This window comes from Ligilactobacillus sp. Marseille-Q7487, assembly GCF_949152225.1.
Lineage (GTDB): Bacteria > Bacillota > Bacilli > Lactobacillales > Lactobacillaceae > Ligilactobacillus.
In genome coordinates, this window is the sequence record NZ_CASCJC010000001.1 from 1,538,014 (window position 1) to 1,637,500 (window position 99,487).

Genomic DNA, 99,487 nt, shown 5'->3' on the forward strand with positions numbered 1-99,487 from the left:
CCATTATAATCATCTTGAACCTAGCTTAAGTTTAGTCTTTTTTTGTGCTATGTTTTTGTTTAACATGGCCGTTGATATCTTGGATAATTACAACGACTACCACCACGCAGTCGATGTGACCGACTACAAGAAAAACACCAACATCATCGGACGAGAACACTTAAATCCTAAGGTCGTCTTTTTATGGTTGAGTTGCTTTACTATTTTAGCCGCCCTTTTAGGAATTTATCTCGTCTATAAAACAGGTTGGCCGTTATTGATCTTAGGAATCTTTTGCTTTTTTATCGGAATCGCCTATTCTTCTGGCCCGCGTCCCTTATCAGCTTTACCATTAGGTGAAGTCTTTTCTGGTTTTACCATGGGCTTTATGATCACTTTGATTTGTGTTTATATCAATAATTATCAAGCTTTTTCTTGGTCATGGTCCAATCTTTTAGCTATCTTTTTGATCAGCTTGCCTAATACTTTATGGATTGCCAATCTAATGTTAGCCAATAATTTATGTGATTACGAAGAAGATGAAAAAAATCACCGCACCACGCTGGTTCATTATATCGGTGTCAAAAACGGCTTATACTTATTTGCCTTTAATAACATCTTAGCCTTTGCTTCTATACTATTAGCGATTTATTTAGGTTTATTACCACTAATATTAGTGTTATTAATCATCTTCACAGCCATTTTTGTCTGGAAACAAACCCGTTTGTTATTTGCTAAACAAGTCAAGCGTGAGACCTTTATCTGTGCGGTCCGTATCTTGGCTTTGTGCTCTAGTATACAAGTGTTTTTATTCGGATTAAATTGTCTTTTCTTTTAAGAAACGTTGCATTTTTTTAGCAACGTTTTTTTATTTTTTTCAAAAATATTCTGTAGCTAAAACACCAATTAAGTAGGCTATTTGTTGTATAATATCCTGTAGGAAACCTAAATTTTTTAGGATTAAATTTTTGTTTCAATTCTTTGAGCAATCTCTTTTTTCAAATTAATATTGGCTAGTTTTTTAGCGCAAGTAAAACGCTTCACTTGTTGATAATGTTATCTTTAACAAATCTTAACATTTTTCAAAACTGCATTATTTCAAGTATAAGAGCTACATTATTGCGCTACAAAACGACATGTGTTTGATTTCACAAAATGTTTTGTACAATTTTTATTGAAAATGGAATTTGGCAAGCGTATACTTAGAGACTGTAGAGTTTCTAGGTGCTTGCCTGGGCTCTTTATTTAATGAACGGAGGGGTTAAATATGGATATTGTTTCACTCGCAAGATTCCAATTTGCGATGACTACCGTCTTTCACTTCTTCTTCGTACCGTTTTCCATCGGTACCGTCTTTATGGTGGCTATCATGGAAACACTCTACGTTAAGAAAAAAGACGAAACATATCTAAAAATGGCGAAATTTTGGGGGAACATTTTCCTATTAAGTTTCGCTGTTGGTGTTGTAACTGGGATTATTCAAGAATTCCAATTTGGTATGAACTGGTCTGATTATTCTCGGTTTGTTGGTGATATCTTTGGTGCACCATTAGCTGTTGAAGCTTTGCTATCATTTTTCATTGAATCTACATTTATTGGCTTATGGATGTCAACATGGGACCGTTTCAAACCTAAATTCCATTGCTTCTTAATTTGGATGGTTGTTTTTGGGACAGTCACATCTTCCATTTGGATTTTGATTGCTAATGGTTTTATGCAACATCCTGTTGGTTACACATTGCGCAATGGTCGTGCCGAAATGACTGATTTTGGTGCTTTAGTAACCAACCCACAAGCTTGGATGGAAATCGGTCACGTTTTAACTGCTGCTGTTACTATGGGCGGAATCGTGATTGCCGGTTTAGCCGCATTCCAACTTTTGAAAAAAGACAAGTTATCTGAACTTGCTACCAACATTTATCGTCGCTCAGTTAAAATCGGTTTAACAGTTAGTTTAATTGGCTCTGTTGCTGTAATGTTAGTTGGGGATATTCAAATGAAAGCCTTAGTTAACGAACAACCAATGAAATTCGCTGCAACTGAAGCAGTTTACGAAGATACAGGAGATAAAGCTCCTTGGACTGTGATCGCTTGGGCTGACGAAAAAGAACATAAAAATGTCTTTAACGTAGACATTCCTGGCATGCTTAGCTGGTTAACATACAGCAAAGCTACTGGGGCCGTTAAGGGTATGAATACAATCAATAAAGAATTATCTGCTAAATACGGTAAAGATATTGATTACTACCCACCAGTTAATGCACTATTTTGGACATTTAGAATCATGGCCGGCTTCGGTGCATTACTCTTCTTAGTTTCTGCAGTTGGTTTATTCTTTACACGTAAGAAAAAACCAATCCTATTTGAAAAAAAATGGATGCTTTGGATCGTTGGTTTAATGACCTTCTCTCCTTTATTAGCTAACACAAGTGGTTGGTTGGTAACCGAATTAGGACGTTATCCTTGGACTGTTTATGGTTTATTTACAATCAAAGACAGTGTCTCACCTAACGTTTCTACAACATCCTTATTAATCAGTAACACTGTTTACTTCTTGATCTTTACTAGCTTAGCAATTGCTATGATTAGTTTAGTAGTACGCGAACTTCGTAAAGGTCCAGATCGCAACGGAGCTCAATTAAGTGATGGCTTTGTTGATCCATTCGATAAGGGGGCATACTAATGAGCGGATTACAATTATTATGGTTTTTACTTGTTGGCGTCTTGTTTTCAGGGTATTTCTTCTTAGACGGCTTTGATTATGGTGTCGGCATGGCAACTGCTTCGCTTGCTAAAAACGAAGATGAAAAAACACAATTAATTGAAACAATTGGACCTGTTTGGGATGGTAATGAAGTTTGGTTGATTACCGCTGGTGGTGCACTCTTTGCTTCTTTCCCATTCTGGTATGCTGCTTTATTTAGTGGCTATTACATTGTTTTATTCATCATCTTGTTTGGCTTAATCATTCGTGGTGTTTCCTTTGAATTTAGACATCGTGCTCCAGCTTCACAAAAAGGCATTTGGAATAAGACATTAGCTATCGGAAGCTTTTTAGTTCCATTCTTCTTTGGTATTTTATTCATCAGCCTTATTCAAGGTATGCCGATAGATGCACACGGAAATATTTATGCTAGCTTTACTGATTACATCAACATCTTCTCCATCGTCGGTGGGGTTGCTTTAACCTTGTTGACTTACCTCCACGGTTTAAACTATATCGCCTTAAAAACTCTTGGCGAAATTCGTGACCGTGCACGTCAACAAGCTAAAGTTTGCTACATGGTTTTATATGCTGGCTTAGTTGTCTTTGCAATTTTACTTTATTTGCAAACAGACTTCTTTACCGTACATCCTGTTGGCACAATCGCATTGGTAATCGGAATTGTCGTTTTAACAGTTTTAGCTAACCTTGCTGTTTTAAAACAAAAAGAATTATTAGCCTTCATCTTAAGCGGACTTTCATTAGTCGATTTAGTTGCTTTGTTGTTCACTGGACTATTCCCACGCTTGATGATTTCTTCAATCGATTCAAAATTTGATTTGTTAATTACCAACGCATCTTCTAGCCCTTACACACTAAAGGTCATGACAATCGTTGCCTTGACTTTAGTTCCAGTCATATTGGCTTATACTGCTTGGACATATTATATTTTCCACAAACGTATCGCTTTACCAAAAGTAGGAGAATAATAATATGTTTGATAAGCAATTGATGCGCTTGTCAAATTTCAAAAAAGTTATGGGAATGCTTGCAGGACTTGATGTTTTGCAGGCATTTCTTATCATTGGACAAGCAATCTTTCTAAGTTTAACCATTACTAGCCTTTGGCAAGGTGCTCTTTTGACCAGTCAAAGTTTGCACATTTTAGGCTTTGCTTGTTGTTTTTTAGGACGACAAGTATTAATGCTTAGCGTCGGTCATCTTTTGGATAACTACGCTGCTAAGCAAGCAAAATTTTTACGTGGTCAACTGCTTGAAAAAACCTTTAATCTTGGGCCACATGTCGTCCAAGACAAAGGTACCGGCAACATGGTTACCTTAGCCTTAGACGGGATTTTTCAAGCCGAAGATTATATCAAACTCATTTCTAGTAAGATGAGTTCGATGATTATTGTTCCTTTAATTATCTTAGTCGTTTGTTTTTGGTTAGATTTTGATTCTGCAATTACTTTAATCTTAGTTTTTCCTTTGATTATCTTATTTATGATTGTTTTAGGCTATGCTGCAAAAGCCAAAGCAGACAAGCAATTTGCTTCCTATCAGATTCTTTCCAATCACTTTATCGACTCTTTGCGTGGCCTTGATACACTTGAATATTTTGGCTTAAGTAAAAGCTATGCTAAAAGCATTTACAAAACAAGCGAGCGTTTCCGCAAAGCAACCATGTCAACCTTAAAAGTCGCTATGTTATCGACTTTTGCACTTGACTTTTTTACCACCCTATCAGTCGCAGTTGTCGCTGTTTTTTTAGGCTTGCGTTTAATTAACGGTAAGATTGATCTCTTCCCGGCTTTGACAGTTTTGATTTTGGCGCCTGAATACTTTTTACCGATTCGGACATTTGCTAGCGACTATCACGCTACTTTAAATGGTAAAAATGCTTTTCAAGCGATCTTTGCTATCATTAATCAACCACAACCAAAGACGCAAGATTTACAACTGCCTAACTGGAACAAGAATAGTCAATTAAACTTAAACGCTATCAATTACGCCTACGATTCTGCTCAACCTAATGCCTTAAGCGAACTTAACTTAAGCTTTACTGGTTTTGAAAAAATCGGAATCATCGGGCTTTCTGGTGCTGGTAAATCGACTTTAATAAATTTATTGAGTGGTTTCTTACAGCCTACTAGCGGGACATTTGAATATGATAACCAAGCACTGACTAGCCTAAATCTACCTAGTTGGCGCCGACAAATCTCTTATATTCCGCAAAATCCGTATATCTTTGATGATACCTTAAAAAATAACATTCGTTTTTACACTCCAAATGTCAGTGATGAACAAATTATGGAAGCCATCAAAGTAGTTGGCTTGACTCAATTAGTCGACCAACTCGAAGATGGTCTAGATACCTTAATTGGCAATGGGCAACGACCTTTAAGTGGCGGGCAAGCACAACGTATCGCCTTGGCACGGGCATTTTTAGATGATAAGCGGCGCATTTTAATCTTTGATGAACCAACCGCACATCTTGATCTTGAAACAGAAATTGAACTTAAAGAAAAAATGTTGCCTTTGATGAAAGACAAACTTGTCTTTTTTGCCACCCATCGCTTACACTGGATGCATCAAATGGATAAGATTTTGGTCGTCAAAGACGGTAAAATCGTTGAATTTGGAACCTATGAGCAACTACAAGCACAAAATGGCTATTTTTGCGAATTAATCAAGCAAGCGAAAGGAGATACTCATGTTAAATAAAATTGGTTTATTTAAGCAATTTAAAACTGATACTTGGGTTAAACCTTTCTTGCGCAAGTACAAATTAACCTTAATTGCTGCTTTGCTTTTAGGTGCGGGAACCTTTGTTTGTGCAGCTGCTTTGATGTTTAATTCAGGGTATTTGATCAGCAAATCAGCCACACGTCCGTATAATATCTTATTAGTCTATGTCCCAATCGTTTTGACACGTGCTTTTGGCTTTGGTCGACCCGTTTTTCATTATGTTGAACGCCTCACCAGCCATGATTGGGTCTTAAAGATGACTTCACGGTTTCGCTTGCGTTTATATCAAACCCTACAAAAAGACGCTATCTTCTTTAAAAACAAATATCAACTCGGTGATATTTTAGGGCTTTTAGCCGAAGATATCGGTCATATTCAAAACCTTTATTTGCGAACAATCTTTCCGACTTTCATTGTTTGGATCTTGTATTTTATTATCGTTGTTTGTTTAGGTTTTATCTCTTTACCTTTTGCTGGTTTGATGTTTTTATTATTGTTTGTAATTATCTTTTTACTTCCGTTATGGTCAATCATTATCAACGGTGCTAAACAAGAACAAGAAAAGCAATTAAAAAATGCTCTTTATCTAGACTTAACCGACAACATTTTAGGTGTTAGCGATTGGATTTTTGCCGATCGTCCTGCCGATTACTTGCAGCTTCACGCTAAAAGTCAAGATAAACTGGCACAAGTACAAGCTAGCATGCGGCGTTTTGCTTATCTACGTGATTTCTTATTACAAGTAGACTTCTTATTGATTGTCTTGAGCTTGATTTGCTTTGGCGCTGCTTATTTTGGTGGTGAACCTAAGAGTCAAGCAGCCAACTGGATTGCTGCATTTGTTTTGGCTGCCTTTCCTTTAAATGAAGCCTTGGCTAACCTACCAGCAGCTGCGCAAGAAACCAACATTTATCAAGATTCTTTGGCTCGTTTGAATGCTTTGCCAGAAAAACAAGCTAAGGCTACTTTTGAACAAGAACTACACGCTCCTTTTAAACTTGAAATTCAAGATGTGAGCTTTCATTATCCTGACAGCAAACATGAAGTCTTGCAACACATCAACTTGACGATTGATTCTAAACAAAAAGTTGCACTTTTAGGACGCAGTGGTTCGGGTAAGAGTACTCTAGCTAGCCTCTTGCGTGGTGATTTAAGTGCTACATCTGGGAAAATCACCCTTAACGGAATTGAAACGACCACAATTGGCGCTAAGATTTCCGATTATATTGGTGTTATTCAACAAAGCCCTTATCTCTTCCACACAACCATTCGCAATAATTTGCGAATTGCAAACGAAGATGCCACCGATGAACAAATTTGGGACGTCTTAGCACGTGTAGGCTTACAAGATTTAATCGCTAATCTACCACAACAACTCGATACTTTAGTCGATGAAGCAGGTCTACGTTTTTCAGGTGGGGAACGTCATCGTTTAGCCTTGGCACGTATCTTGTTAAAAGATGTGCCTATCATCATTTTAGATGAACCTACCGTCGGCTTAGATCCTGTGACCGAACAAGCCTTGCTTGATACCTTTGCTAATCAATTAGCCGATAAGACTTTAGTTTGGATTACTCATCATCTTCAAGGCATCGACCAAATGGATACCGTCATCTTTATTGAAGACGGCCAAATCGAAATTAGCGGTACCCCACAAGAGTTAGCCGCAACTAACCAACGTTATCAAAAATTAAAGGCCATTGATCAAGGCCAAAATAATTAAAATTTTTAGGAGTGAAAAAAATGACAGAGATCCTCGTCTTAGGAGCCGGTTATGCTGGCTTAAAAACCGTCACTAAATTACAAAAAAAAGCTGCTGGTAAATGCCATATCATCTTAGTTGACAAAAATGATTACCATTATGAAGCAACTGATTTGCATGAAGTTGCTGCCGGAACAGAACCTAAAGAAAAGATTTCTTACCCAATCAGAGATGTTCTTAATCCTAAGGTAACAACCTTTATCCAAGATGAAGTTTTAAGCGTTTATACAGCTAACAAGCAAGCTATTTTGAAAAACAGCGGTACAATTAAATATGATTACTGTGTTGTTAGCTTAGGCTTTGTTTCAGAAACATTTGGTATTCCAGGTGCTTTAGACAACGCCTTACAAATGGTTAACATCGAAACAGCCGAAAACATCCACAATCACATCGTTAAGATGATGCAAACTTACCAAGAAACAAAAGATCCTGAACTTTTGAACATCGTGGTTTGTGGTGCTGGTTTTACTGGTATCGAATTAGCTGGTGCCTTAATCGATGCACGTCCACAATATGCTAAATTAGCTGGTGTTACAGCCGATGAAATCAACATCATCGTTGTTGAAGCTTCTACTCGCTTATTGCCAATGTTTTCCGAAAAAATGGCTGAATACGGCGTAAACTTAGTCAAGAAGCTAGGCGTTAAGTTGATGACTGGTTGCATGATTAAAGAAATCCAACCAGGCCAAGTGCTTTACCAAGTTAAAGAAGGCGAAGAAACAAAAGACGGCTCTGTTAAAGCTAAAACAATCATCTGGACTACTGGTGTTAGTGGTAGCCCTGTTATGCGTGAATCTGGCTTTAGCGAACGCCGTGGCCGTGTAATCGTTACTGATCATTTAACCGATCCTGACAACGATGATGTGTATATCTTAGGCGACGTTGCTGCTTTCATGGATAAAGAAACCAACCGTCCTTATCCAACAACAGCTCAAATCGCAACACGCATGGGTGCTTATACTGCAGAAGATATCGCAGCTCGCTTAGATGGTGGTCGTGCGGGTGAATTCACCTATCAATCAGCCGGAACAGTTGCTTCTGTTGGTAACACACACGCATTTGGTGTCGTAGGTAAAAACGAAATCAAAGGTTACCCTGCTTCTGTAGTTAAAAAGATGATTATGAACAAGTCCTTGATGGATATTGGTGGGGTTAAAGAATTACTTGCCAAAGGTCGCTTCGACTTATATCACTAAAATCAAATAAACACCGCTCCCCTCTTTTAGGAGGGGATTTTTATGTACAAAAATATCCCGCTAAGCATGTGCTTAACGGGATATTTTTTATTTCTTAGCCAAACGTGGCAAGAAAAATAGGCAAACTGACATCAAAACAAATGGCACTGCCAAAGCTCCAAAGCCAGCTGCAAAACCGATTTTATCGGCGATTCGTGCCACTACATAATTTCCAACCATCGCACCGACAAAAGCCATGATATTAATAGTAGCATACGCACTTGAAATCATGTCTGGGGCAATTAGTGATTGTTTGGTTTGCGCAACAATAAAGTGCGGTGCTAAAACAACAATTGCAAACACAAACATCAACATATAAGTCGACAAATATAATAAAACAACGATTAATACTAACGAAGTTGTCTTAGTCATCACATACAAAGCTAGCGCACCGATAATACCGGAGACAAACGCAACTTGTTTTTGTCTGCCTAAAAAGAATCGCTTAACAATTGCATCACTAGTAACCATCGCAATTCCCATCGCCAATGCATAACCAACTAAGATTAAGTTTACCAGTTGTGGATTGGTCTTGAGATGGTTTTGAATAACTCCAATTGTTGGTAAATAAGTCGGTAACCAAAATAGCGTTACGACCGATACCATGTTACCACAAAAAAGTGCCAAACCAAGAATTAACGTATTTTTATTTTTTCAACCTTCAATCACCGAAATTTTACGTGTAACCGGAGTATGCTTGGTTGGAACTAAAACTACAAATAAGATTAACGCCACTAAAAATAAGCCAGCTAAAACAAAATATGCTACTTGCCAACTTGTCTTTTCCATCAACGGTGCAAACAAGGCATACGAAACTACAGACCCTAACCCTGCTGTAGCAACGACTACCGATTGTACCGTTGTTCGTTGATGTGGCTTGAAGTTTTCAACGACTACCCGCGCACATCCGTTGGTATAGCCCGTTTGACCGACACCAACAATCATTCTGGCTCCTAACAAGCCCAACATCACGCCGGCACTTCCCCCTAAGCCGACACCTAAAAGACCTACTATCCCAAAGCAACTTGAAGCAAGCGTCAATAACACTAAACAAAGTGTCGTAAAGAACTTGTATCCGTAACGATCGACCACAAAGCCACTTATCAGCGTCATGATAATGTTACTTACATAATACAGGTTAGTAATATTAGAAAATTGCGCAGCACTAAAGCCATATGCCGCAATAATATGCGGTGCTGTTGCCCCAATCAAAGATTTATCGAGGTTGGCAATCATTCCAAAATAAAACAATACAAAAAAAATCTGACGTTGTTTCCCTGTCATTTCCCTTTTTCTCCTTTAACAACAAAATCCACCCATCAATCACTAAAAACTTATAAAAATAAGAAGTAATAATCGACGAACAAATTTAGTTTACAAGGTAAAAATACTCAAAGTCAAGCGGTTTTTAGAAGATTAACAAATTTTAAGAAAGCGCTACATAAATGTGTATTATTTCACATTTTTATATTTTGTAAAATAAAAAACCTCTAAACTACCGTGCCGAGTTTAGAGGTTAGCTATTAACTAATTAGCTGTTTTTTGTACGCTGACAAAAGCCACGTCATATGGCGTCAAACTTACTTTTAGTGAAGTTTGGCCGTCTGTTACAATCTTACTATCTTGTTTTTTACCATTAACCATCACGGTCACTTCGTAGCGTCCCGTTTGATTAAATTTAAGCGGTAATTCATATTCTTTTGCCGTTGCTTGTGGCAATTTCTTCAATGCCGTAGCATCGTTTAACATAAACAACTTTGCATTTGGCACTTGTAAAGCTCGACTCGTCAAGCCTTCAGGTTGTTGCAAGGTGATTTGTCCTTGATCAGTTGCTTGTGGCAAACCTCTTGTAATCAAATCTTGATTAGCACTTATCATCGCCAGCAAGTTTGTAGCATTTGTTTGATGCTCGGTTCCCCACATTTCGCCATAACAATAAATCCCAAAGCCTTGCGCACCACGTGATAGACTATCCAAAACATAAGATTTCATGTTGATACTATTTTGTCCTGCTGCACCAATTTCAGATGGGAACAAGATTGGACCTTGCGTTGTATAATTGTAAATCTTATCTAAAGAATTCCAAGCCAAATCGCCATCGTTGCCATAAAACATCGTTCCTACCATATCCAAGTTAGCTTCTTTGTAAAAGGCTGGATCTACCCCTTCATGCCAATCAAAAGTACCACCTTTTTCAGGTAGGCCCGCTTGGAAGTTAGTCGTTACTGGCTTGTATGGATCAACTTTATGCACCGCATCGCTAAAGCTTTGCCATAAAGCTAAGATCGTATCTTTTCTAAAGGCTTTTTCGTCACTTTGTTTGGTTTGTTCTTTCCATTTATTAAAGAGCATTTGGTAGTAAGGATTTTGATCGTTGCCACCGTTTAAATAGTAGTTGAACCCTTCTTCATTTCCTAATTGATAAGCAATCACTGTATCTGAATCACGGTAATGCTGTGCTAAATTTTCAATTGCTTCTAATAAACGTGGATAAATTTGTGGATGCCAGTATTCTGGAAAGACTTCTAAGCTGTCTTTGCGAATATTGGCTGAATTATTTTGATCACCTTTGCCCCATTGAATAGAGTAACTCTTGCCATCATGATCTTCTACATGATATACCCAAAAATCATCAAACTTTTTAGCCATGTTCCATTGATAGTGGAAAAACATAGCAAAATACATCTTCATATCATATTTTTTAGCTGTATTTACGATTGAATCTAAATAACTGTAATCAAACTTTCTTGGTGCTTGATTCCAATCTGACCATTGAACCATCAATTGCACCGTATTAAAGCCCATCGACTTCATTTGTTTAAAAGCTTCATCTTTTAACAATCTCAATTAATTTAGTTGGCGAAGAATCTAAGTCAACCATGTTATCAGCTTCTTTAGCTGCTTGTGTTCCAGAGTTCATCGCAACCGCCACATCGGCTTGGGTTAAGACAGCCACCAAGCCACTACCAATCAAAATCGCTAAAGGCGTTGCCAAGCAGGCTAATATCGCCATTTTCATTTCTTTTGGTCCAATCTTTTTACCTAAATACTCAGGTGTTCTACCGACCATCAAGCTGGCGATAAAGACGGTTAGTAACACGAAGCCTAACATGCCATACAAGCCAGAACCAACACCACCAAAGACAACTTCACCTAATTGGATAAACATCATTGGAATCATTGCAGCCAAAGCACTCATGCTATCCATCGCCGCATTAACTGCTCCACAGCTTGTTGCGGTTGTTACAACCGCAAAAATTACTGAACTTGCAATCCCAAAACGTGTTTCTTTACCTTCAAGATTTAAATTACCAATTCCACTGACAACATGGCCCTTGCTTTCAGCCCAAGCACTGATGGCTAAACCAACGATAAAGAGCAATGCCATCGTCAAAAACAAGACATAACCTTCTTTTTTCTTGCCTAGATAGTTACCAAAAGCAAAACACAACGAAATTGGAATCAAAATCATCGCAGTAACTTCAATCAAATTCGAGATAATATTAGGATTTTCAAATGGATGTGCGGCGTTAGTTCCTAATACCCCACCACCATTTGTACCTAGTTGTTTAATCGCAACTTGACTAGCTTGCGCATACAAAGGAATGTGTTGTTTAGTCAAAATCTGTGCATCTTTAACTTTCTTTCCATCAACCGTTACTTCTTGTTTTTTGACGTCGATCTTCGCATTCAAAATTGCTTGCCTGTTTTTATCAACTACAACAGGTTGTACTAATTTAACTTCCTTAGAACCAGATAAACTTTGTGGTACCCCACACGCTACTAAAGCTAGCGAAGTCACTAAACTCAATGGCACCAACAAATACACCATGATACGGATGATATCTTTCCAAAAGTTACCGATTGTTTGACTAGAAGCCTTCTTTAAGCCACGCATCAATGCAAATAACACCGCAATCCCAACTGCAGTGGCCAAGAAGTTTTGCACCGTCAAACCAACAATCTGTGCAAATGGACTTAAGGTTACTTCCCCCGAATAACTTTGCCAGTTAGTATTGGTTAAAAATGAAGCTGCAGTGTTAAATGCTAATGCAAAAGACATTCCTGGTAAATGTTGTGGATTAAGTGGTAAAACATTTTGGAACATCAAAATTAACATCAATAAGATAAAACCTGCACCAGAAAAAACAAATACCGCTGCCACATATTTTTTCCAGTTCATTTCACTAACATCTAAGCGTAAAAAACGCCAAATAGACCGTTCAACCGGTCGGAATTTAAGCATCAATTTCGAATCATCATCAATCAATTGACTAATATATTTTCCAAGTGGATAAGCCAACAAAACTGGAATTATTAAATATGGAATATATTGGATAATTTCACTCATTTTTGTTCACCCTCAAATAAAACATAGACTAAATAAAAGAACAATCCGACCGTCACAAGTGCGGTTAAAGTCATTATCATTTTCCTTCCTCCTTTGATGAATCGCTCTTAATTCACCATTATCCTAACAAGAATGATGTTAAAATGGTGTTAATTCTTAAAATACAAAAAAACCAAGGTTAACGATATATACCCTCCTTACTGCATTGTCCAGTAAAGAGGGTACACATCATAAACGCTTGGCTTTTTATCTATGCTTTAATTTTTAATACATTTGTAGTCGTATCAACATCTTGATCTTTTACTAACATTTCAATTTGGGCATATTTATTGCTATTGGTAATCGTCACAATTACGGTATCGTCATATCCTGCCTTTTTAATAGCTGGATCCCAAAACTCGATTAACAAATCACCCTTCTTAATTCGTTGACCTTCTTCAAAGTAAGTTACAAAACCAGTTCCTTTCATGTTAACCGTACCAATTCCGATATGAATTAACATCGTTACGCCATTATCACCTTCGATTCCAACTGCATGTCTTGTTGAAAAAGTTGACCGAATCGTACAATCAAATGGCGCATACACACGCCCATCACTTGGGATGATTCCAAATCCTTGCCCTAAACTACCTCTAGCAAAATTAGCATCTTTAACTTCACTTAACGTAATTACCTTACCTGCAATAGGTGCTGGGATTTCAAGGTCTTGTACTAAAGCTTTGGTTTGCCCATCAACTTTTTTACCCCAAGATTTTTCCAATTCTTCCACAATTTGCGCATGTTTTTCTTCGGTTAAAATAACTTTTTTGTAGAAAACAAAGATCGCTAGTAATAAAACAACCGCTGGAAAGGCAAACATCATCAGCTTAAAGATAAATTTACCATGTTCGGTAATTGTATCTGGTGTAGCCCCAGTAGTCATCCCAGCTAACACGGCGATTTGACCAACAACAGCATTAGAAATTGCCCCACCTAATTTATCTAACAATGGACGTACTGATAAAGTCAATGATTCATCACGATGACCTAGTTTCCATTGGCCATATTCAACACTATCAGAAATTGTCATCAAAACAACTAAGAAAACTAATGGTTGTGGCACAAAGAACAATTCAGCCCCTAAAATTACCAATGGTAACGAAGTGTTAGCCATAGAAAAGACTGCAATTCCACAAAGCATTGTTATAATACAACCAAAAAATAAGTTACGACGATTAAATTTGCTTGTTAATTTAGGGAATAAAGACACGGATACTAAACTAATACATGTGTTAATCATCTGTAAAACAGAAAAGTATGTTGAGTGTCCTAAAATAAAGGTAAAGTAATATAACACTAATGAGCCTAAAATATTAATTCCAATACAATAAAACGCATAGGCTAAAGCTACCCACATTAATTGATCGTTTTTGGTTAAAACCTTGAAAACTTCCTTTACCCCTGCTGTTTGTTCCTTATTTTTACGTAATTCAGAATCAACTTCTTTTGTACCTAAACCAACAACAATTGCAGAGATAATACCAACTAATGCAACGATAAATGCAAACCAAAACCAACCACGGTTGTCGCCAGTACCACCATTTTTATTTAAGGAAAACGCAACAACAATCGGCATAACAATTACACCAACTAGTCCGCCACCGATAGTAGAACCGACACGTGCAAATGTCGCTGTTTTTTCACGTTCACGTGAATCAAGAGACAAAGCCGGAATCATCGACCAAAAACCAATATCCTTAAACGAGTAAAAAATGTCTAAAATGATGTATAAAATAGCAAAAATAATTAAATATAAAAATGGATTTGTTCGACTTAAGCCACCTAAATCAGTAAACAAAATCAATAAGGTGATTGAACTAATAACCCCACCAACAACCACCCAAGGCTTAAAGCGGCCAAAACGTGTATTTGTTCTATCGATAGCGTTACCAATAAATGGATCAATAATAAGTTCTACAATTCGTAAAGCAGCAATTACCAATGTCACATAACTAATCATGCGATCGTTTTGAGCTTGATTTCCTGTATTAAATAAATGTGTGGTAACAAACATGATAAAGTATCCGGATAAAGCTCCGTAAAACATATCGTTACCAAAAGCACCAAATGCATAGGACAAACGTGCTGTTATATTTTTTTGTGTTTTTTCCATAAGTCCCAACCTTCTTTTCTGTTTACTAAACATAAACCAGGTTTCCAGCAAATGTTTTTTTTCACAAAAAAAGCGCCTCTAAACTTTAACCCCTTTCATTTTACAGAAGAAAAACATTTTAGCATATCAACATTATACAAATAATAAAAACCTGTTTTGTTTACTAAATATTACATCTTTTATAGTAAACGTTTATCAAAAAATAGTCAAGCGTTTTCTTCCTTTTTTTACACTTGTTTAGTTATTTTTGCTATAATGATAGTAACAAATTTAATTACAGGTGATTTTTCATGGCTAGTATTCGCGATATCGCTAAAATTGCCGGGGTTTCTCCCGCTACTGTTTCACGCGTCTTAAACAAAGATGAATCTTTTTCTGTTTCCGAGGCAACTAAACAAAAGATTTTTAAAATTGCTAAAGAACATAACTATACGCGCTCAAATAGCAATCGTTTAGTTAAAACAAACATCCCTGAAGTAAACATCATCGTTATTTCAGCTCTTTCTAAAGAAGACGAACGCAACGACCCTTACTTTGGTGCTATTCGTTTAGGGCTAGAAGAACAAGCTGCACATTTTCATATTTCTCAATTAAAATTTACTCGGATTAGTGATCACAACCTAATCGAAATTGATTTAGAAAAATATAACGCGCTCATTTTAATCGGTTCATTTGCCGAAGATACCCTATCCTTTTTATACAACAGCAATCCTAATCTGGTTGTTATCGATGATTATCGCTATTTCAATGATTTTGATGTTATTCGTAACGATTTTGAACAGCAAACCAAGCAAATTTTACAATCGCTCAAGCAACAAGGCCATAAGCGTATCGCCTTTATCGGCGGTAAAATCAACACCGTTGACCTAAAAGGAAAAACAAAAGAAGTCTTCCAAGATATTCGCGAAATTGCGTATCGTGAATGGATGAGTTCACATGATTTGCCTTTAGGCATCTTTAATTCGGAATGGACTATCGAAAGTGGCATTGCTGCAACAAAAGAGCTTTTAGCTAGCGACTATCATCCTAGCGCTTTAATCACGGCTAACGATCCTTTAGCAATCGGTGCTTATCGTGTTATTCAACAACACGGCTTAAAGATCCCAGAAGACATTAGCATTGTTAGCTTTGATGATATCAGTGTTTCTGCTTATCTGGTGCCTTCACTTTCTTCTGTTCATCCTCCAAGCGAAGAAATGGGCCGTGAAGCAATCCGCCTTATCTTAGAACGAATTTTATTCGGACGCACAACTCCTGTTCAAATCATCTTACCGTCTCATCTTATTAGACGTGAAAGTTTTAGCAATTAAAAATGCTTTATTTAATTTTGGGACTACTAAAAAAACGAGCTGTACAACTTTTAGGACTGATAGACTTTCTAGCAGTCCTATTTTTTTACCAAAAATCAACTAACTAAAACTGTAGAACTTTTCTTATATACATAACAAAAAAACCTTCTTACTTTCTATCAGTAAGAAGGTTTAAATATTAGCCTAAAGTTTTATCTTGTAAATTTCAAGTAAACAATACCCGTTGTTAAAACAAGAACTGCTCCAAGTCCAGTCAAGATGATTGCTTTATGTTCACCTGTTTGGCCTAAAACACCATCTTTTTTAGGATTATCTCGGTTATTTCCTTTATTGACTTGATAATTACTGTCAACATTAGAACCAGTTGATTCATCCTTGTTTACATCATCTGTTACCGGCTTATCACTAGGCTTTGGATCATCAGTAGTTGGCTCATCGCTAGGATTATCTGTTGGCGCATCTGTTTTTTGATCTTCAACCACTAAAGAACTCGCAATCATCTTTAAAGATTGTAATTGCTTTGTTTCATCAACAATTTCAACATCTGTTTGATTACTAAATTCTGTTTTAGTAGTGATCTTTGTAAATTCACCTAAAGTAACTCCACCAGAGAAATCCTGTGCAGTTAAATCGGCTAAATACAAGGTAACTTCTTTAGTCTTCTTGTCGTAACGGACTTCATGAACTTGGCTATTATCTTGTAATAATTTGTTATAAACAAAAGTTGGAGCCGTTGTTTGATCGCCATCAACTTTAATTGTCACTTTTAACGCATTTACGCTAGTAGCTTGAGGTAAAGTCATCTTTACTTCAACGTTGTTATCTTGAGCCTTAGTGAAGGAAACTTGGTTGCCATCGGCTTTTACATTAGTTACTTGAAACAACACAGCTACAACTAAACTTAATAATGTTAACCAGATTTTTTTCAAAGTTTTCCCTCCTATTTTTTAATCGTTACTTGCTCAATTTGACTTGGTACATTTAGCCAGTTAGTATCTGCTACTAAACGTTGACCTTCATTAGTTTGAGCATTATCGACACGATATAATTCAGCTCTGACTTGTTTTGGTAATTGGTCTTTATTCCACTTACCTGGATCTAACCAGTAGATGAAGGTACCATCACTTGTTTCACCCAAGTTACCATTTTCTGGAATATCAGCTAAGATGATTTGGTTAGCCACTAAAGCTCCATCTTCATCTACACCACCCACAATCTTACCATCTTGATCATATAACAAGACAACATTGTAAGCTGGATTACCTTTGTACTTACCGGTAAAGATTAACGAACCTTTAGGAATCTTAAGTTGTTGTGTTTCATCGTAGACATAGTCTTCTTTTAATTCAAAGATTGCCGGTTGTTCATTTGTCAATCCGAATTCTACGTTATCACCACTTGGTCCTAAAACATCGATTTCGTTAATTGAAATATCTTTATTAACTGAATTAATAAAGGTGACACGTACATAACGTGCATCATATGTTCCAATTAACTTATCTGAGGTTGCATTTGCAAAGTAAACAGTTTGCGGTGTCGTTGTTTGCCCTGCAAATTCACTTTGCTTAACTTTCTTCCAGTCTTTACCGTTTTGACTAATTTGAATGTAGTAACCATAATTTGTTGATTCTTTTGTACCTGTAAACTTCAAGCCACACACATCTAATAATTGACCAAAATCAAATTCAACATAAGCATCGCCTTTAGTTGTTTTACCTGTATATGTTGTTTCATCTTTATTATCGATTACATTTACAATCGCTGATTTAACAACTGTTGAATCTGGATCGTCATCGTTATTATCTGGAGTTTGATCAGCATTTGATTGCATGTTAGTCGATACTTTCCAGGTTGATTTGTCATGACTACCATCACTAGAAATCTTAACACTACCAAGAGCAACAGGTGCTAAATAGTTAAGGTTTTTATCAACAATTCGAACACTATAAGAAACAACACGGTTGTTAATTGAAGCAACCACATCTGTGTATTCAGGTTTAGTAGTAAAACCGACTACTTTAGTTTGAGGTTGACCATTTTCAATGATTGTTCGACTAATTTCATAACCATGAACCTTAGCTAATTGATCTGATGGTAAGGTCGTAGCAAGGTTAAGCTTCACACGATTTGGTTGAAGCTTATCAACTGTGATACTTGACTTAGCTGGATCAACATTGCCCGCTTCTTGTGGAATACTTGCGGCTTCATTGTGTTCCAAACTATACGTATGTGCATCATCATCGGCATAATAGATTGCACGTGTTTCTTTTTCAAATTGTCCCATGTAATCTAAGGTTGTTTGATCTGGTGTCATTCCCCAGCGAACGAAGAACTCACTTAAATCTTTTTGAGCCGCTGCACTAGCTAACCGCATGAAGTTTTGTTCTACACCACCATTTAATTTTAATTCAATATTATTTGGCTTTGGTGCAGAAGCTGGATTACGTGAGTAGCTATCGACACGTGCATAAAACAAGTTGTCAAATTGACTTTGATAATCACTAAACATCTTGTAGTTGTAATAACGGTCGTATGCCAAACGCAATTGCCAATACATTGCTAATTGCGTAAAGACATCGTTACTTTGGCCCTTGGTATTGGATGTTGTCTTTTTGAAGATTTCATCATAACTCCAACGAACAGACTCATTGCTGTCTTTAGCTTGGGCTAATTGTGCAAAGTAGTTGTTGGTAATTTCTGCGATAGCATAACTTGCTTGGTTGATGTTATGGCCAATTTCATGACCGATGCCCCAGCCAAATAAGTTACCAGCTTGATATTGACCATCTTCAGTCGCCTTGATTGGTTGACCTTGCACCATACCAGGTGTTTGATCCCATTCAATCCCAATATGATTTCCACCAGCATACATAAATGCTCCAGCAAACATCCGCATATAACGAATATTTAGGTGTTGTGCTGGCAAGCGATTCTTATCACCAGCACCAATTGCATTACTTAAACCTTTATGTTGATAGAACAATGTCATCATTTGATCCATTGCATCAACAGAAGCTAATAAAGCTTTAGCCTCATCTTTACCGTTTAAACCAGCCAAAATTTGGGTAGCTGGCAAGCTTAACATCATATTTTGTAATTGAATATCACTCGTATTAGCAACATTTTCTTTTAAGTTAAAGACTCCATTTGTTGTGTAGCCTAACTTGTTAGTTGTTAATCCATTAACTTGTTGTTTTAAGTCTGCCAAGTATTGAGTAACTTTAGCTAGACGTTCTTGTTCATCTGTTACATTATGCAAGTTTAAGGCTGCAGTCTTAATGCCGCCACTGACACGTACACTGTAGTTTGCGTTGTCGTTCTTTCCGTTAAATGTAATATATAACGGTCCACCTTGTTGCGTTGCTAAACTAGTTAACTCAGGTAAAGTAATCTCGTTTTTACCAACTTTTAAGGCAAATGTTTGTCCTGTTAAGGAGTTTGATTCTGCATAATATTGTGTTGGAACTAATGTCAATGGTGTGTTATCACCAACCTTACCATTTGGTGTACCAACATAAATTGTAACTGTTTGATCAGCTTGACCACTAACACCTAATGGTTGCCATGCATTTAAACCACTAGCAAAACCTAGATGTCCGTCTTTGCTTGCTGTAATTGTTGGATCAATCTTTAAGACATCACCTTTTTGTTTATCCGCTAAGATAGCTTTAGCCATATCAAGTTCAGCTTGTAAGCTGTCCTTATCCATGATGTATTCACCACTGACTTCATCTTTAGTGTCTAAACGTTTTTGTAAATCAGTTAATGTTTGTTCTGTAACTGTACTGTTTAATTCCAAATGCAAGTTATCTTTGAATAATGCATTGATATCATCTTCTAAGCTATCGTAATGATAGAAATTCATTTCTGCTACAGTAATATACCATGGACTTGAACCATAACGTCCAATTCCGATACGTAATTGATTGGTTTTTACTGGAGTTGGGAATTTAACATCGTAATAACTACTACCTTGACTATCTTTTTTCTTGGCAATCGTTACACCATTAATTTGTTGTTCCTTGCCTTGATCGTCTAAGTACTTAACGTTGATATAAGAAAATGTCCCCACATCAAATGGCTCTGCAAAAGTAAAGCGATTCATCTCATATTTTTGATCAAATTTAACGACAATCCCTTTGCCAGGTCCCGGATAAGCGCCTCCTTCGTCCCAGTCATCGACACGTAAATATGAACTAAAGTCGTTATCCGCTAAACCGTTAGCCGTGTTTTGGTTTGCGTCTAGTGGACTGTTGACCATGTAACCACGACCACCTGTGATTGATTCAATATGATTACTTAACTTACCTTCACCATTAGAAGTGTTGATCAACTTGTATTTTGGCATCAAAATCGTTTTAATGCTCTTAGTCTTAGCTTGAGCCACCAATGATGGTTCACTATCGCCTAAGTTATTGTGACCGACCACATAAACTTGGTAAGTCGTGTCATCTTTTAAGTTGTCGATCGTCACGCTGTTAGTCGTAATCTTTTGTGCATACAGCGTATAGTCTTTTTGACTATCTTCTTTGTAGTAGACACTGTATGAGTCGGTATCATCCATGTTTTTCCATGAAACCTTGATTCCCTTGAATGTTCCGCTTGCCGTAACATTGTCTGGCTTTGGTGGCTTTTCATCTGGCATTGGTCTAGCTGTAACCACATCGCTATAAGCACTTTGCCACTTACCATTGACGCTACGAACTCTAACTTGATACTCTTGATTATTAACTAACTTCTTACCATTGAAGGTTGTAATTAAAATATTATTTTCAGCAGCTTCGTATACTTGTGATTTACCATTATTTGTGACTTCTACTTCATAACCACTAACATTGACTTCTTTTTTCCAAGACAATGCAAATTCGTTACTACCATTGGTTACTTTTAAATTAGTTGGAATTGACATTACTGGTTCAGGAATCTTATCTTCCATTCCGTTAACAAATTCCACCTTACTGATTTGTGCTAAATTGTTATCAGTAGTTGTCTTGGTAATCTTGATAGACACTTTTTTAACTGCGACTTGACCGCCTAAATCAATAATAAAGTTCCCGTTTTCGTCTCGACTGACACTTGTTTGACGAACCTTAGTATTTTGGGCAGTCAAAGCAAATTCACGTACTTCACCATTAGCAAGTTCAACTGCAATCGTACCTTCTTCAATTGCATTTTCACCTAATGTCGTTTGAACAACGACTTTTTCAAGTTCTTGTTCCTTTAAATCAAAAGCAACTTCAACTGGATTTTCATCTGAAATAGGTTCTTTATTTGCCGGTTGTAAACCTACTACGTTATTATCAGTATTTGGTTGAATCAAATCTGCAAGGTTACCTTCTACATTTGTTGTTTCACTTGCTTGAATTTGATCTTTTGTAACAGCAACCTTAGTTTCAACTGTTGATAAATATTCTAGCTTAGCTTGATCTATTGCTTCACCATGAGCTTGTTGTTGCTCTAATAAAGTATATAAATCAACTAAATCAACCTTGCTATCACTATTTAAATCATACTTAGCATCAGTTACTTTAGCTTGTATTGCATCAACCATTACAGTATAATCCGCTTCATTTATCTGACCATCACCATTTAAATCGGCTTGTCCTGGATCTACATTCACTTCTGGACGTAATACCCCAGGATGGTTTTCGCCTTTTTGATAATCATAGCCATTTAAAAAGTCTGTATATACCGTAATTTGTTTGATATTGTTAGCAACTTCTAACGTTTGTCGATATTTTTGATAACCTTTTGCCGTTAATTCAACGGTATATGTACCTGTTGCAAGATTGTTAAACTCTATTGTCTGCAAGTTTGTAGTTTTATCAATTGCTTCTACCATCAATTCTTGCGTTTGAACTTGCTTACCACTAGCATCATATAACACCGCATTAACAGCTACTGTACTAGTTTGCGTAGGGCCTGCACCTAATTGGATATTAATCTTACCAATATCGTTAGTAGTTGTTGCTTTAGTAGCTTGTGTCGTTGATGCAACTTGTTGGCTTTCAACGGCATAAACTACGCCTAATGGATTAGCTATCGATCCTAGCAAAATACTACCTAACATAGCCAAATGTAAAAATTTTTTCATTTTACTAACATCCACTCCTTTACTCTTTTTATGTGATAATTTAAATATTTATTTAAATAACACTCACAATGATTCAGTTTACCCATATATTTTTTAATAGTCAATATATTTTATCAAAAAATTCAAAATATATTGCATAACCGTTAGATTATAATAATTAATCATTATAACAAATAAGTTACTTCGAATAACCCCTAATAACAGCACTAAAAAAAGCCCCCCAAAAAATCTAGGGTGGACTTTCATACTTAAATTTATCATTTTTTATACTATATAACTTCTCTAAATTCTAATTCAATATTTTTAGTTAAAACATCTATATAACTAAACGATACTCTACGTTGTTTATCTTCAACGTCTAAATCAACAATAAACACCGCTGGAAAGGTACTAACTAAAACCCCACGACGAACTTGTACATTCTTGCGTCCAATCTGTGTTGTGACGGTTAAATGGCTTCCAATCTGATTATCTAACTTCGCTTTGATCCGCTTAATGGTATCTGTATCTGGCATTATCTTTTGGTTGCCAAAAATCTAGTTAAATCTAGTTAATTGAGTATTCACACAAGCCCCCTCATATCAACCATTTAACTTAAAAATACCTAAACATTGATCCCTGTGCAATTGCTAATTATGTTAGATTTTTTCGATGTTACATGTTTTGACAATTTTCCTTTCATGGTTTTGGTTCATCCCATTTAGGGAAGCGATTGGTTGTAACCTACGCAACCGCCCTACAAAAGATAATTTTAACACATTAACTCAAATTTTACAATTTTATCACATACTATATATTTTTACAAGCTAAATGAGAATTTTTTTATAGCTTTTTAAATGATATCATATTTTTCTAATTCCTCACTCAAAGCAATAAATTGCTCTAAACTTAAAGTTTCTGCACGTACACTTTGGGCAAGCTCTAATTTCGCTAAGACCTCTTGTAATAATTGTTTTTGTTCTGGTTGTTTACCATACAATGCTTGTAAATTATTCCATAGACTCTTTCGCCGATGTGCAAAGCAACCTTTTACTAATTTTTGAAAATGAGAATAATTATTAACATGATATTTTTCTACTGGGCGTTTTTGTAAAACAACAATCGCAGAATCGACTTTAGGTTGTGGAATAAAGACTGTCTTAGGAACAATAAAAGCTATTTGTGCATCCATTTGATATTGAACCGCAATCGATAAAGAACCATAGTCCTTGTTTCCTGGATTAGCGGATAAACGATCAGCAACTTCTTTTTGCATCATGACTACAATCGCTGCAAAATCAACTCCGCTCTCCAATAAATGCATGATAATTGGTGTCGTAATGTAATAAGGCAAGTTCGCCACAATTTTAATTGGATGTTTGCCATCAAAATGTTGTGCAATCAAGGCTTGCAAGTCAGCTTTTAAAATGTCTTGATGTACAACTTCAACATTAGGATAAGGTGAAAGTGTATCGGCTAAAACAGGTAACAAGCGCTCATCGATTTCTAAAGCCATAACCTTATGCGCACGCTTAGCCAGTTGTTCTGTCAACGCACCAATTCCTGGGCCAATCTCGATAATATCATCATCTTCACTTACTTGCCCTGCTGCTACGATGTTTTTTAAGATATTAATGTCGGTTAAAAAGTTTTGACCTAAGCTTTTTTTAAAGGTCAACCCATAACTTTCCATAATCGCTCTGGTTCGTGTAGGTGACGCAATTTCAGGTATTTGATTATTCATCGATTTCCTCCTTAATCTCACTTAATGCATTTAATAATTGTGTCGGTGTGATCTGAAATAGATTCAACCGCTTATAAAGTTGTTTGCCATTAACGTAGCCAATTCCTAGTTTTTCTCCTAACAAGCGCCGTTTTTGTTTGGCTTCTTTACCATTGATTAAACCTTCTTGCATCAATAACGCTTGCTCAATTAATGGTGGCTGTTCAAGACATTCCGTATATAAATTACGTAACGCTTCTTGAATCGCTTCAACACTGGCATGTTCTACTCCTAGACTGCCTTTATGATCAGGGGTTGCATCTTTGCGCTTTAAAAAGGCATGCTTGACACCTGGAACAGCTTCTTGAATGATTTTTCGAATCTTTTCTCCTGAAAAATCCGGGTCGGTAAATACAATTATGCCGCGTTTTTCATGGAGCTCTTCAATTTGAGCAAGCGTTTCATCACTGATTGCAGAGCCTCTGGTTTCTAATGTATCAGCATTGACGGCCATTTGAATACGCTTGGTATCGTCTTTGCCTTCAACAACGATCACTTCTTGAATCTTCATCTTTTCTGTCATTTAATCTTCAATAACCTCTTTGTATTTTCTGTCGTAATTTGTGCTAATTGCTTGGCTGTTAGCCCCTTTAATTGTGCTAAATATTCCAATGTATAGCGTGTCATTGCCGGTTCATTCATTTGCCCTCTAAAAGGATGTGGCGTCAAATAAGGAGCATCGGTTTCAACTAAGATATTTTCTAAAGGCGTTGCCAAAGCAGCATCTTTAACATCTTTAGCACTGCTAAAAGTAACCACTCCACTATAAGAAAGTCGCATCCCCAAGTCTAAAAATTTTTGGGCCCATTGTTTATCACCATTGAAACTATGCATAATTCCGCCATTTTTCCAAATTTGATTTTGTTTCAAAATTTCATAGCAATCTTCAAACGCATCTCGGTTATGCACGCTAATTGGTAAATTTAATTCCTGCGCTAACTTGATTTGACGAGCAAACACCTTTTTTTGCAATTCATGGTCTAAATCACAATGATAATCCAATCCAATTTCACCTAAAACTTTTAGCTTAGGCTGTGTTTCAAAAAGCTCAACTAACTTTTTTTCATAGTCTAAACTCCACTTATCTGCCGATTCAGGATGACAGCCAACTGCACCATAGATTCCCTCAAATGCTAATAACTCTAGCAACTTATCTGTACTGGGTTGATCATAGGCTATCACAAGCATTCTAGTGACATCTAAAGCTTTAGCACGCTCAATAACATCTGGTAAATCATCTTTAAACTCGCTTGAATTAATGTGTGTATGCGAATCAAAAATCTGCATCTGTGCGTATCCCCCTTTAAAAAAAGACAGCACTGGGGCTGTCTCATTAATTTATCCAACAATCGAACCAGCTGGAATGTTTTCTGGAACAGTAATCAATTGTACCGTTTCTCCGTATTCAGCTGAAAGCAACATTCCTTGACTGATTTGACCACGCATCTTACGTGGTTTTAAATTTGTTACCGCAATTACATTTTTACCGACTAATTCTGCTGGATTAGGATACCATTGTGCAATTCCTGAAAGAATTTGACGCGGACCTTTATCACCGGCATCAAGCGTAAATTGCAAAAGTTTATCTGCGCCTTCGACTTTAGCAACCGCCAAAACTTTAGCAACCTTTAACTCTACCTTATCAAAATCTTCGAATTTGATTTCATCTTTAGTCAAAACAAGTTTGGTTTCATTTGGATCTGACATTTCTTCTTTAGCTTGTGCCATCGCCTTGCGTCCCTTAACCTTTTGATTTTTAGTCATCTTAGATTGAATATATTCCACTTCTTCTTGAATGTCTAAACGAGGGAAAATCGGTGTACCTTTAGCAACAACTTGTAAATCAGCTGCTAAATCGTCATAGGCTACACCTTTAATTTGCATTTGACTAGTATCTAATCCTAATTGCGTAAAGATTTCACGTGGTGCATGTGTCATCACTGGTTGCAATAAGATGGCACTCAAACGTAAACTAGCTACTAAATGAGCTAAAACGCTGTCTAATTGCGCACTTTGATCTTCGTCTTTAGCTAAAGCCCATGGTTGAGTTTCATCGATGTATTTGTTAGAGCGTGCGATAAATTTCCAAACGGCTTCTAAGGCATTTGAGAAACGAACATTTTCCATTTCTTCTTGATACTCTTCAATCGTTTGAGTAGCTGCTTGTTCTAGACTTGCATCAAATGCAGTTACACCACTCACAAATACTGGTACCTTGCCTTGACGATACTTATTAACCATCGCTACGGTTCTGTTTAATAAGTTACCTAAGTCATTAGCTAAGTCATAATTAATCTTAGCTACAAAATCTTCTGGCGTAAAAATACCGTCATTACCAAATGGTACAGCACGCATCAAATAATAGCGCAAAGCATCTAAACCATAACGTTCAACAATCATTTCTGGATAAACAACGTTACCTTTAGACTTAGACATCTTGCCATCTTTCATCACTAACCAACCATGGCCGATAACATGTTTTGGTAATGGTAAATCTAAAGCCATCAAGATGATTGGCCAATAAATCGTATGGAAACGCACGATTTCTTTACCGACCATATGAATATCAGCTGGCCAGAATTTGTTGAACAATTCTTCATCATTACTACCATAACCTAAAGCAGTGATATAGTTGCATAAAGCATCGATCCAAACATAGATAACATGTTTTGGATCATTTGGTACTTTTACTCCCCAATCAAAACTAGTTCTAGTGATTGCTAAATCTTCTAGCCCTGGTTTGATGAAGTTATTTAACATTTCGTTTTTACGACTTTGCGGAATAATAAAGTCTGCATGTTCTTCGTAATATTTAACTAGTTTATCAGCATACTTGCTCATCTTAAAGAAGTAGCATTCTTCTTCCACTAATTGCACTTCATGACCGGAAGGAGCTTTTCCACCAATCATCTTGCCTGTTTCATCACGATAAACTTCGGCTAATTGTGATTCTGTAAAATATTCTTCATCAGAAACAGAATACCAACCTTCATATTTTCCAAGATAGATGTCACCTTTATCCAAAAGTTTTTGGAAAATCTTTTGAATAGCTTGTTCGTGATAATCATCTGTTGTACGGATAAATTTATCGTTGGTAATTTCTAGTTTTTGCCACAATTCCTTGATGCTTGCTGCCATTTGATCGACATAAGCTTGTGGGGTCATGTTTAATTCTTCGGCTTTTTGTTCAATCTTTAATCCGTGTTCGTCAGTTCCGGTTAAAAAGAAAACATCAAACCCTTGTAATCTCTTATAACGTGCTAAAACATCACAAGCAATCGTTGTATATGCGTTACCGATGTGTAACTTGCCGGATGGATAATAAATCGGCGTGGTAATATAAAATGTTGGTTTTTCAGCCATATTTTCAGATCCTCTCATGCGTCTTGCAAATTGTTTTGCCATAATTTGCAATTTTTGTCAATTAATTTAAGTATACCATAGTAAGAGAGCTGATGGTACTTTATCCTGGACTTAACCTTGACGAAAATAAGTGTATCAGCTATCTTTAGATTAGATATCATATAAATTAAAGGAGATTTGAGTGATGATTCGTCCAGCAAAATTAAGCGATGCACAGTATGTCATGCCGATTTTATTGCAGATTTTTGATGAAATGGAACTCACAGCTTTAGCTGAAGTTTCTAATGAAGCCTTAAGTCAAATGTTAATTGCAGCTTTTAAAGAACCAACTTATCGTTATGGCTATCGTCACATGTTAGTTTATGAAGATGATGATACAAATGAAATCCTAGGATTGGCGGTTGGTTATCCTGCACAACTCGAGGCTAATATCGATGATGCTTTAGCACCTTACTTTCAAATGATTGGCTTACCAAGCGAAACTCGCTTATTTAGCAATGATGAATCCCGTCCTGGCGAATGGTATCTAGACTCCTTAGCAGTCGCACCCCATGCCCAAGGCCGCGGTATCGGTTCACAACTGCTATGCTTTTTGCCTGAATATTTGAAAAAACAAGGTCAAAGCATCTTGAGCTTGAGTGTTGATTTGAAAAATCCACTCGCTAAAAAACTTTATGTTCGTCATGGTTTTGTCGAAGACGGCTATACGATGATTGACCGTCACAAATACGATCACATGATTAAAAGATTAGACTAAAAAAAGTAGCACTTATACGCAGTTTTCTCCTAATTTGGAAAGCCACTTCAAAATAAGTGCTACTTTTTATTATTCTTTGCGCAACTGTTTCAAGATTTCTTTAGCGCTCTTGGAATCACGTAAACCTTGTTGTTTTAAAAGCTGAACTACTTGAGCTATTTCTGTATCTTTTGCGCCTACAGAAACTGCTAAAGATTTTAACTGCAAACTCATGTGCCCTTTTTGGATTCCTTCGGTTACTAATGCATATAAAGCTGCCAAATTTTGTGCCAAGCCTAAGCTAACAATTACTGTTTCTAACTCTTTAGCTCCCTTAAAGTTTAACAAATCATGGTTAACCTTGACTAAAGGAACAATACTAATTGAACCACCGACACTTCCAAGTGGCAACGGCAAAGTCAATTCACCCTTTAATACTTCACCTTCGACATACCATTGGCTCAAGCCACGATACTGGCCGTCTTTAGCCGCATAAGCATGGGCCCCTGCCTCGATTGCGCGCCAATCATTTCCACTAGCTAAAACAGCCGCATCTATTCCATTCATGATTCCTTTGTTATGTGTGGCTGCCCTATATGGATCAAGTTGTGCTAAGCGACTTGCTTGGGCCAATTTAGCAGCTATTTTTTCACCACTAATTCCATTTTTAGCTAAAGCATTTACTGGAATTTGACACGTTGCACTCACTAAACATTCCGTTGCATAATTAGATAAGATACTCATCAAAATATCTTGATTACACTCAGAAATGATTTTTTGTGCGACAGCTTCTAACATTGTGTTTAACATGTTAGCTCCCATCGCTTCTTGTACATCAACCGCTAAATCAAGCGAAACCAAATCAGCCGCTAAAACACGACTGCGTAACCAACGTGCACCTCCGCCTCTTTTGACAATCGATGGATGAGCCTGATTGGCACAATCCAGCAAACTGCTTTCGTTTTCCTTGAAATACGTTTGTAAGGCTACAGCATCACTGACATTTTCACAAACAACTTGTCCTAGCATCAAGCGTTCGTGGATTTTGGCCCTAAAGCCACCCACTCTTTTGACGATCCCTGCACCATGACTTGCCGCAGCAATCACCGAGGGCTCTTCTGTCACCATTGGAACTAGGTATTCCTTGTCGTTGACCACCAAATTTAAAGCTAAGCCTTCTGGTAAACTGTATTGCGTGATGAAGTTTTCAATCATCGTTTCACCTAAATTAGGGTCTTGCGCATTTATTTTGAGTAATTCTACTTGTTGTTTATTTAACTTAGCTTGTTTTATAAGCACTTCTAGGCGTTGTTCCCAGTTTTTACGATAATATTTTTCAAATCCATCCATTTATTGTTCCTCACATTTTTAATTATCCACTGCATATCTATAGTATATGTTATTTTGGGGATAGAAAATATTTGTTTTTGCTAAATTTTTTCAATGTTTTAGCCAAATTTTGACTTTTAAGCTATAATTTGTAGAGAAGTTTTACACAAGGAGGGATAAATATGGGTAAAAAAGGCCTCTTTTTGGGGATAATGTTGTTGATTTTGGGGATTATACTCCTCTCATCTCACATTTATGCACAAGAAACACTCAAAATAGGTGTGGTTGCTACTAATCCGCCTTATAGTTATCCACAAAAAAAGCAACCTGGTTTTGATGATAAACTTGCTAAGCAACTAGGTAAACAACTAAAGCAAACTGTTAAAGTCGTTAAATACAAAAATGATTCTACTATGTTAGCTAGTTTAAAAAAAGCTAAGATAGATGTGGCAGTTGGTATTCAAAAAAACCAAGCAACATCTGGCATCAAGCTTTCTCAGCCATATCTTTATCCGCCAAATACATTATTTATTCGTACCGATGGCTACTTTAAATCCTTTGAAAAACTTCAAGGTCATTACATCGGTATTTTATCCACAAATCCTAATGCTAAGTTGTTAAAACAACTTGATTTTAAAGTTAAAAGTTATTCAGATGTGGACAAATTAATCGAAGCTTTAGGCTCACGCAAAATCAGCGCCGGTTGGCTAAGCGACTATCAATACAGTGCTTATTTAGCGCAAAATCCGCAATTGATCAGCCAACCTAATTTAGATTCGGAAGCCAAAAAGCAAGTCTTAAAAAAAATCAGTGCTCCACAATTAACAGCTAGTCAACTTTGCTTGGCAACTTATCACCAAGCGCGCCTTGCAAAAAAACTTAACAAAGCACTACAACAGCTTCAAGACAATAATACCTTGGCAAAACTTTCATATGACTTTTTCAAACAAGATTTGAGTAAAGAATAAAATTCTATAATAAAACTGGAGCTGGGAAAAAAGTACCAGTCTGGACATAAAAATAGCTGATTGAATTTCTAAAAATGAAATTTGATCAGCTATTTTTGGTTCGTTTTTTTAGGGATTTTATCCCGTTTTATTTTTTAGTTAATATCTGTATTCTTTTCGATTATAAGTTTTTAAATTAAAATATTTCTTTTATTGATTCTCGCACCTCCAACACACTTGAACAAATTATTTTTATTGGCATTTTTTCAAAACCCGAAATATATTCTTTTGCTAATATGGCAGCCAGTCTTCCCATTTTTTCTGCATCTATATGAACTGTCGAAAGACTTGGAGACATGTATTGTGCCATATCAATATCATCAAAACTAACAATAGAAATATCATTCGGAATTTTTATATTACTATTATTCAAACATTTGTATATTCCTATAGCCATAGGATCACTAGCAGCAATAATTGCGGTAGGTCTAGAAGGTAAAGCTAACAATTGTTCAGTTAAATATATTGCAGATTCGCTTCCCCATGATCCTTGAAAAACATTTATATATTCTGTCAAATCGTGTAACTTCATCCACTCAATATAACTCTGTGATCTAGGCTCTTCAATGCCAACTTTATTCCCATCTATATCTACCATATTTGCTTTTCCACCTATAAATGCTATATTTTTATGGCCTTTGGAATACAGTAAATTTAAAATTTCCATGGTTTTATATTTAAAATCATTTTGTATACAATCATGTGTACTACGATTGGAATCAATTAATATTATATTTTTATTATATTCTTCTATTTTTTGTAATAATCTATTTGTTACTTCTCCTATGATTATTATTATCTTAAATTCTTTAAGTTCATCCCAGTTTTTAATTTTATCTCTCAAAGAAAAAATCGTTTTAACCTGGATTCTCCATTTAGAAGCTTCTAATAAAATACCACGACGAATATCTTGAAAATAAGGATCTTCATGCTCATTTGCTATGCCATGTCTTGTTATCAACCCAATTGTCATCATCCCATTTATATTTTTAGGACTTCTAGTAACTTTATTTTTTTTATATTGTAGTTCATTTGCAATTTCTATTACTCTTCGGCGTGTATTTTCATTAATACTAAATGTCGGATCTTCATTAAGTATTCTAGAAACACTTGCTACAGACACCTTAGCTATCTTTGCAATATCTCGCATGCTAACCATTATTTGACTCCTTTTACTAAACCCTTATCATCAAGTTAATATTTAGTCACTATTATAATACACTACATTTAAAAATTATATATTTTAGAATTTTTATTATCTACAATTATTACGCAAAAAGAGAAGTACGATATACTTCTCTTTTTACCTATTAATTCATTCTTTTTTTAAAATCTTTACATCCAATGGTTTTAAAAGAATGCTCTTATCTATTATAGATTTTCCATCAATATAGTCATATAGGGAACAATTTTCTTGTATTTCTATTTCTTTCGAATCATCTGAAAAATTCATCAAAAAATAAAAATCTTTTTCTTGAAAATTTCTTTTTTGTATTGAAATACAGCTTTCCTTTTTATTAAATAAACCATCATGATTACTACAAATATTTAAATTATCTATTATATCATTTAAAAATTTTTCAATACACCTCTGTTCCACATGGCACCCTATAAAATAAGAATATCCACGTCCTAATTTATAAGATGCAATTGCTGGTGTATCTTTATAAAAGGCTTTTTTATAATTAGCTAAACTCTTTGCACCAGCCAATTTCATAACTGTACAACAATTTAATATCTTATAATCAACATGATGATATTCTAAAACATTGTATTCTTCTTTATACAAAACATCAATTTCATTGACTTTTATTCCATATAAGAACTTTGGAATATCATCCCTAATTTCATCTATATATGCTAGTGAATTTTCATCTACAATACCATAAATATAACTTCCAATTAGAGTTCCACCATTTTCTACATACTTTTTTAATTCATGTGCTACTGATCTTTTCATTGAAAAATGCATAGGATCAATCAATAATTTATATTCAGAAAAATCATCTTGATCAGAAATAATATCTACAGGAATATCTTTTTTCCAGAAAAAACTATAACATTCTCTTATATATTCCCAATATCTAGTTGCATCTTTTGAAAAACCTTCCACATCTTCTAATGCCCAATAGTTTTCACAATCAAAAATTATTGCAACTTTTGCTTTTTCATAGGTACTACCTTTAATTTCAGAAATCAATTTGAGCTTTTCTCCTAATTCAGAAACTTCTTTGAAAACTCTTTTTTCTGTAGCCCGAATATGTTCAATGACCGCTCCATGAAACATCTCAGCTCCACCTCGTGATTGACGTAGCTGAAAATATAATATACTATCAGATCCATGCGCTATGCACTGCATACTTGATAATAAGTTAATTCCTGGTTGCTTAGATTTATTTATTTTTTGCCAATTCACTCTAGAAGGTGTACTTTCCATAATTAAAAAATTTTGCTTCTTTAAGCTTCTATAGTAGTCATTGATTAATCCCATGTTAATGGCTAATTCTTCTAAAGATTGATAGTCATTATTCCAGTTAGGATATGCATCCCAACTAATAACATCTAATTTCTTTGACATTTTATGATAATTTAATCCTGTGAATGGGACCATGTTAGGATTAAATGCCATCATATTTGTAGTTACTGGTATGTTCGGTGTTATTGTACGTAGAGGCTTAACTTCATTTTCCAAAAAATCGATAGTTATATCAGTTATAAAACGACGCCAATCTAAATTCATACCTTTACAGCCCAGCTCACTTTTATAGCTAGGAGGAAAAACTTGATTCCAACTACTATAAGTATGTCCCCAAAAATCATTCCACCAGGCATGATTTAAATTTTTTAAACTTCCATATTTTTTTTGCAACCATAATCTAAATTCTTTTTGACAATTATCACAAAAACATTCACCAGAATATTCATTAGAAATATGCCACAAAATCAAGCATTCTCTCTTGCCATACCTAAGTGCTAACTTTTCATTAATATTTTTTATCTTCTCTCGATATATCTTCGAAGACAAACAATGATTATGCCTTCCTCCAAAGCGACGTCTAACCCTATCTTCATTAACTCTTAAAACTTCAGGATATTTCTCTGCCATCCACGCAGGTCTAGAACCACTTGGAGTTGCTAAGATTATATATCCATGCATTTGTTCTACTCTATCAAAGATATTATCTAACCATTCAAAATCATATTTTCCTTCTTCTGGTTCTAATTTCGACCATGAAAACATTCCTAAACTAACCGTATTGATTGATGTTTTTAAGAAAATTTCAAAATCTTGATCAATAATATTATCATAATCTAACCATTGCTCCGGATTGTAATCACCACCATACAAAAATTGATTACTTTTTATTTCGTTCATTTTTAATCCTCACTTATATTCACGGATTTTCACACAAATGGCTTGTAAATCTTCTGTTACAACTGAATATTGCTGATTTATTCCATTAAATACAATTGGATTTTCCATCCCATATTTTTTCAAAAATTCTCCACTAACAATATCAGTATCATTGATTATATATTTTTTTCCTTCATCTAAAAAATGTAATTTTAGATAGCTTTTGGGTGTAGAATTTGGTTTTATTTTCCTGTTAAAAATCATTACCACAGCTTCTGATTTATCTTTATTAACTACTGCCCAGTTATAAACATCATCATTTGTTGTTAACTTTATAAATCTCCCATACATCATCAATTCTTGATTTTTTTTATAAAAACTAATTACATCTTTTATTTCTTTTTTTTCTTGTGTAGATAGCTTATTTAAGTCTAGTTCATATCCTAACGCTCCAAAAATACCGATATTATGTCTAGTTGATAGCATAGTTCTTCTGTTTGTTTGATGATTTGGCGATGCGGTTATATGACTTGAAAAACTAGATAATGGGTACCCTAATACTGTTCCTGTTAAAATATCTAATCTTTCAGTAGCATCACTATTGTCACTAGGCCAAATTTGTGGACTATAGAATAAGATTCCCAAATCATATCTTCCTCCACCACCAGCACAACCTTCAATTAATATATCAGGAAAATCAGAAATAATTTTTTTATATAGCGTATATACTCCACATATATAGCGATGAAACACTTCTCCTTGAGAACGATCATTATCATGTAAATATGCTGAATATGCTTCTGTTATGTTTCTATTCATATCCCATTTAATATAATCTAAATTTGTCATTATAATTATTTTTTTAATTTGATTATATATTTCTTCTATTACCATCGGATTAGAAAAATCCAAAACATATTGTCCTCTTCCTATAGCCTTCCGTGAATATGGATGCCCCAATAACCATTCTGGATGCTTTTTCAATAATTCTACATTTGGAGACACCATCTCTGGTTCAAACCATATTCCTAATTTTAAATTCATATCATGAATCTTTTTAGAAAAGCTTTTCAATCCATTTGGGAATTTATTTATATCATACTTCCAATTTCCCAAGGAGTTTCTGTCATCATTTCGATTTTCAAACCAACCATCATCAATAACAAAACACTCCATTCCTAATTTTTTCACTTCTTTTGCTGCATCTAATAATTTTTTCTCATCAAAATCAAAATACATTGTTTCCCAGCTATTAAACACTATTGGCCTTTTAGTAACATCTTGCCATTTTTTATCAATAACATGTTCATTAACGAATAAAGAAGTTTCATCCATTAAACTATTTATACCATTTTCTGAGTAAAAAAATACTGCTTCTGGTGTAGAAAATGTCTCTTTGGGTGAAAGGCCCCACTCAAAATACTCGGGATTAATACCAACAAATATTCTAGCCTTATCCCACTCATCCATCTCAACTCCACTAATAAAATTACCAGAATAAATTAAGTTCGCTGCATAAATTTCTCCAGTTTCTAAGGTAGTATCTTTTTCTTTAATCATGATAAATGGATTATGTTGATGACCTGAAGCACCCTTCAAAGATGATACTGTTGTCAATCCATGTTTTATAGGTCTAATATTTATATGCCTTTCTCTCAGCCAGGCTCCATCTAACGTAACTAATTCATGATTAGGCATATTTCTTAATTCTAATACTCCACTTAAGCATTTATTAACATTAACTTTTTTCTCACCTACATTTTCCAGTTTTATACTTTTCACAATCGCTGCTGTGTCATCAAAAATAGTAAAATTCTGCCATAATTTCAAATTTCTTTCTACATCAAGTAATTCAATACTTAAGGTTTCTGCATTATTTCCATAAGATGTTGGAAAATCTAAATTTCTTTTTTTGTATCGTTTAACTTTATAATCCTGATACTGAAAATCCAAATAATATATTTCAGATTCACACCTTACATCAATTGCACTCATTCCAAAATCAGATGTACCATAAACAGGATATTCTTGTAATTGATCTGCTAAAGTGAAATTTCCCATATCTTTGGAATATTTTACTGTTCCTGCCGCTTTATTTTTATATTTTTTCAGATAACAAATATCATATTCCCATAATTTACTTACTCTCTTACCAAAATAAACTTGACCTAAGTGCCCATTTTCTAAAATTTCAAATATATAACTAATTTTTTTATTATATAAGTGAAAAAAATTATCTTTTTTTTCTATCATTTTTAACTAACCTTCTACTTCATCCTTTACAAAACTCTTATCCAAAACCAATAAAAACGGAATCCATATAATAGTCATTACAATTACATCAACTATTTGTAAAATAGCTCCCGCAATCGAACCAGTTCCTAACCAACCAGATAGAATAATAGGAGTCGACCATACAACTGTAGCTCCAATTGGTTTTGGAACCAATCCCACATTAATAGCACAGTATGAAACAATTGTGGAAGCTATTGGTGCTAAAATCCACGGAATTATTAAAACTGGATTCAAAACTATAGGCAGGCCATACGTCATAGGTTCTGACACATTAAAAATTGACGGAACAAGTACCGTTTTCATCATAGTCTTCATTCGAATTGATTTAGCTAGAAAGAAGGCAAATGTAATTGCTATTCCTAATTGCATACCTTGATTAACAAATACTCCCATAAAAGTAGTATTAATAATATTAGGAAGATTTTCTGTACCGGATTTATACGCTTCATAATTTTGTAAAGCCAATGAGGCCATGATTGGATCAATAATTGAATTTATTAATAATGTCCCATGTAGCCCAAACCACCAAAATAATTGTGTCATAAAAACTGCAATAATAACTGCTGGTAAAGTTCCTCCTAATCCCATCAATGGTTGTTGCAAAACTTGATAAACAAATTCAATTGCATTTTTATAATCAGTATAAGTAAATATATATCTAATAATATTACATAATAGCAACGGAACTGCACCAGGAATTATTGCTATAAATGATTGGGATATCATTGGTGGAACTGATTCTGGCATTTTTATTGTAATATTTGCCAAACTTATTCGACAATATAATTCACATGAAATAAATCCAACAATAATTGCAATAAACATTCCTTTTGCACCTAAATTAGAAATAGCAAAAAAAGCTCCTTCGGCCTTGTCATTTCCAACTGGTACTAACATTAAAAAACTGGATAGCGAAATAATTCCAGCAAACACTTTTTGTTGCTTATAATATCCTGACAATTGATATGCAATTCCAAAAGCAATAATCATTGCAGAAATTGACATGGTTGCATTACTTACAGGTCCAAAAAAATCATTCAAAAATAAATTAAAATTTTCAGGTAAATATTTTGAAAAACCAAACGTACTAGGTAAATTTTGTAAAATAACCATGATTGAACCAAACATTGTTGCTGGAAAAGCTACCATAAATCCATCACGTAAACTTAACAAATATTTATTACCACCAATTTTTTCAGAAAATGGTATCATTTTCTCCTGAAGAATAATCATAATTTTTTTCATAACAATAATTCCTTTCATTTTCATTCGGTAAACGTTTACAATTTAATTATAGTTGTTTAGTTAACGTTTACACAATATCATGATTTATATTTTTTATATAATAAAAGACGAAGTGTTCACTCACTTCGTCTTTTTTAATCTGCTATCATACTGTAGATAATACCTTCGCGTACGCCACTTTCTGAAAAAATAATTTCAGGAACTTCATTGACTTGAATCAAATATGAAATTGGCGTCAAACCACCTATGATGATGTCTGCTCTATTAGCTTCTTCGGCTAATTCCTTTTGGCGCTCGGCTAAGCTCATCCCTAACCAAGAAGAATAGATCTCTTGAAAGGAATAAGCTGACATTTTCACGCCATGCATGAAGTCCGTTAGTGGTTCGCCTAGACGTTCGAGCTGTTGGCGTGCAACGGTTCGATTGGCTCCACCTAATAAAACTAGTGGTAAACCCGTGCCATTTTTAAGCCAAGGTAATTGATTGAATTTATATTGCACAAAACGTTGCAATTGAAATAAATCTTGGGCTGTAATCTTATCTTTAGCATTAAATTTTTCGCTTAAACTGACTGCGCCATAGGGAATGCTGATTGAGTCGCTTAATTTTTTATCTTTAATCAAGCACAACTCAAAGCTTCCACCACCCATGTCACACAATAGACAATCACTGACATCTAAGGTATTAATCACCCCTAAATAATCATAATATGCCTCAGCTTGTCCTGATAAAATTTCGATTTCTACACCAGTTAAATCCTTGACTTGTTGCACAAAAGTTGCGCTATTTTTAGCACAGCGCACCGCTGCAGTCGCAATTGCTTTAACAATCAAATTAGGATACTGTTCATATTCTGCTTTAAACTGTGTGAGGGCCTCTAGCGTTCGCTTAATAGCGGTTTCTTGTAAAATGGGTGATCCTTCAATTTGCCCCATCCCCTCTGCTAGACGCGTCATTACCTTTTGTCGCTTAACTTCTTTGAAACTTCCAGCATCATCGAGTTCAATAATCGCTAATCTTGTCGAATTCGAACCAAAATCTAAGATTGCCAAATTTTTCATTTTTGCACGCTCCATTAATTTGATACACACTATTTTATCACAAAATTCTCATCTAATGTTAATCAAAATAGTTTACACCAATTGCTGCACGTACTTCAGCTAATGTCTGTTCAGCGACCGCATTAGCCTTTGCACTACCTTCTTTTAACATTTGGTATACACTTGCAACATCTTTAGCATACTCTTCTCTGCGTTTGCGAATCGGTGCAAGTTGAGCTTCTAAAACTTCATTCAAATAACGTTTAATCTTCACATCACCTAAACCACCTGCTTGATAGTGTTGTTTTAAGCGACTCACTTCTTCTTTATCTGGATCAAAAATATCCAAATACGTAAAGACCATGTTACCCTCAACTTGTCCTGGATCTTCAACATGAATATGGTTTGGATCAGTATACATCGACATTACTTTTTTACGTACCGTATCGGCATCATCTGATAAGTAAATGCAATTACCTAAAGATTTACTCATCTTAGCATTTCCATCAAGCCCTGGTAAACGACCTGAGCCTTTTGGCGGAAAGACACCTTGTGGTTCAACTAAAACTTCTTTACCATAAATAGAATTAAAACTACGCACAATCTCACGGGTTTGTTCAATCATTGGTTCTTGATCATCACCAACTGGCACTAATTGAGCCTTAAAAGCTGTAATATCTGCAGCTTGACTAACTGGATAAGTGAAAAAGCCTGCAGGAATTGAACGTTCAAAATTCTTTTGTTGAATTTCAGCTTTAACCGTTGGATTTCTTTCCAAGCGTGAAACAGTCACTAAATTTAAATAATACAAATTTAATTCAGCTAACGCTGGGATCTGGGATTGAACAAAGATTGTTGATTTTTGTGGATCAATACCCACTGCCAAATAATCCAAGGCTACTTCAAGCAAAGAATTGCGAATTTTTTCTGGATCTCTAGCATTATCTGTTAAAGCTTGTTGGTCAGCAATCATGATATAAGAATCATATTCACCTGATTCTTGCATTGCAACTCGATTCTTCAAAGAACCAATATAATGACCTAAATGTAACTTACCGGTTGGTCGATCACCGGTTAAAACAACTTTTTTTGACATATAAATCTTTCCTTTCTTATCTTGGCAAAAATAAAAATCGCCCTATCTCAACAGAAATAGGACGATTTTACTCGCGGTGCCACCTAAATTGCAAAATATTTTTGCCACTTAATTTTCTTTATTAAAATTTATTTACTCAGGCCCACTTCGTTTTTTTGTCGTTTCTTTCAGCAACCAAAACGTCTCTGTCATTAAAAAAACTACTCTTCACTGATTACGTTTATTTTAGCTAAAAAATTAAAAAGTGTAAAGCCTTAGATTAACTCTTGATAACATCTAAGATATCTATTTTTTATGACTGTCACTAAGGCTAAATATGCTAATACCGTCAAAAATAGCAAGCCCCAAAACATCAATGGTAAAGCATGTAAACCAATATTTTTACCTAATTGACTAAATGGTAAATAACTACCGATTAACACACCTAAACCAGTTAGAACCGTCATCGCTAACGCTGCATTACTTTGAATAAATGGTAATTTAGGCGTACGCAAGGCATGTAAAACAAAAGTTTGGGTCCACAAAGATTCCACAAACCAACCAGCATGAAACAACGCAATGAAGATCACCTTTTGTCTTGGAGTCAATGTCGTAAAACTTCCTCCCACGGCTATTGGGCAAATAACAAAATACAATGCCGCAAATGTCGTTAAATCAAAAACTGAACTCGTTGGTCCAAACCATAGCATAAACTTGCTGAGATTTTTGGTTTGCCAATTTTTAGGGCTTTGTAAATACTCCGCATCCATCTTATCCCACGGTACTGCTAAACATGATACATCATAAACCAGATTTAGCATCAAGATTTGTAATGGCAACATTGGCAAGAATGGCAAGAAAATACTTGCGCACAAAACAGACAACATATTGCCAAAATTAGAACTAATCGTTGTTTTGATATATTTCATGATATTTCCAAAAACTGCACGCCCTGCCAAGATTGCACGCTCTAAAATCATCAAGTCTTTATCAAGTAAAATAATATCTGCTGCTTCTTTGGCGATATCGACAGCTGTATCAACCGAAATACCTACATCAGCTGCTCTTAGCGCTGGCGCATCATTGATACCATCACCTAAAAAGCCGACTGTATTTCCTGTTTGTTTCAAACAGTTGACTAAGCGCACTTTTTGTTTAGGATCAAGTTTAGCAAAAACATTACTTGTTGCCAATTTTTCTTTTAATTGTTGATCGCTTAATTCATCGATATCTTGACCTGTCATGATTTGGCCTGGAGTTAATCCTACTTGCTTGCAAACAGCTTGTGCTACTAAAGCATTATCACCGGTTAAAATCTTTACTGCCACACCATTTTTTTGAAGTGCATCTAAAGCTGGTTTAGTTGTTTCTTTAGGCGGATCTAAAAATGCTAGATAGCCAATCAAAATCAAGTCACTTTCATCTGCTATGCTAAATTCTTTAGCTTGTGCATACGTCTTATGTGCAACTCCAATAACACGCATCCCTGCTTGATTTAATTGTTCAACTCTTTGTAAAACATCTCTTTTTTGTGCTTGTGTGAGATGTTTAATCTCATTTCCTACCTCTACAAATGCACAACTATCAAGCATTTCTTCGATTGCGCCTTTGGTAATCATTTGAATTTTACCATCTTGATTAGAAACTACTACGCTCATCTTGCGCCGTTTGAAATCAAATGGTAGTTCATCTATCTTGGTAAATTCCAATTTGCTGACATCTAGTTGTTCTTTAGCGGCATCAATGATTGCTACGTCTAAAAGATTTTTTAATCCAGTTTGATAATAACTATTCAAATACCCATGCCGTAATACCCGTTGATCATTTTCTCCATCACAATTTAAGTGATATTCCAAAATAATCTTATCTTGCGTCAATGTTCCTGTTTTGTCCGTGCATAACACATCCATTGCCCCAAAGTTTTGAATCGAGCCTAAATTTTTGACAACTGTCCCTTTCTTGGCTAATTGGGTTGCCCCTTTAACTAGGTTAGTTGTCACAATCAACGGCAACATTTCTGGGGTCAGTCCTACTGCAATTGATAAGCCAAAAATTAAGGCTTGCCACCAATCCCCCTTAGTTAGACCATTAATAATAACTACTAATGGTGCCATAATTGCCATGAAACGTAATAACAAATACGAAACTTGCTTTAAGCCATTATCAAAATTAGTCGGTGCCGATTTTTTCGTCAATTCTTTTGCGCTTTGTCCAAATAAGGTATTTGTTCCTACTGCGATTACTACACCTAATGCACTGCCGCTAACAACATTACTACCCATGAAAACTAAATTATCACGTTGCACAGGGCTAACATTTTTTTCTTGTGTATCAAGCGTCGTCTTTTCTAGCGGATAACTTTCCCCCGTCAAAGCTGCTTGCGCAATGAATAAATCTTTTGTCTGCAACAAACGCATATCTGCTGGAATCATATCCCCAGCAGCTAACTTGATAATATCACCACAGACTACTTGTGCTACTTCTATTTCTTTTAACTCTTCTTTTGCTCGTTTAACCGAAGCCGTTACTTTGATTAGTTCTCTTAATTTTTGGGCAGCTTGATCAGAGCGAATACTTTGCAATAAAGACATTGTGCCACTAACCAAAACCATCACCGTAATAATAATTACACCCGATAAATCACGGTCACTTGGTGTAGCTAACCAATAATCTGTGATAAACGAAATCACTCCCAAAAGAATTAATACTAACGTAAAGGGGGTAATGTATGCTTTTAAAATTTGCATCCCTAACGGTGTTTTTTTCTTTAATTCTAAGCTATTCGTTCCATATTGTTCACGTGCAACTGCTACTTGTTGTTTTGTTAGTCCATTTAATGAGCTACCTAGTTGTGCTAACACTTCTGTTGGTGTTAACTTAGCCAAACGTGTGTAGTCTACTAGATCTTTCCTTTTTTTCAACATTTTCCCGTCTCCTTTTTGTAAAAGTCCTTTTTACAAAAAGGCTACCTAACCTATTTGTAAAAAGTTTCTTTGCTATTAAAACACCAACAATAACTACCTTCATCCATCATGAATTCCCCCTTTAATCCGAAAAAAAAGACCTTATGCCAAAAACTCAAAGCATAAGGTCTTTTCTGATTATCGTACCAGAAGCAATCTAGTCGTTTGAGCTTTGGCACTATACAACGTAAAAAGCTAACACTTTTAGCTACCTTAAGAAAAGCCTTGTTCGACAATTCCTGTTCTACCCATTGGCGTCTTTCGACATTTTTGGGCAGTAGCCTATGTTTGTATAGGAGCCTCACCTAACAGATTTTTTCGTTTAATTTCGTTTCATTCTACACCGCCAAGTTAGTTTCGTCAAAACTTTTTTGCTTTCTTTATAAAATTATAAAAAAGCCATGAAGCTATTAAATAGTTTCATGACTTTTTGAGTAATATTTTGTTAGTCACTAAGAGTATATCAAAAAGATTATTATATAACTAGTTTTTAACAATTTATATATTATCTATTTTTATTTAGTTGTATCTTCAAATACATTTAGCATAAAGCCACTAAATGTTTGACCATAAACAGCATTAGCTTTGATTTTAACATACTTAGCTTGAACACTTTGACCTAAATCAATGTTTTGCAAAGAGCCATCATCCTTAAGTCCGTTCACATACTTAACTAATGATCAACTTTGACCATCCATGCTGGTGTAAACCATGCAAGATTGCATTGCACCCGTATTAGCCGTTGTTTGATATTGTAGTTTATTGATATAACGTGGTTTATCAAGTGCAAAAGCAAAGTAACTTTGACCATCTGCTTGGCTTTCCCAGCTAGTGTTAGGATTGCCGTCTAAGAAATTAGTTGCTGGATTATTTTTAGCCTCAAAAGAAACTTCAAAGACACTTAAGTTTTTAAGCGGCACATAACAACTAGTTGCTTGATCTTGGCTAGCTTTGAAAGTAAAACTCTTGGTTGGACTAGCTAAAGTTGTTCCCGTAGCTTTTTTGCGCACCAAGACCGTTTGGTTACCGCCAAAACGTACACCATCAGCTAAAGTTGCCGTGTAATCATGCCATGTTTGTCCATTATCTTGACTGTATTTTAACCCATTAACTTGACCAAGCAACACATCTTCATTATCGTTGGCATAAATTTGACCAAGACTTACTCCATTTGTAAGTTCAATCTTATATGTTACATCGGTTCCCATCAAACCAATCACGATACCATTTTTAGCATTTAAGCGAGCCAATTGACTAGCGTTCAAATGAATAACGTGTTGGTCAGTGTATTCTTGTTCACCAAATTTTTCCCATGTCTTGCCCCCATCAAGAGATACACGTGTTAGAACCTGGGAATCTTGGTAACTATCGTTTAAAACAATTGCACCTGCATTTTTCCATCAAATCCAAAGGTTGCTAGATTACCAGAACTCTTACCTAATAAAGTCTTAGCAACTTCACGACACGCACTTGGTTATAGACTTTCTTTGTCTGTTGCTTGACTAGCTTTAAGCAAGGCATCGCGTTGTAAAACTTCGACTTTAGCGGCCAAGCTCTTATCTTTAAAGTGTGGTTTTAATATGTTTAACAAATCATTGAGTGGCGCTGGATAATAGGTATAAGCCGAAATGATACGTTTGGCTAAATCAAACCATTGCTCATCGGTCGTCTTTGGATTACTTGCAAAAGAGTTCAACAAGCCATCTAAGACATCTAAATTAATATCTAGATACTGTAATGCCTTATAATAAGTGGCTTGGCGCTTATTAGAACCGTTCGGATAACTTTGGGCCAATAAAGTATAAATCATCGAATCTTGGTACTTATCAAATTGATTTAGTACACCTTGTGCTAGCAACAAATAGCTAGTATTGTTGCCAGAATCAAGGTTGTTATAAGACTTGTTACCCCAACTCATCAACAAACGTGCTTGGATTTCGTTGATGCCAACCCAGCGACTATATGAATTTTGCCAACCATGTAAATCAGTCCAAATATCCCAGATACTTTGACCTGCAGTATTTTGTTGGTATAACAAGTAAGCTTCATGGTGTGGTTGCTAGATATTAACAGCTGGAATTCCTTGAACTTCAGCTTGGTTCATACCGATATCAGAAATTCCCCAACAAATCCCACCTGATTCAAGTAACATCCACAAATGATAATCACCGTTATTACCATAACTGATGTTATATGGTGCTAAATTGTATTTTTGTTCCCACATTTGACGGTTATATGAGCTATAAAACTCAGGGTTACTGTAATTATAACCTGTCTTGTAAGCCACATAAGTGTAGCCATTTAGGCGTGCTGGATCTTGGTGGTTGGGATAATCATGTTCAAGCTTATCACTTAACCATCTTATTTTACTATCATTCATCTTAGCATCCATGACATAACGCACCAATTCCATTGGATAGTTGGCAAATTGTTGTTTGTCAACGAAACGGTTATTGTCGTATAACCACTCAAAATTAGCGTACTTAACAACAGGATCGGAATTAGTTGCCCTACCACCGTAGTTGACCATAAATGTTTTGATATTTTTAGAATAAGCCGCAGCAGTCGCAAGTAGCATCTTTTTATAGGTTAAATTTTGCATATCTTGATGATAAGCTTGATACAAACGCGTCAAGGCTACCAAGCCATTGTAGCCGTTGCCATTGTAAAAATCACCAGCTTGAATAAATAATTCTAAGGCGTTGCTATCGTTTAATAACCAATCCCAAACGGTATCGACACTGGCAATTTCTTTAGAAAGTTTTTGGATATTGTCATAGCCTAAGCGTGCTACTAACGTTCTTTCCAAGATAACGTGACGTTTTTTAGCAAAGTTATATTCAACTGCATACTGTGATAGATACTTATCATATTTTGCCACTGTCTTTAAACTTTGATAACCTGTTTGCGCAATTTTACCTGTTGCTGGTTTTAAATCTTGGTATGTATCTAGGTTAACTCTAGTTGGATTATTTAAGACACTTTGACTTTTGTTTGTTGCTTGTAACAAAGGCGAAGTAGCCATCACACTAGTAGCTTTGGCATCGAGTGCTACACTCAATGTGCTAACCATTAAGCCCCCCAATAAACACATAGTTGTTAATTTCTTCATAAAATTAAACTTCTTTTAAATCAAACTACTTTCATTATACTAAATTGCATGCAATATTTTTTGCCAAAGAATTTTAAATAAATAACAGACAAAAAAACAGCACCTCAAAATGAGATGCTGTTAAAGATTAGATCGTTTCTTTACGTAAATTATCGTAATAAGCCACCATAGTTGCATTATAGTATGGAATAACCCAAAAAGAAGCTAATCCAAAAGTGAGTAGCACTAATATGAACCAGCCTATAAAGCTTAATTCTAAGATAAATAATTCAGCCTTGTGACCATCCATCAATTGACGGCTCATCGTAACGTAATCAGCAAAGCTATTTGTGCTAGTTTGGTCGTTATCTACACAGTCTTTATAAATATAATAGGATTGAGAATACGAATAGCGCTTGATAATTCCAGGAATGATTAAGGCAAATGTCCATAAGGTTATAAAAATAAACTGGATACAGTAAAGGACAAAAAGTCCAAAAACATATTTGTGTCTAAAACCAGTAAAAAGATCCTTAAACTTAAAATCTTTATTACCACTTCTAAACCAATCAAGCATCTGATACATTATACCTGTCATAAACATTGTTATAACAAGTTTTATCATGACTCTAGCAAAAAAGTTATCGGTTAGATTGCTCGTAGTATTTTCGTCGACAGCGCTAAAATAAATTTGTCCATCCACCCAATATATCAAGCCAATGCCTAAAATAAAACCGAACAATAAAATTCCTAAAACAGGTAAGATATTTAATTTCAATGCTTTGCCATAATTACTTAAAATCAAAGCCTTAGCTTGTTTTTTTAAAACTCTACGCGTTGGCATAAAATCCCCCCTTTTAGATAAGGATAAATATACCACAACTAAAAACTTTTAGCCATCATCAAAATTTAAACCTCCCTTAACTAAAGTCAAAATATTCTTGGGCAATGCGCCATCTTGCTGATTAGCTTTCTAACCACCAGCGCTTACACAGTTTTTGCTTTCAGATAATTTCTTTTGCTTTTTTTATCTTCGGTAATTTAATAGCTCAGTCCTTACCTGTTGTTTCGTAGTTTTTATTGCATTTATCCCAATGATTGAATACAAAACGCACATAGCTGATTAGTATTTTTTGACCTTTTATTAAATATGACATTTATAGACTTTATGCCCTAACATATGCTCAACTCTATTGGTTAAAGGATTTATTCCACGATTGAAATCAATAATATTTTCGCTACGTTTATAAAAATAATTTATATTTTCTTAATCACAGAAACTGTATGTTATAATTAAAAGAAGCTTGTAGAAGGGAATTTTTTTCGTGCAATTTTATACATTTATCATTAATCCAGCAGCTGGAAATGGCCATGTTAAACACATTTGGCCTCAACTTGAAAAATACTTAGAAACACATAATATCAATTATGCGGTTCAAACTACAAAATACCCTGGACATGCCAGTCAAATCATCCAAGAACTCGCTATCTTAAATCCTCAACCTATTATGGTTGTCTTAGGTGGCGATGGGACATTACACGAAGCTTTGAATGGTTTGCAAACTAAAAACCTACAAGCTACATTAGCCTATATTCCTTGTGGTTCTGGTAATGATTTTGCTAGAGGAGCTAATATTGATTTTGATCCATTAAAAGCCCTACAAAAAATCATAACCAATCCTACTTATCAAGACATTGATATTGGTTTTTATCATGATGCTATTCGCAATAACAGTGCCTTTTTTACCAATAACTTAGGCATTGGCTTTGATGCTAACATCGTTTATTTAGCCAATCATTCTTATAGCAAACGTTTATTAAATAAACATCAGCTTGGCTTTTTGGCCTATGCTTTTTCCTTTTTTAAAGCTTATTTTCGCCAAAAAACATTCAACCTCACGTTGACTTGTCAAGATACTACTTATACATTTCAAAAAGCCTTTTTATGTACAATTACCAATCATCCTTATTTTGGTGGCGGAGTTTGTTTGATGCCTAAAGCCAAATTAAATGACGGTAAACTCGATGTTGTCATTATCGAAAAAAAATCTACTTTGCATTTTTGGTATTTATTTTTATTAATGATCTTGCCAGGACATCTTCATAGTCTTTCTAAAAAAGTTCATCATTTTCAAGCAAGCTCAATTCGTTTAGAAACGCCTGCTTGCAATCATTGTCATGCCGATGGTGAAGACTTAGCTTGTGCTCCAAGCGATCTGACATTTACCATCAAAAAACAACATTTTATCATTTAATTTCAGAAAGGAAGGATTCCCATGAAACAACGCATCATGCGTCAACCTTGGTCGCGTTTTATCTTATTTTTGTTTTCTTTAGAATTAATTGTAATTTCAGTTAACTTCTTTTATGCTCCTATCGATATCGCAGCTGGTGGAGCCACAGGAACAGCCATCTTACTCGAAGCTGCCTTTGGAATCAATCGTGCTTTAAGTGTTTTGGTTATTAATATTTTAATGATTATCTTGGCTAGCATTTTTCTTGATCGCCAAGTCGTTAAAAATATCGCCTTGGGTAGCTTCGCCTTACCTATCTTACTTTATCTAACACCTAGTTTTAAAATCGTGTCTGATCCATTGTTAGCAGTTATCATTGGTGGTGGCGTCTTTGCGATTGGCATAGCTTTACTCTACCGCATCAATGCTTCAAGTGGGGGAACAACTGTCCCTCCGATGATCTTAAAAAAATATTTCCATATTAATCCAGCATCTTCTTTACTTGTAATCGATATGATTGTTACAGCCTTCAATATTTTTGTATCTGGTTTAGATGCCTTTTTCATGGCTGCTTTTTCGCTAATTATCACGTCACTTGTCATGAATTATACTGAAGCTGGTTTAGATCACAAATATCAAATTCAAGTTATGAGCAATCATAAATTAAACGAAATCAAAGAAATGTTACTAAATGCCGATCATGCCCTAACCATTACCGATGTTCGTGGAGGTTTTAGCGCTAATAACAAAGAAATGTTAATGGCGGTCATCGATAATTCAGATTATGGGCCACTAATCAGTGCGATTCATGATGTTGATCCTGATGCTTTCATCGTCGCTTCAAATGTTGTTAAGGTGCATGGCGGAACATTTGGTTTATAAAAAGCAATCAAGCAATTGAGCTTGGTTGCTTTTTTTAAACACAATAGTTGACACCGTGTCACCAAAAGTGATATAGTTAAATAACAATTCTCAGTGACACCATGTCACCAAAAGAAGAAAGGAGCTCAAAATGGTCAAAGAAACTTTTACTAATTTAGATGAACACAAAAAACAACGCGTCACTCAAGCATTACTTCATGAATTTTCCCAGCATTCATTAGCCGATGCTCAAGTAGCACGTATCGTAAAAGAAGCCAACATTGCCCGTGGCGCTTTTTATAAATATTTTACAGATTTAACTGATGCTTATCTGTATTTATATCAAATCGCTTTGGCACATATTCATCAAAGATTAGCCTTACAAACAAGTACTCATCCTAAAAGTGCAATAGTTTATCTAAAAGAAACACGCCTTTTTTTAGAACAAACCTCAAAAAGTCCTTATTTTGCTCTAATCAAGATGCATTTGACCTATAACGAATCTTTATTATCTCAAGATTCATCTACCAAAGATATTAAAGAGCCGTTAACTTGGGCTGTTTCTGTCTTGACGCATCAAACAATTAAAGAAGTAATCGCTCATCCCTCTAAACAAGAAGAATTGCTAGCCAAACTCAAGGTTTCCCTTGAAGCATTGCTAGCACCAAAGGAGATAATCTAATGTTTTTAGCCTTAAAAGAAATCAAACATGAAAAAATTCGTTACGGTTTAATCATCGCAATGGTTGTTTTAGTCAGCTATTTAATTTTTATCCTCACTAGTCTAGCATTGGGGTTGGCTCACCAAAACACTGCGGCTTTAGAAACGTGGGATTTTAAACGAATCGTCTTAAACAAAGATGCCGACGTTAATTTACGTCAATCCTTATTAAGCAACCAACAAATCAAAGATATGAAGCTTGGCTCAAACGAAGCCATCCTTGGTCAAGCATCTATTGTCGTTAAACAAAAAGGTGCTAAAAAAGTCGCAGCTAACTTTTTAGGAGTTAAAAAAGATGAATTCATCTATAAAAATCTTGTATTAACCTCTGGTAGAATGCCTAAGAAAGCTAATGAAATTGTTGTTGACGACACATTAAAAAATAAAGGCTATGCTTTAAATGACAAAGTTTTACTTAACTCGTTGCCTCAAAAGTTTACAATCGTTGGTTTTACCTCTGATTCTGAACTTAATATTTCACCTGGAGTTTATGGACTTTTGCCAACTTGGCAAGCATTAAAGAGTATCAGCCCTCAATTTGTTGCCAGTGCTGTACTTTCAAAAAGTAACTCCTTTAAACCAAGTGTTAATGGTGTTGCCAGTTATTCTGAAAAGACCTTTACACAAAAACTTCCAGGCTATGAAGCACAAAATGCAACGTTTAGCTTCATGATTGGCTTTTTAATGGTTATTTCGTTGATAGTAATTGCTGTCTTTTTATACATCATCACTATTCAAAAACTGCCAAATTACGCAGTATTAAGAGCGCAAGGTATGCCAGCTAGTTTTTTAGTTAAAGCTACCTTATTTCAAGCTTTGATTCTTGTCCTCAGTGGTTTGATGATTGGGGTTGCATTAACTATTCTAACCGCTTATTTCTTACCAGAAGCAGTTCCTGTCAGTTTTAATATTCCATTACTTGGTTTGGTAGCTTTAGGATTATTAATCACCTCTAGTTTAGGTGCTTTACTACCAGTTAAAACTATTTTAAAAGTCGATCCAGTTAAAGTCATTGGAGGTTAACAACATGGCAACTTTAGAATTACACAATATCAATAAATCATTTGGCCAAGGCTCTGCTCGCGTTGATGTCTTAAAAAATATCGATTTTTCAGCAAAAAAAGGTGAAGTAATCTTAATATTAGGTCCTTCTGGCTCTGGCAAGAGTACCTTTTTGACTATTTTAGGTAATTTACAAACGCCATCAAGCGGACAAGTTAAAATTAACGGTCAAGATATCGGTCAGCTTTCAGATAAGCAAAAAGAAAGTATCCGTCTTAATCAAATCGGATTTATCTTACAGTCTTACAATCTCGTCCCCTTTTTAACCGTCGCTGAACAATTTAAATTAGTTCAAAAAGTTAAAAAAGAAGATAATTTAACTGACGCACAATTAAATGATGTGCTTGATATCTTAGATATTAAACAACTTAAAAACAAATACCCTGGTCAACTTTCTGGTGGGCAAAATCAACGGGTTGCCATCGCACGTGCTTTATATACCAATCCAGAAATCATTTTAGCCGATGAACCAACGGCTGCCTTAGACAGTCAACGAGTTGCTGAGGTAGGCAAGCTTTTTAAAAAACTAGCTGTTAAACAAGATAAAGCTATCATCATTGTTACTCATGATTTGCGCTTGCAAGAATTTGCAGATAAAATCTATCATCTTGATGATGGCAAACTGACACTTGCTCTGAAACAAGCTTAATATATTAAAAGAGATGAAATTAATTTTTCGTCTCTTTTTTGTTTACTATCAATTGAAATCTTAAAAAAATAATCCTATAATAATCACAACTTTATACAAATTACTCATTTTAAATGAATAAGCTTACTTATCAAATATGAGAACTTTTTAACCAAAACACCTAGCAAGCAGGCTTAAAATTTTTAAGTTATTGCTTGAATGGTGTTTCTTTTATATCTTACTAACTTTAGTATTAGAAAGGTGAATTTTATTGGTTTTTGACAGGTGAAATGGTAGAATTGCTCCAAAAAGACATCAATAATATTGTTTGTATGCAACCGTTTGGCTATTTACCTAACCATATTGTCGGTAAAGGTATAGTCAAAAGTTTACGCCAAAAATATCCTAAAGACAACATCGCACTAATCGATTACGATCCAAGTCTATCGCTTGTTAATCAACTGAATCGTTTACGTTTAATGTTAGCAACCGCGCAAAAAAACTTAGCTACCGACTAAATTTCAAAATGAACCTCTTTTGTTTGAATTTCCAAACAAAGGAGGTTCATTTTTCCTAATAAAAAGGATTGACTCTTGTATAATTCAAGCATCAATCCTTTTTAATTTATTTATATATTTTTATTTAGAATAATTAGGTGCTTCTTTAGTAATCGTTACATCATGTGGATGCGATTCGATTAAACCAGCTCCTGTGATTTGTACAAATTGCGCATCTTCTGTTAGAGCTTGTAGATTCTTAGCTCCACAATATCCCATACCTGCGCGCAAACCGCCATCCATTTGATATACGATATCTGCTACACTACCCTTGTAAGCTACACGACCTTCGATTCCTTCTGGCACCAACTTGTTAGCTTCATTAACTCCGCTTTGGAAGTAACGATCAGAAGAACCATGAGTAGAATCCATCGCACCAAGACTTCCCATTCCGCGATATGTCTTGAAACGACGACCTTGATAAATAATTGTTTCACCTGGTGCTTCATCTGTCCCAGCTAACATTGAGCCTAACATTACCGCATTACCACCTGCTGCAATTGCTTTAACAATGTCGCCAGAATACTTAATACCACCATCGGCTATGATTGTCTTACCATATTCACGTGCCACACTTGCAGCATCATAAATTGCCGTTAATTGTGGTACTCCTACCCCAGCAACGATTCTAGTCGTACAAATTGAACCAGGTCCAATCCCAACTTTAACTACATCAACTCCAACATCATATAATGCTTTAGTTGCTTGTGCAGTCGCAACATTTCCAGCAATCAATGTTGCTTGTGGGAAATGTTCCCGAATTTCTTTAATCTTACGAATTACACCGGCTGAATGACCGTGTGCTGTATCGATAACCAATGCATCTGCACCAGCCTTTAATAATGCTGCTGCTCGTTCAAATGTATCGCTAGTTACTCCAACTGCTGCAGCAACTAATAAACGACCATGCTTGTCTTTGGCTGCATGTGGGAATTCAACTACTTTTTCGATATCCTTGATTGTAATCAAACCTGTCAACTGACCAGCTTCATTGACAATTGGCAATTTTTCAATCTTATTAGCTTGCAAGATTGCTTCTGCTTTTTGTAAAGAAGTCCCTTCCGGTGCAGTAATCAAGTTTTCTTTAGTCATGACCTCCGCAATCTTAACAGAACTATCCGTAACAAACCGTGTATCACGATTCGTGATGATACCACAAAAGATTTTATCTTCCAAGGTCTTTACAATTGGTACCCCACTAATGCGATATTTGTGCATCAAGCATTCAGCTTCAGCAACAGTGTTATCTGGTGTCAAATAAAATGGATCAATGATGACACCACTTTCTGAGCGTTTAACTTTTTTGACTTCATCTGCTTGGCGCTCAATTGTCATATTTTTATGAATTACCCCTAAACCGCCTTGGCGGGCCATCGCGATTGCCATCGCTGCTTCTGTAACAGTATCCATTCCCGCACTGATGATTGGGATATTTAATTTCAAATTATCTGCAAGTTGCACACTTAAATCCACTTCATTTGGTAAAACGTGACTTTCTGCAGGTATTAATAAAACATCATCAAATGTAAAACCTTTTTTAGTAAATTTTGTATCCCAATTAGACATCCTTAAAACGCTCCTTTGGCTTTATTTTTTGTTTTCTAATCTACAAAAAATCCATCATAAATGCAAGTACTTTTTTGCTTTTTTCTAAAAATTTACAATTTTATCTTTGCAAAAGTTAATAGTTCGTTTTTTGCTCTGAAAATATTCTATTTCCAGGATAAAAATCAACATTTTAAACTTTATCCGAAAAATCCAAACTTCCAGTCACTAATTTATACTGGGCATATGGCAAAGGATTATCTAAACGTAAATCCATCCCTACCACCTTACGCATTTTTTTATTAGTTTGAACGGTTACTTCTTCTTTGATTGTTGAAGCTAAGATCTTTGCTTTACCAAGATAATAAAAGCCTTTGCCATCAGCATCATTGCGTTTAATAAAAACATGGATTTTTAATTTTTGTTGTCCGTGACTCACACCTGCTAATAACTGTTTAACCTCTCCAGACGCTAACGTCCTTGGGCTTTTGGTATACCATCTAAATGTAGCATTATCACTAAAATCATTATCATAATTTTCCGAATAATGATTTTTAGTTTTTTCATAAGTGACAAATAACGGACATTCCCTTTCTCCAACCCAATAACCATACATCGGTGCGCTTAAATCTTTATGCCAGTTCAACAAGCGACAAACATCTTTGCGCGTGTATTGTTGATATAAAGTAAACTGTTGTGCTTGATTATATTCTTTAGCAACCAACAAGCCTGTATCTATGGCATCTTTTAATAAATATGCAAACCATTTGTTTTGACTTAAACTTTCTTTCAAATCTGAGATTAAACTATATCCTAATAAATCTTCTTTTATCAGTGGATATGCCCCATATTGATCAGATTTTAGTCCGTCTCTAACCTTAATTTTAAAGAAATCTAAACTTAAAATATTAACAACCGAATCTAAAACATCTTCGTTAACATAACAGCCAAATTTTTCAAGACAAGCAATGTAATCTAAACGATTGACTTGATCGTTAGTCAGCAATAGTTTTAACAATAATAATTCATGTGCACGCATTCCATTTAATAATTCCTTTGTCACAAAAGTTAAAACTTGATCTTGATAAGTATCCAAAGAAATCGGTTCTTTGAGCTTAACTAAAAAGTGCGCATAATTGGGTAGTAAAGAATTATTAGCAAAAACCCGTGGATCAAGCTGGCCATTGCGATAAAAGTCTTTTAGCAAAACAATTCGCCCTAGTTTATCCTTTAGTTCTTGATAAGCTTGTTTTAACTGGAATAATGAATCTAATTTGCTAGCCTGAATCGCTGCATAGATTTGTTCTTTAGCAACTTTGGTGAAATTAATCGTTGATAAACCAATAATCGGTTGTAGCATCAATTCGCTTTTAGCACGATCTTTACTTGCCATTCGATCATCATACAAAGCTAACGGGATTAAGAAATTATTTTTATAGTTGCCGATAAAGTCTATGATTGTCACAAAGTCTTTATCAACAAATTTACGCAAACCTCTGCCAAGCTGTTGAATAAAGACGATCCGTGACTGGGTATTGCGCAACATAATGACTTGATTAACACATGGAATATCAATTCCTTCGTTAAAAATATTAACGGTTATCAAATATTTAAGTTTTCCCTGCTCTAGTTTAGCGACAGCTTCATTGCGAGCCTGGATACTTTGTTCATTAGTTAAAGCTTGGCTAGGATGGCCCTTTTGAGTCAAAATATCGGCAAGTTGTTTAGCTTCTTCTTGACGACTACAAAAAATCAAGCCATGAGTCGTTTGCTGCGAAGTTTCATAGTAAGCAACTTGTTTTAAAATATGTTGGACACGCTCTTCGCTAACCAAGCGACGCAAGCTAGTTGTATCAGTGATTAATTCGCCTTGATATTCATAATCTTTAACCCCAACATAATGAAACGGACATAACATATCGGCTTGTAATGCGTCTTGTAAACGAATTTCATAGGCAATATTATGATCAAATAAACTATAAATCTCTAACTCGTCTGTTCTTTCTGGTGTTGCTGTCATCCCTAAACAAAATTTAGGGGTGAAATGAGCTAAAATTTTTAGATAACTCTTTGCACGTGAACGATGTGCTTCATCAATGATCAAATAATCAAATTCATCGGGTTTAAAACTCGCTAAGGTTTCATCTTTTGCTAGGCTTTGCATAGTTGCAAATAAATATTTAGCATCCACTTGTCGCTTTGTGCCCGCTAAAATCCCATAATCACTGTCTTTGCCACCTAAGACATTTTGAAAACTTTGCTTGGCTTTTTGTAAAATTTGCTCACGGTGCACAACAAATAACATTCGCTTAGGTGCAAAGCTTTGAACATCAAATGCAGCTAAATACGTCTTACCTGTTCCAGTTGCCGAAACAATCAATCCCTTGCTTTCTTGACTAGCACGTAACAAAGCAAGTTGGGCTAAAGCCTCTTTTTGCATCGTATTTGGTGTTAAGTTTACCTTTTGTTTTAAATTAGTCTTCATTTTAAGAGGAGCTTGATAATTAGCTTGATAAGAACTCAACCACACATTGTCTAATGGCTGTGCACTTTGCCAAGCTTCCATAAATTGCATATGCATTTCTTGAGGTAAACGTCCATCTTGATGTGAACTAACACGCAAGCTCCATTCAAAATTTGCTAATAAGGCTGCTCTAGTCAAGTTAGCACTCCCGATAATCGCCGTTTGATGCGTGTCATGTTCAAACAAATATCCCTTGGCATGAAACCCCTGTCCAGAAGCAATTTTGACCTCGACATTTGGTAACTTAAGCAATTCTGCAAAAACAGCCGGACTATTAAAATTAAGATAATCAGCCGTCAAAAGTTTGCCTTTAATGCCTTTAGCTGCCAAATCAGCTAAAACAACCTTTAATGGCGTCAACATATCCAACGTAATAAATGCAACTGCCCAACTAAAACTGCGACAACTTTCTAATTCATCTTTTAAATGTTGCCAGATTGTTTCATCTTTTTTATTGGTCAACAACCGTGGCTGTAAAAGCTCATTTGCCCCCAAATGTTTAGCATCAATAAAAGCATTACGCAACGTCGCTTCTAAATTTTCAATCATCAAACTCCACCTTTGTCAAATCTTGCAAAACCAACCATTCTAACACCGGACGTGTAGCGGGTAACCAATCAAGTATCAATAAGTTTTGCGGATAATCCCAGATAAAGTCATGAGCTGCAACTTGGTTTAAATTATGGGTTTTAAGCTTAGCTAAATAAAATTGAATATTAATATGTGCATAGCTATATTCGAAATTACTAGGTGTCTCAATGCGCGGGCCAATACTAATCATATCGCCTAATTCTTCGTAAATTTCTCGGCGTAAAGCTTGCTTAGGCGTTTCACCTAACTCAATTTTCCCACCTGGAAACTCAAAACGTCCGCCTAAAATTCGATCTAAATTACGTCTAGTTGCCAAAATTTTCCCGTCTTGAATCAAAACAGCCGCCACAACATTAACGGTTGGCTTCATATTTATTACCTCGTTGTTTTTATTTTTAATTATATTCACTCTATTCACAAAGTGCAAAAAAATAAGCACCCTATTAGGTGCCTATTTTTAAGCAGCTGCATGCAACATTTCAGCTAAACAATCGCCTAAAGCTTGACAGCCTTGCTTGATTTGTTGTTTACTAACGCCTGAAAAGTTTAACCGCATATGATTTTTCTGACCACTAACTGCAAATAAACCGGAACTTTCAATAAATGTTACTTTGCCGTTTTGCAATAAAAGTTGATGCGCATCAATTTGAGCTGGCAATGTGACCCAGATAAAAAAACCGCCGTCTGGGTCACTGATTTGACATTCTTTTGGTAGATAACGTTTAAGATACTTAACCATCGTTTCTTTTTTATCTTTGTAGAAACGATTCAAGTTTTGAATATGCTTTACTAAATCATTATCGCTTAAGTATTGGTCAATCATCTCGGCTACAACATTTGATGGCTGACAATCATTTGCTAAACGTAAATTAGATAATTGCTTAATCAATGCTTCATCAGCGACTAACCAGCCCATCCGTAAGGCAGGCGATAAAATCTTAGAAAAACTTCCTAATGTCACTACGTTTCCGGCTTTATCAAAACTTTTAATACTTGGCAAGTCTTGACCTGCATAGCGTAACTCACGATATGGATCATCTTCAATGACCAAAAAGCCATACTGACTAGCCAACTGAGCTAGTCTTTGGCGTTTAGCAAGCGACATACAACAACCTGTTGGATTTTGAAAATTAGGAATTGTATATAACAATTTAATTGGATGTTTACTTAAAAGCGTTTCTAACTGTTCAATGTCTAAACCATCTGCTTGTAATTGTACTTCATAAAAAGTTGGTTTACGTACCTTAAAAGCTTCTAAAGCTCCGATATATGTTGGTCCTTCAACAACTACTCCATCACCTACATCTAAAAACAAATCAGCTAGTAAACTAATACCTTGTTGCGCACCTTGTGTCAACATAATATCAGCTAATTTAGCTTGTATCGTTTGTGTTGAGTGAACATAGGTTAAAATTTTTTTACGTAAACTATCCACACCTAAGACCGAACCGTACTGATAATACTGTTGACCGGCATTTTTACTCCGGCTAACAAACGCTTGGTCTAACTGCTCTTTAGGAAAAAGTTCACTTGCTGGATAACCCGCGGCAAAAGAAATTACCTCTTGTTGATTAGACATTGTAAACAAATCATCTAAACCTGATTTTTGTTGACTAAAACGTTGTGAAAGATTTGGCAACATACACCTAACCTCCTTAAAACTTGAATTCCATTCGTTTAACTATGTTCAGTATACTTTAATTTTTTAATTAAGTAAAACTCAAGTTTATCTTCTAAAGATGAAATAATTTCATGTTATCTTCAAAAAAAGACACCTTAATTTGGTGTCTAACTATTAGCACGAAAGTTTCATTAACATTTCAAACATCTGCTCAGTGCTCAAAGGAAAAGAGATATACAAAACGTTTGTCGCAGGAATTAACTTCTTTTCGTGCCATGCTTTATCCATTAAAAACAATGTTTGTGCGCTTTTTTTATTATTTAAAAGTTCTGCTTGAGTAGTTGCAATCTTTAAATTCATAGGTTTTTTAGAATACATTTTTTGCAAATAATCCCGTAAAAATAATGCATCACTTCGTTGTTCTGACACAATAACTACATCACTATAATGTTTGGTCGTTAATATTATTGCCATTCGTTTATATAAAATCAAATTATAATGATTGCTTAACTTCAAACGTTTATGATTCCACTTTTCTAACAACTTAACTAAATCATAATAAGTTTTTGTCGTGCGATATGGTGTTTCAATCATGATTTTACAGCTATTTTTAATGTTTTGAATCCCTAAAAATGCGTCCCGCAAATAAATATACAATGCGGTGTAAAAATGTTTTTCTCGACTCTTTTCAACAATAAATTTTTGCTTTATTTCACTGATCAATTCATTGACCTTTGGTAACGCAAAAAAGCTCAATTCATTTTGTAAAACCATTTGCACTGGTAAGTTTTCATCAAAGATATAAGGATTAATTGCTAAAAATACAACCAAGGCAAATTTTTCTTCAAATAAGTAATTTTCTTCAGACCAATATTGGGACAAATATTCTTTAACCAATTCACAATAACCCGTCGGATACATTTTGGCAGATATTAGGCTTTCTATGTCTGAATCAAAGTCACTTTTATCCCATTTTGATACCAAGATACTTTGGTTCATCAAAAGCTGATACAAATAATGTTGTTCTTTAGTAAATACTATTCCTAATTGCTCTTCTAATTTTGTTAGTATTTGTTCACAAGCACTACTAAATTGCTCATCCATAAAGATGAGTTGCATATTTAGGTGCTTAACCAATTCAGCTCGTAAAAAACGCAATAAAATCTGATTACCACAAACTTGATTATCTTTTAATTCTAATCCGGTCTCTGCAATGTACTTCACAATTTCTTGTCGCATACGGTAACCTTTAGCCGTAGAAACTTTTTGTTGCTTAATAAAATCTAAAAAATCAATTTTGTTTTCATAAATAAAAAAATATTGTAAAAATGTTAAAAATGTTGATGTTGCGTAAAGTTTATGTAGATAATCATCTAGGTAAGCCTTATTAGGTTTTAAACCATAATCACCTTTATCGGATTGCTTTATTGGAATTTCTAGTTCATTTTGTAAATATTCAACATCTGATACCACAGTCATAGGTGAACACTCTAATACAAAAGATAATTTACCTAATGTTTCTTCTTGATTACAATATAATATATTCAAAAGTTTCGCTCTACGTACAACTGTTTTTTCCATATAATCTAAAATCATATCAATTCCCCGTTTAATTTATCTTGCTAACCAAGATAAACTCTTTTACGCTTATGTTTAAGAAATTTTTATCTATAATTATAAAAATTAATATTTTTTAATATATAACCATATTATACTTCGCTTAAAATTATCAGTAAATATTAAATTATTGAAAAACAAAGAGGCTGAGAAAAACTCAGCTTCAATAGAAAAAAGCTCACGTCAAAAAAATTGGCATGGGCCTTTTCTTATGGCTAATCTCCTGTTAATATTAAGTTCCCTAAAACCAATAAAGGAGATGTTAACCATGTACAAAAATTATAACACATCTGAACTAGAATTAGATATTACTACTTATTTATTAAAATTACCATCTGACCATATTGCGGTTTTAATCAGCCACTTCGTGGACTCAATTTTACTTAATATTCTTTCAGAAGAGACTTCACATACCGGTCGGCCTGCTTTTCATCTGGCTATGCTACTAAAAATGACGCTTTTTGCTTATCATGAAGCTATTTTTTCTGGCAGAAAGATTGCTAAATTAAATCAGTATTACCTTCCTATGATGTGGTTAAGTGGTAATACTCCCATTAGCTATAAAACTATCAATAATTTTCGTTCTAGTGATGCAATAAAAGAACTTATCAAAGAAACTGATATTAAACTAGTTGAGTTGGAAAAAGAAATTGAAGCCAAACCTAAGGTTAAAAAGGTGGTTCAAAAAACAAACATGTTCGTCGTAAATTAAAGAGTATCAAACGTAAATTGAAAGAAGATTTTCTTCCTAGAAAAGTGAAGTATGAACGTGATAGGGAAATTTTCAAAGATCGCAATAGTTTCTCGAAAACAGATACTGACGCTACTTTTATGCGCGTAAAAGAAGACCACATGCAAAATGGTCAATTAAAACCTGCTTATAATTTACAAATTGCGACCAGTGGTCGCTTTGTTTTGCACTATGATATCTTCCCTAATCCAACGGATACACGAACGTTAGTACCTTTTTTGAAGTTTTTTCTAATTTGGATTTATTTAAATACATTGTTGCGGATACAGGCTATGGCAGTGAAACCAATTATCAAGCAGTTATTGACAAGTTTGAAAAGATTCCATTGATTCCTTATGGAATGTATCAAAAAGAACAAAGTCGTAAATACCAAAGAGATCCACAAAATATTAACAATTGGACATATCACGATAAAGATGATTATTATACGAACCCTGATGGAGTCGTATTTAAGTTCCAAAGATATAGTTCTCGTGTGGATAATATAGGGTTAAACGAGATTTCAAAGTCTACGTAGCTGATAAATTTCAAGCGACAAAGAAATTAGAACAATTAGCGCAAACTCAAAAGGGACAACAACGGACTAAATCAATAAACTTAAACTGGGAATATTTAAAACATAAAGCTAAAGAAAACCTTTCTAGCGAAAAAGGTTCAACTATCTACCCAAGAAGACGAACAGATGTTGCAACAATTTTCGGAGATATGAAGGGGAATTTTGGCGTGCGCCGAGTACACGTTAGAGGTGAAAAAGCAGTTCGAAATGAATTAGGATTACTACTTTTGGCGATTAACATATCAAAATTATGGCATTTATTCCAAAAAAGAGGGATAAAATCCCTAAAAAAACGAACCCAAAATAGACATAATAGAAAAATAGCTGATCAAATTTCATTTTTAGAAATTCAATCAGCTATTTTTATGTCAGACTGGTACTTTTTTCCCAGCCTCATCCTTCTACAATTGCAAGATTAGCTGCTAATAAGCCGTTTTGTAGCCCTTTTAATTGTAAAATTTGAGTATTTTCATCAACTGTTAAAGTCATTTCTTGATCCATATAAGTTTCGCTATAGTCTTTATAACGAATCACGCCCATATCTGAATCAAGTTTAGCATTGTAGTCTTTTTGATATTTACCTTTTGGTACTATGACTAATCTAAAAACTGTCGATAACGCACATGCGCCCTTGGGTGACAGCGGGCCTACTCCATCATCAAAATCTAGTAATAAATCAACATGGCGTGTCGCAACTTTAGCAGCTATTTTTTCCTTGGCTGCTTGTGTAATATTCAAATACATAAAGTTACCTCCTTATGTTCTTTACCTTAATTATAGCAACAATCTTTAGGCTAAGACATTTATTTGCCTAAGCTACATGATTAAGTTAGCCAAGGGATAACCGATAGTATACAAGATGATAATCGCCACACAACTAAAACCTATTCCTGCTTTTAGAGTCGTTTTAGTTGTCAGCCATCCAGAAGAACACGCGACTGCCACAAACGGCATCGAAGGCGGTGTTGCACAGCCAATTGACGCACCTAACCCTATTACACTTGTCAAAGCCAACGCATTTGCACCACCACTTAATGCTAGTGGAGCTGCAACTGATGCTACAACTTGTGAAGTAACAATATGTGAAGAAATATTAGACTCAATTGTCGCCCACATTATAAATAACAACAGCATACCTGCAACACCTACACTTGCTAATACAGGTTTTAGCGTTGCTGTCAAAGGTGCAATAAATCCTAAATTAGAATCTGTCAAACAACTTCCTAAAGCTAGCGTCGCACTACACATAATTACACTAGGCCATGAGACTCCTTTAACAAATGCTTCATTTAAATCAAGTAATGCTTTGTTTTCAAACTTGATAAGTGCCAATAAAATCAAGCCTAATAATGGCGGAAAAGCCGTTCCTAATTTAGCTAAACTCGTATTAAAAAAAGGCCAAATGCCTCCAAGTAAACTTGGAGCCACCCACAAAAATACTACTAAAGCAAAAATACTTACAATTGCATTTTCAACTTGTCTTGGCTTTTTTATAACTGTAAAATCAGTCTTATTTAAGCCTAAAAAAGTTGGCGTTTGTGGACGCCAAATAAATCTAAAAATCACTAGCATTCCGATAAATAAAACTATCCCTGTAGGAATACCAAATAACATATATTTTCCATAATCTATTGTAGTACCAGTTAATGTTGCATAAGCACTGGTTGCCAAGACTGGAAAAACATGTGCGATTGGTGTCATTCCGGCTGATAGATTAACGCAAATAATCACCCCCATCAATAGCATTGATGCAAAACTGTCTCCTTTTTTCAAGCCTATTAATGTATAAATTTCTTGTAAAATAGGATAAAAAATAAAGAAAAGAACAGTCGGTGCAATAAATAATCCTGTACTTAAAACAGCCAAGAAAAATAAAATACTCATTTGCCAAGGGCCTTTTTTAGCCCAAGAAGAAGTCACAAAAAAAATCGCTGTTCTTCTAACAAATGAAGTTTTTGCCAAGGCATAAGTACACATAAAAGTAAATAATAAAAATGCTAGGGTTTCATTACCCAAAGAAAGTGCCAAAATCTTTTTCATGCCTAGTTCAGGAATAAGCGCTAACGATAATAAACAAAGTAGACTAGGCCAAGCAATATCTACCGTAATCCATAACAATAATGTAACGACAAACGTTGCTAGCAAAGCAAAATTACTTTGTTTTAAAGTTCCAAATGTAACAAGATGGCTTAATATTAAACATAAAATTAAACTACTTGTCCATATTTTTTGTTTCATAATATGTCTCCTCTAACTAAAGCTATAATTATATTTTTAACATAGCCTAATTTAATATTTTATCATCATTATTACCCGCACCAAAACAATTTATATTCTATAATATTAACTTTATTTTAAAACTCTTGTCGTTGAACTTTTTTTAGCCTTACAATAATACTAAGGAAAGGAGGCAAAAAATGAGTTTGCAAACACCTTGGGGCGCCATCAAAGTGTTAGTTGTTTCAAAAGAATATCCTTTTACTGACCAAAAAATTATTAGCCATTTTAATTGCGAAACTTTTTTAATCACCTTACCTCAAATCACATATACTAAACCTACATTCCTTTATTGTACCTTGAATGCTGATACGCAAAAAACATTGATTGATGATATCGAACAAGATGCTCGTTTTTTAAGACGCAGCATCTATGAACTAGATGAAAACTATGACATTACTGCTAAATTAATGATTACTTCCACTAGACAACATGAACTAGCAACTTTTGGTTTAGAGCAAAGCTTTTATATGAAGCACGGCCTAGGAGTCTTGTTAGATACTCATTTCAGTCAGCTAAATTATAATTTTTGTGTGACTTGGCTTAAAGATAAACATCTTGATTGGCGTAAACAACAGCAACTTTTCTTGGCCAGCTGTCATCCCTTATGTACAAATAATTATCTTACTTACTAAAAAATGATACCGAATTTTCAAAAGAAAACTCAGTATCATTTTTTTATTTTTCAGGTAACAATTTATTCATCACAATCGCTACAATAGCACTCACGGCAATTGGTGAAGCTAATAGATATTGAATTAATTCTGGTGCGTTTTTGGTCAAAGCAGCCGGCATAAATAACAAACCAACCGCAAAAATCAATGGTACGCCAATAATATAAACTTGGCGTTCAGTTAGCGGTTCATTTTTGATTACTCTAAAGCCACTTAACATGATAACAACACAAACTACAGCAAAGACACCACCAATAACTGCTGTTGGAATCGCATTAATCAAGGCCGAAAGTTTTCCTAGAAATGCTAAACCAATAAAGACAAATGAAGCCCCAACAAAGACTTTACGACTTGCAACACCAGTAATTGAAATGACCCCGGCATTGGTCGAATACCCCGTCAAAGGTGTTGCTCCAATCAACGAAGCTACCAAACAACCCAAACCTTCACCAATCACACCTTGATTGATTTGCTTTTCATCTAGCGGCTCTTCAATAACAGCACTTACTGCATACCATGTTCCTGTTGTTTCGGCTAACAACACTAAATAAATCACCAACATCGTGATAATCGCAGAAAAATTAAAGCTCAAACCATAATTGATAAACGCAAAGTTAGGTAAGCTCAAAAAAGAAGTTTGACTCACGGTGCTTAAATCTAAACCACCCATTAAGTAAGCTATCACCGAACCTACAAATAATGCAATAATCACAGAACTAATTCTAAATAATTTGCCATTGTTATTAAAGTAAACACCCAACATCGAACATAAAATCATGACTGCCGCCGTCACTACCGCTAATAATACATTTTGTTGCATCGATAATGCTTTATTAGCAACAAAGATATTGCTCGTAAAAGCCGTTGGCAATAAAGTTAAACCAACAATCACGATAATTGTTCCACTTACTAATGGTGGCACAAAATTTTTAACAATATAACGATAAAGTCCGCTCATCCCAAGCAAAGTAACCGCAAGTGCCCCAACAAGCGAAGCACCCATTGCCGCATCCAAGCGTCCACCATTAGCCACGATAATTCCTGCCATAGCTCCTACTGGAACAAATGATGGCCCCTGACACACAGGTAATTTTAAGAAGAATAAAACCTGAATCAATGAAGCTATCCCAGCTCCTAAAAAGGTTGACTGAATCAAGGCTGTCGAGGCATGACCTGTCATTCCAACCGCTACAGCTATTAAAAATGGTGGCACATAAACATCCATCGCTAAAACATGTTGTAAACCTAACATCAAAGATTTTTGCCATGAAATATCTTCATTAACACCAATCGATAAACTAACTTTATTGTTTTTAGTTGCTTGCATAATCCACCTCTATTTTACTCTTTGCCCTTGTACCCAGACTTCTTTAATATTTGCTGGTGTACTTAAATATAATAATTTAGCCAAAATATCAACAGGACGTTTAAAAATGTTTAATCCTGGTAATTTATTGGCTGCCACCGTAGGATCTAAAACTTGAAAATCACAGATTTGACCTGCTTCAAAGCTTCCTAATGGTAAACATACAGCTTGTCCGCCACCCTTAGTCGCTAAATAAAAAGCTTCTAATACAGATAAACGACTGTCCTTTTTTCCTCGTTGTTGTGCTGGCAAATCAACATCGACCCCATCTTCTAACATCCGTGAGCTCATCACACATTGCTTAATATTGTCATATAAACTTGGTGAAAATCCACCTGAAATATCCGTTCCCAAGCCGACTTTTACACCTTGTTTATGCAAACGCTTGGCTTGCAAGACCCCATTAGCAAAATATGCATTAGAAATCGGGCAATGTGCAATCGCGGCTTGTTTCTTGGCAAATAACTCTCCATCGGCTTCATTAACAAAATTACAATGATCCATGATTGACTTGCGTTTCAACAAACCAAAGTCAGCCAAGACTTCGGTATCTCTTTTACCAAAACGTTCTAAGACATAATCATGTTCCCATTGACCTTCACTACAATGGGTTTGCACATATGCATCAGTTTCTTGTGCTAATTTGCCCAAAGCAGCTAGCGTTTCATCCGTACAACTTGGTACAAAACGTGGAGTAATTACTGGATAGACTCCTTGTTTAACATCTTTTCCTAATTGTTTGACTCTGCGTATAAATTCTTTCGTATCGGCTATTGCACTTTGCGAATCTTTATCGCGATAAAAATCTGGGGTTTGCTTTGGATTATCCATAACAACTTTACCAACAAATGCACGTTGTCCTTTTTGTGCACTAATCTTAGCTAATTCATAGCTTGCTTCAAGATGTTGGGTGGCAAAATACACTGCTGTTGTTGTTGCCCGTGCTAAGAGTTGCTCAACTAAATCATTATAGACTTCTCGTGCAAAATCTAAATCTTGATATTTACTTTCTAGTGGGAAAGTACACTCATCTAACCAAACGTTTAAAGGATCATCTAAAGCTATCCCAGCTTGTGGCCATTGTGATGCGTGAATGTGTAAATCCACAAAACCCGGTAGCAAATATTGCTCAGCTAAAAATTCTTGTAAAATCCCCGCTTGCTTAGCTTCTGTTCTAATTTGTTCGTATTTTTCATCATCTTGTTGAATAACCGCACTAATCATTCCGTTATCATCAACAATCATTAAGGCTTGCTTTAATAATTCAAGTCGGCCAAATTCTGGTGTAAACAACAGATTTCCACAAAAAACTTTTTGTTTAGTCGTCATCAAGACTCCTCCGTCCAGTAAAAATAATATTTGTATCATACCCTATCCTTTTTAAAAAGTCAAACATTTAAAGTTTAATCACGAATATAGTTCGTTATGTTATGAACAATAAAAAATCCGCATCTTTTATCAAGATCCGGATTTTAATTTTCACTTATTTAAATAACGCTTGAAAAAAGCAACCTCATCATCATTACACAAACTAGCAATTCCATCTCTTTGGTTAACGTGAAAGACATGATAACGTGGATTTTTCTCATCTCCATAGACGTGTAATTCATGATCAATTCCTTTAGCTAACAAATATCCATCCAAACGAAAGGCCGCATCATGCAAGAAATCATGGCTTGAAGTCATCACAAACAATGGTGGCATATCTTGATTCATATATTTTTCCACTTCTAGTTTTTCTAACGGATACGAACCATCATCTTGTTTGAAATAAGCTTCACCCACACCTGCTTGGTTTTCTGATTGATCTATAAAGTAAACACCACAATTCAAAGCAGTCGCTCTTACTGTCAATTCAGGGCGTTCATAACCAAATAATGCCCGATAAGCTGGATTGCTTAAGATAGTAACATATTGTTGCGCCATTTGTCCGCCTGCACTATCACCTACAACAAAGACATTATCTAAATCAAGGTTGTAATTTATGGCATTTTGAACGACCCAATGAAAAACAGCATTGATGTCATCTAATTCTTTAGGAAACTTAACTTCTGGTGCTAAGCGGTAATTAAAGTTAACCACCGCAAAACCTCGTTTAGCCAAGCCCATCCCATAAAATTGATAAGTTTCTTTAGTCCCATAGCACCAGCCACCACCATGAATACTGATAATAACAGGAATTTTTTCATTGATATCTTCTGGCAAATAAAGATCCAATAGATGCCATTTAGGATCTGGACCGTAACTCAAATCATCAATGCGCTTTACTCCTGGAATTTGTAAAGGCAAACCAGCATCGCGCTTATCGTCGTTTGCTTTAGATTGAGTGCGCATTTGTTCAATTTGTTGTAATACTTCTTCGTAAGTCATCATTACCAACCCTTTCGCTTTTAAATCACTTCTCAATACCAATATTATAAGCAACACTCCTTAACTTAAAAAGCGCTTACTTGACTAAAATGTGGCTCTAATTAACCTTTTAAAAAAACAAAATGCACTACATAATCAAATTCAGATTATGCAATGCATTTTAATCTAGTTAATTATTTACGTTTAAATAAAGCTACTACACTAACTCCTGCTGTCAACAAACCTAAAGCACTTAAAATAATTCCCTTATTTTCTCCAGCTTGTGGAAGCTTAGAATTCTTGTCATCTTTTTTACTTTCAAGAATTACTTGATCTTGCTTATCTTGCGTTGGCTCTGCTGGCTTTTGAACATCTTTTAGAACCAATTGCTTTTGGGCATTTTCTAAATCTTGATAAGCTAGTGTCATTTGTGCGTACGTAGGATCAAGTTGTTCCAACACAGCTTTTGCTTTAGTAAGACTTGTTTGTAAAGTTGCTAAAGATTGAGCAGTATATTTATCTGTTTGTGTTACAAGTTTTTGAGCAACTGCTATTTGCGCTTGAAGTTGTTCTTTAGAAACAGAAGCATTCCCTGTCACATCAATACTTTCTTGCATTGTAAAACCATTTTTACTGTAGGTTGCAGACACTTTTTGTGTTCCTTGGACTAAAACTGTATCTGGCTTATCCCAACTCCAACCATCAGGAAGTGCAATGCTTGCTAGCGTATCTTTAGCATAACCTACTGCCTTTAATCCGTTAGCTGCCAAATCAGTTGCCAATGAACGTGGTTTAACCGTCAACAAAACAGCTTTTCTAGTAGCTGGTATGGTCTTATCTTCTGTATTCACCGCACTGTAATATAAATTATACTTACCAGCAGGCAATGTTGCTAGTTTAGCAGCATCATCTTTGCCACTACATACCAAGTGAACATTAGTATTTCCACCGGTATTTTGGAATTGATATTCATCATCAACAGAAAAATCTAATTTGGTATTTTTATCCGATGTAACTCCTGCTAATAAATCTGGAATTTCTCCTTGAGTCATTGTTACATCTTTTGCCCCTGTAATTTTAGCGGCATTTGCATAGTATTGTTGCGCATCAGCTTTTTGTTGTTCATTTTGTGCATAATAAATATAATCAACATCAAATTCTTGACCTGCTAAGTTTGCACCCGCATCTCCTGGCCAATTACCACCTGCAGCTAAATTCAATTGTACATATTGCGGACGATCAAGCGTCTTTAAAGCCAATGGATCATTGCTATAATCGACAGTCCGTACAATTTTGTTGTCGACATACCATTCCACTTTTCCTTTACTCCAATTGATTCCAAAAATATGATACCCGTCATTAAAGTTTGTACCATCACTTAATGCATAAGAGGTCCCGTTGCCTGCATATTTACCATTATCTTTATCTGCTGCATCCCCATAATGTAGCGTTTGATAAACGGTCTTATTTCCTTGAGATGTATCACCATCTTGACCTATTAATTCCATAATATCCATTTCTCCAGAAACAGGCCATGGAGCACCTTGTTGTGAATTAATCTTACCATCTAACGTAAAGTCTGAACCTAAAGTCCAAAATGCTGGGAATACACCTTTACCCTTAGGCAATTTAGCTCTTATTTCGATTCGACCATATAGAAATTCTTGTTTACCATGCGTTCTGATGCTTCCTGAATTATAAATTACTTTGCGATCACCACGCGGATTTGTATATTGGTCTTCTTTTGCTCTATCGGTTAGGCGTAATTTCAAGGTTCCATCAGAAACATCGACATTTTCTTTACTGTTAACATAATGTTCTTGTTCAACACCACGAATACTTCCTAATTCATAATCCCATTTAGAAGTATCGAGTTGTTGTTCATTAAAATCATCAGCCCAAATAATATTATAATTATCGTCTTGAGCAGTGCTCTTCTCTTTTAATTTAACATCATCCATGCAAGCCACTGTATTTTTTTGTGATGAAGTTGCTTGATCAAACCATCGACCAATCCCAACTGCAAATAAAGTTGTATCATCTGTCATAAATTCAAGACTTACATCTTGCCATTCACCAGTATCTGCATATACGTTTAAATCTTTAAAATAATTAGCAACATTTACGTCGCCTTTTTTCACATCAAAAGTAATATAATCACTAGGATTAGAACTTTGAACCTTGACTTTTGCACTCAGCACATAAGTTGTATGTTTTTTTAAAGTAACATCTTGCCAAATATGTCCATTAGCATGATTATCAGTTGTTTTATTTAATACGGCCATATTACTTCCAGATTTTTCATCCTTAATCACTCCTGAATCTTGGCCAACTATATTCCAATTATTGTCCGCATTTTCAAAATTACCATTTTGTAATAAATTATCAGTCTGTAAATCAACCAATTCATGCTCATGTTTAACTTCATTTTTGGTTGCAGCTAAAATTGTATGCGGCGTGGTAGCAACCGTTGCAGCATAACTTCCCATCAATATTAATGCCATAGAAGCGTGTGCTAATTTGCTATATTTAATCATTATAAAACCTCCTGAAACCGTTTCCTTTTTACAAAAGAAATAAATCCGACCTACATTTATACACCCATTGCAGATCGGATTTACTATTTTTATTTAACGATTAATCGAGCGCGCCATCCGTTGAATAGCATGACGTTCGCCACGAATTGCCTTACTTAAAGCATAGATATTGTCAAATGGTGATTGAACTCCCCAAGCAGCATCGCCGATATGTTGAATATCAACCCCACAAATTTTATTGCGAATTGCAATATTTTCTAAATAGCTTGCTCCCGAGCCTTCTTGACTTGTACCAATCGTACTCATCACCAACCCATCATGAGCATGCACATATTTGACAATTGCCTTTAATTCAACTTCATCAAATTCAGGAACTGTCCCAACAGCTGGAACTAAGATTACATCAGCACCAGCTTCCAAGAAAGCTTTAACTGCATCAAGACTAACTACAGGTTCATCAACCCCTGCACCATGCATCTTACCAGCAATTACAAGCCCACTAAAATGTTGCTTTGCAAGTTTTACATTAGCTGCAATCTGTGCGTTTGTAACACCTGTTCCTGGGTTACCTGTCAAAACGATAAAGTTAAACCCTAATTTTTCAGCCGCTTGTAAGGTTTCAACGCTTGCCATACGTCCTTTAGAAATCTCTAGACGATCTTCCGCCATTTTTGCTTGTGGATCGACAGGCTCCAAGTTAACACCAATCGGACGACCAACTAACTTTTGTAGACGGCGAATGCTTTGTCCATCATGATGTGCCTTGGCTGTTGCTAACGTCTCTTCTCCCTTATATAATCCTAAAATAACCGGTTCTAAAACATCTAAAGCATTTAATAAAATCATGTCAGCCCCAAATGCTGCCGCAATTTCAGAAGTTGTCAAACCATCGATTCCTTCATGTACGACGACATTTTCACTTAAAACAACACGACCTTCACTAGCTTTAATACTTTTCTTAAGCATCGCACCATCCATCGCTAAGACTTCACTGGTGTCAGCACTGATTAATCTTTTAACCATTTGCACGTTCCTTTCACAATTCAATTCCTAACAATTATTCGCCCATTTCAGCCATTTTTTGTTGTTTATTGACCATAGAAATGAATGGCAAATAAATTGCGATATCAATTACTACGTTAATTAATTGTAACACAGAACCTTGCCAGCTGTTAGTTGCCAAGAAACCAGATAAAACTGGTGGCATTGTCCAAGGAACAACAGCTCCGGTACATAATGGAACAATTCCTGTACTCATTGCAAAGTATGTTGTGATTGCGTTAATCATTGGTGCAAGAACAAATGGAATGATTAATGCTGTGTTCAAAACAACTGGTAAACCAAACATTGTTGGTTCGTTAATGTTAAATAAACCTGGAGTAATGGTTAATGGTGCCAATACTTCTGTTTCTTTACTTGCCTTCTTGGATAAAACAATCAAACCAATAGCTAAAACTAAACCGATGGTAGCACCGCCACCACCCATGTAAACAAAGTTATCGATGAATGGTTGAGTTACAACGTGACCACCATGAGCCAAGTCTAAGTTACCTTTTGTAGCCAATAAACGGTTTGCATCAGTGTTCATCAACCAAACTGGTTGCAAGACACTGTTGATAACATTACCACCGTGAATACCAACAAACCAAAACAAACTGTTAAGCATGATAGCTACTAATGTTCCGCCTAAGGTATCACCTAAAATACCTAATGGCTTGGATAAGATGTGTAATAACAAATCATGAATGTTACCCAACCCTGTCCAAGTTAAGATAGCATAAATAGCGCCAAATAAAGTGATAATAACAGCACCTGGAATCAAAGCACTGAAACTCTTAGAAACTGCAGGTGGTACTGCTTCAGGCATCTTGATACGGATATCGCGATTGATAAACCATTGGAAAAGCCCCCCGGCAATCAAACCAATAATAATTGCAATAAACAAACCTTTACTTCCTAAGTAACCATAAGGCATACCTTCAAGTGGTGCTTTATCTCCACTCATGATACTTGGAGTAACAACAAAGAATGATGCTAATGCGATAATCCCTGCGGATTTACCGTCTGTTTTGTATTGTTCTGCATAACTAGATGCAATACCAAATGCACCTACTAAACCTAACAAGCCAAATGAACCATTTGAAATCTTGTTAAAGATATCAAGAATAGCCACACCGTTAAACTTAGTATTAGCTACCCAATTAGTCCATGCATCAATTGGGAAACTACCCAAAATTGTAAATAATGAACCGATGATAATTAATGGCATTGCCAAAACGATGCCATCACGAATTGCAATCAACGGTTTAAAAGAACTGAGCTTTACAGCTACAGGCATAAGAACTCTTTCAATGAAACTATCAACGCCTTTTGATTTTCCAGCCATGATATTTTCCTCCTAAAAAATAATAATTTGTAAATAAATAACGCTGCTTTAGTTATTAAAAATAAATAATTTCTAAACCTTAAATTTTAATTCTTTCTAGCAACTAAAACTTATTTACAAGTAAATGATAGCGTAATCATAATTTTTTTGCAACTGTTTTCTTTTTGGGTATTGTTTATTTTTTATAATTATTATACAATGGTATCAAGGATTTTATTTCTTTTTTATTATTAAGGAGCGTCACTTATGGCTTATACTAAAAAGCAACTTGAGATTCGTAGTAAAATACTAGATAAAATTTATACCAACGGCGCTATATCCCGAATCGATATTGCCACTAAAACCGGAATCACGCCTGCAACTACAACTAAAGTCACGGCAGATTTACTCAAGGAAAAATTAATTACCGAAGTTGAATCTGAAGATACTAGCATTCATGTCGGTCGAAAAAAAATCTATCTCAAGATTGCACCAAATCACAGCTATTACATCGGTATCGAATTGCATGAATTATTTATCGCATTTTGTTTAACCGATAATCTTGGTACAATTTTGCGTAAAAAAATAGTCGAACTCAAAAAGATTCCAAACGGAGCCGACTTTGCTACCGTGTTGCGTGAGTTTGTGGATTCTTGCCAAGAATTTAAACCATGTGCGTTAGGTTTTGCTTTGCCCGGACATTATAATTCAAGCAAAAACAGGATTGTCAGCAATCGCTTAGCTTGGCAAAATTTTGATCTTGATCCAGCTATCAAACAACTTCAACTACCCTGCTATTTTGAAAATAATGTTCATTGTATGACATTATGTTATCGTTTATTGAGCAGAAATGTTCACGATGAAAATATTTTATTTTTGCACATAGCTCGAGGAATTTTTACTTCTTATGTTTACGATGGAAAAATTCATGGTATCGATAATTTCTTAGTGGGTGAAGTTGGTCATTGGATCGTTAATCCTGAAGGTGAGTTATGCGATTGTGGTCGGCGTGGGTGCTTACAAAATTATATTAGTCAAGGTGCTATTATTAAAAAAGCGCGCTTGCTATACGAAACATCTAGCTCAACTTACCTACGCCAACTCGCTAAAAACATTGATGATATCGATTTTTACACCGTACAAAAAGCCTATGAACTCGGCGATGAAGGAGTCATCAACATTTTAAATAGCGCTATGAAATATCTTGCGATTACTTTAAACAATCTAGTTATGATGGCAGATACTCATCAAATCGTATTGCATGGTGCATTATTTGATTCACAAAAACTCTTTGGTTTGTTGAATCATTACCTAGATGAAAATCGTTTCCAATTGACTAACATTTTAAAACAACATCTCATTGTTAAACCTTATAATCAATATGACGGTGCAGTGGCTGGTGCTATTTTGGCTATGCAACAATCTTTAGGTTTGTATCATTAACTTTTATAAACAAAAACCGCTAAGTCAAATGACTCAGCGGTTATTTTTTATGCTTGATATAATGGATATTTGTCAGTCAATGCTTTGACACGTTGACTAGCTTGCTTTAAAGTAGCTTCATCTTCTGGTGCATGTAACACATCCAAAATAATCTGCGCTACTTCACGACAATCATCTTCTTTAAAGCCACGTGTCGTAATCGCTGCAGTTCCTAAACGAATACCACTCGTCTTAAATGGACTTAACGTTTCAAATGGAATCGCATTTTTGTTAACTGTAATATTAACTGCATCTAAGACTTTTTCAGCTTGTTTACCGTTTAGTCCTGTCGCCAAGACTTCTAATAATAACAGATGATTATCGGTCCCACCAGAAACTAAACGCACCTTTTCATCTTTAGCAAACACTCCGACCATGGCTTTCATATTTGCTAAAATTTGACGACAATAATCCTTAAATTCTGGCGCTAGAGCTTCCTTAAAAGCAACTGCTTTTCCAGCAATCACATGTTCTAACGGACCACCTTGCAAACCTGGGAAAATTGCACTATCAATCTTTTTGGAAAGCTGTTCATCATTGGTCAAAATCAAGCCTCCACGCGGACCACGCAAAGTCTTGTGTGTAGTTGTAGTAACCACATCAGCATAAGGCATTGGATTTGGATGCACACCAGCAGCTACTAACCCAGCGATATGTGCCATATCTACCATCAATTTGGCACCAACACTATCTGCAATTTCTCTAAATTTCTTAAAATCAATAATACGTGGATACGCACTAGCTCCGGCAACAATCAGGTCAGGATGACATTTTTGGGCTATTTGAACAATTTCTTCGTAATCAAGACATTCATCTTCTTGATTAACTTTATAACCAACAAAATTATATGTTTTACCACTAAAATTAACCGGCGAGCCATGAGTTAAGTGTCCCCCAGCTGACAAATCCATTCCTAAAATTGTCGCTCCTGGATTCACTAACGCAACATAAGCAGCTGCATTGGCTTGTGAACCAGAATGTGGTTGAACATTAGCAAATTTCGCACCAAACAATGCTTTAGCACGTTCAATCGCCAAATTCTCAACCTCATCGACGCATTGGCAGCCACCATAATAACGCCGTCTTGGATAGCCTTCTGCATATTTGTTAGTCAACACACTTCCTTGAGCCGCTAAAACAGCTGGCGATACAATGTTTTCTGAAGCAATCAATTCAATGTTGGCTTGTTGGCGTTGCTCTTCTTTAGCAATTGCCCCCCATAATTGTGGATCAAATTCTTTAAAATCCATCTTAACACCATCCTTTATTTGCTTTTGACGTGGTTTAACTTCATTATACATTGCGAACAATTTTTCTTCCAGTCTAAAAATAGTTTGTTATTTAGTCAACAAACTATACACCGCTCCAATTAAACCTGCATCATTTCCTGATTGCGCAAATTTAAGCGATGCACTAGGAAGGTCTTTGATACCTTTATGATTATGCAAATAGTGTTCGTATGCTACGGTAATATCTGCCCTAAATGTTTCATTGGCACTGACTGCTCCACCTAAAACAACAACTTCAGGATCAAAGGCCGTCACAAGATTAAAAATACCTTTACTTAACATCATCAAATAATGTTGCATCACACTTTTAGCTGGTTCTAACCCCTCTTTAGCTTCAATAAAAATTTGACGCGCATCGGTTTGTGGCTGAGAATTACCTTTTGCTAAATCATACAAACGCGTCAACCCTAGCACGGTTGCACCATGAAAGTTCAAACTACCATATTCCAAGTCATCTGGATCATCTTGTTGCGTCATCAACGCCCACCCAAACTCACCAGCATGACCATTGGCACCTCGATAAATTTGACCGTTGATGATGATTCCACCACCAACCCCGGTTCCTAAAACTAAAGCTAAATAATTTTGACATCCCTTAGCTGCACCAAACCACCCTTCTGCCAAAGCAGCTGCATTAGCATCGTTTTCTACTGTTACAGGCAACTTAAATTTTTGTTCTAAATATTCTTTTAAGTTCGCTCCATATAGACAAGCAATCGCTCCGGCCGTTTGCATATAACCATCTGCCTTGATTACACCAGGTGCACTAATACCAATTCCTAAGATTTCATTTTCTTGTTGGTAGTCCTGCACAATTTGTTCTAGACTGGCTAAAATTTCGTCTTTACTTTGTGCCGTTTTGACACTTCCTTTAGCACTTACCTTGCCTTTTTTATCGACCAAACCATACTTGATACTCGTACCACCCATATCAATTCCTATGTAATATTGTTGCATTATCATCTTTTCCTTTCACATATTAAACTCTCAACACAATTTTATAAAAATGTTTTCTAAATAACAATCCTAAACTAAGACCTGGTATTTGTTTCTAGAAAAATCTCTCCGTTTCACATTTGGTACAAGTTGACACCGCTCTTTAGCAAGATATACAATCTAAGAAAAAGCGTTACCAAAAGGAGCGAAATAACATGGACGCAATCTTTTCACAAGTTGTTGCTTTAATGCTGATATTTTTTGGATTATATCAAATTTTCACAACTAAAAAGTATTTCACGCATATCAAACAAAAAGGCACTAAACAAACTTCTAAATTTGCAGCTTTAGCCGTCTACAATGGCTTCATCCTTGGTTTTATAATGATTATTGCTGGTATCAACATCATTTTCATGTAAATAAACGGTCTAGACTCCTCAAGCCTAGACCGTTTTTTAAATCAAAATCCCTTCGCAATGATCGATTTCGTGTTGAATAATTTGTGCCAAAAAACCACTAAATTTTTGCGTATGTTCTTGAAAGTTTTGATCCCAATAGCGAACCGTAATTTTTTGATAACGTGTAGTTTTTCTTTGGCCACTCAACGACAAGCAACCTTCTGTGGTTTGATAAGCTTCACTTTTTTGTATAATCTCTGGATTAACTAAAGCCAATGCCAAAGGCCCTGCTTGACATACAATAATACGTTTGGTGCTGCCAATCATATTAGCAGCTAAACCAACACAACTAGCTTGATTAGCTCTTAGCGTATCTAACAAATCAATAATCACTTGTTTATCTGCTGGTGTTGCTTTTTGAGCCTTTTTAGCCAAGAAAAATTGATCATGAATAATTTCTTTAATCATCTTTAACCTCCCATTCTAGCCTATTTAATTATAACAAAAACACTAGCCCCATTTTTTGTGGACTAGTGTTTTATTTTATTTAACTATACCGATTAAATCCGTTATTTTTTGGCAATTATGGCGTGTCATGTAATCTTTGATACCTTCAACAACTTTAGGAGCTGCCAATGGATCAACAAAGTTTGCCGTGCCTATCGCAACTGCACTTGCACCAGCTAAGATAAATTCTAAAGCATCAGCGGCATTAGTAATGCCACCCATACCGATAATTGGTAAATCCACACTATTAGCAACCTGATAAACCATCCGTAATGCCACTGGTTTAATAGCAGGGCCAGAAAGGCCACCTGTTTTATTGGCTAAAACAAAATTTTGACGTTCAATGTCAATTTTCATTCCCGTCAAAGTATTAATCAAAGATAATGCATCGGCTCCTCCTGCCTGTGCTGCTTTAGCAGTTTCCGTAATGTCGGTAACATTTGGACTAAGTTTCATGATAATTGGTTGTTTAGCAACTTTTTTGACTTCTTTAGTGATTTCTTCAACCGAACATGGATTTTGACCAAAGGCAATTCCGCCTTCTTTAACATTTGGACAAGAAATATTGATTTCAAGTAAATCAACACTTTCTTCATCTGCCAAGCGTTCAACTACTTCACAATAATCTTTTGTTGTTTTGCCACAAACATTGACGATTACCTTGGTATCAAACTGTTTTAAAAATGGTAAATCACGTTTACAAAATACATCTACCCCAGGATTTTGTAAACCAACTGCATTTAGCATCCCTGCATGGGTTTCTGCAATACGTGGTGTATTATTACCAGGCCACGGCACATTAGCAACACCTTTAGTTACCACCGCTCCTAATTTCCCTAAATCAAAAAACTCACTATATTCTTGACCAGATCCAAAAGTCCCCGAAGCTGTCATCACCGGATTTTTCAATTCTACGCCAGCGATATTTACTGTTGTATCTATCATAGTTCTACCTCCGTTGCCAAGAATACCGGTCCGTCTTTGCAGACACGTTTATTTTTAACATGACTGTGTTCATCAAGAGACACACTTTGGCAAACGCATGCTAAACAAGCACCGATTCCACAAGCCATTCGTTCTTCTAATGATAGGTAACACATCAAATCATGTTCTTTAGCATATGTCTGCAACGCTTTAAGCATCGGTGTTGGTCCACAAGCATACAGCAAATCCGCTTGAAGCGCATTTTGCTTAACAGCATCTAACACATTTCCTTTAGTACCTAAGCTACCATCTTCTGTAGCCAGATAAACTTCACCATATTGTTGGCATTCTTCAGCTAAGAAAACTTGATCACGATAACCTAAAACAAACATGACTTTTGCTTGTTGCTTAGCTAATTGTTTCCCTAATTCAAGCATCGGTGGAATTCCGATCCCGCCCCCAAACAACATAACACGTTTATCTTGGGTTCCTTCTATATTAAAACCATTACCTAATGGTCCAAAGATTTCTAAAGTATCATTAGCTTTTAGCATCGAAAATTCCTTGGTCCCTGCATTTGGTCCTGTCACCCGATAAACAACCCGGAGTAAGCCTTTTTGTGCATCAATCTCACATAAGCTAATCGGTCGCATCAACATCTTAGTTGCATCGTTTGGATACATTCCAATAAATTGTCCTGCCTGTGCTTGGCTTGCAATTTCTGGGCTTTTCAACCATATGCTGTAAACATCTGTTGCAAGTTGTTCTTGTGAAACGACTGTCGCTGTCAACTTATATTTTTGCGTCATGAATGACTTGCCTCCATTAAATTTTATTAATAGCTGTTTGCTCAGTATTTATTATAGCAGATGCTTGCTAGAACGTTACAAGAAATTACAAAGTTTAAGTTTAAAGAAAAATATCTTTGTGTTATTTCAAAATATTTTTTCTAAATAAAACTTGAATTTCATTATAGCTATAAGTCATTAACCCTCTTAACATTTCCTAGTAAAATAAACAATTTTATCACAACTAGCCTTATTTTTACGTTATTTGCAGCTATAATCAACACAATACTACACAAAAAAGCAGCCCTAAAGCCCTATTTCTAGAGCTTTGCTAGCTACTTTAATTTTATTTTGCAAAGTCTAAAGTTGCTTTAACTTGACTTACATCGCGTTTGACTAAAACCCCATCTTCAACGAAGCCTTCTTCACGGTCTTTTAGATAAACAGCCATCTTCTGTTTAAAATCTGCAATCAAATCTTGATACTTAGTTTCTGCAATCAAATTATTTTGTTCATTTGGATCAGCTTGCAGGTCAAAGAGTTGGTATTCATCACGCACGCTAAACCAGATAAACTTCCAGTGTTTCGTCAAGATAAATTGGCTAGAATCTACACCTAAACAGTGTTCACCGTGAATTTCATCACGCCAGTTTGAATCTGCCTTTTTTAGCAACGGTGCAATGTTTTGGCCATCGACTTTCACATCTTTATCTAAAATCATCTGTGCTAATGAAGGATAAATGTCTTGTAACTTAATGAGTTCATCGACTTGGTGGCGCTTGATATCTAAAATATTTCCCGGGTCATAAATAAAAGATGGCACATGAATGCTTCCTTGATAAGGATAACCTTTTCTAAACAAATAATGCTCGCCTAACTGATCACCATGATCGGAAACCAACCAAATAACCGTATTTTTATCTAAACCAAATTCTTTAAACGCCGTCAAAAAACGACTAATCTGATGATCAATATGTGTGACTAAGCCAAGATAAGCGGCTACCATTCTTTTTTGATCATCTTCTTTTAACTTACCTTTTAAAGCATATAAACTTGGTACCTGCTCGCTTAATTTTTCCCAATTACCAATATGCAAGTCGATGTCTTTTAAGCGTTCCATATACATATCAAAATAATACTTCGGTGGATCTAGCGGTGCATGTGGCTTTTCAAATGACATCTTTAAGAAAAATGGTACAGTTGGATCACGACGACTTAAAAATTTAATCGACTCACTTACAACCCAGTTTGTTGGATGCAACATTTCATCAAACATAAACGGACGCGCCTGCCATGAATTACAATTCATCCCATCATCAATCAAGTCTGCTTGGCTACCCAATTCTTGTTTCAAGTCAGCTAAATAATCACTATGATATTCAAATTGTGTCCCATAGCTATTGAAATATTTGCGATTTACATGTAAATAACCATCATGTAATAAAACATTGTCAAACCCTAGACGTTTTCTTGCAGGATAAACATGCATTTTCCCTATACATTGAGTTTGATACCCTGCATCTTTAAAGGTTTGCGCAATTGTTTGTTGATAATTCCAAGCAACTTCATCTTCATATCCAACTCGTCCTCTATGTTCTTGATCAAGCCCTGTCAATAAAGCAGCACGTGCCGGAACACATGTTGGTACACTTGAATATGCATTTGTAAAGTTGCACCCCTCGCTAGCCATCATATCTAACGTTGGCGTACTTACAAAATGATAGCGATCATTTAATGATAATGCTTCATAGCGCATCTGATCAACTACCATCAATATCACATTTGCCTGCTTGATCATTTTGTTTACTCCTTTCAACTTTTATCCTACTGCTAAAATCTTGCAACTATACATAATAATAGACAAAATCAAAAAAATCCAAATAACTTTAGTAGAATTTAATTTTTTAAAACTTAATAACCAATATGCCAATGCTACCAAAATAATTGGAACCAAAGAAGGCGTTAATTGATCAAAAATATCTTTTTGAATACTTAAAGACTTTTTACCAATAGTCAAGTTAAATGGTTCGGAGAATTCAACAAAGAAAATATGCCTTTACTTGTTAATGTAAAAAAATCTCTAGTCGTTATAAATCAAAATACAATGAAATATGGTATTAGTTGTATAACAGCCGACTATTCTTCACCGGTCAAAGAAATAATTTCTTATTTTAAAGAACATAATCACCAACAAATCGGTTTAATTGATGGTATCTCAAATAGTCATAATAAACGCGACTTCTTAGATCCAAGGTCTATCATTTTTAGAGAAGAATTACAAAAAAACAATGAATTAGATGAAAAATTAATTTTTACAGGTGATTTTTCGATTGAAAGTGGCTATCAAGCAATGAAAACAGCGATTGAAACTTTAGGACCTAATTTGCCTACTGCTTTTTTTGCCATTAGCGACACAATGGCTTTAGGGGCTTTACGGGCATTAAATGAAGCTCAGATATCTGTCCCAGACGATATCAGTATCATCGGTTTTGGTGACTTAGAAGTTGGACAATACTTCTCACCTAGCCTTAGCACCGTCCAACTTTCAAAAAGACAAATGGGGACGCTTGGGGCAATGACATTACAAAATATCATGAATGGCATTCAAACTGATCCTATCAATATCGTAACGGCCACAAAATTAGTTATTAGAGAAAGTAGTAAATAGTAAAAAATAATCACTAGTAAATTTAAACTATCCATAATTAACATGGTAAAAGTTTATATCCCCATAAATTACTAGAATAGTACAAAATTCAAAGAAAGGAACTTGTCAAAACTAGTATTATTGCTGTTTTTTGACAACGGTGTGACGCAATGTATCACTCTATTTTGATTAAGCCTTTTTCTGCAACTTGTAATCTACGGTGTAAATATTGTTTTTACGCCGATGTTAGCGCGCAACGCCAAGTAAAATCTTATGGAAAAATGACGCCTACTACCTCGCATGCTTTGATCACTAACATTTTTTCAACATTAAAGGATGGAGACATCATAAATATTGCCTTCCAAGGAGGAGAACCGACCTTGGCAGGACTTAATTTTTTTAAGGATTTCGTTTCCTTTGTCAAACAACAAAAACGCGCTATAACCGTCAATTATGCCTTACAAACCAACGGCATCTTGATTAACGAGCAATGGTGTGACTTTTTAAAAGAAAATAACTTTTTAGTGGGGCTGTCAATCGATGGACCCGCCCAATTTCATGATTTGTACCGGCGTGATCCAAAAGATCAACCGACATTCAAACGTCTAATCCACACCAAAAAATTATTCGAGCAATATAATATCGAATTTAATATTTTGTGTGTATTAACTAGTCAATTAGCTCGGCATCCACAACAAGTATTTAACTTTTTGTTGGAACAAAAAATACCTTATATTCAGTTTATCCCCTGTTTAGATGAATTAAATGTGGATAAACCAAGCCAATATGCTCTAAATCCACAACTCTTTTATCGTTTTTATAGCCGTTTATTCAAACTTTGGCTCGCTGAATTTAAAAAAGGGCATTACTTAAGTATTAAATTATTCGACGATATCATCAATTTAGTAACAAAAAAACAAGTTAATGCTTGTGGATTAACCGGATATTGCTCGTTTCAAACGGTAATTGAAGCAGATGGCTCTGTTTTCCCTTGTGATTTTTACGCTCTTGACGAATACTATGTGGGTAATATTGTGGATGAAAGCTATCAAGAATTACGCAAAAAAAATGTTATCCACAAATTTTTAACATCCCGTAGCACTCTTCCAGAATATTGTTCTGCTTGTCCTTGCAAATTTTTATGTAATGGCGGAGGCAAACGTATGCAACAAGCGATGTATGTGGATAAAAATGGTACTTTTTGTGGATATCGTGAGCTTCTTTTAGAAATCTTACCTCAAATCCAACAAGTACTACTTTATCTTCCACAGGCTAAATTTAGCTACTAAATCAAAAAAGAAGCCCATGAAATAAATTTTTCATAAGCTTCTTTTTTTACATAATTTCAATAAGTATAGACTAAGTGTTTTTAGCCTACTTTTTTAATCCATACTATTTTTGTTAGCTATTAAAACCAGCCATTTGCATCCCAGTGAGCTTTAGCAGCTTGCCATGAGCCATAACGTGACATTACATATTGTTGTGCGACACGTTCTTGGTTAGCTGGGGATAAATCGCCGTTTAAATATGAAATTGTTAATTGGTATTTACCATAATAAATCCCATTTCTTGCAGTGTATGAGCCACCAGATTCACGGCTAGCTACATATTGCTTAGCCATTTCTTCTGATTGTTGTGCTTGTATTACTGCTTGACGTTGTTGTTCTTCTTGTTGACGTCTTGCTTCTTCTTGCGCTTGTAGCTCTGCTTGGCGTTTAGCTTCTGCTTCTTGTTGCGCCTTAATTTGAGCTTGACGCTGCGCTTCAATTTCTTGTGCTCTTTGCTTTAATTGAGCAAGTTCTTGTTGTCTAGCTTCATCTTTTAACCCACTAGTTGGAACAATTTCAATTTTTTGTCCAGGGAAGATTTTATTAACATCTTCAAGATATGGGTTTGCCAATTTAATGTCAGTGACGGTTGTATTATACTTTAAAGCGATATCTGAAAGCGTATCTCCTGGTTTCACCGTCACAGTGGCTGCGCTAGCTGCGATTGCAAAAAAAGCAATTAAACTAAGAGTCGCTGTCAAAGATACCCACGCTTTTTTGAAATCCATAAAGTAAATTTCTCTCCTAACTAATTTTAAACCGTGTTGATTTTTGCCACGGCTTCTTAACACTGCTTAAGTATACGGGCTAAATGTAACATCTACATACCAAGAGCATTACTATTTTCACAAATATCGTAATATTTGGCATAAAGTGTAATAAAGGCTTCACAAAGTATAGTAAAAGTCTTTTATATATATGCAAAAAAGACTATCATTTTGCCTATTTAAGTCGCTTACAAAAAATTTTATATTATTATTAAAAATTCAAAATACTTGATTTAAAAATCATCATCTTTTTTTCAAATTTTCTTCAAAAAAATCATGTCAAGTGTTTTTTCGCAGAAATTTCATTATTTTTATAACATAAAAGTTACACAGTAACAATTTTGTTACAAAAAGCGATATTTTGCTTTAAAATCAATACTTATAGCCTCTAAAAACTCAGTATTTCACTTTGTCTCATTGTCCGTTCACTTTCATTTATTCCTAAAACAATAAAAAAATAACCTGAAATAGTGTAAAACACACTATCTCAAGTCATTTTAAGTGTTTATATCAGACATTCTTGTTTAGTCATCAACTTCTTTTTCTAAAATTGTACCATTTTGGGCATTTAATTTTACATTTACTTCTTGATTATTTACTCTAAACTTAACTTCCCAATAAGTTGTACCTAAATTACGATCTAATTCCCAACTTTCAATTGTGCCAGAACCAGCTTCTTTTTGTGCTGCTTGCGTTGCTGCTTGCAAATCCAAGATATTGCTTAAATCAAGTTTTTCATTGGCACGTTCTACTCCATTTTGTTCATCATGATCTAACATTTCACTTCTATCATGGTAGACATTTTTAGTTTCCGCATCAAATTTAAGCTCATATTCGGTATTGTCATCCATACCATCAATCTTATAGACATAGTTTCCTAAGGACTTATCTAATTCTAATTCTAAACTTGTTATATCTGTATTTGGATGCTTTTCTTGATAAAACGCAATGGCATCAGCTACACTGACTTTGATTTCTGCTGGAACACCGCTAGTAGTTGTTGTTGTTTGTGAATTCATATGTGACTGAGAACTTGATGTTGCTTGCGAATGTTGTGTCGTTGGCTGATTGTTAGAACACCCTGCCAAAACCAATGCTGCTAAAACCCCTACACCTAATAGCTTAACTTTTTTCATTTCACTTTTCCTCCATATAATATAATATCTTTCTTGTTGTCTTTATAATAGCAAGAAAGAAAACTAAAAAAATCAAATTTAGTTAAGTTTAAAATGAAGATTTCTTAATTTTTTAATGGCCATAAAATTTCAAAAGTGCTCCCCCCACCAGGAGTCTCTTTTACACTTATTTTGCCTTGGTATTTTTCAACCAAATTCTTGACGATTGCCAAGCCAATTCCTGAACCTTCAATTTGATTTGAACGTGAATTTTCTACGCGATAAAAGCGTTCAAAAATTTTGTCTTTTTGACTATCCGCAATACCTTGCCCGTGATCAACTACTTGCAAACACAAGTTATCTTGCACTTTGCTAGCTATAACTTCTACTTTACCTGGGGCATATTTACGGGCATTTTCTAATAAATTTTGAAGTATTAGCTCAATATCTTTAGAATCTGCCATTAACCATAAATCAGGATTACAATTCATTTCAACTTCTGTGTTAGATACTTCTTTTGCTCTATTTACTTCATTTATAGCTACTTGTGCGATATTAACTCGAGCAAGTTGCATTTTTTGTGTCGTCTTACTCAAAAGCAACAATCTATTAGTCAAAAGCTGCAGACGTTTTGATTCTTTATCAATAAAATCCAATGAGTTTTCGACAATTTCAGGATGTTGCTTGCCTCTACGCATAATCAATTTCACATGGCCTCTAATAGCGGCAATCGGGGTTTTTAAATCATGTGATGCATCTGCTACGAATTGTTTTTCACGTTCAATTGCTTGTTTTTGTTTATCCAATAATTGATTGAAGGCGCTTGCTACTTCTGTAATTTCTATTGGATCAGGTGGAACCGTTAGTTTTCCATCTTTAAGTTCTTTAATTTCATGTGCCATCGTAGTCAGTTTTTTACTCCATTTGGCTACTCTAAAGTAAATCAAAATGGCCCCTAATACCAAAGCTATTGCATTTAAAAATAAATTAATACGCAACAAACCCCTCGTTAAATCCAAAATGTCTTCACTATCCAATGCAATATCAACACTAAAATCACCTAAATTTTTATGCTTAACATAATAAATATCATCTCGACTAAACACAATTCCTGGAAGTAAAGGCACGCTTTTTCCAGTCTTAATTTGTTCAAATACGGCTGAAGCTGCATTTGAATAATAAACACTTCCTGATGGTAATGATAGTTTTAACGCATCTTCATCCCCAGCAGAAACATAAGCATCTACCGTACTACGCCAATCTTGACTGCGACTTTGATCTTCCTCAATGGCTACAATTATACGATCTGCCCTTTTAGAAATATATTCATATGCAAATTCGGCCGAGGCTACGATATATACTAAATTACTCACCAGTAATATTAAAAACAAAATACACAAAAAATGTTTAGTCAACTGATATTGCGCCGTCTTACTGCTTTTTTTCAAATATTGCTTCATTTTTACTTCCTCAAAACATAGCCAATGCCACGAACGGTTTGAATTAATTCACCAGCAGTACCTAACTTATTCCGCAACGTTCGAATGTACACGTCAACAACATTTGTTTGTCCAAAATACTCATATCCCCAGACACTATTTAATAACTCATCTCTAGTTTTGACTTCCTCTGGTGTCTTTAATAATTCATATAAGATGCCAAACTCTTTAGGAGTTAGTTCTACCATTTTACCTGCGACTTCAATTTGATGCTTGGCTAAGTCTAGCTTTAAATTAACATATTCTAAAACGTTATTTGTACTCTCTTTTTTAGCCAATCGTCTTTCAATCACACGAATACGGGCAAATAATTCTTCAATTTCAAAAGGTTTAGTCAAATAATCGTCTAAACCAGCATCTAAGCCAGTTACGATATCACTCGTTTGATTCTTTGCTGTCATCATAATAATAGGAATCTCACTTTGACGCCGAATCCTACGAGCTACAGTAATTCCATCATATCCAGGCAACATCCAGTCTAATAAGATTAAATCTGGCACAAATTCTTCAAATTCCTGTAAAGCTTGTTTGCCGTTATTAATTCTTTTAACTTGATAGCCTTCAAATTCAAGTTCCGTTTGAATAAAACTCGCCAAACCATCTTCATCTTCGACCAATAATATTTTTAACGTGGCCATATTCTCACCTCATTTTTCTTTCATATCTATCATACATTAAATGTTGTTTAAACGATAAGTACTTACTATTATCTTTTTATTGCTTTAGTTTAAGAAAAAATTTTTAATTATGAACAATTTTTATATCAAATTATGTTCTAACAGTGTATTATTAAGAGAGTTGCTTAATAATAGCTAATTAAGCAAAAACTATCTGGTCAACACCAGATAAATCGTGTTTAAAAAACCGAAGGGGGTTAGATTGTGAAACAGCCAATCATTTCATTTAAAAATGTCATCAAGAGCTATGATGACGACATTCCAGTTTTGAAAAATGTGAGTTTTGACATCGAGGAGGGTAAATTTTACACGTTACTCGGACCATCTGGGTGCGGTAAAACAACGATTCTTCGGATGATCGCAGGTTTTTCAGAGCCGACTAACGGAGATATCTTTTTTGAAGGCAAACGCATCAATGAGGTGCCTGCCAATAAACGTCAGGTCAATACGGTCTTTCAAGATTATGCACTTTTCCCGCATATGAATGTTTTTGAAAACATCGCATTTGGCCTGCGCATAAAAAAATTACCTAAGTACCAGATCAAACAAAAGGTAAAACAAGCCTTAAAGATGGTCCAATTGGAAGGTTATGAAAAGCGCGGGATCAACGAAATGTCTGGCGGACAAAAACAACGCGTAGCTATTGCACGTGCTATCATCAATGAACCTAAAATTTTATTACTTGATGAACCTTTGTCTGCTTTAGATCACAAATTACGCCTTGATATGCAATACGAATTACGTGAATTACAACAACGTCTAGGCATTACCTTTATTTTTGTTACTCATGACCAAGAAGAAGCTTTGGCAATGAGTGATGAAATCTTTGTTTTAAATAATGGTAATATCGTTCAAAGCGGAACGCCAGTTGATATTTATGACGAGCCAATCAACCATTACGTAGCCGATTTTATCGGTGAAAGTAACATCGTTAATGGCATTATGATTAAAGATGAATTAGTTGAATTTGTCGGCAAACGTTTTGAATGTGTCGATGGAGGAATGCGTCCAAACGAACCAGTTGAAGTTGTCTTGCGTCCAGAAGATTTAACTTTGACTGATGTAGATCATGGTAAACTCAAGGTTAAAGTAGATACTCAACTTTTTAGAGGCGTTCATTATGAAATTGTTTGTTACGACGAACAAGAAAACGAATGGATTGTTCATTCTACTCGTAAAGCACAACCTGGTAGTATGGTTGGCTTAAACTTTGAACCAGAAGATATCCATGTCATGCGTTTCAATGAGTCTGAAGAAGACTTTGATGCACGTTTGGAAAGCTATGAAGATTAGGAGGACTTAGCATGAAAAAGATGCGCACTTTTTTTGCGATTCCTTACTTTTTATGGCTCGCTTTATTTGTAATTGCTCCCGTAATTTTAGTTGTGGGATACTCATTTTTAGATACTAACGGTCATTTTACTTTGGCCAACTATGCCGCTTATCTTGGCTCTGGCAAATACTTGATGATGACATTTAACTCAGTTTGGTATGCTTTTTTGATTACATTGATTACATTAGTTATCAGCTACCCAACAGCCTATTTTTTGACTAAATTAAAGCACAAAGACTTATGGCTGTTACTCATCATTTTGCCAACTTGGATTAATTTACTTTTAAAAGCCTATGCATTTATCGGTATCTTTGGGATCCACGGTGGTGTCAATAGCTTTTTAGGCTTCTTTGGGATTGCGCCACAGCAAATCTTATTTACCGATTTTAGTTTCTTAGTAGTTTCGATGTATATTGAATTGCCATTTATGATCATTCCGATCTTTAATGCTTTAGAAGAAATGGATCAATCCCTCATTTCAGCAAGCAAGGACTTAGGGGCTAATCGCATCCAGACTTTTTGGAAAGTTGTTTTCCCGCTATCTTTAAACGGGGTTAAAAGTGGCATTCAGGCCGTCTTTATTCCTTCACTTTCCTTATTTATGCTAACACGTTTAATCGGTGGCAATCGTGTGATCACCTTAGGAACTGCGATTGAAGAACACTTCTTGGTTACACAAAACTGGGGCATGGGTTCAACCATCGGCGTGGTCTTAATCATTGCAATGTTTGTTGTGATGATGCTGACTGGTGAAAAAAAGACGGGAGGTAAAAAATAATGAAGAAATTTAAATGGGCTAATCTTTATTTAATCATTGTTTTTATCTTTTTATACTTGCCAATCGCTTATTTGATGTATTATTCCTTCAATAAAGGTAATAATATGAATCATTTTACTGGCTTTTCATTGCGTCACTTCAATGATTTATTCGGCGACACACGTTTAATGATCATTCTTTTGAATACATTTATGTTGGCTTTTTTATCTTCATTGATCGCAACAATTATCGGAACCTTTGGAGCTTTGTCAATCTATTACTCCAAAAAACGGACTACCCGTAATAGCTTATTATCAGCTAACAACATTTTAATGGTTTCTCCTGATGTTATCATTGGTGCTAGCTTTTTAATTTTCTTTACCATGGTCGGTTCGTTATTTAGTGGCTTTAGCCTAGGCTTTTGGACCGTCTTGCTTTCACATATTGCATTTAGTATTCCAATTGTGGTGTTGATGGTTTTACCAAAGTTACAAGAAATGAAAGACTCAATGGTATCGGCAGCCTATGACTTAGGGGCTAATCACTTCCAAGTCTTAAAAGATATCATCTTACCTTATCTAACACCAGGCATTATTGCTGGGTATTTTATGGCTTTCACTTATTCATTAGATGACTTTGCCGTAACATTTTTCGTTACTGGAAATGGCTTTTCCACCCTATCTGTGGAAATCTATTCCCGCGCACGTCAAGGTGTTAGCTTAGAAATCAATGCTTTAAGTACACTTGTCTTCTTGTTTTCTTTAGTTTTAGTGATTGGTTACTACTATATTAGTAAAGACAATACTAAAACAAACCGCAAAGGAGGCGAAGTTTAATGAAAAAATTACGTGCTCTTTTTATTGGCATTGTTGCCATCATTGCTTTGCTTTTGTTAGGTGCCCACTTGCTTAACCGTTCAACAGGAATGGCTGGGGCTAAAGTGATTAATATCTATAACTGGGGCGATTATATCGATCCTGACCTAATTACTAAATTTGAAAAGCAAACTGGCTATAAGGTTAACTATGAAACTTTTGACTCTAATGAAGCTATGTATACTAAGATTCAACAAGGCGGAACCAACTATGATATTGCGGTTCCAAGTGAATATATGATTGAAAAAATGCGCGCTGCTCATTTGCTTAAAAAAATCGATCATGCCAAATTACCAAATCTCAAGTATATCGACCCGCGCTTCTTAAACAAGAGCTTTGATCCAGGAAACCATTACTCTATCCCATATTTTTGGGGAACTTTAGGCATCATCTATAATGACAAATTCTATAAGAAATCTGATGTAGATAGTTGGAATAAACTTTGGGATAAAAAGTTTAGAAATCAAATCATGTTTGTCGATGGTGCGCGTGAATTTATGGGAATTGGCTTAAGTAGTTTAGGTTATTCTTTAAATAGTAAAAACGATACACAAATTCAGCAAGCTTATGAAAAGCTCAAAAAGCTCGCACCAAACGCTAAGGCGATTGTCTCAGATGAAATTAAGATGTACATGAGCAACGAAGAAAGCAACATTGCTATAACTTATTCGGGTGAAGCTTGCGACATGATGGCCAATAACAGCCATTTGCACTACGTTATTCCTGAAGGCGGTACTAACTTATGGTTTGACAACATTGTTATCCCTAAGACCGCTAAAAATCTTAAAGGTGCTTATGCTTTTATCAACTTCATGTTAAAGCCTGAAAATGCAGCTCAAAACGCCGAATACATCGGTTATTCCACTCCTAATAAAGGAGCTATGAAGATTTTGCCTAAATCGATTACATCTGATCGCCAATTTTATCCAACTGAAAAACAATTAGATAAAATGGAAGTTTACTCTAACTTAGGGCAATATTATTTGCAAAAATATAACGATTTATATCTTGAATTAAAGATGTATCGGAAATAACAGCATAAATTCTCTTTACTCACTAATCAGTAAAGAGGATTTTTTGTAGCTAAAAAATATTAACTCCTGTATAATTCAAAAATTAGCCCTTACTAATTAATGTCTATTTTTTAAATACGCGTACTAATTCAAAAAGCGTTCTGATTGCCATGATTAAAGCTAAAAAAGTAATCACGACTACTAAGGTATTTTCCATTACTGGTGGTGCTAATAATAAGCCTACAAAATAAAGCACTGCTAATATGATCACATTAAAAATCAATGATACTCCTAATTCTGCATCAGAATCCTTTTTGTTAAAGTTAAAAATATTCTTCCAAAAATCTGTATATAAACTAAACATTTTTATTCCCCCTATTTATTGCCTATCTTTTGTAACGTTTTTGTTACTTTTATTATACAGATATGTTACAAAACCGTCTGCAAAATTTATATAATTTTTTTGATAAATTTTTAAACACTCACTTAAATAAATGTTTAAACATTGATATATAAACATTTAATACTAATTTTCTCGAAAAATTTTATTATTATCATAAACAAATAGTTATTAAAACTAAAATATACTGCAGTATAGTAGCATACTTTTGTTTCTAATTTTAAACTAAAAAAGCCCTCTTCACTGGAAGATTCCAAGCAAAGAGAGCTTAATAGCTTTAATATTGCCTGCCCTTGTCTAATTGGACAAAAATCATAGTCTAACAGGCTTTTTAATTTACTTTTAGTGCTTGTAAAATTTCTTTAAGACTTTGTGCCTCAATTTGACCTGGAGCCGAAGCTTGTCCAACACTACCAAACGTTAAACAAGAGCCTACAACTTCACCACAAACACGTGTTAACTTGCCTAAATCACCCATTGCCATCGAAATAACAGGTTGATCTAAGCGTGCAGCAACTTCTTGCGTAGCCGTCAACAGATTCAAGACATCCAAGACACAGTTTGGCATCACCGCAATCTTGAGAATATCTGCATGATAATTAGCCATCAACTCTAAACGACGAACCATTTCAGCTACAGTTGGGGTCTTAGCAAAATCATGATTACTCATGATAACTTTGATATCATTAGCATCTGCTAGTATCGCCATTTTTTTGACTTTTCTTGTCGTTTGAAACAACTCGATATCTAAAATATCGGCCAACTTGTTTGTTACTACATGTTCGTAAATTTCAAAGTACTTATCTTCACTGATTTCCATTGCACCGCCTTCTTTAGCGGTTCTAAAGGTTATCAACAAAGGAATTTCACCGATAACTTCACGCAATTGTTGCGCAGCTGTCGTCAAGCTAGCAAAGTCTAAGACACTTTCAAAAAAGTCAATGCGCCATTCGATAACTTCTGCCAATGCTTTAGCTTCTTTAGCTTGAACAAGCAAATCACTTGTCGTCTTAGCTGTTAAAGGAACGGCAATCTTAGGACGGCCTTGTCCTAAAATTGTTTGTCTAATTTTTACAGGTTTCATCTATTTATCCTCGTTAAAGATCAAATCTCTAATATAATCAACCGGCATTTCTTTACCAGTCCAAAGTTTGAAGGCTTCTGCCCCTTGTTCTAACATCATGCCTAAGCCATTATGAACATGTTTAACCCCAGCGCTCTTAGCAATCTTCATTAATTTAGTTTCACGTGGAGCGTAAACCGTATCATAAACAATCATATCTTCATGGAACCAACTTGGGTCATTAACTAAGCTTACGTCTTCTAATGGCTTCATTCCTGCACCAGTTGCATCACAGTAAATATCACATTCAGCCAAGCATTGTTTGAAATCTTCACTATCTTCTAAGCGATGTAAGCTTGCCTTGCAGTCAGTTTCTTTATTGATAATCTCAACGTTTTGACGTGCAGTTTCAAAGTTGCGATCATCACGGTTAAAAATAGCAATTTCTGCAACACCGTCTAAGGCTGCTTGAATTGCAATTGGTGTACCAGCGCCACCAGCACCAGCTAAGACCATCTTTTTACCACGAATATCTAAGCCTTCATCTTCTAACGACTTCATAAAACCTGTCCCATCAGTGGTATAGCCGGTCAAAACACCATTATCGTTAACAACTGTGTTAACCGCACCAGCCATTTTTGCGGCAGGAGATAATTTATCTAAATATGGAAGAATCTTTTGTTTGTTTGGCATCGAAATGTTGCAACCACGCATATCCAAGGTGCGAATCGATTGTACCGCATCTTCTAACTTATCATTATCGATTTCAAATGCAAGATAAGCATAGTTTAAACCTAGTTTTGCAAAAGCGTTGTTATGCATGGTGGGTGACATTGAATGTCTGATTGGGTAAGCCATCAAACCAATTAAAAGTGTGTGTCCATCAATACGTTCCATTAGAAATCTCCTCCTAAAGTTTAATTAACTTATTTATGATAATTTAGCGGCATTGGTTCCGGCAATATAACCAGAAGAAATACCCCAAGTATTCATCATACTTGGCATCGAATCATGACCATTAGCACCGGCAACAACTTCGCCTGCACCATAAAGATTAGCAATCTTATGCCCATCTTTAGTTTGTAAACGTAAATCTGTACGTGCACTAAAGCCACCTAAAGTTGTTGCGAAACGATCACGTTGTTCAACCAAATAGAAAACATCACCTTCATAAACATGTAACATTTCCTTAGAGCGACCAAATTCGCTATCTTGACCAGCTTTGGCAAATTCGTTGTATCGTGTCACGGTAGCAACCAAAGCTTGCGGATTAATACCTGCTTTAGTTGCTACTTCGCTAAGCGTACCTTTGACAAACAACGGTGGTTGTTTATCCGCTAAGGCAAAATATTTGGCAATTTCTTCTTCATTAAAGTCGTGTAAGACTAACAATTGATAAAATTCTTGCCACATCTTTTCATCTAAAACAAGATATGCAATCTTTTCTGGTTGTTCTAAGACCGCATTACGTAACTTAGCATACACATCTGATTCATTAACGATTCTTTGCCCCAACTTATTAACATAAATTGCGCCCATATCAGTTGCTTTTTTAGAAGCATAAGTCGTCAATTTGGCACGTCCCGGTTCGGTTTGGACTCCATGTGGATAAACTTTGTACCAATCAAGATTTTGTGTTTTTAAATCAAGTTCTTTTAAGAAATCAAACGCATCACCCGTAGAAGTCATCGGACCATAGTAATTGATTCCTTGATTTTCTTGTCCGCGCATTTTTTCGTTAGCACCATAACCACCACTTGCCAACACGATTGCATCAGCATAGACGATAACTTTTTTATTATGTCCTTGTGCAATAAAGCCGATTGGTTTTTTATCTTCATCATAAAGCATTTCTTCAACGCGGCTATCTAAAAAGATCTTACCGCCTTTTTTAACAAAGGCATCTGCAACTTTAGTAATCAATTCATAACTACTTGAGCTAGGCAATTCAACTTGACGTTGTACACTGTGTTCTGGTGTTTGGGTTTGTGCTTTTTGATAATGCAAATCGGCAAAGTTACTGATAAAATCAATCGCATCCCCGATATTTTGCGCCATCAATTGCGTCATTTCAACCGTATTAGTATCTAAACATTCGCGTGCAACATCGCTAGCCAACAAATCAGGACTGTCGTTGTTATCACCAAAGATTTTTTGCGCTACTTTTGAACCGGTTGCTGTTACGTTTGAACCATTTAAAATGGTAGCTCCTCCAAGATAGCCATTTTTTTCGACTAAGGCGACACGCTTACCCAAGCTTAAGGCACGGCAAGCTGCAACCAAACCAGCTTCGCCACCACCGATAACAGCAACATCGACATGGCCTTTATAAACTTTTTTAGCCTTTGGTTTAGGTGTAGGTAAGCTAACACCAGCTTGATTAACGGCTTGTTTACCAGATTCTAAAATCGCCTTACTCATGACGGTTGCTCCACTGACAACATCGACTTCAAAGCTTTGTTCTTCTAGAATACTTTCTTTTAATTTGCCAAACACCTGCTTAAAAATAGCCGGTGTTTCACTGTGTTGTTTGACCTCGATATTGGTCATCTTATCGTTATCGACCTTGATTCCAAAGGCGATTGGCCCATTGTGGCCATTGGCTTGAGCTAAGATTTCTTTCATCTTTTTTCGTTCCTTCTCTAATCAAAATTATACTTCTTCTTACGATAAATTAAGACTGTACTAACAACAACAGAAGCTATTGTGATAATTGTGTCAATCCAAAAGACTGTTAAGACACTTTGAGCAGTTTCATTAAGAATAAAACTCGAGATTAATGGCCCAATAAAATAAGTAGTTGAAGCCATCAAACTGTAATAACTAGTCAACTTACCATGACCGTGTGGGAAGTAATTTGTCAAAACGGCTAAACCTAATTGCCAAATACCACCAGCTCCAAAAAAGCCGATTGCCACACTAGCAATACGTGCAGTCGTCAAAGATGGTGTAAGCACCATCGCTGCTAGTGCTAATGCAGATACTAAAGAATAAAAACCTACAATCGTTAATGGCTTAATCTTAGTTACGATTGTTGCGGTAATAAACACTGAAATCATCGAAGCCATCGCATACCAAGAAATCAAAGTCTTGGAAGCTTCTTCGGCTAAATGCAAGACGTTACTTCCAAAGTATGGTGCATATTGGGAAAAGACATAAAAAGTAAAGCTAATCGAAAAACCTAAAAAGATCAACATTACTCCATCCAATGCCATCTTAGGCCCATCGACACTCGTTGTTGCTTGTTGCACCGTTGTTTCTTCTTTTTTAGAGCTTGCTTGTGGTGCAAATGGTGTAAAGATTACCCAAACAATATCTAATACCAACACCAATACTAAAGCAAAAACAGTTAAACGCGCATCATGAACAGTCGCAACCCAAAACGGAAAGACAAATTGTGCTAAAGACATCGCAGCTTTAACTAAAGAGTTCATCGTGGCTGCTTTTTTAGGAAATGCTTCGGTGATTGCAGGATAACCAGACGTATCCCCAAAGGTATTAGTAGCACCAAAGAATAAAGCAGCGATACATGCCATTACTAAGCTATGACTAAAAGCGGCTCCTAACAAGAAAATAATATCTGTAACCATCGCAATAATCATGGTCTTTTTACGTCCAATTCTATCCGAAATAACTCCGGCAAAAAGAATGGTCAATAATCGACCAACCCCAACCACAGATAATACCGTAGAAACACCTTTTACATCTGTATTCCAAGCTTCTTGGAAATATGAGCTGTATTGGGAAATGATAATGGTCGCCATCCCCACAATCGCATAGTTAACATAGACAGTTGCCGCGACTCCTGCATAATTTCTCTTCTTCACGGTATAACTCCTCCGTTCATATTATTTTTGATGATGTTCAATCGCATATTGGCGGCGGCCACCTGGTTTTGGTGTCATATCACCCATCATGATTCCAAAACCACCTTCAACTGTGACTTCACCACCATTAGTGTAATCAGAACGATCACTAGCCAAGAATAACACGGCATTGGAGATATCACTCAAATCCCCGATCCGCTTGCTGGCAGTTAAACGTTTGCGTCCTTGTTCTACTTCTGGATCAGCATAAAATGGTGCGGAAAGCGGTGTTTTAACGAAGCATGGTAACACGCAGTTACTCTTGATACCAAATTGTCCCCATTCAGCGGCCATTTGACGTGACATCATGTTAACTCCAGCTTTAGTTGTACTGTAAGCTCCACTATATGTTTCGGGGAAACGTGAAGCAATTGTAGACACATGAACCATTGAGCCTTTGTTTTGCTTAATCATAACTTGGCCTACGCGTTGTGACATCAAGAAATAACCATTCAAGTTAACATCTACTGTTTGTTTCCATTCATCAAAACCTAAATCTTCTAATGGTGAAAACTTCAAGATAGCTGCCGTATTAACTAGAATATCAATTCTACCAAATTTTTCTATAACGCTTGCTACAGCTGCATCAACATCAACTTCTTTTGTTGTGTTACAGCTAACGCCTAAGGTTTCAACCCCATATTTTGTTTGTAATTCTTGCGCATATTGTGTCGCTTTATCGCCATTTAAATCACAAACAACTACTTTAGCTCCTTGTTGGGCAAAATCGGCACAAAAACGTGTACCCATACCACCAACGCCACCGGTCACTATTACGACCTTATCAGCTAATCCTAACCATGAATCTTTCATCTCTATCTCTCCTCATTAATCTGCTAAAATTTCAGGCCAAGCTTCTTTTAAGACTTTAACAGTTTGTTGATATGTGAAGTTAGCATTCCAATCTAAACCTTTGCTTAAGTAGTTATCAGAGATTACTTCAACACCGATAACCTTTGGATCAACGCCAGCTTCTTTAATCATCTTGATAAAACCTACTGTATCAGCTTCACCCATTCCTGGTGCCAAACGATCATGCATTGATTCATCACGTAAAATTGATTTTGCATATGGTCGTTTGTAGGCATCATCCAATTGGATGGCAATCACTTTTTTAGCTTGTTCTTTAGTTAATAAACCTTCATATCGTTGATTTGCACGTACCCAATGCCAAGTATCTAATAATATCATCGCATTATCACAATTTGCAGCTTCTAAAATCTTCCATGTCTTATCCAAATTAGGCATTCCACTATAAGGCATTGGTTCTAAGGCAATAATTAAATCACCTGCACGTTGGCATAATTCACGCAATTTTTGTGCAGTATAATCAACTGGATAATCTTCCATCAAACCAGTGTTGATGTGTTTAACGCCAAAGAGTTCACACATATGAAAACATGTTTGTTCTTTATATTTTTGTTCGTATGAACGTTCTGGCTCACACCATTGCACGATGTATTCAACTTCTGTACACTTAATTTGATATTTATTGAGCAAATCTAAGATATCTTGATCAGTTAAACCTTCATTGAGAGCGTCAACATACGTTTCTGCACGTAATCCGATACCATCATATCCTGCTTCGCTAGCAGCCTTACAACGCTCTTCAAATGTACATTTATCTCCTAAAGTCCATGAACTTAAAGTAATTGGATGTGTTTTTGACATAGCTTCCACCTCATTTGTGATATAATTATCAATCTTTTTTACACATATAGTATAGAACCGTTTTTGTTTTGCTTCCAATCGATATATTAAAAAAAACAATAAAAAAATTCTATCATTTTACTATAACTATTTTTGTATTATAATTTAACTATAGTTATTTTATTTTGCTTTGGAGGTTTTTCCATGAATTTACAACAGCTTCATTATCTTTCTGTGTTAGCACAAACCGAAAACTACACCCAAGCAGCTAAGCTTTTGCATATCACTCAGCCTAGTTTAAGTTATGCAATTAGTACCTTGGAAGCACAAATCGGGATTGAACTTTTCAAAAAAGAAGGCCGTAATGTCAAATTAACCAAAGCTGGCCAAATTTTCGTTTCTGAAAGCTCCCAAGCTCTAGAAATTTTAAATCGGGCAATTGAACGTGCAAAAGAATCTGATAACGAGCAAAGTTTAGTCAAAATAGCTGCCTTAAGAGTCTTGCAAACGCGTTGGTTACCTAATCAAATTCGCAATTTTTTAGCCAGTTATACTACTCAATCTTCTGAGCCAAAATTTGAATTTGGAACTGGTACAGGCTTTTCATTAAAAATGATTGAAATGTTGCGTAACGAAGAAATCGATATTTGTTTTTGTTCAAAAATCGACAACCAAGAAGATATCGATTACTTCCCTGTAGTCGAACAAAAACTTGTCTTAATCACTCCTAAAGATCATCCATTAGCCAATAAAACTAGTATTAACCTTAGCGAAACTTTAGACTATAAACAAATTACCTTTGCACCTAATACTGGATTATATTTCGAAATAGAAAAACTCTTTTCTATTTGTGGCAAATCTCCTGAAAGCATGTATACGGTTGAAGAAGATGTCTCTGTAGCTGGTATGGTTGCTGCTGGCTTTGGGATTGCTGTTGTTCCTCGTATGCAAATCCTTGATCATTTACCGGTTAGTGTTATTCCAATTGAATTTCCTAACTGGCATCGTTTGATTTATATGGCTACCTTAAAAAAACATTATCAAAATCAAACAAGTCAAGCGTTTATCAATTACATAAAAGAAAATATTGTCTTAGAATTACACCACTAAAAAAAAGCCATCAGATTACTCTGATGACTGGCTTACAGATATTTTTGCTTTAATAAGCCTAACCATAGGCCTATAAAAATTCCTATTTTATTCTAACAGATTTGTTACTAAAAAAATTAGGACCAATAGAAACTCTATCAGTCCTAAAAATTATAAAGCTACTTTGCACAGCAACTTCCTACCCTCGCAAGGGGCGATCCCCTAACTACTCTTGGCGTAACAAAGCTTAACTTCTGTGTTCGGAATGGGAACAGGTGTATCCTTTGTGCCATCATCACTGTACTAAAAAAAGCGGAAGACGGGATTCGAACCCGCGACCCCCACCTTGGCAAGGTGATGTTCTACCACTGAACTACTTCCGCATGTGCACGGCAACTTCCTACCCTTGCAGGGGGCGATCCCCCAACTACTCTCGGCGTAATGAAGCTTAACTTCTGTGTTCGGAATGGGAACAGGTGTATCCTTCATGCCATCGTCACCGCACTATTTAAATGTTGAAAGAAATTTGTTCTCTCAAAACTAGATTCAAACACTTCAGAGAAAACTGCGTTTTGACTTTGGTTAAGTCCTCGACCGATTAGTAATGGTCCGCTCCATGCCTCACGGCACTTCCACTTCCATCCTATCTACCT

The 99,487-nt window shown here is 35.5% G+C and carries 82 protein-coding genes, 1 tRNA gene, 3 rRNA genes, 1 pseudogene and 1 riboswitch (2 of these 88 running past the window's edge); of the genes and pseudogenes, 27 read left to right on the forward strand and 60 right to left on the reverse strand.

Going from position 1 to position 99,487, the window contains the following annotated elements:
- From QM017_RS07695 to QM017_RS07720, 6 genes are all read left to right on the forward strand, one after another.
- On the forward strand, window positions 1–817 hold the 3' portion of the coding sequence (locus QM017_RS07695) for a prenyltransferase (RefSeq protein WP_282709371.1). Its footprint begins 92 nt before the window's first position; only the last 817 of its 909 coding nucleotides appear in the window; the start codon falls outside the window, past its left edge; the stop codon is at window positions 815–817.
- Window positions 818–1,246: 429 nt separating this feature from the next.
- A complete protein-coding gene (locus QM017_RS07700) occupies window positions 1,247–2,662 on the forward strand; it encodes a cytochrome ubiquinol oxidase subunit I (protein WP_282709372.1) in 1,416 nt (471 codons plus the stop codon).
- Window positions 2,662–3,672 carry a cytochrome d ubiquinol oxidase subunit II gene (gene cydB, locus QM017_RS07705; protein ID WP_178196295.1) on the forward strand — a complete coding sequence of 337 codons (1,011 nt, stop codon included), beginning with the start codon at window positions 2,662–2,664 and terminating at the stop codon, window positions 3,670–3,672. Before QM017_RS07700 ends, cydB begins: the two co-directional genes overlap by 1 nt.
- Before the next feature lie 4 nt (window positions 3,673–3,676).
- Complete coding sequence (cydD, locus tag QM017_RS07710) at window positions 3,677–5,407, forward strand: thiol reductant ABC exporter subunit CydD (RefSeq protein ID WP_282709373.1); 1,731 nt, start codon at window positions 3,677–3,679, stop codon at window positions 5,405–5,407.
- On the forward strand, window positions 5,397–7,154 hold the full coding sequence (gene cydC / locus QM017_RS07715) for a thiol reductant ABC exporter subunit CydC (protein ID WP_282709374.1): 1,758 nt from the start codon (window positions 5,397–5,399) through the stop codon (window positions 7,152–7,154). Before cydD ends, cydC begins: the two co-directional genes overlap by 11 nt.
- Before the next feature lie 20 nt (window positions 7,155–7,174).
- On the forward strand, window positions 7,175–8,389 hold the full coding sequence (locus QM017_RS07720; protein WP_282709375.1) for an NAD(P)/FAD-dependent oxidoreductase: 1,215 nt from the start codon (window positions 7,175–7,177) through the stop codon (window positions 8,387–8,389).
- A gap of 87 nt (window positions 8,390–8,476) precedes the next feature.
- On the opposite strand, the gene QM017_RS07725 is transcribed toward QM017_RS07720, so the two are convergent.
- The 5 genes from QM017_RS07725 to QM017_RS07745 all read right to left on the reverse strand — a co-directional run bounded on the left by QM017_RS07725 (window position 8,477) and on the right by QM017_RS07745 (window position 14,931).
- Window positions 8,477–9,055: an MFS transporter gene (locus QM017_RS07725; protein ID WP_282709376.1), complete on the reverse strand. Its 579-nt coding sequence runs from the start codon at window positions 9,053–9,055 to the stop codon at window positions 8,477–8,479.
- Between the two features lie 27 nt (window positions 9,056–9,082).
- On the reverse strand, window positions 9,083–9,712 hold the full coding sequence (locus QM017_RS07730; RefSeq protein WP_282709377.1) for an MFS transporter: 630 nt from the start codon (window positions 9,710–9,712) through the stop codon (window positions 9,083–9,085).
- A 243-nt stretch (window positions 9,713–9,955) separates the two neighbouring features.
- Window positions 9,956–11,269: a cellulase family glycosylhydrolase gene (locus QM017_RS07735; RefSeq protein WP_282709378.1), complete on the reverse strand. Its 1,314-nt coding sequence runs from the start codon at window positions 11,267–11,269 to the stop codon at window positions 9,956–9,958.
- Window positions 11,256–12,779, reverse strand: coding sequence for a potassium-transporting ATPase subunit KdpA (locus tag QM017_RS07740; RefSeq protein ID WP_282709379.1), 1,524 nt, complete (start codon window positions 12,777–12,779; stop codon window positions 11,256–11,258). Before QM017_RS07740 ends, QM017_RS07735 begins: the two co-directional genes overlap by 14 nt.
- Before the next feature lie 250 nt (window positions 12,780–13,029).
- On the reverse strand, window positions 13,030–14,931 hold the full coding sequence (locus tag QM017_RS07745; protein ID WP_282709380.1) for a glycoside-pentoside-hexuronide (GPH):cation symporter: 1,902 nt from the start codon (window positions 14,929–14,931) through the stop codon (window positions 13,030–13,032).
- A gap of 290 nt (window positions 14,932–15,221) precedes the next feature.
- On the opposite strand from QM017_RS07745, the gene QM017_RS07750 reads away from it, so the two are divergent.
- Window positions 15,222–16,241, forward strand: coding sequence for a LacI family DNA-binding transcriptional regulator (locus tag QM017_RS07750; RefSeq protein ID WP_282709381.1), 1,020 nt, complete (start codon window positions 15,222–15,224; stop codon window positions 16,239–16,241).
- Window positions 16,242–16,432: 191 nt separating this feature from the next.
- On the opposite strand, the gene QM017_RS07755 is transcribed toward QM017_RS07750, so the two are convergent.
- From QM017_RS07755 to metG, 7 genes are all read right to left on the reverse strand, one after another.
- Window positions 16,433–17,170, reverse strand: coding sequence for an LPXTG cell wall anchor domain-containing protein (locus QM017_RS07755; protein WP_282709382.1), 738 nt, complete (start codon window positions 17,168–17,170; stop codon window positions 16,433–16,435).
- Between the two features lie 11 nt (window positions 17,171–17,181).
- The gene (locus QM017_RS07760) at window positions 17,182–22,335 is read right to left on the reverse strand and encodes a M60 family metallopeptidase (protein ID WP_282709383.1); all 5,154 of its coding nucleotides are present in this window, start codon (window positions 22,333–22,335) and stop codon (window positions 17,182–17,184) included.
- 269 nt (window positions 22,336–22,604) lie between these two features.
- Window positions 22,605–22,850: a Veg family protein gene (locus QM017_RS07765; protein ID WP_178196261.1), complete on the reverse strand. Its 246-nt coding sequence runs from the start codon at window positions 22,848–22,850 to the stop codon at window positions 22,605–22,607.
- Between the two features lie 317 nt (window positions 22,851–23,167).
- The gene (gene rsmA / locus QM017_RS07770) at window positions 23,168–24,058 is read right to left on the reverse strand and encodes a 16S rRNA (adenine(1518)-N(6)/adenine(1519)-N(6))-dimethyltransferase RsmA (protein ID WP_282709384.1); all 891 of its coding nucleotides are present in this window, start codon (window positions 24,056–24,058) and stop codon (window positions 23,168–23,170) included.
- The gene (rnmV, locus tag QM017_RS07775) at window positions 24,051–24,608 is read right to left on the reverse strand and encodes a ribonuclease M5 (RefSeq protein ID WP_178196307.1); all 558 of its coding nucleotides are present in this window, start codon (window positions 24,606–24,608) and stop codon (window positions 24,051–24,053) included. The genes rsmA and rnmV overlap by 8 nt, the downstream gene beginning before the upstream one ends.
- 8 nt (window positions 24,609–24,616) lie before the next feature.
- Entirely contained in the window at window positions 24,617–25,384 is a 768-nt protein-coding gene (locus tag QM017_RS07780; RefSeq protein ID WP_282709386.1) for a TatD family hydrolase, read from the reverse strand.
- A 51-nt stretch (window positions 25,385–25,435) separates the two neighbouring features.
- The gene (gene metG / locus QM017_RS07785) at window positions 25,436–27,460 is read right to left on the reverse strand and encodes a methionine--tRNA ligase (protein ID WP_282709387.1); all 2,025 of its coding nucleotides are present in this window, start codon (window positions 27,458–27,460) and stop codon (window positions 25,436–25,438) included.
- A 184-nt stretch (window positions 27,461–27,644) separates the two neighbouring features.
- Between metG and QM017_RS07790 the strand changes: the two genes are divergently transcribed.
- A complete protein-coding gene (locus QM017_RS07790; RefSeq protein ID WP_282709388.1) occupies window positions 27,645–28,217 on the forward strand; it encodes a GNAT family N-acetyltransferase in 573 nt (190 codons plus the stop codon).
- Window positions 28,218–28,286: 69 nt separating this feature from the next.
- On the opposite strand, the gene QM017_RS07795 is transcribed toward QM017_RS07790, so the two are convergent.
- Window positions 28,287–29,546 (reverse strand): hydroxymethylglutaryl-CoA reductase, degradative, encoded by a 1,260-nt coding sequence (locus QM017_RS07795; RefSeq protein WP_282709389.1) that lies wholly within the window; start codon window positions 29,544–29,546, stop codon window positions 28,287–28,289.
- A 161-nt stretch (window positions 29,547–29,707) separates the two neighbouring features.
- Here QM017_RS07795 and QM017_RS07800 point away from each other — a divergent pair, with 161 nt between their 5' ends.
- The gene (locus QM017_RS07800; protein ID WP_282709390.1) at window positions 29,708–30,493 is read left to right on the forward strand and encodes a transporter substrate-binding domain-containing protein; all 786 of its coding nucleotides are present in this window, start codon (window positions 29,708–29,710) and stop codon (window positions 30,491–30,493) included.
- A gap of 175 nt (window positions 30,494–30,668) precedes the next feature.
- Here the strand turns inward: QM017_RS07800 and QM017_RS07805 are convergent, their stop codons facing one another.
- The 12 genes from QM017_RS07805 to QM017_RS07860 all read right to left on the reverse strand — a co-directional run bounded on the left by QM017_RS07805 (window position 30,669) and on the right by QM017_RS07860 (window position 46,440).
- On the reverse strand, window positions 30,669–31,691 hold the full coding sequence (locus QM017_RS07805) for a LacI family DNA-binding transcriptional regulator (RefSeq protein ID WP_282709391.1): 1,023 nt from the start codon (window positions 31,689–31,691) through the stop codon (window positions 30,669–30,671).
- Window positions 31,692–31,847: 156 nt separating this feature from the next.
- Window positions 31,848–33,908, reverse strand: coding sequence for a beta-galactosidase (locus tag QM017_RS07810; RefSeq protein WP_282709392.1), 2,061 nt, complete (start codon window positions 33,906–33,908; stop codon window positions 31,848–31,850).
- A gap of 9 nt (window positions 33,909–33,917) precedes the next feature.
- The gene (locus tag QM017_RS07815) at window positions 33,918–36,140 is read right to left on the reverse strand and encodes an alpha-galactosidase (RefSeq protein ID WP_282709393.1); all 2,223 of its coding nucleotides are present in this window, start codon (window positions 36,138–36,140) and stop codon (window positions 33,918–33,920) included.
- Window positions 36,141–36,146: 6 nt separating this feature from the next.
- On the reverse strand, window positions 36,147–37,427 hold the full coding sequence (locus QM017_RS07820; protein ID WP_282709394.1) for a PTS transporter subunit EIIC: 1,281 nt from the start codon (window positions 37,425–37,427) through the stop codon (window positions 36,147–36,149).
- Window positions 37,428–37,561: 134 nt separating this feature from the next.
- Complete coding sequence (locus QM017_RS07825; protein WP_282709395.1) at window positions 37,562–38,488, reverse strand: Ppx/GppA family phosphatase; 927 nt, start codon at window positions 38,486–38,488, stop codon at window positions 37,562–37,564.
- Between the two features lie 58 nt (window positions 38,489–38,546).
- A complete protein-coding gene (trpS, locus tag QM017_RS07830; protein ID WP_178195202.1) occupies window positions 38,547–39,563 on the reverse strand; it encodes a tryptophan--tRNA ligase in 1,017 nt (338 codons plus the stop codon).
- Window positions 39,564–39,817: 254 nt separating this feature from the next.
- Entirely contained in the window at window positions 39,818–42,466 is a 2,649-nt protein-coding gene (mgtA, locus tag QM017_RS07835) for a magnesium-translocating P-type ATPase (RefSeq protein ID WP_282709396.1), read from the reverse strand.
- A gap of 188 nt (window positions 42,467–42,654) precedes the next feature.
- Window positions 42,655–42,825: riboswitch (M-box (ykoK) riboswitch) on the reverse strand.
- 195 nt (window positions 42,826–43,020) lie between these two features.
- On the reverse strand, window positions 43,021–43,143 hold the full coding sequence (locus QM017_RS07840) for a hypothetical protein (RefSeq protein ID WP_282709397.1): 123 nt from the start codon (window positions 43,141–43,143) through the stop codon (window positions 43,021–43,023).
- Window positions 43,144–43,185: 42 nt separating this feature from the next.
- A complete protein-coding gene (locus QM017_RS07845) occupies window positions 43,186–43,770 on the reverse strand; it encodes a discoidin domain-containing protein (protein ID WP_282709398.1) in 585 nt (194 codons plus the stop codon).
- 209 nt (window positions 43,771–43,979) lie between these two features.
- Window positions 43,980–44,543: a hypothetical protein gene (locus tag QM017_RS07850; protein WP_282709399.1), complete on the reverse strand. Its 564-nt coding sequence runs from the start codon at window positions 44,541–44,543 to the stop codon at window positions 43,980–43,982.
- A gap of 21 nt (window positions 44,544–44,564) precedes the next feature.
- On the reverse strand, window positions 44,565–45,617 hold the full coding sequence (locus QM017_RS07855; RefSeq protein WP_282709400.1) for a hypothetical protein: 1,053 nt from the start codon (window positions 45,615–45,617) through the stop codon (window positions 44,565–44,567).
- 127 nt (window positions 45,618–45,744) lie between these two features.
- Window positions 45,745–46,440 carry a DUF975 family protein gene (locus QM017_RS07860; RefSeq protein WP_282709401.1) on the reverse strand — a complete coding sequence of 232 codons (696 nt, stop codon included), beginning with the start codon at window positions 46,438–46,440 and terminating at the stop codon, window positions 45,745–45,747.
- 481 nt (window positions 46,441–46,921) lie between these two features.
- Between QM017_RS07860 and QM017_RS07865 the strand changes: the two genes are divergently transcribed.
- The 6 genes and pseudogenes from QM017_RS07865 to QM017_RS07890 all read left to right on the forward strand — a co-directional run.
- On the forward strand, window positions 46,922–47,851 hold the full coding sequence (locus QM017_RS07865; RefSeq protein ID WP_282709402.1) for a diacylglycerol kinase family protein: 930 nt from the start codon (window positions 46,922–46,924) through the stop codon (window positions 47,849–47,851).
- Between the two features lie 21 nt (window positions 47,852–47,872).
- A complete protein-coding gene (locus QM017_RS07870) occupies window positions 47,873–48,712 on the forward strand; it encodes a YitT family protein (RefSeq protein WP_178195216.1) in 840 nt (279 codons plus the stop codon).
- A gap of 130 nt (window positions 48,713–48,842) precedes the next feature.
- Entirely contained in the window at window positions 48,843–49,373 is a 531-nt protein-coding gene (locus QM017_RS07875; RefSeq protein WP_282709403.1) for a TetR/AcrR family transcriptional regulator, read from the forward strand.
- Complete coding sequence (locus tag QM017_RS07880; protein WP_282709404.1) at window positions 49,373–50,434, forward strand: FtsX-like permease family protein; 1,062 nt, start codon at window positions 49,373–49,375, stop codon at window positions 50,432–50,434. The genes QM017_RS07875 and QM017_RS07880 overlap by 1 nt, the downstream gene beginning before the upstream one ends.
- Window positions 50,435–50,438: 4 nt before the next feature.
- Window positions 50,439–51,122 carry an ABC transporter ATP-binding protein gene (locus QM017_RS07885; RefSeq protein ID WP_282709406.1) on the forward strand — a complete coding sequence of 228 codons (684 nt, stop codon included), beginning with the start codon at window positions 50,439–50,441 and terminating at the stop codon, window positions 51,120–51,122.
- 239 nt (window positions 51,123–51,361) lie between these two features.
- A pseudogene (locus tag QM017_RS07890) lies at window positions 51,362–51,619 on the forward strand (hypothetical protein); the annotation flags it as partial.
- A 120-nt stretch (window positions 51,620–51,739) separates the two neighbouring features.
- Here QM017_RS07890 and guaB read toward each other — a convergent pair.
- The 5 genes from guaB to QM017_RS07915 all read right to left on the reverse strand — a co-directional run bounded on the left by guaB (window position 51,740) and on the right by QM017_RS07915 (window position 59,535).
- A complete protein-coding gene (gene guaB, locus QM017_RS07895) occupies window positions 51,740–53,224 on the reverse strand; it encodes an IMP dehydrogenase (protein WP_178195226.1) in 1,485 nt (494 codons plus the stop codon).
- Between the two features lie 172 nt (window positions 53,225–53,396).
- Window positions 53,397–56,276, reverse strand: coding sequence for a DEAD/DEAH box helicase (locus tag QM017_RS07900; protein WP_282709407.1), 2,880 nt, complete (start codon window positions 56,274–56,276; stop codon window positions 53,397–53,399).
- Complete coding sequence (locus tag QM017_RS07905) at window positions 56,269–56,688, reverse strand: (deoxy)nucleoside triphosphate pyrophosphohydrolase (protein ID WP_178195230.1); 420 nt, start codon at window positions 56,686–56,688, stop codon at window positions 56,269–56,271. The genes QM017_RS07900 and QM017_RS07905 overlap by 8 nt, the downstream gene beginning before the upstream one ends.
- Window positions 56,689–56,775: 87 nt before the next feature.
- Entirely contained in the window at window positions 56,776–57,960 is a 1,185-nt protein-coding gene (locus tag QM017_RS07910) for a PLP-dependent aminotransferase family protein (RefSeq protein ID WP_282709408.1), read from the reverse strand.
- Between the two features lie 153 nt (window positions 57,961–58,113).
- Window positions 58,114–59,535, reverse strand: a complete 1,422-nt coding sequence (locus QM017_RS07915; RefSeq protein WP_282709409.1) for a helix-turn-helix domain-containing protein — start codon at window positions 59,533–59,535, stop codon at window positions 58,114–58,116.
- A gap of 289 nt (window positions 59,536–59,824) precedes the next feature.
- On the opposite strand from QM017_RS07915, the gene QM017_RS09250 reads away from it, so the two are divergent.
- Together QM017_RS09250 and QM017_RS09255 are read left to right on the forward strand one after the other, a co-directional pair.
- On the forward strand, window positions 59,825–60,268 hold the full coding sequence (locus QM017_RS09250; protein WP_349238482.1) for a transposase: 444 nt from the start codon (window positions 59,825–59,827) through the stop codon (window positions 60,266–60,268).
- Between the two features lie 274 nt (window positions 60,269–60,542).
- Complete coding sequence (locus QM017_RS09255) at window positions 60,543–60,824, forward strand: hypothetical protein (protein ID WP_349238483.1); 282 nt, start codon at window positions 60,543–60,545, stop codon at window positions 60,822–60,824.
- Between the two features lie 432 nt (window positions 60,825–61,256).
- Here QM017_RS09255 and QM017_RS07925 read toward each other — a convergent pair whose 3' ends face one another.
- Together QM017_RS07925 and QM017_RS07930 are read right to left on the reverse strand one after the other, a co-directional pair.
- Window positions 61,257–61,607, reverse strand: coding sequence for an iron-sulfur cluster biosynthesis family protein (locus QM017_RS07925; protein WP_282709410.1), 351 nt, complete (start codon window positions 61,605–61,607; stop codon window positions 61,257–61,259).
- A 72-nt stretch (window positions 61,608–61,679) separates the two neighbouring features.
- On the reverse strand, window positions 61,680–63,101 hold the full coding sequence (locus QM017_RS07930) for an SLC13 family permease (RefSeq protein ID WP_282709411.1): 1,422 nt from the start codon (window positions 63,099–63,101) through the stop codon (window positions 61,680–61,682).
- A 179-nt stretch (window positions 63,102–63,280) separates the two neighbouring features.
- On the opposite strand from QM017_RS07930, the gene QM017_RS07935 reads away from it, so the two are divergent.
- Entirely contained in the window at window positions 63,281–63,775 is a 495-nt protein-coding gene (locus QM017_RS07935; RefSeq protein WP_282709412.1) for a hypothetical protein, read from the forward strand.
- A 43-nt stretch (window positions 63,776–63,818) separates the two neighbouring features.
- Here QM017_RS07935 and QM017_RS07940 read toward each other — a convergent pair whose 3' ends face one another.
- The 6 genes from QM017_RS07940 to QM017_RS07965 all read right to left on the reverse strand — a co-directional run bounded on the left by QM017_RS07940 (window position 63,819) and on the right by QM017_RS07965 (window position 72,452).
- Window positions 63,819–65,141 (reverse strand): solute carrier family 23 protein, encoded by a 1,323-nt coding sequence (locus QM017_RS07940; RefSeq protein WP_282709413.1) that lies wholly within the window; start codon window positions 65,139–65,141, stop codon window positions 63,819–63,821.
- 9 nt (window positions 65,142–65,150) lie between these two features.
- Window positions 65,151–66,509: a guanine deaminase gene (gene guaD / locus QM017_RS07945; protein WP_178197977.1), complete on the reverse strand. Its 1,359-nt coding sequence runs from the start codon at window positions 66,507–66,509 to the stop codon at window positions 65,151–65,153.
- A gap of 150 nt (window positions 66,510–66,659) precedes the next feature.
- Window positions 66,660–67,550 (reverse strand): alpha/beta hydrolase, encoded by an 891-nt coding sequence (locus QM017_RS07950; RefSeq protein WP_282709414.1) that lies wholly within the window; start codon window positions 67,548–67,550, stop codon window positions 66,660–66,662.
- Window positions 67,551–67,723: 173 nt separating this feature from the next.
- Window positions 67,724–70,066, reverse strand: coding sequence for a family 16 glycosylhydrolase (locus tag QM017_RS07955; RefSeq protein ID WP_282709415.1), 2,343 nt, complete (start codon window positions 70,064–70,066; stop codon window positions 67,724–67,726).
- Window positions 70,067–70,159: 93 nt separating this feature from the next.
- Window positions 70,160–71,089 carry a haloacid dehalogenase-like hydrolase gene (locus tag QM017_RS07960; protein WP_178197975.1) on the reverse strand — a complete coding sequence of 310 codons (930 nt, stop codon included), beginning with the start codon at window positions 71,087–71,089 and terminating at the stop codon, window positions 70,160–70,162.
- A gap of 34 nt (window positions 71,090–71,123) precedes the next feature.
- A complete protein-coding gene (locus QM017_RS07965; RefSeq protein ID WP_282709416.1) occupies window positions 71,124–72,452 on the reverse strand; it encodes a PTS sugar transporter subunit IIC in 1,329 nt (442 codons plus the stop codon).
- Between the two features lie 246 nt (window positions 72,453–72,698).
- Here QM017_RS07965 and QM017_RS07970 point away from each other — a divergent pair, with 246 nt between their 5' ends.
- The gene (locus QM017_RS07970) at window positions 72,699–73,874 is read left to right on the forward strand and encodes an ROK family protein (protein ID WP_282709417.1); all 1,176 of its coding nucleotides are present in this window, start codon (window positions 72,699–72,701) and stop codon (window positions 73,872–73,874) included.
- 47 nt (window positions 73,875–73,921) lie between these two features.
- Here QM017_RS07970 and glyA read toward each other — a convergent pair whose 3' ends face one another.
- Complete coding sequence (gene glyA / locus QM017_RS07975) at window positions 73,922–75,163, reverse strand: serine hydroxymethyltransferase (protein WP_282709418.1); 1,242 nt, start codon at window positions 75,161–75,163, stop codon at window positions 73,922–73,924.
- Window positions 75,164–75,250: 87 nt separating this feature from the next.
- Window positions 75,251–76,159 carry an ROK family protein gene (locus QM017_RS07980; RefSeq protein ID WP_282709419.1) on the reverse strand — a complete coding sequence of 303 codons (909 nt, stop codon included), beginning with the start codon at window positions 76,157–76,159 and terminating at the stop codon, window positions 75,251–75,253.
- Between the two features lie 194 nt (window positions 76,160–76,353).
- Here QM017_RS07980 and QM017_RS07985 point away from each other — a divergent pair, with 194 nt between their 5' ends.
- Window positions 76,354–76,557 (forward strand): hypothetical protein, encoded by a 204-nt coding sequence (locus tag QM017_RS07985; RefSeq protein ID WP_282709420.1) that lies wholly within the window; start codon window positions 76,354–76,356, stop codon window positions 76,555–76,557.
- Window positions 76,558–76,593: 36 nt separating this feature from the next.
- Here QM017_RS07985 and QM017_RS07990 read toward each other — a convergent pair whose 3' ends face one another.
- The 5 genes from QM017_RS07990 to QM017_RS08010 form a co-directional block, all read right to left on the reverse strand.
- The gene (locus QM017_RS07990; RefSeq protein ID WP_282709421.1) at window positions 76,594–77,004 is read right to left on the reverse strand and encodes a peptide deformylase; all 411 of its coding nucleotides are present in this window, start codon (window positions 77,002–77,004) and stop codon (window positions 76,594–76,596) included.
- Between the two features lie 75 nt (window positions 77,005–77,079).
- Complete coding sequence (locus QM017_RS07995) at window positions 77,080–77,985, reverse strand: dihydroorotate dehydrogenase (RefSeq protein ID WP_349238496.1); 906 nt, start codon at window positions 77,983–77,985, stop codon at window positions 77,080–77,082.
- The gene (locus tag QM017_RS08000) at window positions 77,985–78,776 is read right to left on the reverse strand and encodes a dihydroorotate dehydrogenase electron transfer subunit (RefSeq protein WP_282709423.1); all 792 of its coding nucleotides are present in this window, start codon (window positions 78,774–78,776) and stop codon (window positions 77,985–77,987) included. The genes QM017_RS07995 and QM017_RS08000 overlap by 1 nt, the downstream gene beginning before the upstream one ends.
- A gap of 325 nt (window positions 78,777–79,101) precedes the next feature.
- On the reverse strand, window positions 79,102–80,553 hold the full coding sequence (locus tag QM017_RS08005) for an arylsulfatase (protein WP_282709425.1): 1,452 nt from the start codon (window positions 80,551–80,553) through the stop codon (window positions 79,102–79,104).
- A gap of 21 nt (window positions 80,554–80,574) precedes the next feature.
- Entirely contained in the window at window positions 80,575–80,805 is a 231-nt protein-coding gene (locus QM017_RS08010; protein WP_282709580.1) for a PTS system mannose/fructose/sorbose family transporter subunit IID, read from the reverse strand.
- A 54-nt stretch (window positions 80,806–80,859) separates the two neighbouring features.
- Here QM017_RS08010 and QM017_RS08015 point away from each other — a divergent pair, with 54 nt between their 5' ends.
- Window positions 80,860–81,423, forward strand: a complete 564-nt coding sequence (locus QM017_RS08015) for a substrate-binding domain-containing protein (protein WP_282709426.1) — start codon at window positions 80,860–80,862, stop codon at window positions 81,421–81,423.
- Between the two features lie 149 nt (window positions 81,424–81,572).
- Window positions 81,573–82,691 carry a radical SAM protein gene (locus QM017_RS08020; RefSeq protein WP_282709427.1) on the forward strand — a complete coding sequence of 373 codons (1,119 nt, stop codon included), beginning with the start codon at window positions 81,573–81,575 and terminating at the stop codon, window positions 82,689–82,691.
- A gap of 119 nt (window positions 82,692–82,810) precedes the next feature.
- On the opposite strand, the gene QM017_RS08025 is transcribed toward QM017_RS08020, so the two are convergent.
- From QM017_RS08025 to QM017_RS08040, 4 genes are all read right to left on the reverse strand, one after another.
- A complete protein-coding gene (locus tag QM017_RS08025; protein WP_178197963.1) occupies window positions 82,811–83,458 on the reverse strand; it encodes a LysM peptidoglycan-binding domain-containing protein in 648 nt (215 codons plus the stop codon).
- A gap of 563 nt (window positions 83,459–84,021) precedes the next feature.
- Window positions 84,022–84,633 (reverse strand): PepSY domain-containing protein, encoded by a 612-nt coding sequence (locus tag QM017_RS08030; RefSeq protein ID WP_178197962.1) that lies wholly within the window; start codon window positions 84,631–84,633, stop codon window positions 84,022–84,024.
- Window positions 84,634–84,737: 104 nt separating this feature from the next.
- Window positions 84,738–86,072, reverse strand: a complete 1,335-nt coding sequence (locus QM017_RS08035) for a HAMP domain-containing sensor histidine kinase (protein ID WP_282709428.1) — start codon at window positions 86,070–86,072, stop codon at window positions 84,738–84,740.
- 2 nt (window positions 86,073–86,074) lie between these two features.
- Window positions 86,075–86,749, reverse strand: a complete 675-nt coding sequence (locus QM017_RS08040; RefSeq protein ID WP_282709429.1) for a response regulator transcription factor — start codon at window positions 86,747–86,749, stop codon at window positions 86,075–86,077.
- Between the two features lie 243 nt (window positions 86,750–86,992).
- Here QM017_RS08040 and QM017_RS08045 point away from each other — a divergent pair, with 243 nt between their 5' ends.
- Genes QM017_RS08045 through QM017_RS08060 form a run of 4 tightly spaced genes read left to right on the forward strand, consistent with a single transcriptional unit; the run spans window position 86,993 to window position 90,787 of the window.
- Complete coding sequence (locus QM017_RS08045; protein WP_282709430.1) at window positions 86,993–88,081, forward strand: ABC transporter ATP-binding protein; 1,089 nt, start codon at window positions 86,993–86,995, stop codon at window positions 88,079–88,081.
- 11 nt (window positions 88,082–88,092) lie between these two features.
- On the forward strand, window positions 88,093–88,899 hold the full coding sequence (locus QM017_RS08050; protein WP_178197958.1) for an ABC transporter permease: 807 nt from the start codon (window positions 88,093–88,095) through the stop codon (window positions 88,897–88,899).
- Window positions 88,899–89,714: an ABC transporter permease gene (locus tag QM017_RS08055; protein ID WP_178197957.1), complete on the forward strand. Its 816-nt coding sequence runs from the start codon at window positions 88,899–88,901 to the stop codon at window positions 89,712–89,714. Before QM017_RS08050 ends, QM017_RS08055 begins: the two co-directional genes overlap by 1 nt.
- Window positions 89,714–90,787: an ABC transporter substrate-binding protein gene (locus QM017_RS08060; RefSeq protein ID WP_282709431.1), complete on the forward strand. Its 1,074-nt coding sequence runs from the start codon at window positions 89,714–89,716 to the stop codon at window positions 90,785–90,787. The genes QM017_RS08055 and QM017_RS08060 overlap by 1 nt, the downstream gene beginning before the upstream one ends.
- Before the next feature lie 103 nt (window positions 90,788–90,890).
- Here the strand turns inward: QM017_RS08060 and QM017_RS08065 are convergent, their stop codons facing one another.
- From QM017_RS08065 to QM017_RS08095, 7 genes are all read right to left on the reverse strand, one after another.
- On the reverse strand, window positions 90,891–91,130 hold the full coding sequence (locus QM017_RS08065; protein ID WP_282709432.1) for a hypothetical protein: 240 nt from the start codon (window positions 91,128–91,130) through the stop codon (window positions 90,891–90,893).
- Between the two features lie 367 nt (window positions 91,131–91,497).
- Window positions 91,498–92,250 (reverse strand): type I 3-dehydroquinate dehydratase, encoded by a 753-nt coding sequence (gene aroD / locus QM017_RS08070; RefSeq protein WP_282709433.1) that lies wholly within the window; start codon window positions 92,248–92,250, stop codon window positions 91,498–91,500.
- Complete coding sequence (locus tag QM017_RS08075; protein ID WP_282709434.1) at window positions 92,251–93,126, reverse strand: shikimate dehydrogenase; 876 nt, start codon at window positions 93,124–93,126, stop codon at window positions 92,251–92,253. It abuts the gene before it with no gap.
- Between the two features lie 33 nt (window positions 93,127–93,159).
- On the reverse strand, window positions 93,160–94,854 hold the full coding sequence (locus QM017_RS08080) for an FAD-dependent oxidoreductase (protein WP_282709435.1): 1,695 nt from the start codon (window positions 94,852–94,854) through the stop codon (window positions 93,160–93,162).
- A gap of 17 nt (window positions 94,855–94,871) precedes the next feature.
- Window positions 94,872–96,056 carry an MFS transporter gene (locus QM017_RS08085; protein ID WP_282709436.1) on the reverse strand — a complete coding sequence of 395 codons (1,185 nt, stop codon included), beginning with the start codon at window positions 96,054–96,056 and terminating at the stop codon, window positions 94,872–94,874.
- A 21-nt stretch (window positions 96,057–96,077) separates the two neighbouring features.
- A complete protein-coding gene (locus QM017_RS08090) occupies window positions 96,078–96,908 on the reverse strand; it encodes an SDR family oxidoreductase (RefSeq protein ID WP_178195714.1) in 831 nt (276 codons plus the stop codon).
- Window positions 96,909–96,923: 15 nt separating this feature from the next.
- Complete coding sequence (locus QM017_RS08095; RefSeq protein ID WP_282709437.1) at window positions 96,924–97,766, reverse strand: sugar phosphate isomerase/epimerase family protein; 843 nt, start codon at window positions 97,764–97,766, stop codon at window positions 96,924–96,926.
- Window positions 97,767–97,949: 183 nt separating this feature from the next.
- On the opposite strand from QM017_RS08095, the gene QM017_RS08100 reads away from it, so the two are divergent.
- Window positions 97,950–98,855: a LysR family transcriptional regulator gene (locus QM017_RS08100; RefSeq protein ID WP_178195718.1), complete on the forward strand. Its 906-nt coding sequence runs from the start codon at window positions 97,950–97,952 to the stop codon at window positions 98,853–98,855.
- Window positions 98,856–99,020: 165 nt separating this feature from the next.
- Here the strand turns inward: QM017_RS08100 and rrf (QM017_RS08105) are convergent.
- The 4 genes from rrf (QM017_RS08105) to QM017_RS08120 all read right to left on the reverse strand — a co-directional run.
- Window positions 99,021–99,137: ribosomal RNA gene (gene rrf, locus QM017_RS08105) — 5S ribosomal RNA — on the reverse strand.
- An 8-nt stretch (window positions 99,138–99,145) separates the two neighbouring features.
- Window positions 99,146–99,217: transfer RNA gene (locus QM017_RS08110), tRNA-Gly, on the reverse strand.
- Between the two features lie 4 nt (window positions 99,218–99,221).
- A 5S ribosomal RNA gene (gene rrf, locus QM017_RS08115) occupies window positions 99,222–99,338 on the reverse strand.
- 74 nt (window positions 99,339–99,412) lie between these two features.
- Window positions 99,413–99,487, reverse strand: a 23S ribosomal RNA gene (locus QM017_RS08120); it runs 2,841 nt beyond the window's last position.

Bases quoted from the DNA above. Each gene is read 5' to 3' on its own strand.
- QM017_RS08055 (WP_178197957.1), top strand. From the start codon at position 88,899: ATGAAGAAATTTAAATGGGCTAATCTTTATTTAATCATTGTTTTTATC.
- QM017_RS07985 (WP_282709420.1), top strand. From the start codon at position 76,354: ATGGACGCAATCTTTTCACAAGTTGTTGCTTTAATGCTGATATTTTTT.
- mgtA (WP_282709396.1), bottom strand. From the start codon at position 42,466: ATGTTGAAAAAAAGGAAAGATCTAGTAGACTACACACGTTTGGCTAAG.
- QM017_RS07780 (WP_282709386.1), bottom strand. From the start codon at position 25,384: ATGCAGATTTTTGATTCGCATACACACATTAATTCAAGCGAGTTTAAA.
- QM017_RS07905 (WP_178195230.1), bottom strand. From the start codon at position 56,688: ATGAAGCCAACCGTTAATGTTGTGGCGGCTGTTTTGATTCAAGACGGG.
- QM017_RS07910 (WP_282709408.1), bottom strand. From the start codon at position 57,960: ATGTTGCCAAATCTTTCACAACGTTTTAGTCAACAAAAATCAGGTTTA.
- QM017_RS07870 (WP_178195216.1), top strand. From the start codon at position 47,873: ATGAAACAACGCATCATGCGTCAACCTTGGTCGCGTTTTATCTTATTT.
- cydC (WP_282709374.1), top strand. From the start codon at position 5,397: ATGTTAAATAAAATTGGTTTATTTAAGCAATTTAAAACTGATACTTGG.
- QM017_RS07980 (WP_282709419.1), bottom strand. From the start codon at position 76,159: ATGCAACAATATTACATAGGAATTGATATGGGTGGTACGAGTATCAAG.
- QM017_RS07720 (WP_282709375.1), top strand. From the start codon at position 7,175: ATGACAGAGATCCTCGTCTTAGGAGCCGGTTATGCTGGCTTAAAAACC.
- QM017_RS08060 (WP_282709431.1), top strand. From the start codon at position 89,714: ATGAAAAAATTACGTGCTCTTTTTATTGGCATTGTTGCCATCATTGCT.
- QM017_RS07925 (WP_282709410.1), bottom strand. From the start codon at position 61,607: ATGTATTTGAATATTACACAAGCAGCCAAGGAAAAAATAGCTGCTAAA.
- QM017_RS07885 (WP_282709406.1), top strand. From the start codon at position 50,439: ATGGCAACTTTAGAATTACACAATATCAATAAATCATTTGGCCAAGGC.
- QM017_RS07935 (WP_282709412.1), top strand. From the start codon at position 63,281: ATGAGTTTGCAAACACCTTGGGGCGCCATCAAAGTGTTAGTTGTTTCA.
- QM017_RS07765 (WP_178196261.1), bottom strand. From the start codon at position 22,850: ATGCCAGATACAGATACCATTAAGCGGATCAAAGCGAAGTTAGATAAT.
- QM017_RS07700 (WP_282709372.1), top strand. From the start codon at position 1,247: ATGGATATTGTTTCACTCGCAAGATTCCAATTTGCGATGACTACCGTC.
- QM017_RS08075 (WP_282709434.1), bottom strand. From the start codon at position 93,126: ATGGAACGTATTGATGGACACACACTTTTAATTGGTTTGATGGCTTAC.
- QM017_RS07745 (WP_282709380.1), bottom strand. From the start codon at position 14,931: ATGGAAAAAACACAAAAAAATATAACAGCACGTTTGTCCTATGCATTT.
- QM017_RS08020 (WP_282709427.1), top strand. From the start codon at position 81,573: ATGTATCACTCTATTTTGATTAAGCCTTTTTCTGCAACTTGTAATCTA.
- QM017_RS07820 (WP_282709394.1), bottom strand. From the start codon at position 37,427: ATGAAAAAAATTATGATTATTCTTCAGGAGAAAATGATACCATTTTCT.
- cydD (WP_282709373.1), top strand. From the start codon at position 3,677: ATGTTTGATAAGCAATTGATGCGCTTGTCAAATTTCAAAAAAGTTATG.
- QM017_RS07760 (WP_282709383.1), bottom strand. From the start codon at position 22,335: ATGAAAAAATTTTTACATTTGGCTATGTTAGGTAGTATTTTGCTAGGA.
- QM017_RS07955 (WP_282709415.1), bottom strand. From the start codon at position 70,066: ATGATTAAATATAGCAAATTAGCACACGCTTCTATGGCATTAATATTG.
- QM017_RS07795 (WP_282709389.1), bottom strand. From the start codon at position 29,546: ATGGATGGATTTGAAAAATATTATCGTAAAAACTGGGAACAACGCCTA.
- QM017_RS07800 (WP_282709390.1), top strand. From the start codon at position 29,708: ATGGGTAAAAAAGGCCTCTTTTTGGGGATAATGTTGTTGATTTTGGGG.
- cydB (WP_178196295.1), top strand. From the start codon at position 2,662: ATGAGCGGATTACAATTATTATGGTTTTTACTTGTTGGCGTCTTGTTT.
- QM017_RS07750 (WP_282709381.1), top strand. From the start codon at position 15,222: ATGGCTAGTATTCGCGATATCGCTAAAATTGCCGGGGTTTCTCCCGCT.
- QM017_RS07855 (WP_282709400.1), bottom strand. From the start codon at position 45,617: ATGAAGAAATTAACAACTATGTGTTTATTGGGGGGCTTAATGGTTAGC.
- QM017_RS08095 (WP_282709437.1), bottom strand. From the start codon at position 97,766: ATGTCAAAAACACATCCAATTACTTTAAGTTCATGGACTTTAGGAGAT.
- QM017_RS07730 (WP_282709377.1), bottom strand. From the start codon at position 9,712: ATGACAGGGAAACAACGTCAGATTTTTTTTGTATTGTTTTATTTTGGA.
- QM017_RS08080 (WP_282709435.1), bottom strand. From the start codon at position 94,854: ATGAAAGAAATCTTAGCTCAAGCCAATGGCCACAATGGGCCAATCGCC.
- QM017_RS07960 (WP_178197975.1), bottom strand. From the start codon at position 71,089: ATGGTTAAAAGATTAATCAGTGCTGACACCAGTGAAGTCTTAGCGATG.
- glyA (WP_282709418.1), bottom strand. From the start codon at position 75,163: ATGGATTTTAAAGAATTTGATCCACAATTATGGGGGGCAATTGCTAAA.
- QM017_RS08050 (WP_178197958.1), top strand. From the start codon at position 88,093: ATGAAAAAGATGCGCACTTTTTTTGCGATTCCTTACTTTTTATGGCTC.
- QM017_RS08040 (WP_282709429.1), bottom strand. From the start codon at position 86,749: ATGGCCACGTTAAAAATATTATTGGTCGAAGATGAAGATGGTTTGGCG.
- QM017_RS08100 (WP_178195718.1), top strand. From the start codon at position 97,950: ATGAATTTACAACAGCTTCATTATCTTTCTGTGTTAGCACAAACCGAA.
- QM017_RS07790 (WP_282709388.1), top strand. From the start codon at position 27,645: ATGATTCGTCCAGCAAAATTAAGCGATGCACAGTATGTCATGCCGATT.
- QM017_RS07740 (WP_282709379.1), bottom strand. From the start codon at position 12,779: ATGAGTGAAATTATCCAATATATTCCATATTTAATAATTCCAGTTTTG.
- QM017_RS07970 (WP_282709417.1), top strand. From the start codon at position 72,699: ATGGCTTATACTAAAAAGCAACTTGAGATTCGTAGTAAAATACTAGAT.
- aroD (WP_282709433.1), bottom strand. From the start codon at position 92,250: ATGAAACCTGTAAAAATTAGACAAACAATTTTAGGACAAGGCCGTCCT.
- QM017_RS07950 (WP_282709414.1), bottom strand. From the start codon at position 67,550: ATGACTTACGAAGAAGTATTACAACAAATTGAACAAATGCGCACTCAA.
- QM017_RS08090 (WP_178195714.1), bottom strand. From the start codon at position 96,908: ATGAAAGATTCATGGTTAGGATTAGCTGATAAGGTCGTAATAGTGACC.
- QM017_RS08005 (WP_282709425.1), bottom strand. From the start codon at position 80,553: ATGATCAAGCAGGCAAATGTGATATTGATGGTAGTTGATCAGATGCGC.
- QM017_RS09250 (WP_349238482.1), top strand. From the start codon at position 59,825: ATGTACAAAAATTATAACACATCTGAACTAGAATTAGATATTACTACT.
- QM017_RS08025 (WP_178197963.1), bottom strand. From the start codon at position 83,458: ATGGATTTCAAAAAAGCGTGGGTATCTTTGACAGCGACTCTTAGTTTA.
- rnmV (WP_178196307.1), bottom strand. From the start codon at position 24,608: ATGAAGATTCAAGAAGTGATCGTTGTTGAAGGCAAAGACGATACCAAG.
- QM017_RS08030 (WP_178197962.1), bottom strand. From the start codon at position 84,633: ATGAAAAAAGTTAAGCTATTAGGTGTAGGGGTTTTAGCAGCATTGGTT.
- QM017_RS08035 (WP_282709428.1), bottom strand. From the start codon at position 86,072: ATGAAGCAATATTTGAAAAAAAGCAGTAAGACGGCGCAATATCAGTTG.
- QM017_RS07810 (WP_282709392.1), bottom strand. From the start codon at position 33,908: ATGAACGAAATAAAAAGTAATCAATTTTTGTATGGTGGTGATTACAAT.
- QM017_RS07965 (WP_282709416.1), bottom strand. From the start codon at position 72,452: ATGGCTGGAAAATCAAAAGGCGTTGATAGTTTCATTGAAAGAGTTCTT.
- QM017_RS07915 (WP_282709409.1), bottom strand. From the start codon at position 59,535: ATGATTTTAGATTATATGGAAAAAACAGTTGTACGTAGAGCGAAACTT.
- QM017_RS07900 (WP_282709407.1), bottom strand. From the start codon at position 56,276: ATGATTGAAAATTTAGAAGCGACGTTGCGTAATGCTTTTATTGATGCT.
- QM017_RS07990 (WP_282709421.1), bottom strand. From the start codon at position 77,004: ATGATTAAAGAAATTATTCATGATCAATTTTTCTTGGCTAAAAAGGCT.
- QM017_RS07815 (WP_282709393.1), bottom strand. From the start codon at position 36,140: ATGATAGAAAAAAAAGATAATTTTTTTCACTTATATAATAAAAAAATT.
- QM017_RS08000 (WP_282709423.1), bottom strand. From the start codon at position 78,776: ATGACGCAAAAATATAAGTTGACAGCGACAGTCGTTTCACAAGAACAA.
- QM017_RS07930 (WP_282709411.1), bottom strand. From the start codon at position 63,101: ATGAAACAAAAAATATGGACAAGTAGTTTAATTTTATGTTTAATATTA.
- QM017_RS07875 (WP_282709403.1), top strand. From the start codon at position 48,843: ATGGTCAAAGAAACTTTTACTAATTTAGATGAACACAAAAAACAACGC.
- guaB (WP_178195226.1), bottom strand. From the start codon at position 53,224: ATGTCTAATTGGGATACAAAATTTACTAAAAAAGGTTTTACATTTGAT.
- QM017_RS07825 (WP_282709395.1), bottom strand. From the start codon at position 38,488: ATGAAAAATTTGGCAATCTTAGATTTTGGTTCGAATTCGACAAGATTA.
- QM017_RS07860 (WP_282709401.1), bottom strand. From the start codon at position 46,440: ATGCCAACGCGTAGAGTTTTAAAAAAACAAGCTAAGGCTTTGATTTTA.
- rsmA (WP_282709384.1), bottom strand. From the start codon at position 24,058: ATGAATAATCAAATACCTGAAATTGCGTCACCTACACGAACCAGAGCG.
- trpS (WP_178195202.1), bottom strand. From the start codon at position 39,563: ATGTCAAAAAAAGTTGTTTTAACCGGTGATCGACCAACCGGTAAGTTA.
- QM017_RS08015 (WP_282709426.1), top strand. From the start codon at position 80,860: ATGAAATATGGTATTAGTTGTATAACAGCCGACTATTCTTCACCGGTC.
- QM017_RS07940 (WP_282709413.1), bottom strand. From the start codon at position 65,141: ATGCAAGCAACTAAAAACAATAAAGTTAGTTTATCGATTGGTGTTAAT.
- metG (WP_282709387.1), bottom strand. From the start codon at position 27,460: ATGGCTGAAAAACCAACATTTTATATTACCACGCCGATTTATTATCCA.
- QM017_RS07805 (WP_282709391.1), bottom strand. From the start codon at position 31,691: ATGGTTAGCATGCGAGATATTGCAAAGATAGCTAAGGTGTCTGTAGCA.
- QM017_RS07880 (WP_282709404.1), top strand. From the start codon at position 49,373: ATGTTTTTAGCCTTAAAAGAAATCAAACATGAAAAAATTCGTTACGGT.
- guaD (WP_178197977.1), bottom strand. From the start codon at position 66,509: ATGACGACTAAACAAAAAGTTTTTTGTGGAAATCTGTTGTTTACACCA.
- QM017_RS08065 (WP_282709432.1), bottom strand. From the start codon at position 91,130: ATGTTTAGTTTATATACAGATTTTTGGAAGAATATTTTTAACTTTAAC.